General features: G+C 45.3%; 83 protein-coding genes. 37 read left to right on the top strand and 46 right to left on the bottom strand.

Annotated elements, in window-relative coordinates; translation table 11 throughout:
* Window positions 1-573 precede the first annotated feature (573 nt).
* Both dnaB and ACX0G9_RS11495 read left to right on the top strand, forming a co-directional pair.
* Window positions 574-2,148, top strand: coding sequence for a replicative DNA helicase (dnaB, locus tag ACX0G9_RS11500; protein WP_459065048.1), 1,575 nt, complete (start codon window positions 574-576; stop codon window positions 2,146-2,148).
* 1 nt (window position 2,149) lies between these two features.
* Entirely contained in the window at window positions 2,150-2,926 is a 777-nt protein-coding gene (locus ACX0G9_RS11495) for an RsmE family RNA methyltransferase (protein ID WP_459065047.1), read from the top strand.
* Window positions 2,927-2,979: 53 nt separating this feature from the next.
* Here ACX0G9_RS11495 and ACX0G9_RS11490 read toward each other — a convergent pair whose 3' ends face one another.
* Window positions 2,980-3,753, bottom strand: coding sequence for a TerC family protein (locus ACX0G9_RS11490; protein ID WP_459065046.1), 774 nt, complete (start codon window positions 3,751-3,753; stop codon window positions 2,980-2,982).
* Between the two features lie 337 nt (window positions 3,754-4,090).
* Between ACX0G9_RS11490 and ACX0G9_RS11485 the strand changes: the two genes are divergently transcribed.
* Entirely contained in the window at window positions 4,091-5,362 is a 1,272-nt protein-coding gene (locus ACX0G9_RS11485) for an OmpA family protein (RefSeq protein WP_459065045.1), read from the top strand.
* On the opposite strand, the gene lspA is transcribed toward ACX0G9_RS11485, so the two are convergent.
* Both lspA and ACX0G9_RS11475 read right to left on the bottom strand, forming a co-directional pair.
* Entirely contained in the window at window positions 5,349-5,849 is a 501-nt protein-coding gene (lspA, locus tag ACX0G9_RS11480; RefSeq protein ID WP_459065044.1) for a signal peptidase II, read from the bottom strand. The two genes, ACX0G9_RS11485 and lspA, sit on opposite strands and share 14 nt — an antisense overlap.
* 41 nt (window positions 5,850-5,890) lie before the next feature.
* Window positions 5,891-7,189: a serine hydrolase domain-containing protein gene (locus ACX0G9_RS11475; RefSeq protein ID WP_459065043.1), complete on the bottom strand. Its 1,299-nt coding sequence runs from the start codon at window positions 7,187-7,189 to the stop codon at window positions 5,891-5,893.
* A gap of 160 nt (window positions 7,190-7,349) precedes the next feature.
* Here ACX0G9_RS11475 and ACX0G9_RS11470 point away from each other — a divergent pair, with 160 nt between their 5' ends.
* Complete coding sequence (locus tag ACX0G9_RS11470; protein WP_459065042.1) at window positions 7,350-7,925, top strand: outer membrane beta-barrel protein; 576 nt, start codon at window positions 7,350-7,352, stop codon at window positions 7,923-7,925.
* Here ACX0G9_RS11470 and ACX0G9_RS11465 read toward each other — a convergent pair.
* Entirely contained in the window at window positions 7,899-9,023 is a 1,125-nt protein-coding gene (locus ACX0G9_RS11465) for a quinone-dependent dihydroorotate dehydrogenase (protein WP_459065041.1), read from the bottom strand. The genes ACX0G9_RS11470 and ACX0G9_RS11465 overlap by 27 nt on opposite strands.
* Window positions 9,024-9,453: 430 nt before the next feature.
* Between ACX0G9_RS11465 and ACX0G9_RS11460 the strand changes: the two genes are divergently transcribed.
* The 5 genes from ACX0G9_RS11460 to ACX0G9_RS11440 all read left to right on the top strand — a co-directional run bounded on the left by ACX0G9_RS11460 (window position 9,454) and on the right by ACX0G9_RS11440 (window position 14,275).
* Complete coding sequence (locus ACX0G9_RS11460; protein WP_459065040.1) at window positions 9,454-9,738, top strand: hypothetical protein; 285 nt, start codon at window positions 9,454-9,456, stop codon at window positions 9,736-9,738.
* A gap of 56 nt (window positions 9,739-9,794) precedes the next feature.
* Entirely contained in the window at window positions 9,795-10,253 is a 459-nt protein-coding gene (locus tag ACX0G9_RS11455; RefSeq protein ID WP_459065039.1) for a hypothetical protein, read from the top strand.
* A 162-nt stretch (window positions 10,254-10,415) separates the two neighbouring features.
* Window positions 10,416-11,594 carry a thiolase family protein gene (locus ACX0G9_RS11450; RefSeq protein ID WP_459065038.1) on the top strand — a complete coding sequence of 393 codons (1,179 nt, stop codon included), beginning with the start codon at window positions 10,416-10,418 and terminating at the stop codon, window positions 11,592-11,594.
* 124 nt (window positions 11,595-11,718) lie between these two features.
* Window positions 11,719-12,363: a response regulator transcription factor gene (locus ACX0G9_RS11445; protein WP_459065037.1), complete on the top strand. Its 645-nt coding sequence runs from the start codon at window positions 11,719-11,721 to the stop codon at window positions 12,361-12,363.
* Between the two features lie 58 nt (window positions 12,364-12,421).
* The gene (locus tag ACX0G9_RS11440) at window positions 12,422-14,275 is read left to right on the top strand and encodes a tetratricopeptide repeat-containing sensor histidine kinase (RefSeq protein WP_459065036.1); all 1,854 of its coding nucleotides are present in this window, start codon (window positions 12,422-12,424) and stop codon (window positions 14,273-14,275) included.
* 156 nt (window positions 14,276-14,431) lie between these two features.
* Here ACX0G9_RS11440 and ACX0G9_RS11435 read toward each other — a convergent pair whose 3' ends face one another.
* The 5 genes from ACX0G9_RS11435 to ACX0G9_RS11415 form a co-directional block, all read right to left on the bottom strand.
* The gene (locus ACX0G9_RS11435) at window positions 14,432-14,854 is read right to left on the bottom strand and encodes a DUF983 domain-containing protein (RefSeq protein ID WP_459065035.1); all 423 of its coding nucleotides are present in this window, start codon (window positions 14,852-14,854) and stop codon (window positions 14,432-14,434) included.
* A gap of 66 nt (window positions 14,855-14,920) precedes the next feature.
* Window positions 14,921-15,991: a GHMP family kinase ATP-binding protein gene (locus ACX0G9_RS11430; RefSeq protein WP_459065034.1), complete on the bottom strand. Its 1,071-nt coding sequence runs from the start codon at window positions 15,989-15,991 to the stop codon at window positions 14,921-14,923.
* 17 nt (window positions 15,992-16,008) lie between these two features.
* The gene (locus tag ACX0G9_RS11425; protein WP_459065033.1) at window positions 16,009-16,746 is read right to left on the bottom strand and encodes a nucleotidyltransferase family protein; all 738 of its coding nucleotides are present in this window, start codon (window positions 16,744-16,746) and stop codon (window positions 16,009-16,011) included.
* 14 nt (window positions 16,747-16,760) lie between these two features.
* Window positions 16,761-17,348: a D-sedoheptulose-7-phosphate isomerase gene (locus ACX0G9_RS11420; protein ID WP_459065032.1), complete on the bottom strand. Its 588-nt coding sequence runs from the start codon at window positions 17,346-17,348 to the stop codon at window positions 16,761-16,763.
* Window positions 17,349-17,384: 36 nt separating this feature from the next.
* Window positions 17,385-18,206, bottom strand: coding sequence for a glycosyltransferase family 2 protein (locus ACX0G9_RS11415; RefSeq protein ID WP_459065031.1), 822 nt, complete (start codon window positions 18,204-18,206; stop codon window positions 17,385-17,387).
* 255 nt (window positions 18,207-18,461) lie between these two features.
* Here ACX0G9_RS11415 and ACX0G9_RS11410 point away from each other — a divergent pair, with 255 nt between their 5' ends.
* Window positions 18,462-19,760, top strand: coding sequence for an O-antigen ligase family protein (locus ACX0G9_RS11410; protein ID WP_459065030.1), 1,299 nt, complete (start codon window positions 18,462-18,464; stop codon window positions 19,758-19,760).
* Window positions 19,761-19,788: 28 nt separating this feature from the next.
* Here the strand turns inward: ACX0G9_RS11410 and ACX0G9_RS11405 are convergent, their stop codons facing one another.
* Window positions 19,789-21,591, bottom strand: coding sequence for an ABC transporter ATP-binding protein (locus ACX0G9_RS11405; RefSeq protein ID WP_459065029.1), 1,803 nt, complete (start codon window positions 21,589-21,591; stop codon window positions 19,789-19,791).
* Window positions 21,592-21,829: 238 nt separating this feature from the next.
* On the opposite strand from ACX0G9_RS11405, the gene ACX0G9_RS11400 reads away from it, so the two are divergent.
* The gene (locus ACX0G9_RS11400) at window positions 21,830-23,107 is read left to right on the top strand and encodes an O-antigen ligase family protein (protein ID WP_459065028.1); all 1,278 of its coding nucleotides are present in this window, start codon (window positions 21,830-21,832) and stop codon (window positions 23,105-23,107) included.
* A gap of 64 nt (window positions 23,108-23,171) precedes the next feature.
* On the opposite strand, the gene ACX0G9_RS11395 is transcribed toward ACX0G9_RS11400, so the two are convergent.
* Both ACX0G9_RS11395 and ACX0G9_RS11390 read right to left on the bottom strand, forming a co-directional pair.
* Window positions 23,172-24,149, bottom strand: a complete 978-nt coding sequence (locus tag ACX0G9_RS11395) for a class I SAM-dependent methyltransferase (protein WP_459065027.1) — start codon at window positions 24,147-24,149, stop codon at window positions 23,172-23,174.
* 86 nt (window positions 24,150-24,235) lie between these two features.
* Window positions 24,236-25,081 (bottom strand): hypothetical protein, encoded by an 846-nt coding sequence (locus ACX0G9_RS11390; protein WP_459065026.1) that lies wholly within the window; start codon window positions 25,079-25,081, stop codon window positions 24,236-24,238.
* A gap of 120 nt (window positions 25,082-25,201) precedes the next feature.
* On the opposite strand from ACX0G9_RS11390, the gene ACX0G9_RS11385 reads away from it, so the two are divergent.
* The 6 genes from ACX0G9_RS11385 (at window position 25,202) to ACX0G9_RS11360 (ending at window position 31,473) form a co-directional block, all read left to right on the top strand.
* Complete coding sequence (locus ACX0G9_RS11385) at window positions 25,202-26,509, top strand: flippase (RefSeq protein WP_459065025.1); 1,308 nt, start codon at window positions 25,202-25,204, stop codon at window positions 26,507-26,509.
* Window positions 26,506-27,183 (top strand): class I SAM-dependent methyltransferase, encoded by a 678-nt coding sequence (locus ACX0G9_RS11380; RefSeq protein WP_459065024.1) that lies wholly within the window; start codon window positions 26,506-26,508, stop codon window positions 27,181-27,183. The genes ACX0G9_RS11385 and ACX0G9_RS11380 overlap by 4 nt, the downstream gene beginning before the upstream one ends.
* Window positions 27,167-28,123, top strand: a complete 957-nt coding sequence (locus ACX0G9_RS11375; RefSeq protein ID WP_459065023.1) for a glycosyltransferase family 2 protein — start codon at window positions 27,167-27,169, stop codon at window positions 28,121-28,123. Before ACX0G9_RS11380 ends, ACX0G9_RS11375 begins: the two co-directional genes overlap by 17 nt.
* Window positions 28,120-29,343, top strand: a complete 1,224-nt coding sequence (locus tag ACX0G9_RS11370) for a hypothetical protein (RefSeq protein WP_459065022.1) — start codon at window positions 28,120-28,122, stop codon at window positions 29,341-29,343. Before ACX0G9_RS11375 ends, ACX0G9_RS11370 begins: the two co-directional genes overlap by 4 nt.
* Window position 29,344: 1 nt before the next feature.
* Window positions 29,345-30,265 (top strand): hypothetical protein, encoded by a 921-nt coding sequence (locus tag ACX0G9_RS11365; RefSeq protein ID WP_459065021.1) that lies wholly within the window; start codon window positions 29,345-29,347, stop codon window positions 30,263-30,265.
* A gap of 77 nt (window positions 30,266-30,342) precedes the next feature.
* Window positions 30,343-31,473 carry a glycosyltransferase family 4 protein gene (locus ACX0G9_RS11360; RefSeq protein ID WP_459065020.1) on the top strand — a complete coding sequence of 377 codons (1,131 nt, stop codon included), beginning with the start codon at window positions 30,343-30,345 and terminating at the stop codon, window positions 31,471-31,473.
* Here ACX0G9_RS11360 and ACX0G9_RS11355 read toward each other — a convergent pair.
* Entirely contained in the window at window positions 31,467-33,872 is a 2,406-nt protein-coding gene (locus ACX0G9_RS11355) for a hypothetical protein (protein WP_459065019.1), read from the bottom strand. The genes ACX0G9_RS11360 and ACX0G9_RS11355 overlap by 7 nt on opposite strands.
* A 473-nt stretch (window positions 33,873-34,345) precedes the next feature.
* Here ACX0G9_RS11355 and ACX0G9_RS11350 point away from each other — a divergent pair, with 473 nt between their 5' ends.
* Genes ACX0G9_RS11350 through ACX0G9_RS11340 form a run of 3 tightly spaced genes read left to right on the top strand, consistent with a single transcriptional unit; the run spans window position 34,346 to window position 37,318 of the window.
* On the top strand, window positions 34,346-35,422 hold the full coding sequence (locus ACX0G9_RS11350; protein WP_459065018.1) for an NAD-dependent epimerase/dehydratase family protein: 1,077 nt from the start codon (window positions 34,346-34,348) through the stop codon (window positions 35,420-35,422).
* Between the two features lie 13 nt (window positions 35,423-35,435).
* Window positions 35,436-36,503, top strand: coding sequence for an NAD-dependent epimerase/dehydratase family protein (locus ACX0G9_RS11345; RefSeq protein WP_459065017.1), 1,068 nt, complete (start codon window positions 35,436-35,438; stop codon window positions 36,501-36,503).
* A 20-nt stretch (window positions 36,504-36,523) separates the two neighbouring features.
* Complete coding sequence (locus ACX0G9_RS11340) at window positions 36,524-37,318, top strand: glycosyltransferase family 2 protein (RefSeq protein WP_459065016.1); 795 nt, start codon at window positions 36,524-36,526, stop codon at window positions 37,316-37,318.
* Between the two features lie 23 nt (window positions 37,319-37,341).
* On the opposite strand, the gene ACX0G9_RS11335 is transcribed toward ACX0G9_RS11340, so the two are convergent.
* Genes ACX0G9_RS11335 through ACX0G9_RS11320 form a run of 4 tightly spaced genes read right to left on the bottom strand, consistent with a single transcriptional unit; the run spans window position 37,342 to window position 42,686 of the window.
* Entirely contained in the window at window positions 37,342-39,882 is a 2,541-nt protein-coding gene (locus ACX0G9_RS11335; RefSeq protein WP_459065015.1) for a DUF6311 domain-containing protein, read from the bottom strand.
* Between the two features lie 28 nt (window positions 39,883-39,910).
* Complete coding sequence (locus tag ACX0G9_RS11330) at window positions 39,911-40,618, bottom strand: class I SAM-dependent methyltransferase (RefSeq protein ID WP_459065014.1); 708 nt, start codon at window positions 40,616-40,618, stop codon at window positions 39,911-39,913.
* Between the two features lie 30 nt (window positions 40,619-40,648).
* Window positions 40,649-41,563, bottom strand: a complete 915-nt coding sequence (locus ACX0G9_RS11325) for a glycosyltransferase family 2 protein (RefSeq protein ID WP_459065013.1) — start codon at window positions 41,561-41,563, stop codon at window positions 40,649-40,651.
* 10 nt (window positions 41,564-41,573) lie between these two features.
* Window positions 41,574-42,686 carry a DUF1972 domain-containing protein gene (locus tag ACX0G9_RS11320; protein ID WP_459065012.1) on the bottom strand — a complete coding sequence of 371 codons (1,113 nt, stop codon included), beginning with the start codon at window positions 42,684-42,686 and terminating at the stop codon, window positions 41,574-41,576.
* A 699-nt stretch (window positions 42,687-43,385) separates the two neighbouring features.
* On the opposite strand from ACX0G9_RS11320, the gene ACX0G9_RS11315 reads away from it, so the two are divergent.
* From ACX0G9_RS11315 to ACX0G9_RS11265, 11 genes are all read left to right on the top strand, one after another.
* A complete protein-coding gene (locus tag ACX0G9_RS11315) occupies window positions 43,386-44,150 on the top strand; it encodes a sugar transferase (protein WP_459065011.1) in 765 nt (254 codons plus the stop codon).
* A gap of 333 nt (window positions 44,151-44,483) precedes the next feature.
* On the top strand, window positions 44,484-45,269 hold the full coding sequence (locus ACX0G9_RS11310) for a sugar transferase (protein ID WP_459065010.1): 786 nt from the start codon (window positions 44,484-44,486) through the stop codon (window positions 45,267-45,269).
* Window positions 45,270-45,475: 206 nt separating this feature from the next.
* Entirely contained in the window at window positions 45,476-46,054 is a 579-nt protein-coding gene (locus ACX0G9_RS11305; protein ID WP_459065009.1) for an RNA polymerase sigma factor, read from the top strand.
* A 143-nt stretch (window positions 46,055-46,197) separates the two neighbouring features.
* A complete protein-coding gene (locus ACX0G9_RS11300) occupies window positions 46,198-47,340 on the top strand; it encodes a FecR family protein (RefSeq protein WP_459065008.1) in 1,143 nt (380 codons plus the stop codon).
* Window positions 47,341-47,703: 363 nt separating this feature from the next.
* On the top strand, window positions 47,704-51,159 hold the full coding sequence (locus ACX0G9_RS11295) for a TonB-dependent receptor (RefSeq protein ID WP_459065007.1): 3,456 nt from the start codon (window positions 47,704-47,706) through the stop codon (window positions 51,157-51,159).
* Between the two features lie 52 nt (window positions 51,160-51,211).
* Entirely contained in the window at window positions 51,212-52,795 is a 1,584-nt protein-coding gene (locus ACX0G9_RS11290; protein ID WP_459065006.1) for a RagB/SusD family nutrient uptake outer membrane protein, read from the top strand.
* 223 nt (window positions 52,796-53,018) lie between these two features.
* On the top strand, window positions 53,019-56,456 hold the full coding sequence (locus ACX0G9_RS11285) for a VCBS repeat-containing protein (RefSeq protein ID WP_459065005.1): 3,438 nt from the start codon (window positions 53,019-53,021) through the stop codon (window positions 56,454-56,456).
* Between the two features lie 132 nt (window positions 56,457-56,588).
* Window positions 56,589-57,626 (top strand): polysaccharide deacetylase family protein, encoded by a 1,038-nt coding sequence (locus tag ACX0G9_RS11280; protein WP_459065004.1) that lies wholly within the window; start codon window positions 56,589-56,591, stop codon window positions 57,624-57,626.
* A 90-nt stretch (window positions 57,627-57,716) separates the two neighbouring features.
* A complete protein-coding gene (locus ACX0G9_RS11275) occupies window positions 57,717-58,037 on the top strand; it encodes an AraC family ligand binding domain-containing protein (RefSeq protein WP_459065003.1) in 321 nt (106 codons plus the stop codon).
* Window positions 58,038-58,097: 60 nt separating this feature from the next.
* Entirely contained in the window at window positions 58,098-58,676 is a 579-nt protein-coding gene (locus tag ACX0G9_RS11270; protein WP_459065002.1) for a helix-turn-helix domain-containing protein, read from the top strand.
* 23 nt (window positions 58,677-58,699) lie between these two features.
* Window positions 58,700-59,140, top strand: a complete 441-nt coding sequence (locus tag ACX0G9_RS11265) for a DUF983 domain-containing protein (RefSeq protein WP_459065001.1) — start codon at window positions 58,700-58,702, stop codon at window positions 59,138-59,140.
* A 55-nt stretch (window positions 59,141-59,195) separates the two neighbouring features.
* Here ACX0G9_RS11265 and ACX0G9_RS11260 read toward each other — a convergent pair whose 3' ends face one another.
* From ACX0G9_RS11260 to ACX0G9_RS11245, 4 genes are all read right to left on the bottom strand, one after another.
* A complete protein-coding gene (locus tag ACX0G9_RS11260; protein ID WP_459065000.1) occupies window positions 59,196-60,788 on the bottom strand; it encodes a YifB family Mg chelatase-like AAA ATPase in 1,593 nt (530 codons plus the stop codon).
* 99 nt (window positions 60,789-60,887) lie between these two features.
* A complete protein-coding gene (locus ACX0G9_RS11255; protein WP_459064999.1) occupies window positions 60,888-62,126 on the bottom strand; it encodes a DUF3179 domain-containing (seleno)protein in 1,239 nt (412 codons plus the stop codon).
* 40 nt (window positions 62,127-62,166) lie between these two features.
* Entirely contained in the window at window positions 62,167-63,624 is a 1,458-nt protein-coding gene (locus ACX0G9_RS11250) for a MutS-related protein (protein WP_459064998.1), read from the bottom strand.
* 33 nt (window positions 63,625-63,657) lie between these two features.
* On the bottom strand, window positions 63,658-65,007 hold the full coding sequence (locus tag ACX0G9_RS11245) for a dihydroorotase (protein WP_459064997.1): 1,350 nt from the start codon (window positions 65,005-65,007) through the stop codon (window positions 63,658-63,660).
* Window positions 65,008-65,116: 109 nt separating this feature from the next.
* On the opposite strand from ACX0G9_RS11245, the gene ACX0G9_RS11240 reads away from it, so the two are divergent.
* A complete protein-coding gene (locus ACX0G9_RS11240) occupies window positions 65,117-66,844 on the top strand; it encodes a hypothetical protein (protein WP_459064996.1) in 1,728 nt (575 codons plus the stop codon).
* Between the two features lie 155 nt (window positions 66,845-66,999).
* Here ACX0G9_RS11240 and porT read toward each other — a convergent pair whose 3' ends face one another.
* The 4 genes from porT to ACX0G9_RS11220 form a co-directional block, all read right to left on the bottom strand.
* Window positions 67,000-67,749: a type IX secretion/gliding motility protein PorT/SprT gene (porT, locus tag ACX0G9_RS11235; protein WP_459064995.1), complete on the bottom strand. Its 750-nt coding sequence runs from the start codon at window positions 67,747-67,749 to the stop codon at window positions 67,000-67,002.
* Between the two features lie 266 nt (window positions 67,750-68,015).
* A complete protein-coding gene (gene ubiE / locus ACX0G9_RS11230; protein ID WP_459064994.1) occupies window positions 68,016-68,768 on the bottom strand; it encodes a bifunctional demethylmenaquinone methyltransferase/2-methoxy-6-polyprenyl-1,4-benzoquinol methylase UbiE in 753 nt (250 codons plus the stop codon).
* A gap of 150 nt (window positions 68,769-68,918) precedes the next feature.
* Window positions 68,919-70,343 carry a SusD/RagB family nutrient-binding outer membrane lipoprotein gene (locus ACX0G9_RS11225; RefSeq protein WP_459064993.1) on the bottom strand — a complete coding sequence of 475 codons (1,425 nt, stop codon included), beginning with the start codon at window positions 70,341-70,343 and terminating at the stop codon, window positions 68,919-68,921.
* A 42-nt stretch (window positions 70,344-70,385) separates the two neighbouring features.
* Window positions 70,386-73,508 (bottom strand): SusC/RagA family TonB-linked outer membrane protein, encoded by a 3,123-nt coding sequence (locus ACX0G9_RS11220; RefSeq protein ID WP_459064992.1) that lies wholly within the window; start codon window positions 73,506-73,508, stop codon window positions 70,386-70,388.
* A 330-nt stretch (window positions 73,509-73,838) separates the two neighbouring features.
* Between ACX0G9_RS11220 and yihA the strand changes: the two genes are divergently transcribed.
* Window positions 73,839-74,447, top strand: a complete 609-nt coding sequence (gene yihA / locus ACX0G9_RS11215; RefSeq protein ID WP_459064991.1) for a ribosome biogenesis GTP-binding protein YihA/YsxC — start codon at window positions 73,839-73,841, stop codon at window positions 74,445-74,447.
* Window positions 74,448-74,453: 6 nt separating this feature from the next.
* Here yihA and ACX0G9_RS11210 read toward each other — a convergent pair whose 3' ends face one another.
* The 3 genes from ACX0G9_RS11210 to ACX0G9_RS11200 all read right to left on the bottom strand — a co-directional run bounded on the left by ACX0G9_RS11210 (window position 74,454) and on the right by ACX0G9_RS11200 (window position 76,839).
* Window positions 74,454-74,918, bottom strand: coding sequence for a DUF1203 domain-containing protein (locus ACX0G9_RS11210; protein WP_459064990.1), 465 nt, complete (start codon window positions 74,916-74,918; stop codon window positions 74,454-74,456).
* Window positions 74,919-74,996: 78 nt separating this feature from the next.
* Window positions 74,997-75,758, bottom strand: coding sequence for a LytR/AlgR family response regulator transcription factor (locus ACX0G9_RS11205; protein ID WP_459064989.1), 762 nt, complete (start codon window positions 75,756-75,758; stop codon window positions 74,997-74,999).
* The gene (locus ACX0G9_RS11200; RefSeq protein ID WP_459064988.1) at window positions 75,748-76,839 is read right to left on the bottom strand and encodes a sensor histidine kinase; all 1,092 of its coding nucleotides are present in this window, start codon (window positions 76,837-76,839) and stop codon (window positions 75,748-75,750) included. The genes ACX0G9_RS11205 and ACX0G9_RS11200 overlap by 11 nt, the downstream gene beginning before the upstream one ends.
* Before the next feature lie 221 nt (window positions 76,840-77,060).
* On the opposite strand from ACX0G9_RS11200, the gene ACX0G9_RS11195 reads away from it, so the two are divergent.
* The gene (locus ACX0G9_RS11195; RefSeq protein ID WP_459064987.1) at window positions 77,061-77,585 is read left to right on the top strand and encodes a DoxX family protein; all 525 of its coding nucleotides are present in this window, start codon (window positions 77,061-77,063) and stop codon (window positions 77,583-77,585) included.
* Here the strand turns inward: ACX0G9_RS11195 and ACX0G9_RS11190 are convergent.
* Window positions 77,569-79,851, bottom strand: a complete 2,283-nt coding sequence (locus ACX0G9_RS11190; RefSeq protein ID WP_459064986.1) for a DUF7133 domain-containing protein — start codon at window positions 79,849-79,851, stop codon at window positions 77,569-77,571. The genes ACX0G9_RS11195 and ACX0G9_RS11190 overlap by 17 nt on opposite strands.
* Before the next feature lie 153 nt (window positions 79,852-80,004).
* Between ACX0G9_RS11190 and ACX0G9_RS11185 the strand changes: the two genes are divergently transcribed.
* Window positions 80,005-81,342, top strand: a complete 1,338-nt coding sequence (locus ACX0G9_RS11185; RefSeq protein WP_459064985.1) for a DEAD/DEAH box helicase — start codon at window positions 80,005-80,007, stop codon at window positions 81,340-81,342.
* Window positions 81,343-81,383: 41 nt separating this feature from the next.
* Here the strand turns inward: ACX0G9_RS11185 and ACX0G9_RS11180 are convergent, their stop codons facing one another.
* The 14 genes from ACX0G9_RS11180 to ACX0G9_RS11115 all read right to left on the bottom strand — a co-directional run bounded on the left by ACX0G9_RS11180 (window position 81,384) and on the right by ACX0G9_RS11115 (window position 100,735).
* Window positions 81,384-81,620, bottom strand: coding sequence for a VF530 family protein (locus ACX0G9_RS11180; protein WP_459064984.1), 237 nt, complete (start codon window positions 81,618-81,620; stop codon window positions 81,384-81,386).
* A 143-nt stretch (window positions 81,621-81,763) separates the two neighbouring features.
* Window positions 81,764-82,237 (bottom strand): ribonuclease H-like YkuK family protein, encoded by a 474-nt coding sequence (locus tag ACX0G9_RS11175; RefSeq protein WP_459064983.1) that lies wholly within the window; start codon window positions 82,235-82,237, stop codon window positions 81,764-81,766.
* Window positions 82,238-82,313: 76 nt separating this feature from the next.
* On the bottom strand, window positions 82,314-82,685 hold the full coding sequence (locus ACX0G9_RS11170) for a CoA-binding protein (protein WP_459064982.1): 372 nt from the start codon (window positions 82,683-82,685) through the stop codon (window positions 82,314-82,316).
* Between the two features lie 85 nt (window positions 82,686-82,770).
* Window positions 82,771-84,234, bottom strand: coding sequence for a hypothetical protein (locus ACX0G9_RS11165; RefSeq protein WP_459064981.1), 1,464 nt, complete (start codon window positions 84,232-84,234; stop codon window positions 82,771-82,773).
* A 63-nt stretch (window positions 84,235-84,297) separates the two neighbouring features.
* Window positions 84,298-85,497 carry an NAD(P)/FAD-dependent oxidoreductase gene (locus tag ACX0G9_RS11160; RefSeq protein WP_459064980.1) on the bottom strand — a complete coding sequence of 400 codons (1,200 nt, stop codon included), beginning with the start codon at window positions 85,495-85,497 and terminating at the stop codon, window positions 84,298-84,300.
* Window positions 85,498-85,536: 39 nt separating this feature from the next.
* Window positions 85,537-86,292, bottom strand: coding sequence for a methyltransferase domain-containing protein (locus ACX0G9_RS11155; RefSeq protein WP_459064979.1), 756 nt, complete (start codon window positions 86,290-86,292; stop codon window positions 85,537-85,539).
* Window positions 86,293-86,350: 58 nt separating this feature from the next.
* On the bottom strand, window positions 86,351-87,490 hold the full coding sequence (locus ACX0G9_RS11150) for a type III polyketide synthase (RefSeq protein ID WP_459064978.1): 1,140 nt from the start codon (window positions 87,488-87,490) through the stop codon (window positions 86,351-86,353).
* A 156-nt stretch (window positions 87,491-87,646) separates the two neighbouring features.
* The gene (locus tag ACX0G9_RS11145; RefSeq protein ID WP_459064977.1) at window positions 87,647-88,504 is read right to left on the bottom strand and encodes a UbiA family prenyltransferase; all 858 of its coding nucleotides are present in this window, start codon (window positions 88,502-88,504) and stop codon (window positions 87,647-87,649) included.
* Window positions 88,505-88,516: 12 nt separating this feature from the next.
* Complete coding sequence (locus tag ACX0G9_RS11140) at window positions 88,517-89,740, bottom strand: glycosyltransferase family 87 protein (protein WP_459064976.1); 1,224 nt, start codon at window positions 89,738-89,740, stop codon at window positions 88,517-88,519.
* 74 nt (window positions 89,741-89,814) lie between these two features.
* Window positions 89,815-90,636: a chitinase gene (locus ACX0G9_RS11135; RefSeq protein ID WP_459064975.1), complete on the bottom strand. Its 822-nt coding sequence runs from the start codon at window positions 90,634-90,636 to the stop codon at window positions 89,815-89,817.
* 94 nt (window positions 90,637-90,730) lie between these two features.
* The gene (locus tag ACX0G9_RS11130) at window positions 90,731-92,458 is read right to left on the bottom strand and encodes a DEAD/DEAH box helicase (protein ID WP_459064974.1); all 1,728 of its coding nucleotides are present in this window, start codon (window positions 92,456-92,458) and stop codon (window positions 90,731-90,733) included.
* 960 nt (window positions 92,459-93,418) lie between these two features.
* Window positions 93,419-95,155 carry a pyruvate dehydrogenase complex dihydrolipoamide acetyltransferase gene (locus tag ACX0G9_RS11125; RefSeq protein WP_459064973.1) on the bottom strand — a complete coding sequence of 579 codons (1,737 nt, stop codon included), beginning with the start codon at window positions 95,153-95,155 and terminating at the stop codon, window positions 93,419-93,421.
* A 116-nt stretch (window positions 95,156-95,271) separates the two neighbouring features.
* Entirely contained in the window at window positions 95,272-98,742 is a 3,471-nt protein-coding gene (locus ACX0G9_RS11120; protein ID WP_459064972.1) for a glycosyltransferase, read from the bottom strand.
* 169 nt (window positions 98,743-98,911) lie between these two features.
* Window positions 98,912-100,735, bottom strand: coding sequence for a DNA polymerase III subunit gamma/tau (locus tag ACX0G9_RS11115; protein ID WP_459064971.1), 1,824 nt, complete (start codon window positions 100,733-100,735; stop codon window positions 98,912-98,914).
* Between the two features lie 328 nt (window positions 100,736-101,063).
* Here ACX0G9_RS11115 and ACX0G9_RS11110 point away from each other — a divergent pair, with 328 nt between their 5' ends.
* Window positions 101,064-102,797: a hypothetical protein gene (locus ACX0G9_RS11110; RefSeq protein WP_459064970.1), complete on the top strand. Its 1,734-nt coding sequence runs from the start codon at window positions 101,064-101,066 to the stop codon at window positions 102,795-102,797.
* Between the two features lie 2 nt (window positions 102,798-102,799).
* Complete coding sequence (locus tag ACX0G9_RS11105) at window positions 102,800-104,218, top strand: S8 family peptidase (protein WP_459064969.1); 1,419 nt, start codon at window positions 102,800-102,802, stop codon at window positions 104,216-104,218.
* On the opposite strand, the gene ACX0G9_RS11100 is transcribed toward ACX0G9_RS11105, so the two are convergent.
* The 3 genes from ACX0G9_RS11100 to ACX0G9_RS11090 are packed head-to-tail and all read right to left on the bottom strand — an operon-like array spanning window position 104,202 to window position 107,526.
* A complete protein-coding gene (locus ACX0G9_RS11100; RefSeq protein WP_459064968.1) occupies window positions 104,202-105,692 on the bottom strand; it encodes a hypothetical protein in 1,491 nt (496 codons plus the stop codon). The two genes, ACX0G9_RS11105 and ACX0G9_RS11100, sit on opposite strands and share 17 nt — an antisense overlap.
* A gap of 5 nt (window positions 105,693-105,697) precedes the next feature.
* Window positions 105,698-106,846 carry a glycosyltransferase family 2 protein gene (locus ACX0G9_RS11095; protein ID WP_459064967.1) on the bottom strand — a complete coding sequence of 383 codons (1,149 nt, stop codon included), beginning with the start codon at window positions 106,844-106,846 and terminating at the stop codon, window positions 105,698-105,700.
* 56 nt (window positions 106,847-106,902) lie between these two features.
* Window positions 106,903-107,526: a class I SAM-dependent methyltransferase gene (locus ACX0G9_RS11090; RefSeq protein WP_459064966.1), complete on the bottom strand. Its 624-nt coding sequence runs from the start codon at window positions 107,524-107,526 to the stop codon at window positions 106,903-106,905.
* Window positions 107,527-107,560: the final 34 nt, after the last annotated feature.

The raw sequence follows: 107,560 nt of genomic DNA, 5'->3' as shown, positions 1-107,560 counted from the left end.
AACCTCCTGTTACCCGGGAAAAGGATGGTGAAAAACGAGAAAACCCTCAAAGACAATAGGAGAACATTTAAGAGATCAGCTAATAGAAAATAAGGTTAAAAAAGGCGCCCCCGGTAAGGTAAAACTTGCCAGGGGCGCCTTTTTTGCGCGTTTAAAACTCCTGAAAACCTGCAAAAATGCATTCTGTATTCCGGACATCCTGGCAAAATATTTACCCTTATATCTTTCTGCACAGGAGGTGTGGATATAAATGGAAAAATGGCTGAAAACTTTTTTAAATTGTGGAAAGCAAGGGGGTTGCTGTTAATAAGCCGTAGATTTGTGTTAACAATCCTGTGGATTTCTATAGGAAAAATATAGAAAAAGAAAAATTTTTTTGAACGCGACAGAGAGATTTATATTCGCCCTCCTGACTCAAAGGGATAACATTCCGTTCACGTTGCCGTAACAATTTCATAATATATATGACGCGTTTGAATTTCAGTTAAGAGTAAGGCCATCTAACCAATAGGCCGGTTAAATGGAGCAGATTGCTTGACACCCTATTATTTAATTTTTTATTTCGGATAGTTCATGGACCTGACAAATCTCAATCTGAACAAGGATCGCAGCAAATTAAGGCGGAAACCTTCGATGGATCTCAGCACGATGGTTTACGGCAAAGTACCTCCTCAGGCTAAAGAACTGGAAGAAGCCGTCCTGGGGGCCATTATGCTGGAAAAAAGCGCCTTTGACGCAGTAGTGGAAATCCTTAAACCGGAATGTTTTTACCTGGAAGGCCATCAACGTATCTATAAAGCCATGCAGGGGCTGGCCCAAAAGAGCCAACCCATTGATATTCTGACCATCGTAGAAGAATTGAAGGTCAGGGAAGAGCTCGAGCTTGTCGGAGGCCCTTACTATGTGACCAAACTCACCAATGCGGTCGTTTCTTCTGCCAATATTGAAACGCATGCCCGTATCATCCTTCAGAAATTCATTCAGCGTGAACTCATACGCATCAGCGGAGAGATCATCGGGGATGCCTATGAGGACAGCACGGATGTGTTCGATCTGCTGGATGATGCCGAAAGCAAGTTGTTCGAGATCACGAATAACCACCTGCGCAAAAATTTTGACAGCATCGACTCCGTCCTGGTCAAAACGATCCAGCGTATCGAGGATATGCGTAATAACCAGGCTGATATTACCGGTGTACCCAGCGGATTCCCTTCCCTGGACAGGATCACCTATGGCTGGCAGCCAACGGATCTTATCGTGCTGGCAGCACGTCCCTCGGTAGGTAAAACGGCCTTTGCCCTGAACCTGGCCCGAAATGCCGCCCTTAATGCGACCAAACCGACAGCGGTTGCCTTTTTTAGTCTTGAAATGAGTTCCGCCCAGTTGGTACAACGTATCCTCAGCGCTGAAAGCGAGATCTTCATGGAGAAGATCTCCCGGGGCAGACTGGAAGAACACGAAATGAAACAATTGTACAAAAAAGGGATCGACAGACTGGCTAAAGCGCCCATTTTCATCGATGATACGCCGGCCCTGAACATTTTTGAATTGCGTGCCAAATGCCGCCGGTTAAAAAATAAACACAATGTAGGTATTATCCTCATCGACTATTTGCAGTTAATGAGCGGGGCGGGAGATTCCAAAGGCGGGAATCGTGAACAGGAGATCAGCCGGATATCCCGTGATCTGAAAGGGCTGGCTAAAGAATTACAGGTACCCATTATCGCCCTTTCCCAATTGAGTCGTGCCGTTGAATCCAGGAAGGATGGGGACAAGATCCCTCAATTAAGCGATCTGCGTGAATCGGGTGCGATCGAACAGGATGCCGATATGGTTATGTTCCTGTACCGGCCCGAATATTATGGGATCACTGCCAACGAAATGGGCGAAAGCAATAAAGGAGAGACCCATGTAAAAATTGCAAAACATCGAAATGGTTCCCTGGAAACGATCAAATTAAGGGCCCTTCTTCATATCCAAAAATTCACGGAATACGGAGCGGATGATTTCGGCGGCATCGGAATGCCCGCCACTGGAGGCTGGAAACCGGTGCAGGATAATGAAGGGGGCGGGGGCGCCAAACTCTATATCCAGGCGGGCAGCAAAATGAATGACCTGCCGATGGATGATGACGAAACTCCATTCTAATATGGCACTGCCCTGTTTTTACCTATCCCCGGATAACATCGTTGCACCCGGCTCCGGTTCGGTGAAGGAGGAGATGGTACTGAATGAAGAAACCTCCCGCCATATCCTACAGGTCCTGCGGATGAAACCCGGCGAACTCCTGCAATTGACCGATGGCAGGGGAAATTTGCTGACGGCTTCCATCGTGGATGATCATAAGAAGAAATGTTTAGTCAGGATACAATCTACAGTTTACCATCCCATGCGGGAAAGAAAAGTTTCCATTGGAATTTCTTTAGTGAAAAATGCCAGCCGTTTCGAATGGTTTCTGGAAAAGGCCACGGAGATCGGCGTTACCGAGATCATTCCCCTTCTTTGTGAGCGCACAGAAAAACAGCATTTTCGCCAGGATCGCATGGAGAATATTCTGGTAAGTGCCATGCTGCAATCCCAACAGACCTGGCTTCCTGTTTTGCAGCCGCAGATAACCTTTTCCCAGGTTATAGAAATTGCCGGCCACGGGCAGTTGTTCATAGCCCATTGTCTGGAAGAAGAAAAAATTTCGTTGACAGATGCAATGACTTCCGCCGCGTCCAATGCAGAAGGTGTGCAACCCGAAAATGATGACGATACCATTGTTTCATCGCAGCTTATCCTGATCGGTCCCGAGGGCGATTTTTCCGGTACTGAGATCGCATTGGCCCGCCAACATGGCTTCATCCCGGTGACGCTGGGGGGCTCACGTTTACGGACGGAGACCGCGGGTATGGTGGCAGCTGCGCTTTTATGTATAGGATAATATGAATTGGCAATATGTATTGGATAACCTGGATTGCCCGGTGATCCTTCAGTTTATAACCGGGTCTGACCTTTACCCGCCTTTAAGGCAGCTTTTTTCTCCGCTCTCTTTTTCATGGTAGAATTTAAGATCTCCACGCCGAAAGAAAAGGCCATGGAGAAATAAATATATCCTTTGTCAATATGGGTATGGTGAAGAGGTTCCAATCCTTCGAAAAACAGGCTGAACCCGACCATCAATAAAAAGGACAGTGCCAGCATTTTCAGGGTAGGGCGTTTGTGGATATAATCGGAGATCTTTTGTGAAAAAAAGAACATAATGATCATCGCGATGATAACGGCAGTGATCATAACCGGAACCTGTCTTGCCATACCCACAGCCGTTATAATGCTATCAAAAGAAAAGACGGTATCCACCAGGATGATCTGGCTCACGATCGCTCCGAAACCGGCTCCGGCTTTTTGACCAGCGGATTGTTCATCATGCCCCGATCTTTCCAGTTTTTCATGGATTTCTTTGACGGTTTTATAAAGGAGGAACAATCCCCCTGCCAGCATAATGATATTGCGCAGATTAAACCCATAACCAAATACAGAAAACAACTCCTGGTTCCCGTTGGTAACCAGCCAGCCTATCCCCAGCAATAATAAGGACCGGATAAGGATGCCGGCAATCATCCATGCCCGACGCGCTTCCAGTTGACGGCCCCTCTCCAGGCGTCCGATCAGGATGGAAACAAAAATGACATTGTCGATGCCCAGTACAATTTCCAGGGTCGTCAGGGTCAGCAGACTTATTAAGGATTCAAGACTAAATAAAGAGGCCATGTGGTTTCGTTAAGAGGCACAAAAATAGGTTACCTGCTTTTCCCGGTGATTGGGTAAATGCATTTTTTTCAGCATTAATGTGCAACATATTATAATTTTTTTTGTACATCTAGTGAATCTTGCTTAAATTACTACCTAGTAACATTTTATATATTTGTTTTTCTCTTTATCAACCCCTCCCCCCAATAGATTGCCCCTTCTCCTATCGCTTATTGTCCAATGTCTTACCTCTTTTTTGCAGCTTGGATTAAACCGGAATCGCCTGACGTGATTATAATTAACGGATAGTGAACTACGAAGTAGGTATTGCAATTTTTTCATCATTAAAACCCACGCTATGTCATTTAATTTAGTCGACACCGTGAAAGGTCTGTTCACCTCGGATCTTATCAGCAAAGCGGCTTCTTCTTTAGGAGAAAATGAAGGAGCCATCAGTAAGGCTCTTTCCGGTCTGGTACCCTCCCTGTTGGGGGGCCTGGTATCCAAAGCCACCTCTGGTATAGAAGGAGCGGCTAACATTTTGAATATGGCAAAGGAAGCCACTTCATCCGGCTCCATAGAAAATCCGGCAGGTTTGCTTGGGGGAGGGAGTGGTTCTGGCGTCTTGGGTGGATTATCAGGCGGATTGGATGCGATTAAAGGAATTTTTGGTAATAAACTGGGCGATATTACCCGGGTTATTTCAAATTTTTCGGGTATCAAGGAATCCTCTGCTTCAACGCTTATGAGCGCTGCTGCCCCGGCCACCTTGGGAGTTATCGGCAAATACGCCAGTGAAAACAACCTGAATGCAAGTGGCCTGGCCAGTATGTTATCCGCACAAAAGGACAATATCCTTAGCGCTTTGCCTTCGGGCCTTGGTTCTCTCTCCGGTTTGCTGGGGCTGGGCTCTATTGGCGCAGCCGTCTCTTCTCTGACAGGGACTGCCAGGCCATCGGCGACAACAGTTTCCCATGCCGCAAGAGAAGTAGAAGAAAAAGCGGGCGGCGGGTTAAAATGGTTAATGCCTCTTTTGCTGGCCGTGTTGGTGATCGCGCTGGTATGGTATTTTGCAAGGGGATGCGGGAACACCTCGAATACGGTTGCCGTCACTGATTCGGCGGCCACCATGAATACCGATACGACCATGAATTCAGGGCCGGTATCGATCAAGGTCAAACTGCCCGATGGAACGGAATTGGATGCTTATAAGGGAGGGATCGAGGATGAACTGGTGACCTATCTGAATTCTACCGACCCCGCAGACAGCATCAGCAAAGGAAGATGGTTCAACTTCGATAACCTGAATTTTAAGACGGGAAGTGATGAATTGACGGAAGAGAGCGGCAAACAGGTACAGAATATTGCGGCTATTTTAAAAGCCTATCCAAAGGTGAAAATAAAGATCGGCGGATATACCGACAGAACGGGTAATGAACCGGATAATATGAAATTATCGCAGAAAAGGGCCGATGCGGTTACCCGTGCTTTGAATAAATCAGGCGCAAATTCGGGACAGCTGGATGGAGCGGAAGGTTATGGCTCACAGTTTGCAAAAGCAGCTGCCGACGGCCCTGATGCAGAAAAGAAAATGGACCGGCGGATATCGGTCAATGTCAGGCAGAAATAGAACCGGAAGGTCTGCGATACAATAAAATAAAAGCCAGGATACCCACGGTGATGTATACGTCGGCAAAATTAAATATAGCCGTTCTGATATGCAGGATACCTATATTCATAAAGTCGGAAACATGACGATCGAAAAGGATCCGGTCAATAATGTTCCCGACGCCGCCGGCAAAGATCAGGGCCAGGCAGAACATTTTTGGGAAAGGGATCTCGTCTGATCTCCTGATCGCGTAAAAGAATAACACCAAAAGGCAGCATAAAGGAAGTACGCTCAGCAACCAGAAATTGGCGGTTTTAGATAAGTTCTCGCCAAATCCCAGCGCAGCCCCGGTATTTTCGATGTATTCCAACCGGAAGGTATCGTGGAAAAATGAACGAGCTTCTTTATTCATAAGCTGTTCTTTTGCCAGCGTCTTGGTGATGCGGTCACAACCAATGAAGACGAATGCCAGCGTACAGAAAAAGATGATCTTATACCATTTTTGCATAAAAAGCGCTTTGCCTGTCTAAATTAGCCAAATAGGGTCAGTCAAGGCGCTTTTTTTATGTTATAAGGGATATAATTATCCCAGAACCAGGGGGTATAGCTATCACCAATGGCAGTTTGCAATAATTCCTTAAAAATACTTTCACCCTGGTCGCTGTTGGTCATGATAATGACAGCTATCCCTTTATCGGGAAACCCAATCGAATAATGACCCCAGCCTTCACTATGGCCTTCCTTAAAGAAGGCCGTTCCATAGGGGGTTTTTATTAATCCAAAGCCTAGCCCATAGAAGAGGGATGTCGTTTTTTCATCCCGTTCGTCCACCCTGGCATTCGGACCGAATTGTTGTTTGGATAAAATGGGGATTTGAGGCCGGAATAATTCCCGGAAACTTTTAGCGCTAAGACCCCGCTGATTCAAAAGAGCCTCGTAAAAAAGAGAGAAATCCCCGATCGTTGTGTATAAAGAGCCCGCCGCATGGGATACTGTTCGGGCATCGAATACATAGGCATGTTGCAGGGAGTCGTGACCTACGCAATGATTTCCATCGAATGCGGGCTGCCAGATATAACTGCTATGGACCATGCCTAATGGCCGTAGTACTTCTTCCTGAATACTGTTCTCGAAATCTTTTCCCGTGATCTGTTCCAATACGAATTGCAATAAATAAATCCCCTCTCCCGAATAAGAATAACGGGTGCCCGGGTCGGCATGGATACGCAATTTCCCATCAGGCTCATAACCCCGGTAGTTTGGTAATCCGGTCGTATGATCGAGACACATTCTGGCCGTTATCTTTTCGAAACGTTTGTCTTCCTTTATATCTTTATAACCACGACTTTTTTTGGTGAATGTATATTCGTAAAGCGGTTTGTTTAAATAGTGTACGAGGGGCGTGTCCAGATTGAGCACCCCTTTATCGACGAGCTTCATGGCATAATAGGCGAATACTGCCTTGCTGAAGGAACAGGACCACCATATGGCCGCGCTGTCCAGTTTTTGACCGGTTGTAACATCGGCGTATCCGAATGTTCCGGTATAAACAGGTTTGTTTTTATTAAATACGGTGATGGAGAGCCCGGTGACCTTGGCCGTATCCATCAGGCGGTTGATCCTCTCTGTTAGCTGTACGTTGGAGATTTTTGATCCATCCAAACGCCTGAGGAATCTTTCCGATCCTGTTACGTTTTGTCCTTCCACGAATAAAACTGCAAACATCCCAAGGACAAGCAATCTCACGGCGAGCATTTTCCCCGCGAGCATCCTCAGGACGGGAACTCCAAAGGGAAAAAGGTAAGCTGGTAAAAACTTACGGTGATTAATTACTGACGATTTTCTCATGTACTGGTGAGTATTATATATGAAAGATTTGTATATTTGTGTCAGCTTTGACCGGTCTGATTATGCCCTTATTCCTTTCACCAACTGTCTGCAATCAGACGACTCCCCTATTCCCTTAAGATAAGACAAAACGCAATTTTTCAACCTTAAAAATCAAGTTATGAAAAGATTTCTTCTTTTAATGGGTATTGTCATGTTCTGTGGTATCTATGCAGCCCATGCTCAGATCTCAAAAGGGAATGTTATGGTAGGGGGAGATATCTCCAATTTTAGTTTCACGCTCAACGATCCCAAAACGTTTACGATGACCATCGATCCCAAGGCAGCCTGGTTTATCCAGGATCACGTTGCGATAGGGGGCTATCTGAATTTTCAATTGCAAACGGAAAAAGGTGCCGGTTCCAATATCAATTATGGTATTGGTGCTTTGGGAAGGTATTATATCGTTGATAATTCCATTACGGTACTACGGCACACCAATTTTTTTCTGGAGGGTACGGTTGGTATACAAGGGGTAAACCCTGCGCATGGAGATAACACGAATGGGCTCGGTCTGGGTTTCGGACCGGGAATCGCTTATTTTGTTACGCCGAACATTGGCCTGGAATGTCTCCTGAAATATAATGGTATCATTGGATTCGGCTCCAGTGTAACTTCCAGCAACCTCGTACTGGGTGTTGGATTTCAGATCTATTTGCCGGGTAAAAAGTTAAAGGCTACGATGAAGGGTCAATAATTTGGCGCAGATCCTGCGGGTGATAAACGGACCTTCATAGATAAAACCCGTCCAAACCTGTACCAGCGATGCGCCGGCCTCCAGTTTATCCATTGCATCTTCTCCGGTGAAAATCCCTCCGGAGGCGATAAGTGGGATCGTCCCATATGTTTTTTTATGGATCGTACGCACCATCTCCGTCGATTTTTCTTTTAGTGGAGCTCCGCTTAAGCCACCGGCCCCGATTGTTTCCAGATGTGCCGCGGTACTTAACAGTTTTTCGCGGCTAATAGTCGTATTGGCTGCTACCAGGCCATCCAACCGTATCTCCAGGGCAAGTTCAATCACCTCTTCCAATTGTGCCGGCGTGAGATCCGGTGCGATCTTTAGCAGGAGGGGTCTTTGTGGTATACCTTCTTGCCGGCTAAGTTCAAGGTTGATCCCTTGCAGATTGGTTAATATTTTCCGCAGAGATTCCTTTTCCTGGAGTTCGCGCAGACCTGGCGTATTGGGCGAACTTACATTCACCACAAAATAATCCACATAAGGGAATAATTCGCGGAAACAGATCTCGTAATCCTGCCAGGCATTTTCATTGGGAGTGACCTTGTTCTTTCCGATATTTCCGCCAATGATCAGCGGACAAGCCTGCGGTTTGGCCTGTTTGTTTGCGCCTTCCTGCCCGGAGCCTACCTGGTTGCTACGTTCCCGCCATTTCTTCAATCTTTCCGCGACCACCTTAACCCCGTCATTATTAAATCCCATCCGGTTGATCAGGGCCTGGTCTTCGGGTAAGCGGAAAAGTCTCTGCTTTTCATTCCCTGCCTGTGCCAGGGGAGTAACGGTTCCAATCTCTACAAATCCAAATCCCAGAACATCCAGTTCCCGCAGGTAGCGCGCATTTTTGTCAAATCCCGCCCCTAATCCAACCAGATTACGAAAGGAAAGACCAAAGACTTCCTGTTTCAGGGATTTTGTTTCTTCGTCGGGATGGCAGCACCAGCCAGCCAACTTCCTGGACCAGCTCCAGGTACAAGCCAGCCTGAGCGCGTTCATGGAAAAATAATGCACGCCCTCTGGCGGAAAAAAGAACAGTATGGTCCGGAGAATTTTATACATAACGGCGCGAAGATAAACTTTTTGAAGTTTTTGAGCGGGTGCGGTTTAAAAAGACCGATGCATTATATTTAACTGCGGTATTTTGGTCTATGGGTATTTCCAGAGTGTAGGTTATTTTTTGTTGAATATTTATATATGAAAGGATTTTTTTTGCAACTATTTTTATTAGCGGGTATTATTTTATAGCTAGCTGGAGTGCTAAAAATTTTGAGTATAATTCAATTGAAATAAATTCTGAATCCCAAAGCGATACCATAATTACATGGACGCAGAATTATAGACTGACATTTGAGGATTTTCAGAGTGTTCCACAAAAAAAAGACGAATCATCAATCGATACCTTGGCAATATGTTCTTATTCTATAAGATATAAAATATATTTGAAGAAGGGAAACCTAAAATTGATGTATTTGCTGTTTTTTCAAGGAAATTGTCATGGATAAAGATTAAGACAATTCCAGTTCTGCAGCATGAACAAGGACATTTTGATATGGGAGAGATTTTTGCATTAAGGTTAAAAAAGAGCATTAATGAATCCGGTATAGTAGATTTTCACGACTTTTTTACAGCCTTCAAGGAAAAGTATGAAAAAATGCTAGAGGAATGTAACGAAGAGGAAAGTAAATATGATGTCGCTACCCAAAATACATTAGGAGTCGAATATTACACTAAATGGATAAAGGATGAATTAGAGGCATTGAAACCTATTCTTTAGAATTTTAAAAAAATCTCAAGGAAATTCATAAACCTTTACCTAAAACTTGAATAACAATGATTCGTATCCATAACATCATTTTTCTAATCCTACTATTCTCAAGTTGTAAATCCCAAACCACCAACGAAAAAATATTAAATACTGCAACCAGAGCCGTAGCTGCCATTCAGGAGGGAAATTCAGAAAAATTTATTTCATTAATTCGTGATAATGGCTTGGATAGAGAGATGATTGAATTTGATGTTAAAAGATGCAAAGGCTATTTTGACAATTATCAAAAAGGGATTTCCCCGGTTATAGAAATTAAAGAGCTTTATAATAGCCTTGGTCAGAAACTGGTAAGAGTCCCTGTCTATTCAAGCGCCAATGATACCGCACGAATAAAAGAGATTCATTTAAATTTACTATTCGGCCCTTCGAATTTGTTTCCTTTAGACAAATTAACGGGGTATTCCGTGGTGAGAAATAACGAGGATTCTAGTAAGTTTCATCCCCTTTCTTACTGGCACCGATAATCATTTCCCAAGCATAAAAGTGATTAATGAAGATGTAGGCCATTTCCCCCGGAAATCTTAACTTTGATATATAAAGTTGCATAGACAACCTTTTTCGACGCTAACGACCCGTCGCCTGCCCAACCCGGGCAGATCTGGGTTATTAATTATAAAAAATCTCATATGCAAGACGCTTATATCGTAGCCGGTTTCCGTACCGCGGTAGGAAAGTCCAAAAGGGGAAAACTCCGTTTTTATCGCCCTGACGATCTGGCCGTAACGGTCATTAAAGGGCTGTTAGCTTCCGTTCCTGGCCTGGACCCCAAAAGGGTAGATGATGTTATCGTGGGTAATGCCGTTCCGGAAGCCGAACAAGGCCTCCAGGTAGGTCGGATCATTGCAGCCCGGGCCGTAGGAATCCATGCGCCGGGGGTAACGGTGAACCGGTATTGTGCCAGCGGATTGGAGACGATCGCCATCGCTACTGCCAAAATCCGTTCCGGCCAGGCGGATTGTATCATTGCCGGGGGCACTGAAAGCATGAGCATGGTACCCCAGGCGGGTTGGAAAACGGTCCCTGCCTACTCTATTGCCTCAGAAGAACCTGATTATTACCTGAATATGGGACTTACTGCCGAAGCGGTGGCCAAGGAATTTAAGGTTAACCGGGAAGACCAGGATCAATTTTCTTTTCAATCCCATCAGAAGGCGATCAATGCTATCAGGAATGGCTTTTTCAAACCTGGGATTCTGCCTGTCCAGGTGGAGGAAGTTTATGTGGATGAAAAAGGCAAACGTCAAAAAAGAAGTTATACGGTAGATACAGACGAAGGCCCCCGGGAAGATACCTCTATCCAGGCCCTGGCCAAACTGAAGCCGGTTTTTGCGGCAGGTGGCTGTATTACTGCCGGAAATTCTTCCCAGACCAGCGATGGGGCCGCCTTTGTGGTGGTCATGGGTGAAAATATGGTCAAAGAGCTGGGTTTGAAACCGATTGCCAGGCTGATAGCCTGCGCCAGCGCGGGGGTACATCCCCGGATCATGGGTATCGGACCGGTGGAAGCCGTTCCCAAGGCGCTGAAACAGGCCGGAATGAGCCTGGGTCAGATCGATCTGGTTGAGTTGAACGAGGCATTTGCCTCACAGGCCCTGGCTGTCATCAGAGAGCTGGGCATCGATCCGGCAATTGTGAATATAAACGGTGGCGCCATTGCCCTGGGCCATCCCCTGGGCTGTACCGGAACCAAGCTTACCATCCAGTTAACCCACGAAATGAAGCGGTTAAATAAGAAATTTGGGATCGTTACGGCCTGCGTTGGAGGAGGCCAGGGGATAGCCGGTATTATAGAAAATATGAATTAAGCAAGGAAAACCTTATCTTGCTGGGTTGTTAAAAGCCTGACTAGTCGCAAGCTGAAACTGTTTTCGGGAGGCGTTTGACAATTAATTGGCCAAAACAATTCCCTTAAACGAATCTAATAAGCAGATGATTCGAGTATTTATTACGGATGATCATGAAATGTATATGGAAGGCCTGGCATTATTGCTGGCCAAACAGGAGGGTATCCGGGTTGCGGGTACGGCCTCATCGGCAAAGGGTCTGTTAGCGGAACTTCCCAACCTGGAAACAGATATTCTGTTGCTGGATGTCTATCTGCCCGATATGGTAGAGGAAGAATTGTTAATGGCGATCCGGGCGCTCCGGCCCGATCTGAAGGTCATTTATCTTACCTTGCTCCGCGGAACCCGTTATGTCCATAAACTCACCCGTCACAAGATCCAGGGTTATGTTTTGAAGAATGCCGCTCTGGCCGAGCTGGTAACGGCCCTTCATACGGTTCATGGAGGGGGAAGTTATTTCAGTAAAGACATCAATATCGGAGACCGCGAGGAAGATTTCCGCAGTACGATCACTATCGAGGATAAACAGATCGACGAGATCCTTTCCCGCCGGGAACTGGAGGTATTGAAGCTGATCTGCCGGGAATACAGCAATGCCGAGATCGCAGAAAAATTGTTCCTGAGCGTAAGCACCGTGGAAACCCACCGGAAGAACCTGATCGCCAAATTGGGGGTCAACAATACCGTAGGATTGGTCAAGTTCGCCCTCAAACATAAATTGATCGATTAAAGACCCCGCGGGAACCGGAAAGATCATTATCTTGGGAGTAAATGAATAGTCATAGTCTGTGAAGCGTTTATTCTTCTTCTTTTTTTTACTTTACACCCCATCCCTTTTTGCCCAGGCAGATTCCGCTGCCCTGAAACGCTATTATGCAAAAGCCCTGAATTTTACCGAAGCGGATGTTGACTCCATTTTGTATTTTGCCTCCTTCATCAACCGGTCTTATGAGCAGGCGGCATTCCCCCAGGGAAAGATCCTGGCCCTCCGTTTGTACGGGTTTTATTATGAGAATAAGGGAGAATATGAAAATGCCATAGATTATTATCTGCAAACCCTCGATGCGGCCCGCAAGCTCAATTCTATCAATTACCAGATCAATGCCCTGACCGACCTGGCCGTGATATACCAGGATGATATGAAACAACCTCAGAAGGCCCTGGAAGTATACCTGGAATGCGTGAAACTGAACAAACAACGGGGAGATGCCAAGTCGCTCGTCGCCACGTATACTAACCTGGGCGCCATCTATAACCGGATAGGCCTCCACGATAGCGCCCTTTATTTTCTGCAGGAAGGATTACGCATTGGAAAGCCCCTGGATGATAAGGGCCTGGAAGATATTTCTTCCCTCTATAATAACATGGGTACTATCTATTATTCCAAAAAGAATTATGAGCAGGCCCTGTTCTATTTCCGTAACAATTACAACCGGCACCTGGCAGCAAAAGAATTGCCCGACAGGCTACCCAATCTTTGGCTGGATGCATTGAACCTGGCTGATGCTTATACGGAAAAAGGAACTTATGATTCAGCCTCCAAATTCGGCGATCTGTCCCTGTCCCTTGCCGGACAGCTTGATTCCAAAAGCAAACGATCGGATAGTTATCAGATCCTTTCCAAATTATACCAGCATAGGGGAGATTACAAAAAGGCCTACGAATTCCAAAGGGACTGGTATGAAATGGATACTTCGCTGGTGAATGGGGAAACCTATAAGTCTATTGCCGAACTGGAGGAGAAATATATGGCCAGGAAAAGGGAGAATGAAAAACTATTGCTGCAGGCTGAAATAACCCAGCAGCGATTCCATAACCGGATCATGATGATCATGGCCATCAGCCTTTTACTCGTTGCCGTTGCGGCTGCCATGGCCTTTATCACCAAACGGAATGTAAACCGGAAATTACAGGCAACCAATGACCTGGTCATGCGGCAGAATGAACGGTTGTCGGAATTGAATTATGAAAAAAATTCCCTGATCAGCATCGTATCCCATGACCTCAGTACTCCTTTTGCGAGTATCGGCATGTGGAATCAGTTGATGCAATCCGGACAGGATAACCTTACCCCGGAACAGAAAAAAGCTTTGAGCCGTATCGAACAGGCTACCAATTATGGGGAAAAACTGATACGCCATATTCTCGATGTTGAAAAGGCGCAGACCAATCAGCATAAGGTACAGCTGGAGAACCTGGATCTTAAGATCTTTGCGGAATCCATTATAGAGAATTTTGCACCAATCGCTTCTAAAAAGAGTATTCAGCTGAACCTGGATCTTCCGGAGAAGTCCCTTTATTTCCTCAGCGACCGGCAATTGCTGAGCCGTATGCTGGAGAATTTGTTATCCAATGCGATCAAGTATACGACTACCGGCAAGAATGTTTGGATGAGCGTCAGCGAAGAAAAAGATGCCGTGAGTATCAAGGTAAGGGATGAAGGCGTGGGCATCGAGAAAGAAGAGTTACCCCATCTTTTCTCCAAATACAGCAAGATCTCCTCCCAGCCGACAGCTGGCGAAGTCTCCACCGGTCTCGGCCTGGCCATCGTCAAAAGGATCGTCGAAGAGCTGAATGGTCAGATCTCCTGTGAAAGTTCCCTGGGAAATGGTTCCGTTTTCACCGTTATTCTTAAGAAGTAAAATACTAATATGAAATTTTTACCGTTAGTAATGGAGTTTTACTAACCCAATCGCATAGTTTGTAAAGGCCTTCCGGTATTTCCCGGAGGGCTTTTTTAATGAAGATCCTTTAGGGGATTATATTTTCAAAGAAACCCCGCAGCAGTCGGCCAAACCCTACTCTAAATTTTTAACAGGGGTGTTCTTGTAATCCGCATCGTAAGAAACGAAAAAATAAAGATAGATTACCCGGCTCAACCGCATGATCCAGGGCTGGAGCAGGATCAGGAAAAAGGCATTGATCCCCATCCACCAAAAGAAACGGTTATCCTCCGTGGACACGCCGATGAGGACCCACCAGGCAATAAAACTGGTTACCGATAGACCAAAAGATAAGGCATAGCTGACGTAGCCGGTTCCATACCAGAAACCCACTTCCAGTTCGAAATGCTGTCTGCATTCAGCGCATTTCTCCGGCATTTTCAACGTTTCTTTTAAATTCCAGGCATTGGGGTTGGAAAACATGGACCCTCTCCGGCAACGAGGGCATTTCATCGTAAACAGGCTCCAGAAATAATTCGGTTTGTCTTGTATCGGCATGCCGGTTGGATTGATTAGGCGCAAAGATACGCAGATACTCCTGATTCCCCGGGACTCTTCCAATTGTTAAGACGAGATGGGCATGGTCCAGGTCGTCAATCCATGATCGGTGAACTGGTAGGGTTTACAATAGCCGCCGAATTTATTTAAGGCTTCCATGACGGCATATTTTGAAATGCCGGGGCAATAAAAAGTCATGAATCCGCCCCCGCCGGCTCCGGAGATTTTTCCACCGGTGGCGCCTGCTTTTTTAGCTTGGACATAGATCTCATCGATCAGGCTGTTGGAAATACCTTCCGCCATTTTTTGTTTTTGCCGGAAACCAAAATCCAGGATCTCTCCAATCTCGTGAATGCGTCCTTTTAACAGGGCCTCTTTCATGAGTTGGGCCTGGTGTTTCAACTGGTGCATCGCCTCGATAGATCCTTCTTTTTTATCGATCACATTCTGACTTTGTTTCTCAATGATCCGGGCCGACTCCCGGCTTGTAGACGTATAATAAAGCAGTAAGTTATTCTCCAGTTCGAACAGGTATTGCTGTTTGACCCGCAAAGGGTTTACAATGACCTTGTCCCCGGTATAGAATTCCATATAATTCACACCACCGAAGGCGGCAGCATACTGATCCTGTTTGCCGCCTGCTATTTTAAGATCCTTGCGTTCGATGTCATAGGCCAGATGGGCGATATCATATTCCCCCAGGGGCAAACGCAGCCATTCCGCGAAGACGCCGATGATGGCAACCACCAGTGTAGAGGAAGTTCCGAGACCTGAACCCGCCGGCGCATCTACGAAAGTGGATAACCGGAATCCGGAATCGGGCAATTGATAGTCCTTTCGGATACGGTTAATTACTCCTTTTAGCAGATCCAGTTTGCCATCGATGGGTAATCCCTGTCCTTCCATTCCGCTCTCAAAGATCAGTTCCTCCCCGCGGTCGATTCCCTGCAAAATGATCGTACCTTTTTTCTTTTGATTCGCATTACCGGATACCTCAAAAGGCTCGATCGTTGCATGTGCATACAGGGAAACAGAGACATTGAGAATAGCCCCGCCATACAGATCGCTGTAAGGGCTTACATCCGTACCCCCTCCGGCCAGACCGATCCGCAAAGGAGCCTTACTTCGGTAAATCATAGTCGTGATTTTATCTTTTAATGCCGGATAGAAAATTCTTGCTGGGCCCGTTCGTAATCTTCCGGAGTACCAATATCGATAAAATATTCGTCCTGTACGAATCCAAAGAGTTTGGTTTCCGGGTAATCCTTTTCCGGGTTCTCCTCTTGGAGATTATGTTTTTCGAGATAATCCTTTTCGAAGGAAAATCTTTCTGGCCCTTTCCATTCCAGGAACCGGGGGACGTCCAATGCATAGACTCCTCCATTGATCAACCCGGAGGGGGTAAATTCTTTTTCCCGGAAGTGGCGGATACTTTGGTCCGGATTGAGGGTTAACGACCCATAACGGTCAAAATTTTCAAACGGTTTCAGGCAAAGGGTGCAATCCGCCTGTTTTTCTTCGTGAAAATGGGCCAACTCACTGGTCTTTATCCGGAAAAAGCTATCACCATTCAATACCAGAACCGTTTTATCAGATACCAGGGTACAGGCCAGTTGAATGGCTCCGCCGGTTCCCAGGGGCTCTTGTTCAAGCGAGATCCTGTAGCTGGCCGAAGGGAGATTGTCTTTTAAATAAGTTTCTATTACCTCACTTTTATAGCCTAATGCAAAAATAAACCGTTGAATGCCTTCCTCCCGGAAATAGTCGATCAGGTAAGAAAGAAAAGGTTTGCCGGCTACCGGTGCCATACACTTGGGAAGATCCGGTACAGCTCCCCGTAAGCGTGTCCCTGACCCTCCTGCAAGAATAATGGCCTCTTTAATACTCATCATATTATGAATCCCCTTCAGGGAGTTAGGGGTGTAAAATATTGTTCCTCCACCAACTGGCAGATGATATGCCCGATCAGCATATGGACTTCCTGGATCCTGGGCGTATTGCCGGACGGAACATTGATGAGGTGATCGCTAAGGGGTTTCAATTTTCCGCCGCTTTCACCGGTGAAACCTATGGTAATTACTCCTTTCTCCCGCGCGGTTTCAAAGGCTTTTACCATATTGACCGAATTGCCGGAAGTGGAAAGACCGAAAAGGACATCCCCCTGGTGGGCAATTCCCTTGATCAGCCGGGCATAGATCTCATCAAAGCTGTAATCATTACCCACAGCAGTAAGGTAGGAGGTATTACAGTGGAGAGCTTCAGCAGGCAATGCGTCGCGGTCCATATAGAAACGTCCGGAAAATTCAGCGGCAAGGTGTTGTGCGTCAGCGGCACTGCCCCCGTTCCCGCAGAAGTATATACGTTTGCCTTTTCGTAAGGCCTCTACTACCAATTGCACGATAATCCCGGTGGTTTTCAGCAGGTGCCCATCGCTGAGTGTCTTATTTTTGACGGCGATGGACTCACTTATGATCGATTGTATTTTTCCGTTCATAGGTGCAAATATCCGATTGATTTTGCTAATTCATCTTCACTTTCTTTGCTGAAGTTGGTATAATTTAATGTATTTCAGAAAGGTGAGGTGGGCAACATTTACGGCGATCACCCAACCGTAGAAGCCATCCAGAAAACCAGCCCGCAGAAAATAACCCGAAAAAAACGCCCAGAAAGGATTGATCACGATCTTAACAGCATTTGCCCTTTTCCCTTTTTGGTACATGGATTGAGCGGAAAGGGTGCTATAGCGGTTGTTTTTATCCATATGTTCGTCGATGGTCGAATAAGCATAGTGCAGCAGATCCCCATTCAACAGCCCGATCCGGGCACTATTATCCGGAATAAGGCTTTCATGGACGATGTCCAGGTTCCAGTTCCCTTTCTGCCGGCTAAGGATCCGGAGTTTCCTGTCGGGATACCAGCTGCCATAATGGATCCATTTCCCGCAATAATTATTTAGCCGGTTCATGAGGTAGCCATCCGCCGGAAATCCCCTTTCTTTTTCTACCAGGATGCTTTCGCTAAGCGTTTCACTAAGGAATTCATCGGCATCCAGGAAAAGGATATGATCATGGCTGGCAATTGCGGTTCCAGCATTCCGTTGTGCCCCATAACCATCGAAAGCCCGTTGATGGAGCTTTCCCCCCATCCGCAGGACGATCTCTGCCGTCCGGTCAGTTGAAAAGGAATCCATTACGATGATCTCATCTGCTACTGCCCTGACCGAATCCATACACCTGCTGATATTTTTTTCCTCGTTAAACGTAATAATCACGACCGTCAGGAATGCCGGCTGCTCCTGATCATGAAGACCATTCTCCCGGTGAAAACTTCCTGAGGTTTGAGCGGTTGACATTAATTGTCTTAGAATTTGATGGTGTCGTGTATGTACCGATACAAACCTGCCAATAGTTTCATGAGGAATGTACTGTATTGTTAATTAAATTAATGTATTTTGACCAAAGTTACAATGATACAATGAGGCTTTCAAACCTTAGCATTTAATTGTCCGTAAGGTCCAGACTTGTATTTTTGTGCAAAACCGCCAAATGATGAAATTAAACCATCGTGGCCGGAAAGTTGAAATCCGAATGGTAAAATTATGTAATTCATGAAATCGCTGCTTTTATTGGATCTTACGGGAAGGGTATTTGAAAAAAAAGAAAAGATATTATATTGGCTGATTTCTGTATTTTTTCTTAGCTTATTTCTGCCGGATATGCCTGTTATCAACAACATTCTGATAGGCGCTACTGTGATGCATAGCTGCTTCTACAATTCACTGGTTGAAAAAAGACAATTACTGCGGCAAAGGAAGGAGATTATGCTGATGATCGTATTTTATCTTCTCCATCTTCTCAGCGCCCTATTTTCCCAAAATCGACAGGAAGCTTTATCCATGCTGGCATTGAGGGCTCCCTTACTGATCTTCCCTTTGTGTATAGGCTTATTATATATCAGGAGCGAGCTGAAAGATCGCATATTATTGTCCTATTGTTTTTTTACAACCTTGGCGGCCACGGCATGTATGGGTTTTGCCATCGGGCAATACCTGAAATTTCAGGATAACGCCTCCCTCTATGGGGAGGGGCTTACCAGGCTTACCGGGCAGCAATCCGTCTATATTGCCATGGCGGTTAATCTGGCCCTTTTCACTTATGTATATCTGCTGTTTAAGAAGTCATTTGCCATACAATATAAGGGCCTGGTATTCCTTAGCATTGCCTTCCTGGTTGTCTTCCATTATATGCTGGCCAGCCGCATCGCCATTATCACGCTTTATTCCGGTTTCCTCATTTTAATAATATGGCATTATGCCCGGGTCAGGAAGTTTCTGGGAGGGGGCGTCCTGGTTATAGGGTTGTTGGCAGGCGTAGTACTGATGATGATATTTTTTCCTAAAACGGTTGACCGGTTTAAGGAATTAAAACATGCGAATTACAAAAGCCAGACAGCTGAAAATCCATTCCATTTGCCGTTAACGGCCGACCAATGGAATGAGACCGGAATCCGGATGGTGGTATGGAGTTCCGGATGGGAGTTGGCGAAACAGCATTGGATCTTCGGCGTACCTCTGGGAGACAAGCAGGAAAAACTGACAGAAGTTTATAGGGAAAGGAATTTCAATTATGGCGTTCAATCCAGAAGGAATATGCATAATACCTATCTGGATGTACTTTGTAATTTTGGGGTTATCGGATTAATGATATTTTTGTTGGGTTATCTGATCATTCCTCTGATGGCCTGTTACCGGATGAAGGATGGACTCGGGCTTTTCATAATCGTGGCATTTGCCGTGGCTATGATCACCGAGACCTGGCCGGACCGGAGTGTAGGTTGCGTCATGCTGGGCTTTTTTTTAAGCCTGGTCAGCGCATGGAAAATCCGGAGTGCGCCGGGTGAGCGGTGACACTCTGTCAAACCTCGTCCTAATTTCATCAGCTAAGGGCCGCATATTTCCTTTCCCCGATCTGTTGCCGCCACATAGCATAATACAAACCTTTTTCTTCCAGCAGGCTTCCGTGCGTACCCGTTTCTACCACTTCTCCTTTTTCCAGCACGTAGATCCGGTCGGCGTGGAGTATAGTAGATAAACGATGCGCAATCAAAATGGTTATCTGATTCCCTTCCAGGGAAATTTTCCGGATGGTGCTGGTAATATCTTCTTCCGTCAGGGAGTCCAGCGCGGAAGTCGCTTCGTCGAAGATCAGCAGTTTCGGTCTGCGTAAAAGGGCCCTGGCTATGGACAGACGCTGTTTTTCCCCCCCGGATAATTTTAGTCCCCCTTCTCCGATCATAGTATCCATTCCTTTTTCTGCTTTTTCCAACAGACCCATACACGAAGCTTTTTCCAGGGCTTCGAGCAAGTCAGCTTCACTTGCGGAAGGATTGACGAAAAGAAGGTTTTCCTTGATTGTACCCGCAAATAACTGGGTATCCTGGGTAACAAAGCCGATTTGTTTGCGAAGATCATCGAAATCAATGGCGTTCTCATCCAATCCATTGTAGAAGATTTTTCCCTCATTAGGCCGGTAAAGGCCTACAATGAGCTTCATCAGGGTAGATTTGCCGCTGCCGGAAGGTCCTACAAAGGCGATGGTCTCCCCGGTATTTACATCGAAATCGATATGGTCTACGGCATTATGATGAGCAGTCTGGTGCCGGAAGACGACATCCTGGAAAGAAAGAGTGCGGATCGGCCCGAGATGTTTGGCTTCTGCCGGTGGCAGCTCAGGGGATTTTTTCATCAGGTTGTCAAAATTCGTCAGCGAGGCTTCGGCCTCCCGGTAGAACATAATTATATTTCCTAATTCCTGCAGAGGACCGAAGATAAAGAAGGAGTAAAAAACCATGGTCATCACCTCACCCGGAGTGAGCCTTCCTTTGAATACCAGCCAAAGTAAAAGGAACATAATACATTGGCGCAGAAAGTTGACGAAAGTGCCCTGTATAAAGTTGAGTGAGCGGATACTTTTGACCTTTCGGAGCTCCAGGCCCAGTATTTTGAAGGTGTTTTGATTAAGCCTGCTGACTTCCTGTTCTGTCAATCCCAGACTTTTGACGAGTTCGATATTTCGCAGGGATTCGGTGGTACTGCCGGCAAGGGCATTCGTTTCGGAGACGATATTCTTTTGAATACGCTTGATCTTTTTGCTAAGCAGACTGGTAAGGACGGATAGCAGGATCATGCCCAGTACATAGATGGGCATAATGGACCAATGCAGCCAGAAGGAGTAGACAGAGATGAAGACTACGCCTACCAGGATACCGAAAAGGACATTGATAAAGGCTAAAATGAACTTCTCGGTATCCGCTCTGACTTTAGAGAGGATGGAAAGGGTTTCCCCGCTCCGCTGATCCTCGAACTCGCTGAATGGCAGGGCCATGGAATGCCTAAGGCCATCTGTAAAGATGGTAGCCCCGAATTTCTGGACGATCACATTGCCGAAATAGTCCTGGAAGGCCTTGGCAATACGGGACACCATGGCAACGCTGATCAGGATGCCCAAAAAGCCAAGAACGCCCCATATAAACTCCGATTGGGTCCTTGTTCCGGTTTTAATAAATACCTTATTGGGGCTGTAATGACCGATGTCATATGGATGGGAGGCGTATTTATCCAGCAATTTCCCAAAGAAATAGGGATCCAGCATGGAGAAGGACTGGTTGATGGCCGCCAGTAAAAGGGCAAGGACAACAATCCATTTATAGGGTTTGAGATAATTAAGCAGGATTTTCATGCGATTTGGTTAGACCGTATTAAGAATTTGTTTAATTTATTTAGGAACTAAAGATACAATTCCCCCAGATTAACACGCTACCGCCCAGAAGGTTTAACCTGATTATTCCATTCCCTTTTTTCGCTCAGTATTTTATTTTTCACCCCATACCTTAATTATCATGCTTTTGCCTGTACTTTGCGTGGCCCATGGCGCATATTAAAGGGATGTAATCTGCGTTAATAAAAAAAGTAGTGAAATGGATCTGACAGGAAGTAAAAAGGAAGGAAAGGTTGGCCTGGTTGAAATAAGTTTTCTATTGGTAGCAGTAACCATGTTATTTGATAATAACTGGAGCAGCTATTCCATAGTGGCATTAACTGTAGTTGTTTTATTCAGCAGCCCTTTAAGCCAAAAGCTGGGATATTGGAGGCAAAATCTTTGGTCCTGGCTGATTCCGGTAGCTTATTTTATCTGGGTCGTACTGAATTTCCTTTTCGAGAAAAGCCCTGACAAATCAGCGCATCTCCTGGAAAGGAATGTTGCGCTGCTGGCTTTTCCTGTTGTTTTAGGCTCGATGGGCAGGCTTGAAAACAGATCCGTAAAGAGGATACTGATCGCGTTCGTCTTGTCGAATATAGCAGGATCGTTTTACTGTCTGTACCATGCTTACCTGAATTATCTGGCAGCCGGTAAAAATACTGAGCTATTGTTTTATCATAACCTCGGCAAGCCGATAGGGCTGAATGCTATCTATTTCGCCATGTATTGTTTGTTCAGCATGCTAATACTGGCGAATTATTATTTTTTTAATAAGGCATCCTATAAGGCCAGGTTATTGGCTGTCCTCTCCATGCTATACCTTACTCTTTTTATCTTTTTACTGGCGTCTAAAATGTTCATTTTCCTTCTTTGTGCCGCTGGTATCGGAGTTATAGGATATGCCTGTGTTTTTTACCGTAAGCTGGGTTTAGGCATTCTTGCCTTGGTCGTTTTCCTCGGAGGCATGATCTTTCTGTTTAAAAAATTTTCCTATGCTAAAAAGCGGATCGAATATACTCATATCAGCAAATATTCCGGAATGAGGGATAATGACAATGGTATGGCTGTCCGGATCTTATTCTGGCAAACTGCCTGGGGCCTGATAAAAGAGGAGCGCGGTATAATGGGCATGGGGCAGTTCACCGCCCAGGATTCCCTCCAAAAGCTATATGTGAAGGCCGGATTTAGCGATGGGGGTGCAAATGATATATACAATAGCCACAACCAATATTTATATACCTGGCTATGTTATGGATATATCGGTCTGGTTATCCTGCTGGTTTTTCTTTTCCGGTTTTTGTGGTTGGTCTGGAGGAAAAAGCTTTTTCTCGGAATTGCCCTGGCGCTAATATTTATGATTGCCAATATCACCGAATGTATGATGGAAACGCATAAGGGAATTGTTTTTTTCCTCTTTTTTTCCAGCTTTTTCCTGTTCAATTACAGCACGACTTCTCCGGCAGAGGACCAACGACCTTTCCTGCCAGGTGAATGAAAGGCGGATCCGGTATTTTATTGCCAGGAGAAAGAAGAGTTGCCAGGTTATGGTACAACCAACTTTACTTTTTGATGATCCAAAAAGAGCCGGGTTCGTCGTCAAGTCGGCTGGCGGAATTAGGGCATTTATTTTCAAAAGCCGTTCTATGTTCTTTTTTCAGGAGGTTTACAGCCCCTAAAATGCGGAATTGATCATTGCAGGAAAGAAATGCTTCCAGCAAATATTGCTCATTCCACTGACAATGTTTATCTATTATCCAATCTTTCGGATAATCCCTTGGGGAAAACACGTCATGCACATGCACTAGCACACCGGATTTAAGCGAAGGGAGGATTTGAAGGAATTCAAACAGAACGTCTCCCTGGGGGCGGATCATATGGGAGGAATCTATGAACAAAATATCATTGGCTTCAAGCTGGGAGAAGGTGGTCAAAGGCAGGTCCTCTACTTTGCTCCTGATCACCCGCACGTCTAGTTGCTCCAGCCAGGGCATTTCATAAGGCTCGATGCATATATGGCTACAAGTATGGCTGTTATCCTTTTCCCGATTCTTTTTTTCTGCCTGTAAGGCCATCCGTGTGGAATAACCACAGCCGATCTCAATAAACTTTCTGGGTTTGAACAGACGGACCATATTGTATAAAAATTCTGCATCCGAAGGGCACAAAGATGGATTATTAAGGTAGAACTGCAAACCAACAGCGTCTTTTTGTGATAAGGGAATGGACTGAAGTTCTCCGGCAAAACTGAACTTCCCCAGTACGCTTAATTGTTCTTCCGTATTCCAAAAAATACCCGGTAATATCCTGGGTTCATGCAGGGGTCTGGACAGATGTTTGGATGGATTAATAAGGGGTTGGTAATAATGATCCCTGAAAGGCAGGACGCCAACGGCCATAAAAATTTTTTCACTGATGGGCATTTGTCTGGCGGTAGCGGTGCTTATGTATTTAAACCAGATGGCACTGAACAAGGTGATGGGGCTCAACAACAAATCGGTTAGGCGTTGGATCAGAACGCTTTTTAACAATCGTTTCATGAAAGGGAAGAGGTTTAATGATTAAAGGTTAGTTTTGGTGTTTTTATGGGATGTAAAAAAATCCCTTTTTCTGCCTTTTGCCTTCCCTATTCTTTGTAGAGCACGTACTTCCTGCGAAATATTTTGTAAAAAGCAAAAAGATAACCTATTCCAAGCCCCCCTATGAGGCCAAATAAGGCAAGATTTATTAATTTTGGCTGCTTTGGATGTCTGAATTTGACAAATTTTTGCAGGACCCGCACAGGATCGATAAATTTCAGGTTCTCCTGGTAGGTTAGTGATTTTTCCTGCAAAAGGATCATTTGGCTGCTGATTCCGGAAACATCGATCATTAAGCTGGAATTGTTTTTCTTTTTGTTCCGAAGGATATCTTCGACATTGGATTTGATGGAATCGAGTTTTATCCTCTCCTGATTGACGCTTATTATGAGTTGTTCCAGGTTTTTTCTTTTTATGCCTATCCTTTGACTGACATATTCGCTGTTCTCCAGGCCATAAACAAGTCCTTTCTGAAGCTCTTCCAATAGGGTCGTATCTCTTATGAACACCTCTATGATGAATCCGCTGGAATTATCATTGTTCGTGCCTTTTTGTATTTGTTCTGCGGTAATTTTATTTACTTTTTCTACGACATGCGGGTCGCAGTTGAAATTTTCAGCCAGAATACTATACCCATCTTTGTTTAAGAGATCGTTCCAACTGTTGACAAGCTGAATTTCTTCCAGGTTGGAGAGCAGGGTCGATTCCAATATCAGTTTGGAGGAATAAACTTTGGGCAATGCACTGTAAATGACGATTCCTGCCACTAAGCCACTCAGTCCTGCGATCAGTAGAATAATGCCATATCTTCTGAAAAAAGATACAGCATTTGAAATCAGCGCCCATAAATCGAGATCATCAGCATTCGTATTGGACCCAGTGGTTTTTATCATATGTAAAAATATTCTTAAATATCAATTCAGCCTTAAATCATCTCTCAAATTTTAGAGGGATTTAAAATTAAAGCAAGATAATTCATTCATTTTATTTAATTCATTAGGATTTTGAAGTTTATGCAGTCAATATTATTATTATTATCTTCGCGGATCTTCAATATGAATGAAAATTATAAGAAGAAGTTATTTTCCAATTTTGCGGCCATGAGTATCATTCAAGGTGCAAATTTTGTACTTCCTGTCGTGGTAATGCCCTTTGTAATTAGAAAAATTGGTGCGGACAGATTTGGAGTAGTCTCTGTTGCCCAAGTAGTTATGATTTTTCTTTCTACTTTTTCAGATTATGGGTTTAATCTTACTGCGACCAGGGATGTCGCTCTATATAAGCAGGATAAACAAAGGATTTCAAAAATATTTTCTACCGTCCTTGCCTCCAAAATGATCCTTTGCACCTTGACGCTTGCCCTATTGCTGATATTGTTAAAATTTATACCGGTTCTTAGAAACAATTTTCTGTTATACTTGCTTGGATTCGCTTATGTCATCGGGCAATCTTCACTGGTCAGCTGGTTTTTTCAGGGAATGGAAAAGATGCAATATATAACGATCAGCACGTTAATAGCCAGATTATTGTTTGCCGGATTGGTTTTTGTTTTTATCAGGGATAAGGGAGATGACATTTACTTTCTTTTCCTTTTGGGCACAGGAAATTTAATAGCAGGGCTTTTCAGCATATATCTTGCTTTCCGGATTTTTAAGCTGCAATTCTACAGGCCATTATGGATCGATATCATACATGAATTAAAAGACGGCTGGCAGATCACTCTATCCAATCTTTCCATTAATACCTATCAGTATATTAATATTCTCGTACTCAGAGTTTTTACGAACGACCTGATTGTCGGGTATTATAGCATTGCGGAAAAAATATTTTTTGCGGTAAGACAGATATTGGGTGTTTTTTCACAGGTAATTTATCCCCATATCTGTCAATTGACCCAAAAAGGAAAACAGGAGGTCTCCCTTTTTATAAGAGAATTTTATCTGCCTTTCCTGTTGATGATAGTTGCCGGGTGCGGTATTGTTTTTATTTTTTCAAAGGAAATAATATTTATTTTCCTGGGTCGTAACCCCGATCTGCCGGTCCTATTGCTTAGGATACTGAGTTTCGTTCCGGTAATCGTTTGTTTAAACATACCCGCCTACCAGGTATTGCTGGCCTTTGGCAGGAAAACAAGTTATCTGCGTATCCTGACCGGTGCCACCGCAGTGAATCTGGTCGCTAATTTGCTGCTTTGTCCGGCCTGGGGGCCGGTAGGGACTACTTTGAGCATCATTGTTACCGAATTATTCGTTACTATCGGACTTAACTGGGAACTTTACAGAAATAACCTGTTCGAATACATCAAGCCAGGAGTTATATGAATACAAATCATTATTCGGTAAAGAAGGTGGATTATTTTTCCAATGTGCGCAGAGATATCATAAGCCTTATCCCAGCCATTCCCGGCCAAAAGATCCTGGAAATAGGTGCCGGCTCCGGAAATACATTATTATACATTAAAGAAAGCCACCTGGCTGCAGAAGTAATGGGAGTGGAACTGATGAAAATCCCCGGTTCCAACCAGGAGCACCCCTCTATCGATAAATTCCAGATCGCCAATATTGAGCAGGAAGAAATAAATGCGGAAGAGAATTATTTCGATGTCATCCTTTGCCCCGATGTATTGGAGCACTTGGTCGATCCCTGGAGCGCCGTCGAAAAGATCTCCCGGCACCTGAAAAAGGGCGGACTCCTGATCGTCAGTGTCCCCAATTTGCGCGAATGGAAGACGCTGGCTAAAATTATATTCAGAGGCCAGTTCAATTATCAGCCCGATGGTGGGATCATGGACCGGACTCATTTACGCTTCTTTTGCAGGAAAAATGTTATACAATTGGTAACTACACCTAATCTGACGCCCATTTCCTGCAAACCGAATTTTATGCTGAAGGTCATGACGGAAGCACGGAAAAGAAGGATATTTAACAGGCTAACCTTCAGATTACTGGAGGATTTCCTCACCGTACAATTCCTTGTCATTGCCAGGAAGAACTGACGATAATACACGGCTGGTTTACATCATAATCCTTAATTACCGGAACTGGCAGGATACGATAGAATGCCTCACATCCGTATTCGGGCTGGATTATGACCATTTTCGGGTTATTGTGATCGATAATGCTTCCGGGAATGATTCCATCCAACACCTGGTGCGTTGGGCCGGCAATAATACGACCCTCCGGGAAAATTTTTCTTTCACGCAGCTGGATAGTCGTGATCTCGGTCATTTGACCGATCCGGCCTCTTTCCCCCTGCTGACATTTATACAGAATGGAAAAAATGAAGGATTTGCAGGCGGCAATAATGTAGCGCTGCGGTTGCTGAAAGACCCCAAATCCTTGTTCTGGATGCTCAACCCGGACATCACTGTTGAAAAAAATTCGCTGACGGAATTGGTGAACTTCGCCGCACTTCACCCTGAAAGATCGATAACGGGAGTTACGCTGAAATTCCAGGCGCAGAAGGATAAGATCCATTATTATGGGGGTGGCCGGGTTAACTTCAACTCGGCAACGGCTGTTCTGATAACGAAGCCGGAAGATATTCCCCAGCTGGAATATGTTTCGGGAGGCTCTCTTTTTACAAAAGTTCAGGCTTTACAAGACATCGGCCTGTTTCCGGAAGAATATTTTTTATTTTGGGAAGAGACAGACTGGTGTTACCGGGCCAGACGGCTGGGCTATCAGGTAAACGTCTGCACCACTGCGGTATGTTATGACAAGGTAGGCACTACCATTGGCAGGGGTTATCTGGCAGAATATTATTACACGCGCAATGGCTTGCTTTTCCTGTCCAGGTATAAAAGGAACAGGATCGGGCTGGCATTGGCGCTTTCCGTCATTCGCCTGCTGAAAAAACTGGCGTCTGGGCAATGGGGCCGTGCCAAAGGTGTATATAAGGGAATTCTTGCATTCATGAAACCGGGCTCTTTATGAAAGTGAACAAATATTTCCTGTTTGCTATTGTCTATTTCTTCATCAATTCGTTGGGGTTGCCCATCGGTCTCACATACACCGCTATTCTTAGCCCGCTGTTTTATTGGTGGATACTGGTCGCCGGTAGAAAAGAGGTTATCCTGCCATTCTTAATGGTACTCATGCCCTTTATAATTTTTCAGGTGTTGTCGGGTGTTGACACGGAAAGTTATCTCATTTCCTTGCTGTATTACCTTACGGTCTACATATTCTGCCACGCTTTTTACACTTTTTTAAAGAAATGCCATGATATAGAAGGTATCTTCAGGAAGATACTGATCATCAATTTTTTCTTTTGCCTGGTCGCAATCCCGCTGTATTTTACACCCTACTATGATATCCTGTGGATAGAACAGTATTTAACCGAGGGCGTAAATGACTTCAGGCGGCTTAAGTTGTTTACTTATGAAGCATCTTATTATTCCACCCTCTTCATTCCCCTCGTCTGTTTTTATTTCTTTAAGATAATCCTCGGGCTGAACAGACAGAGTTCCTGGCTTATCTTATTGATGATCATCCTTCCGCTGGCTCTTTCTTTTTCCATAGGAGTTATCAGTGCCGTACTCGTCGCCCTTATGATCACGGTCTTCCTCTATGCCAGGACCCTGATAAGAAAAAGAAGGACCCGGCATCTCGTATTCATATGCGTTTCTGCGTTCTTTGGCGGGCTGATCCTGCTGACTTTTTTATTTCCCGATAATGCCTTATTTGTACGGATTGGGAACATATTTGCCGGTGAGGATCTGTCCAGTAAAGGGAGAACATCCGATTCTTTTATCCTGGCAGATAAGATCCTGGAATTAAAAAGTCATTTGTGGGGAATTGGTCCGGGCCAGCTCAAAATTATAGGAAACCGGATCATCCATGATTATTATGCTTATCCCGATGATTACAATGTAATCGCCATCCCTAATGCAGCGGCGGAAACCTGGGCCGTATTCGGCTGGCTGGGCCTGCTGCTGCGGATTTCACTGGAGATGTTCTTCTTCTATCGAACAAAAGTCTGGACCAATTATTTCCGGTTGACTCTTTTTCTTTTCGTTTTTTTATATCAGTTTACCGGAAGCTTTATTACCAACCTCGCCGAATATGTTATCTGGATACTTGCATTTACAAACATCTTTCCCCAATTTGATGTAATTTTCCGCCCAAACTCCAAAAGTCAGCGAATAAAAGAATAAAATGAAAGGGTATTTAAAGTATTATTATCAAAAGATTTATCAGAAACTGCATTATGATACCTTTAAAGTCCTCGTGAACCAGGCAAAGATTTTAGGGGAGCAGAATAATGGTAAAAAAGACGTAAAAGACCTGGAAGAAGTTGAGTTTCAGGTATTCTCACAAAGAGGAGAAGATGGGATCCTTCAATATATTATCAGCCGTATCGATATTCCCAACCGGATATTCATAGAATTTGGAGTGGAGAATTACACAGAGGCCAATACCCGGTTGTTGCTGATCAATAATAATTGGTCCGGCCTCGTCATCGATGGGAATGAACTGAACATCCGGTTTATAAAAAATGATTTTATTTATTGGAAATATGATCTTACGGCTTTGCATAGCTTTATAACCCGGGAGAACATAGATGGATTGATCACTTCCTATACGGAATGCCGTGATATAGGCCTGCTGAGCGTCGATATCGATGGAAATGATTATTGGGTGTGGGAGGCCATCGAATCCATTTCTCCCCGGATAGTTGTTTGCGAATATAATTCAGCCTTCGGCCGATCCATGAAAGTTTCCGTTCCCTATGACCCTGGTTTCGTCAGGAGCCGCGCACACTATTCGGATCTCTATTTCGGCGCATCCCTGGGCGCTTTTTGCCATCTGGCGGAAAAGAAGGGGTATGATTTCATAGGAACGGCTGGCGCGGGGGTGAATGCCTTTTTTGTAAGGAAAGATCTCTCCGCACCCTTTAAAAAATATCAGCCCGAGGAAGGCTTCCGCCCCTCACATAACCGGGACTCCAGGAATAAAAAAGGAAAATTATCCTTTTTATCCCACCAGGAAAGACTGGCGGTTATGAAGGAAATGCCGGTCGTTGATGTGAAGTCAGGGGTATCCTGCGAGATCGGAAACTTGTATCAATTGAAATAACGAGATAGCCGCTTACTTATTCCGGTCCCTTTTGAATAGAAAAGCCGGAATCCGACAGCGGAAAAATTTTTCTAGTAGTGAAAAAGGATCAGGTGATAAAAATTTTTGCAGACGCGCATGTTTTTGATAGTGAATTCCAGGGCACCAGAACATTCATTAAAGAGATTTATGCCGAACTTGCCCGTAAGCCGGGTATCCGGCTTTATTTGGGTGCTTGCGATATGGATAACCTCAGGAAAGAGTTTCCTCTGACAGATAATCTGGTTTTTGTTAAATACAGATCCGGTTCGGCCATTTTCAGGTTGCTTTATGATATACCCTCAATTGTCAGAAAGTATAAGATTGATTTTGCCCATTTTCAATATATCTCCTCCCCGATAAAGAACTGCAAGCAGATAGTCACTATTCATGACGTGCTGTTCAATGATTTCCCTCAGGAATTTTCCCTTACTTATAGGCTGACCAAAGACCTGCTTTTCGGAATTTCTGCGGCAAGGGCCGATATTGTTTCTACTGTTTCCGGATATTCAAAAGAAGCCATTAATAAATGGCTTCGTGTAAAATCAGAAAATATTCATGTTATTCCCAATGGCGTCAGCCCGAAATTCTTTGAACCCTATGACCGGCAGCAGGCAAGGGATTTCATAAGCGGAAAGTATGGTATTGGAAAATTCATTCTTTATGTAAGCAGGATAGAACCACGGAAAAATCATGTTGCTTTATTAAAATCTTATCTCGAACTCAAATTGTACGAAAAAGGGTATTACCTGGTCTTATTGGGAAAAGTAAGTATTCCTGCGCCCGATTTTGATAATATGATGAATCGGTTACCCGAGAATATAAAGTCTTTTATATTCCAGAATAGCCAAACAGATGACAGGGATCTGCTTGAATTTTACAGGGCTGCCAAAGTTTTTGTTTACCCCTCCAAAGCCGAGGGCTTCGGTATTCCTCCTCTTGAAGCTGCAGCCTTACAGATACCCGTGATTTGTTCGAATACTTCGGCCATGACCGACTTTTCTTTTTTTGGAGAAAATCATATCAATCCATTGGATAATGAATTGTTAAAAACGAGATTAGCGGGTATCATCGAAAATCCACCCGGAGAGGCCAACTTAAAAAGTATCGCTGAAATAATCCGGCAAAAATACTCTTGGACTCTGTCAGCTGAAAAGTTATATCAGGCTGTATTGAAGGCTCCCTATTGAGGATCCACTTTTATTTTCCTGTCACTGAAGATCAGGCTCCTGTCGTTGCCTGAAGAATTTACTTTCTCGATTCCGATGATATAGGTTCCCTGTGGCAATCCTTTTTTTGGGATCAATACCGAAAACCCGTTATAAGCTGCAAAAGGCCCTTTTGATAAGGAAACTACATCTATTCTTTTTTTCGTATCCGTATTTATACGGTAAATGACACCTTTATCATGATCCTGCAGAACCAGGTTGGTGATCGTTCTTCCGGAATCTGAATTTTGTACGGAGGCCCAACCTTCAACGAAAATAAGATCCTCATCCTGGCCGATAGAGTCAATATTATACCGGATATTATTTTTATTAAGAGCCTCTGTGTTCAATGCGCTTATTTTTTCAATATTATACTTGCCCCGAAGCATTATATGGGGATCAAGATAATTTATCCAGCTTTTTCCATTAATTGAATCCCGTATAATTAATCCAAGCTGATAATCACCCGGTGGAAAGGCCGATTTAACTACCGTTGCGGAAAACCCTGCATTATCCAGGTCTTGTCGTTTAAAAACGACGGGTAAATCACCCCTGATCGTTTTCTCAGTAGGTAATTCATACAGACTATCCTGGGATCTTAGAATTACTTTCACTACGATATTTCGGTTATTGGCATTTGGCCGGAAGGCCCAGCCTTCAACCTTTATAATGGGGGAATGACTGGTGAGTTTATCGATTCCATATCTGAAGCTGTCCTGTTGGAACGGGATGGAATCGACCCGCCGCGGCTGATATCTATCGAATCCTTTAAAAAGTTCTGCAATAGCCAGGCTATCCTCATGTATTTCCGAAATGGACTTCGTGTCAAATTTGTAATAGCTGGTCACTATTTTTATTTCCCTGATAAATCCCGAATTGATGGGGTCGGACTCTATCTTTATTTTTTTAACATTTGTGTTCAATCGTCCGTCCGATTGCATCAGCATTTGAAAGTCCTGATCGGTATCGATAAATTTATTCAGAAGAACTCCCCCTTTCAGAATTGGCTTGACTGCCTTGAATGTGGAAATTTCTCCATTTTCCAGAGTGAAAGTAATCGTTAAACCGGGGGAACGGAATAATATACTCTGGAGCCACCCCCAAAAATTATATTTAACATAGACCCGGGAATACTGGAGATCATCGCTTTTTTTAATCGTGATCTCCTGCCCTAATTTTGCGCTAAATTCGGTATCATTACCCACGTTGACCATTTCGCGGGGAGCTGGCCTTTTTCTGAGCAAAAGGTAGCCGTTTGTATTTCCCGCTATCCTATAATGATTTAGAAGGGCTAGTTTGGTTTTGGATTCATCAAAGAAAGCAAAACGATTATCCATGCCGTACATGGTGAATAATATATAATCCGGCGCGTTCGGGGACATATATTTCTCATAGTTAAGACTATCGAGGTATTGGGTGTAAGCAGAATAGGATTGGATCACCGGTCTGGGGTTATAATGCAGACCATTAAAGTAGACTTTCGAAACCTCAATGGGAATGACATCCACCGAGTGACTGCCTATGATGGTTTTTAATTCATTATTATTGTATATCAGGCTGTCCGAAGCGACTAATGCATGGTGATAGTCCTTTATCCCATTGAAGTATTGCCTTGCTTCTTCTATTTTTTTAGGAACAAGCGTGAATTTGGTGATCCTGGACAACGGATTATAACTGCCTGGTATCGCTTCCATGGCCCAGGTGGCAATGATGAGTACGACCCAGCAGCCGATTACAAGGATATTGCCCTTTTTTTCAGGACTTTTCGGAGTAAAAATGTACAGCAATCCGCAATTAAGAGCGATGCACTTAAAGAACTGAAAGATGTGACCATCACCCCTTACAAAGGAACTTTTAAAAAGGATATAAACATTCAACAAAAGGATACCATAAATAAAGAAATAGTCTAAATTTTTTATAAACTCTTTTTTCCTGCAAGAGGCCAGGAACTGAACCATTATGCAGGAAACGATGATAACAATTATCAATAAAGCGGCATAACTAAAAATAACGGGTTCGGAATCAACGGGCATTGCATCATTATAACCGTCAATTAATTGGAGGCTTGCGGCTACATAACCTTTTAGGTTGACATTCAAAATCCGGGCGCCTGAAAAGAAGCCGATGAAATATAAAATTAATATGGATAAATAGGTCTTAATATTCAGTTTCTTCCGGATAACTAAATAGGTTAAGACCATCAGGAACATGAATATGACGGTAACGCCCAGATTGACCTTGACATAAAAAATCAGGACTGATAACAAGGCTGCCTGTATGATATATACAAATTTGCCCGGTTCTTTAATAAATGAGAAAATAGTATATAAAAAAAACATCGTATACCATTGGTACACCGATTCATACGACTCTATATTCATACTTAAAAGAAGGAAAACCAACAGACCGTAGCCAAAATGTTTTTTGATAATCTCCTTGAAAATAAAAAAAGCAGTGAGAAGAAGATAGAGGTCAAAAAGTAAATAAACATAGAAGTTAACAGAGATGGGAAGGCGGCTATAAAGAATCCCGAGGGGCCCATATGTAAAAATAATATCCTTGCCAAATACCAGATTGTATTTGTAGCCCAGGTGAAGGGCAATACACCAGGACGGGTCTAATCCTTCAGATGGTGGATTATAAAAATAGTGCGGCAAAATCAAAAATACCAGCAGGGCTAAAAAAAAGTATTGAAGGTAAATATTGAATTTGGGGCTTGGGGTGAACTTAGAGCCGGCGGTCATTGAGTTCGTTATTATTTAATGTAAAAGTGCCAAATATAAAAATTATTATGCAATTTTGTTGCAACTTTGCAGAGTAACCCTTAACCCCGGAAACCCCAATACCTTATAAAATGGAAAATAAAAATATACTGATAACCGGGGGTGCTGGATTTGTAGGGTCGTCAATTGCCATATATATTAAAAAAAAGTATCCTCATTATTCGATAACCTGTCTGGACAATCTTAAGCGAAGAGGCTCCGAGCTTAATATCCCACGGCTCAGCAATATGGATATACGGTTTGTTCATGGGGATATCCGGAATCGTGAGGATTTTTATCCTTGCGAAAACGGGCTTACCACAATTATCGAGGCATCCGCTGAGCCTTCCGTTCTTGCAGGCATAGATAATGCTCCTGATTATCTGATCAATACTAACCTGATGGGTACGGTGAATTGTTTGTACCTGGCTGCAAAAACAAAGGCTGATTTTATTTTTATTTCTACCAGCAGGGTTTATCCCATTGAACATATTGAAAAAATTTCATTTTCAGAGGAGGCAACTCGTTTCATAATGACTGAGGATCAGGTGATAAAAGGGGTTTCCCGGAAAGGGATCGCGGAGGATTTCCCAATAGAAGGGTTTAGATCTCTTTACGGGGCAACCAAATTATCTTCTGAATTTCTGATCAGGGAATTTAATCAGTTTTACAATATCCGTACGGTTATCAACCGTTGCGGGGTTCTTACGGGACCCTGGCAAATGGGGAAGGTGGATCAGGGGGTGGTCGTCCTTTGGGTGGCCAGACATTTTTGGGCTAAGGAGCTGGGGTATTTCGGATATGGGGGGAAGGGAAAACAAGTCAGAGACATATTACATGTTAATGACCTTTGTAAATTGATAGATTTTCAGGTCCATCATATGGATAAACTGAATGGTCGCCTTTTTAATGTCGGCGGAGGAGAAAAGATCAGCATTTCCTTAAGGGAACTCACAGGTATTTGCCAAAAAGTCACCGGAAACAAAGTAAAGATTAACGAAATTGAGGAAGACCGACAGGCGGATATAAGGATATATATTTCTGATAATTCATTGGTGAATGCAACGACTGACTGGAGTCCTGTTGTCAGTGTGGAAGATATCGTTGTAGATATATATCATTGGATAAAGGAGAACGAGGCAATATTAAAACCAATCCTGATCGGATAAATTTGAAAAATCAATGAAAGTAGCTGTTATTACCGGTTCTGCCGGACTGATAGGTAGTGAGGCGGTAAATTTTTTTTCCGATAAGTTCGATGTCATTGTCGGAATCGACAATAATTTAAGGCAATATTTTTTTGGTGAGGACGGCTCCAACGAACGGAATAAGCAGCGATTGCAGCAAGAATGTGCTAATTACAGGCATTATAATATCGACATCAGAGATGTTTCCGCCCTTGAAAAGTTATTTAAGGAATATAACACGGATATCCGGCTGATCCTTCATACCGCGGCTCAACCCAGTCATGATTGGGCAGCCAGAGAGCCTTTCACCGACTTTGCGGTAAATGCCAACGGAACGTTAAATTTGCTGGAGATGAACAGGCTTCACTGCCCCGATTCCGTGTTTATTTTTACATCCACCAATAAAGTTTACGGGGATACTCCTAATTACCTTCCTCTGAAGGAACTTGATCAGAGATGGGAGATCGATGAGGCTCATCTTTATTTCGAAAAGGGCATTGATGAATTAATGTCGATAGACCAGTCCAAACATTCGTTATTCGGCGCCTCTAAAGTAGCTGCGGATATTCTGGTCCAGGAATATGGAAAGTATTTTGGAATGAAAACGGGCGTCTTCAGAGGAGGCTGCCTGACGGGACCGAATCATTCGGGAGCAAAACTTCACGGGTTTTTATCCTACCTGATGAAATGCGCAGTTACGGGAGAGCCCTACACCATATTCGGTTATAAAGGGAAACAGGTTCGGGACAATATTCACAGTCATGACCTGGTAAATATGTTCTGGCATTTCTACAATTCCCCAATGCCGGGAGAAGTATATAACGCAGGCGGAGGGAGACATTCAAATTGTTCTATGCTTGAAGCCATAAAAATCTGCGAAGAAATTACCGGAAATAAAATGGAATATACTTATACTGAAAACAACAGGATAGGTGATCATATCTGGTGGATAAGTGATGTAACGAAATTTAAAGCTCATTATCCCCAATGGTATTGGCAATATGGCCTTACGGATATTTTGACTGAAATCCATGATTCCCTGATTTTGAGAATAGCCCGATAACTTTATCAAACAGAAAAGTAATGAAGCTAAGTGTAGTCATTCCCGCCCATAACGAAGAAGGTTCCATAGAAATAAGCATCAGAGCCATTCATGGTGAACTTTTAAAAAATAAGATCCCCCATGAAATTCTGGTTATCAATGATAATTCAAAGGACAGAACTGAGGAAATATTGAGGGATCTTCGTATCCAGGTACCTGAATTAAGATATTTGACCAATTATGGTGCTCATGGGTATGGATACGCCGTCAGGATGGGATTGGCAAATTTTTCCGGTGATTGTGTGGCAGTAATGATGGGTGACATGTCGGATTCCCCTGAGGATCTCGTTAAGTTTTATATTAAAATGCAGGAAGGATACGATTGTGTATTCGGCACCCGGTTTAGCAAAGGGGGCAAGATATATGATTACCCAATGGTAAAGCTCGTAATCAACAGACTTGCCAATAATATTGTCCGTATTACTTTCGGTTTGCGTTATAATGACATCACGAATGCCTTTAAACTTTTTAGGAAAGAGACTATCCAAGGTTTGCAGCCTCTTTTGTCTCCGCATTTTAATCTGACCCTGGAATTACCGTTAAAGGCAATCGTAAGGGGGTACTCCTATGCCGTCGTCCCCAATTCCTGGACTAACCGGAAATCAGGTACCTCCAAACTAAAGATAAGAGAGATGGGCAGCCGTTATTTTTTCATCCTGCTGTATTGCCTGATTGAAAAGTTTTTTTCGAGAGGTGATTTCAGGAAGGAAACGGTCGTTACCGAAGAGCCAACAATAAGTCCGGCCAACGCAAAAAAAACCCCCGCCCAGGCCTGATCATTTGTACGTAAATACCATTTTTATTTACGGAGGAACGTCTGTTGGATCTTTATTTGTTTATCTGAAAAAACAACTCCTTTTCTGCTTTTTGCTATATCATTAATTAAGATGCCTAATTGATAGGTTCCGTCGGGTAGGGAATCCTTTAACAGGCTAACGTTAAATCCGGTTTGGGTAAATTTATATTTTGGATTTGCCGCAGCTACGTCAGGTCGAAGCTGGAGATTCGTTTCAGCCTGATATATCTGATCTCCGTTCCTCAACAATATACTTATTTTGCAATTGACGGCATCCTGATCCTTAAACGCTGCCCAGCCTCCGGCATTAATAAAGGCGCTGTCGGATTCAAGACGATCAAAATTGTATATTATATTTCCTTGCGGCGGCAGGCTGGAGATTTTTTCGGGTGTCGAATGGTCGGCGATATGGATACCGATGATATTACTGGTTTCCTGAAAAACTATTTTACCTTGCCTGTTCCTTATGGCGATGCAAAGACGATAGTTTCCACTTTCGACCCTGTTTGTCGAAATTATCCCGTCAAATCCCGCATCATCCAGGTAGGGCGCTTTGAAATGGGAGGTAATATCAGGCCGCGCCTGAATGGTAACAGGGGCAATGTATGCCTTGTTATCGGATCGTAAAAGGATGAATATTGAATCTCCTTTGTTGTTTAGATTGTTCTCCTCAATAGCCCAACCTTGAGGATGAAGGTAGTTTTCTCCTGTTTTCAGTTTTTCCAGATTGTAGATCAATTTGGTTTCTATCAGGTTTGCGATTTGCGGTATCACTTTAAATTCATTCCGGATGCCCACCCTATTCATAAATGAATCCAGCGTTTGTGTGTTTCCCATATTCAGCTGCTCGCTTAATGCTAACAGGCCACTGTTCTTGCTGTCGTTTGTATATAGGTAATAATAACCGTCCAGGCTATTCAGTTTGAGTGCTCCCTTTTGCAGCGCGGGAAAAAATCTCGGCAGTCCGCTGGCCGTGGTAATGTATAATGCCTTCGGGGATACCCGGCCATCTTCAAGCTTGTCGATTAAGGAATCCGTATAAAAATTAACGGAATGGTTGTCTACCCTTGCTACATAACCGGTATTGATTGGTTTTTTATTTTGTGCGGCTAAATAACAGAAAAACTGGTAATCCAAATTTGTATTGTAAGTAGCCTGATAGGGAGGGTATAGGGTTATTTCATCCGAATTTTTGAAAAAGGCATTCCAGTTTTTATTTAGTGGTGTTGGGTATGGACCGGAAGATAAATGACGCAAAGTCAGGAGGGGACGTATATCATAGAATTGAAGTAAAAGTGCAAAGATTAAAATGGATGATTTTACAGACACATTGATCCTGCTTTTACTAACTGCTATAAGAGAAAAAAGAACGATCAGATAAAATGGGACCCAAAAGAAGCGGGAACTTGCCCGGAATATTTCACCTGCTTTAATAATCGCATCAGGGATAGGTATTTTAAGCAGTACTTTATCATTAATAGAAATAATGTGCGTTACGGAAAACAAGGTATAAAGAAGGACCAGGATAAGTAAAGGAACAAGTTGGGTATTGTTTAGAATGAGCCTATTACGGAAAGGATGCCTGTTATGGTTCTCTGAAATACCGTATTTTATTCCATAAACCAGCAATAAGAAAAGTAGCAGGAACATCCCCGCACCCAAGTACATGAAACCTTCATATTGATGCCAGCTCACCTGCTTCAGACCTGAGAAAATAGAGGACCATCCTGTCGAATTATAAAGCGAGTTCAGGTTCAGGCTATAAAGGCCGAATCCTCCCTGAACGCCAAGATCTTCTTTTTTTCCAAAGGTGATCATACCTATGATATACCAGGATACCAGAAGGCAAACCAAAGAGGCAGACAGGTATAAAAAAAAGATTTTCCTGCCGAGTTTTTTATCGAAAAAACAAAGCTTTAACGGAATAATAATGCTAAACCCCAATACCATAAAACACAGGTAAGGATTTATTAAGGCTGAAAGGAACAACAGAATGAACTGGGAACGAAGGATCCTGGATACTTTACCTGTTGAGGGATCCAGAAAGTAGAAATAAATGGACCCGATCAGCAGCCAGTGAGCGCAAAGGGCCGGATGTAATCCTCTATAGACGAGCACCGGATTGGCAACGACGAATAGAACGGCAATAAAGGTATACAAGTCTCCAACATGAAAAAGCCGGAATAGCCGGATGGTAAACCAGGCCGCCAGTGCATGACAGGAGAAAAGCCAAAGACCGAAATATTGGAAGTCTGCGGATAAAACAGGAGAGAATAGTTTAAAGAAAATGGCCAGCAAGGGAATGGAATCCGTAAAACCGACATTGGTTCCAATAGGATAATAGTAGCCTGTAATATGACCCAGCGGAAAATGCCAGGGTTCGTTACGGTAAAAAAACCATCCCAGATAGTGAGTCCCCCAATCATGCATAGCCTCCATCAGCCAGCTGACATTAGAAGGAACCAAAATATGGAGCCCATAGGTAATTTGGAATATTACCACCACGGCGATTAATGTGGCCGTATAAAGCCTGATATTTTTCATATTGGGAGCTTGATAAGTCTGCATTGGATTAAGGCTTTCTCCAGATTCCTACTACGGTCTTTCCGATGCGGAAGTTTGTCAGGGTATCTGTGACCCTCGATACCGGCACCATCCGCCTGTCCCATAGACGGATTTGTTTCAGGGTAGGATAGGATTGTTTTAAAAAATACTTATTCACTACCGAGGCAAAAAGGCCTACCGAATCCAGGTAAATCAATTTTGTAAGATTCAATCCGGAAGGAGCGGCAGCCCGCAGCATTTTTTTATTATACCGGCGGTAATGACCGATCGCTTTGTCAAAGGGACTGAATAAGGATTGATGGGCGGGAACCAATACGATCAGATGTCCCCCCTCGGCAAGGAGGCCTTTGGCGAAGGCCAGCTCATCTCCATCTTTTTCAATATGTTCGATCACATCTATATAAAGTATGGCGTTAAACTTCTCGCCCGGGGGAAGGTCACTGGTGATCCCTTTGATGGAAGAGCAACAGGAAGGAAGTTCCCGGCTTTCAATTTTTTTTCTCAAATCATCATAAAGATTAGGATCCGGTTCCAGGCATACCCATTTCTCTTGTTTACCATCGCACAGGAATGAGGTCGTACTTCCGATGCCAGCACCTACTTCTAATACTTTACCGGTCAGATACTGTTGAAAAAAACTGCCAAAATAGTTCTTCCAGTTCCTGGCATGCATAAATAATTCAAGCTCATTTCCTATATAAGAGATTTCAGACATCGAGGGGTATATTAATCGTGAAGAAGATGATTATTCAATAAAAGTATTTATTATAAAAATTGGACGGTTTTGGGTTTCTTTATAGATCCGGTATACATATTCACCTAATATGCCTATGGAAAGCAATTGCACCGAGCCGATAAAATATACGCTTAAAATAATAGAAGACCAGCCCAAAGGGGCCAGATGGGTTACTTTTCCGATAATGGTATAGATAACGGCGAAAAGGATCAGCATTATTCCGATCAGGCCTGAATACAGGCAAATCTTTACCGGGAGATTAGAAAAAGAAAAGATGGCATCAAAGGCAAGGCTCAACAGTTTTAAAGGACTCATTTTCGCTTCTCCCTGAGACCTGTCCGGTCTGGAATAATCAACCCATCCCTGTTTAAACCCTATGAAAGACCGGAGACCGGGCAGATACCGGTTTTTTTCATTTAAGGATAAAAGGGCTTTTAGGGCTTTCCGGGTCATGATCGAAAAATTGCCGACGTTCTTTATATTATTTAATTTGGAAAGTTTTTTGTACAAGAAATGGAATAATCCGATAAGCAGCCTCTTCGCAGGTTTTTCATTTCGCTCGGCTCTTTTACCGTAAACGATATCTTTATCTCCGACCCTGAGCAAATCATACATCTCTTTGATCAATTCAGGAGGATCCTGCAAGTCCCCGTCCATCATAGCAATATAATCCCCTTTCGTATAACTCAGACCAGCGGTATACGCGGCCTGATGACCGAAATTTCTCGATAAGGCCAGCGCTTTGAATCGCTTGTCTTTCTGGTTGCACTCTTTTAGTTTGGCAAGGGTAGTATCCGTGCTTCCGTCATCGACCAGGATCACTTCAAAATCTTCATCGATTGATTGCATTACCTTCCGTGTTCTGTCAAAAAGCTCTTCGATCAGGATTTCTTCATTATAGACGGGTATTACCAAACTGATCATAATAACTGGGTTAGATTTGATTTGCGACCGAATTTAATATAACCTTTTCATATTCATCGATTATGCGGCCCCAATTATACAGGGTACGGATTTTCATGATATTTTTTTCTTTCCGGGCCTCCATCATTATATTGCCATTATCCCCGGCCATATCCTCCTTGTCCATAACCTCCCGGACCTGTTCCGGTGATGAGAAATAAAAGGCATCCTCATTTAGGATCGCCTTGTTGAAAGGGTTGTCATGGGCTGCAATATTACATTCGCAGGCCATGGCTTCCAGCAGGGAGGGATTTGTTCCTCCTACGGAGTGTCCGTGAAAATACAAATCGCTATAATGCCGGAGGGCGTTTACAACAGGCTGATCGTAAATCGCTCCGATGAAACGTAATTTTTCGTACTGGTAGTTTTTGGTCAGGTATTGACCGAATTTGTTTCCGGAATTTCCGATAATTACCAGTGGCTTCGATTGTCGGGAGGAAATCCACCCTTTAATGATCATTTCTATATTATTTTCCGGCTCCATCCTGGCCATTATGAGATGGTAGTCACCCGGTTCCAGTCCCCATTCAGCAGGAAAGGAAGGGTTGTATGCCGCAGGAATTTCAGCTCCGTATGGGATATAAACGGAAGGTTGGTTGTATTTTTCCAGAAGGTAATCTCTGATCCCCGGGGAATCGGAAACTAACAGCGATGCGTACTTTACTGCAAGGCGTTCAGCCGTTTGAAGGAATTTTTGGACAGGTTTGTTATACTTACTTCTTTTCCATTCCAGCCCGTCCATATTGATGATATGAATGGGTTTTTTTGGCCAAATCCAGTGCCAAATTGAATTGCTTGTATAGCCTAGTTGTATAAGCACATCATAGTTTCGTTGCCTTGCGTCAATAAAACAATTATAGTCATAAATGAATTGGCCGGCAGTACCGATCCTGTGCTCCCAGTCCTTGCAGTGAATAATGGAGATCCCATTCCAATTCGGGGACTTATATGGATGGTCGCTGGAATTATAGACCGATATTTCGTACCCTTTTTTTTGCAAACCTATAGCCAGGTATTGAGCAAATTGTTCAAATCCCCCATATGCATTGGGAATACCGCGTGTTCCTAAAATTCCGATCTTCATCTTTGTTTTTTTGGGGCTTCATTTTCTCCGGGTATTGCGGATCACTGCCTGTTAGTGGGCAAAAATAATTTTAGTTTTTAAATACAGAGAATAAATCCTTGAGTTAGGGCCTATTATCCCGGATTTTCTGCATGTTATTTTTATAACCCCTGGTTGTATCTAATGCAGCTATTACCACTTAGTGGTATTGTTAAACTTAATTTAATGTAGTTTCTTCATACTTTTTTTCAAGTACCTGCTGTATGAGAAAAGTCCACACATTAAAATTGAATTAAAAATTGGGAGCTGCCACCAGGGGTTTTGCTGATTTAGGCATGGATCAATACTTAATTTTATCAGAAAAAAATGAACCAATCAATCAATTCATCAATCAATAAGTTAATAATTGTTAAATATGGGAACCGTTATGTCGTGTGTGACAATAAATCACATTCAATTGCAGTTAATAAACCTGCTGGAGCAGTATGATGAAATACTTAGCATTTAATTAAAAACTGATGCAACGTTCACCCTTAAAAATTGTCATATACCTGAAGTGACCTATTAAGAATGGAGAAGGATTGTTGAAGAGAAAGTAAATGCAACTAATTTATAATTAATTTGTTAAGCAATTTTTTGGTAATTTTGCGGATGACTAGGTGTAACCACTTAGTCATTGTAAAGCACCTGTAAAATCTGAAACATTAAACCTGGATCTGAATGATGGAAACGACAAGCATCACTGGCCTTTCTATAAAAAGGAGGGCTCTCGGTCAAAAGAATTCCTTAAATTTTAGAAATTATTTCGAAACCAGATACAGATTCTTACTCGTTAAACGTGTTTTTGACATCTTAGCTTCTTTACTAGTCATCCTTTTGGTTTTTAGCTGGCTTTTCCCAATCGTTTATTTGCTGATAAAAATGGACTCGAAAGGGCCTGTTTTTTTTGTACAGAAACGCGTCGGTTTCCTGGGCCGCTCCTTTCCGTGCTTAAAATTCCGCACGATGTATATCAACCCGGAGGCTAATTTAAAACAGGCTACAGAGAATGATCCCCGTATAACCAGAATGGGAAGGTTTCTACGTAAGTCCAGCCTGGATGAGGTTCCTCAATTCATCAATGTATTACTTGGCCATATGAGCATCATAGGCCCCCGGCCCCATATGTATAAGGACTGTCATACCTTCTCCCGGGTAGTTGAATCCTATAAATTCAGGAATTTAATGAAACCGGGGATTTCAGGATTAGCGCAGATTAAGGGATACCGTGGTCCGGCCCAGGATTTTGACAAGATCTTCAGAAGATATCAATGGGATGCTTTTTATGTGCGAAATGCCGGGTTATGGCTGGATTTGAGGATTATTCATAAAACGGCTTCTCAAATGATAGGATTTCTCCTTCGTAAATTCTTTATGCTTGATGCCGAACAGAATTTGCCCGTTGTTAATAGATGGAATAAACCTGTTAAAAATCTACTGAATTAATTTAACAATTCTCCGGATAATCTGTTATCGAAATGCCTTTTGATAAACTCTCAGGATCTTTTGATTTTGGGAGTTTGCTTTTTTGGCTGATAATCAATTGGTAGGGTAAGGTTTTCCGGGTCTTACCTCCTTGTTTAGCCATGCAACGTTTCCACGACGACTGCTGTCATAGAGGTACCAAGGCAGGTAGAAGCTAATAACTTCTCCTTATATGGCATCGTTATTGCAAAATTCAATAAATAATTTCGCCAGATTTTAGGGAATAGTAATGTTTGCTGCATCAAGGCATTAGTATTTGCTTAACAATATCAAAGAAAGCCAATCCATATCATTATGCAAAGTAGTAGTACGGTAGAACAGAGAGGCAATGAGATCGAAGTTAAGGTCTATTATCCAGCACAAGGGAATGAAAAAATTTCACCGGAAATCCAATCCGGGGCAGACGCTGAAAGAAATCCTTTTAGCTATAAAAGGGCTACAGATGTTATATTCTCTTTATTCGTCATTTTTTTGATTTTCCCAATACTCCTTCCTGTTCTTTTTTTGCTGATCCGGATGAGTTCCAAAGGACCTGTTATATTCAAGCAAAAGAGGGTGGGCTATTTAGGTAGACCCTTTTGGTGTTATAAGCTCCGCACTATGTATATCAATGACTCGTCTGATACCAGGCAGGCGTCCTCGAACGATCCGCGGGTTACGGGTATTGGTAAATTTCTGCGTAATTCGAGCCTGGATGAATTACCCCAATTTATCAATGTATTACTGGGTCATATGAGCATTGTAGGGCCAAGACCTCACATGTTTAAGGATTTCCGCGATTTCTCAGAAGTGGTTCCCAATTACAGATTCCGCAGTCAGGCCAAACCTGGCATTACCGGTTTATCCCAGATCAGGGGTTACCGTGGCCCGGCAACAACTTTTCACAGTATTTTCAGACGGTATCAATGGGATGCCTATTATGTACGGAACAGGAGCTTCCGGCTGGATATGAAAATCATGGGGGAAACCGCTCTGCTGATGTTGAGATCATTGATTAACCGGAACAAGCCTGTTCAGGTAGACCCACCCATTTATGAAAAATCTGATCTGCGTGAAAATAGGGTAAAAAGGATTGCATGATCCTTCTATAAATGTTTTTCTTCAGAGGGAGTCTTTAATAGTTATTTAATGCTTAGTCTACTGATATTTGTCCTTTTAGGTCATTTTCTTTCGCCTAATAATCATGATATTATTTTAGCATTTTTTTGCAATCGGTTGCACCGTTTTCGAAATATGCTTATATTAGTGGTATAGGAGAGTTTTTTGCCCACCGACCTTACTTGCTTATGAAGAAAAATGCTCTTGCAACGGAGAATCAATGGCTGCATCAATTACAGCAGAACGATACGCAGGCTCTTGCATCGTTAATGAACTACTATTACCAGGATTTATATGATTATGGATGTAAATTCACCCGTGACGAAGGGTTGATCAAGGATTGCATTCAGGAAGTTTTCATTAGTCTCTGGCAAAAAAGAGAAACGGCCACTGCCATCCTTTCTCCACGACACTATCTCCTGCGGGCCATAAAAAATAAGGTCCTGAAAACCCTTTATAAAAATGGACAGATGGGATATCCATTTGATGTTCCGGATGAGTATGCCTATTCCCAGGAGTTTTCCATTGAAAAGGTGATCATCGAAAAACAGCTTACAGAGGAAAAAGCCGGGAAACTCAAAAGAGTCCTTTCCCAGCTGTCAAAAAGACAAAATGAGGTGATTTTCCTAAAATTCTATCAGCGGCTCGATAACGGACAAATCGCCGAACAAATGGATATCAGCCGCCAATCGGTCTATAATTTACTTCATGATGCTATCGGAAAACTCCGGAGCGTTTGGTCTGAAGAGTTTGTAACACGTTGGTAATCATTCAATACTAGGTTATATTCAATCCCGCCCTTCTTCTTTCTCTGTAGGTAAGCGTCCGGGCCGAAAAATATTTATTTCCTGCAACCAGTAGATTTCGGGGGAAAGCGGAACTTATAAGTACATCATTCTTCCCTGAGGTTATGAAAGATTATCAGCTATTCACTACAGAAGAATTTATTGCCGACGGGGATTTTATCCGATGGGTATTCGATAAGGATCCAAAGGATGATATTTTCTGGCAGCAATGGCTCGGCCGCTATCCTGACAAACATGCTACGGTTACCGAGGCAAGGCGGGTCCTGGAATCCATTGCCATCGGGCAAAAGATCGTTAGTAAAGGAGAAATCAATCTGGAAATAGAGAAAGTATTACACGCTATCGGGAATACCGGGGAAGAAAATTCCCTCAGGGCCAAGGAGCAGCCGGTCCTTTTGTTGCCGGTCCATTTGGCGCCGGTCCGGAAAATGCTGCCTTTTCTCCGAAAAGGGTCTGTGGCTGCCATTTTTATAATATTTGCCGGCATAACATCCTACTTTCTTTATCGCCATAACAAAACATCCTCTCCAAAAGAATTTAATTATTCTTCTCTTACCACTTCCCTTCACCTGGCCGAAAAAGTGAACAGTTCAGATAAACCGGAAACTATTCAATTTGCCGATGGCAGTCTGATCAGGATTGCTCCTCATAGCCGGATCAGTTTCCAGGCAGGGTTTGACAGCGCCACCCAACGGGATATTTACCTGCTGGGCGAGGCGTTTTTCCAGGTAGCTAAAAACCCCCGGCACCCTTTCCGTGTGTTTGCAGGTGGGGTGGTAACCAAGGTATTGGGCACCAGCTTTTGCGTACGGTCCTTTGATAAGGATACGACCATTCAGGTAACCGTTAAGACGGGGAAGGTTTCCGTATACGACGATGCCAATCCAATGCTTTCGGGAAATTCCGGCGGGATCATTCTGACGCCCAATCAACGGCTGGTCTATGAAAAAACCGCACAGAAGTTTCATAAGGTATTATTGGAACATCCGGCCATCGTCGATTCGGTAATTACTGACCATAATATGGCCTATGTGGATACCCCTCTTGAACAGGTGTTTGACCAGCTCAGTAAAGTGTATGGCATCATCCTGGTCTATGATAATGAATTATTAAAAAAATGCACCGTGACGGCTGATCTCAAAGGAGAGACCTTTTATCACAAGCTGGATCTTATTTGCCGGGCCGTCGGAGCCCAGTATGAAGTAATAGACGGACAGGTGGTCATCCTGTCTAACGGATGTCAATAGTTGTAATTTGGCCTGACCATTATTTGTATATAACCATAGCTTATTCCTTAACCAAAAACTACTAACATGAAAAACGCGCGCTGCAGCTGAACCCAGCGCTTCTTCCAAAATCAACCCAAAAAAAATGGACCACAGGTCCATAGCCCGAAGGGCCATTATTAACCGTTTTTGGGAAACGGACTAAATTAAACGTAGTCTGTTTCCCAAAAAAAAGGGGCCGATATTGTTCTAAGCAATACCGGCCCTGGTAAATGCCCTGGTAATGAAATTACCGCGGGCTGTTTTGATCAAACTCGATTGCATTAACCAAAACATTACGAATTTATGAAAAAAGAACTCGTTAACCACTTAATTTATGGGTTTATGAGAATTGGATTGCTTCCATTAATACTGATAAACTGCTTAGCGGTAGTGATTTATGCCAGTCCTACCAATGGCCAGGAAATTCTGAATAAAAGAATTGACCTGGTTGTCCGTCAAAAGGAAATAAAGTCTGTTTTAAACGAGATCAGTAAGACAGCCGGGGTAAGATTTGTCTATAGTGCTCAAAAGATCCCCGCCAGCAAAAAGGTTTCCCTTTTAGCCTATAACCGGAAATTATCGGATATACTGGACATCCTGCTGGAACCCTTGAATATTTTCTATCATATATCCGGCAACCAGGTAGTACTCATGCGGAAAGGGGATGATGACAATACCCTCTTTCTGTTTAACGCTGAAGCCGACAAGAGTATCCTGGATGGGGCTTCGGTTGAAAAGATCGTTTCCGGCAAGGTTACCAATGGGGCCGGAGATCCTTTGACTGGCGTCTCCGTATTGGTTAAAGGCACATCCCGCGGCACCTCAACTAACAGCCAGGGATTGTTTTCCATAAGCGTCGACCCGGCTGAAACCCTGGAGTTTTCCATGGTTGGTTATAAAACCTTTTCGGTAAAAGTAGGGGACCAAAAAAATATAGTCGTTCAGCTTCAGGCAGGTAATTCAAGTCTGAATGAAATCGTCGTCGTGGGATATGGCACACAGAAACGAAGTACCCTGACCGGTGCCATTGCCTCCGTCAGCAGCAAGACCCTGAATGAATTGCCAGTGGCCAGCATCGACCAGGCCCTGCAGGGAAGGGTTGCCGGATTGTCCGTTACCAACAACGGTTCTCCCGGTTCTTCTCCTATTGTAGCCATCCGAGGGATCAGTTCCATTAACTACGCCACGGATCCTTTATATGTGATTGACGGATTTCCCACGGGCAACCTGGCTAATTTTGATGTAAAGGATGTGGAGGGAGTGGAAGTACTGAAAGATGCAAGCGCCGCAGCTATCTATGGTTCACGGGCGACTAATGGCGTGATCATCATTACCACAAAGAAGGGAAAAAGAGAGGGTCGCCTCCAGGTAAGTCTGGATTCTTACGTAGGCATTCAAAGCCCGGCAAAAAAACTGAGCCTTTTAAATACGAATCAATACCTGCAATACGAACGGGCCCTGAATGGAGCCGCGGGTATCGACGTCCCCCCTGCGCTCACTCCGGCCAACATGGCTCTTCCTATTTATGCAGGAGCAACCCAGACCTTTGCCCAGACGAATACGGATTGGCAGGACGCCTATTTCGTAAGGAACGCGCTTATTACCCAGCACAATTTAGCGGTGAGCGGTGGCAATGCCGGCTCCAGGTTCTATACTTCAGCGGGTTATTTTAAACAGGATGGCATCGCTCAGGCCCTGACCTATGAAAGAGGAAATTTCCGGATCAACTCCGAGCATACGATCAACAAGATCTTCGATTTTGGCGAGAATCTGTATCTCTCGGTAGGGAACCAGCATTTTGAAGGATCGGGCGGCAACAGGTCGCCTTTAACCAATGTGATCCGGATGCAACCCTATCTTCCGGTATATGATCCAACCAAATTGGGTGGTTTCAAAGGCCCTCAGAATAGTTATGATGGCGCTGATCCGACCAATCCTGTGGAGGCGGCGCTGATTCCGACCAACACCATCAAAACCTTAAAGGTATTGGGAACGGCCTATCTGGGAATCAATTTTACTTCCTGGCTGAAATTCCGCTCTACTTTCGGAGTTGATTATACGAATGCTTATCAACAAACATATGAGCCCATTTTTAATGACGGGGGAACCCTTAGCGCGAGTTCCGCAGTCGTTAATAATCAACGGCAGATCTTCAATACCCTGCTGTTCACCCAGCAGTTGACTTTCGATAAAACATACGGTAATCATCATATCAGCGCAACGGGTGTATTCGAACGTCAGGGGCAGCATTACACCAATGAAACGGCTTCGGGCAATCAAACCACCAACAATGTACGGACGCTTAACGGGGCGATCAATGTGGCAGTGAACTCCCGTTATGAAGAGAACCTGATCCTCTCCTATGTCGGGCGTCTTACTTATGATTATGCAGGTAAATACCTGTTGAGCGCCAGTCTGAGAAGGGACGGGCTTTCCGTCTGGGCTCCGGGGCATAAATGGGAGAACTTTCCTTCCGCCTCAGTGGGCTGGAGGATCGACCAGGAATCTTTTATGAAGGGAGTTACGAATATTTCCGAATTGAAGATCCGGGGTGGCTATGGTATTACCGGTCTGAATGTTGCCGTTGGCCCGGTAGGTGCAAACGGAGTTGCGGTAGGTAATTATCCCTGGGAAGTTGGAGTACAGGCTAACCAGGCTATCTATCCATTTGGCAATGGATTATCGAATGGCCCCTCCTCTTATTATAACAATTTAGGCAATCTGGATATTCAATGGGAAACGACGAAGCAATTAAACATTGGAATGGACCTGGGTTTATTTAATAACAGGATTACCCTTACGGCCGAATATTTCAAACGGAAAACCGATAACCTGATCCTGAATGTGCCTACGCCTCCCAGTTATGGATTCTTTGGCACCGGTGTGAACGCCAATGTGGCTTCCATGCAAAACAAAGGATTCGAATTACAGGCAGGTTACCACCAACGGGAAGGGGCCTTCAGATGGGATCTGATTGGCCTGGTTAGTGTAATCCGGAATAAGGTGCTTTCTCTGAACACACCTACGGGGTCCATTGTAGCAGGCGCAGATGCAGATTTCGGAGGCGGTTCTCCTATCACGAAAACCATTGCCGGACAGGCCGTTCAATCCTTTTACGGATGGCAGACGGATGGCATTTTTCAAAGCGCGGCAGATGTAGCCAAAGGACCTGTGCAACTGGCAGGAAACGATCCTGCGCATGCGACAGCGGCTGGCGATATACGGTTCAAAGATCTTAACAAGGATGGAAAGATCACCGACGCGGATCGGACCTTTCTGGGAACATATCTGCCGAAATTTACCTATTCCCTGAATTATTCTGCTTCATACAGGAACTTCGATGCCAGCATCTTTTTCCAAGGTGTACAGGGCAACAAGGTCTTCAACGCGGAAAGGATCATCGTAGAAGGGATGGTAAGGTTATTCAATTCAGGCACCTCCGTATTGAATGCCTGGTCCTCTGCCCACACCAATACGGATATGCCAAGGGCAATCAGCGGCGATCCCAACCAGAACGCCCGTCCGTCAAACCGTTGGATCGAAGATGGATCTTATTTACGGTTAAAGAACCTGATGATCGGGTATACCATACCGGTATCCGCCTTACAAGCATTGACAAAAGGAGCTGTCAACCGTTTTAGGGTATATGTTTCTTCTCAAAACCTTATGACCTTCACCAAATACAAGGGATGGGATCCTGAAGTAGGGACACGGAAGACTTCCCTGACCAATGGGATCGATTACGGACAATATCCATCTGCCCGCTCCTTCCAGGTTGGCGTCCAGGTAGGGTTCTAGAAGAACCCCTTTTTGGGTTTTAATGAATTGTTTGACCAATAAAAACTAATGTATGTTAATCAGTAAAAATAATATTGGATTTATAATAGGGGGGATCGCGGTAGTAACGGCAACCGTTCTATCCTGCAGTAAGGATCTTAAGAAATCCGATCCGAATGTAGAAAATGTGGATGGTTATTTTAAAACCAGTGCAGAAATATTGAATGCGACGAATTCGATATATTCTGCCATGCATAGCCAGCCCCTGGTCGCCAGGGAATGGTTTTTTATCCATGATCTTCGGGGTGATCAGGTATCTTCCGGCGGCGGGCAGCTCGAAGCGCCCAGAGCTCAGATCTTAAACGGGGGTTCCGTTCCGTCAAATGGCATTATCACCAATCAGTGGTCCGCCATATATACGATGATCCACCGGGCCAATACGGTGATCGGGAATGCGGCCAATGCCACGGATAACGTTTCCCTGACAGCCCGCAATGTAGGAGAAGCCAAATTCCTTCGCGCCTGGGCTTATAATGAACTGGTAACCATGTGGGGGGCCGTTCCTCTCTATACCAGGACAGTTAAGACCGCAAATGAATTTCAATCCCGGGCTAAAGAAGCGGATGTTTATGCGCTAATCGTACAAGATCTGAAGGATGCGGTGGCTGCCCTGCCGGAGAAATCCGCATATGGAGCAAGCGATCTGGGCCGTCCGACCAAATCCGCGGCCAATGCCCTGCTTGGCAGGGTCTATATGCAAACGGGCGATTATGCATCTGCAAAGACGGCCTTTTTATTAATTCCTACTTCCGGAGCGGATGGGTATTCGCTTACCAGCCGGTGGCTGGATAATTTTGAGGAGGAAACGGAATTTAACAATGAATCGATCTTCGAAGTCGTATTTTATGATAAAGGGGATAATAATTTTAACTGGGCCGGTGATAATATAGGGGATGGTCCCGCCGCAGATCAAAGTACGGTTCGTAACCAGGAATATTGCGGGGTTGCCTGGCGTAACCTGATTCCTTCGAATACCTTCCTGAACGAATTCGAGAACACCGCTACCGGCGCCGCAAAATCGGATCCCCGGTTCCATTTCAGCGTTTATCAGACGGGTGATCTGTTTAATAAGGGCGCCAGTACATTGACGGATGCAATGCAGAATGGAAATTCCTCCATACTCAACGGAGTGACCCAGAAAATTAGCTGGCGGAAATGGTTGTTGATGTATAAAGAAAAACAGAGCTTTCACCCGGGTGGGAACAACCAGCGTTTGATCCGTTATGCTGAGATCCTGCTGGACCTGGCCGAGTGCGAGAATGAACTGACCAACAGCGGCCCGGCCATCGGTTATCTGAACCAGGTAAGGGACAGGCCTGATGTGGCCATGCCTCATTATCCAACAACCCAGTTCCCTTGCGGTAGTAAAGATGAGATTACCAAAGCGATCATGCATGAACGAAATGTAGAGCTGGGTGACGAAGAGGTGCGTAATATCGATATTATCCGGTGGAGGAAGAAGGGCTATTTTACTACGGATCCCTTGTCTTATTTCAAACCAAACCGGGATGAATTGCTGCCCATTCCACAGGATGAAATAGATAATAATCCTAAGTTGGGTGCGGGCGGGATAAACGCGCAAAATCCAGGGTATTAATAATTTCGCGCTGCTCTCCAGTTGAATGTGTCGCAGCGCGAAATTATTATCTATGCGTTGCGGAACAGCCGGTTCAATACGTTTGTGCGAGCCTTTGAAAAGCCATTTGTAACTCAAACGATAGATGTCCATTAAACCCCTTATAATCCGGCATGCGCAGGCAATTGTCTGTGCATGCCTTTTATTTTGCGCTTGTAAAGAACAGAAGAGTAAGAAACCTCCGTTGTTCACTTCGTTAAGCGGAGAACAGACCGGTATACATTTCAGCAACACCATTACAGAAGATGATTCCACGAAGTCTTTTATCGATGAATTCGGTTATATGGGCGGTGGAGTAGGGATCGGCGACTTCAATAATGACGGGTTAAAAGATATTTTTTTTACAGGCAACCAGGTAAGCTGCCGGTTGTATATCAATAAGGGGAAAAATCATTTTGAGGATATTACCCTTCCCGCAGGGCTTACCACCGACGTATGGGCCACAGGGGTGAGTATCGTCGATATCAATAACGATGGATATGATGATATTTATGTTTGTGTTTTTGGAAAGAATTTGTTGCAGCCCGCAAAAAATCTGTTATTCATCAACCAGCACGATCTTACGTTCAGGGAAGAGGCAGCGGAATATGGACTGGCAGATACCGGATATTCTACGCAGGCCGTTTTTTTCGATTATGACGGGGACGGAGATCTGGATATGTATCTTACCAATTATCGCCTGAACGGACCGAATGCCAATACCCTTTATCCCAGGGATCTCAGCGGTCATTCCCCGGCAGGTGACAGGTTATACCGGAATGATGGGCCGCTATCTCCGGGGTTCTCATCACCGGGATCCTTATCTTCAGGAGCCTCATCCCCGGGAAAGATCAGTCACCCTGTTTTTACGGATGTAACCCTTCAGGCCGGAATAAAAGAGGATGGGTATGGTCTGGGCGTTGTCGCCGGAGATTTTAACGGAGACGGGTGGCCGGATATTTATGTGGCGAATGATTTTGTTTCCAATGATGAATTGTGGCTGAATAACCGGAACGGTACCTTTACCAATCTGATCTCCAGATCGATGGGACATCAAAGTTATTCCAGCATGGGGGTGGATGCGGCGGATATGAATAACGATGGGCTGCCTGACATTATCACACTGGATATGCTGCCAGAAAATAACGAACGCAGGAAACTGGCCTCTTCTTTTATTACCTATGACCGTTACCAGGAGGAACGATCCCTGGGTTATGAGCCCGAGTTTATGCGCAATATGCTGCAATTGAATAATGGGGTCTGGCCATCCGGGAATACCGATACTTCCCTAAAAACGCCGGTCCCTTTTTTCAGTGAGATCGGAAGATATGCAGGATTGTCCGCAACAGATTGGAGCTGGAGCGTGTTAATGGCGGATTTTGATAATGATGGCTGGAAAGATGTGCATATTACCAATGGGATTGGCAGGGATTTTATTAACGCGGATTTCCTTGAATTCAGCAGCACCATTTTCGCCAGCGCTAAAACCAAAAAAGAACAGCAGGCCCTGATCCGGGAAAAACTGGCCTCTCTTAAGCATATTAATCTCCCCAATTATTTATACCTGAATAACCGCGACTATACTTTCGCCGATGCGTCTGAGCTGTCAGGCATTAATGAACCCTCTATGTCCAACGGGGCGGCCTATGCCGACCTGGATAATGATGGTGACCTGGACCTCGTCGTCAATAATATCAACAGGGAGGCTTTTGTATTTATAAATAATACAATTACCTCTGCAGTCACCCTTAAAAAGACAGAAAGCGGAGATAGCCCGACATCGGCACATTCGCTGCGCATTGAATTGCAGGGAGACAGTCTGAACAAACATGGATTCGGCGCTAAACTATTATTATATAATCACGGGCATGTACAAATGCAGGAACAGAACCCAGTGCGCGGATATTTTTCCTCGGTAGACCAGCGCCTGGTCTTTGGTATAGGCTCCTCCCTGTCGGCAGATTCGATGGTCGTGATCTGGCCCGGGGGCAGCAGACAGGTTTTGAAGCAGATCCCGGCGGGTACGCTGTTAGTGATCAACAGGAAAGAGGCCCGCCCGGTTACGACCAGACCGACTGCGGCCACGGACCGGTTGGTTGCATCAGTAAGCCAGGGAGGACCGGACTTGCCCTTATTCACAGATGCAACATCAGCGGCACATGCCTTGTACCGGCATAAGGATGTTCCTTATAATGATTTTACCGTTCAACGGTTATTGCCGCAAAAATATTCGCAACTGGGTCCCTTCCTGGCAACAGGAGATATGAACGGAGATGGGCTGACAGATTTTTTTGTGGGCGGCGCCTTCAATTTTTCCGGGAAACTCTTTTTTCAGCAAGGTGACGGCACTTTTATCTCACGGCCGCTTAGTGACAGCATTAAAATGGAAGAGGATGCCGCTTGTATATTATTCGATGCGGATGGGGATGGCGACCTGGATCTTTTGATCACAGGTGGGGATACCCGCTATCCGGAAGGGTCTGAATATTACAGGCCCCGGCTTTACCTGAATGACGGAAAAGGCAATTTTTCTCTCCGGACCCAGGCTATTCCTCAGGGAGTAAGCACTATCGCTGGCTGCGTCAGTGCAGGGGATTATGACGGCGACGGAGATCTGGACCTTTTTATCGGGGGCCGGGTTTCAGGGAGTTATCCTTTATCTCCGGCCAGTTATGTTTTGCGTAATGATAAGGGCGTCTTTACGGATGTCACGGCAGAAGTCTGTCCATCTTTGAAGCAGGCCGGAATGGTGACGGCCGCTGTTTGGGCAGATCTGGACAAGGATGGTCAAACCGATCTGGTTATTGCCGGAGAATGGATGCCTGTCCGGATCTTTATGAACGAACATGGGCATCTTCTGGAGAAAACCGCAGCCATGGGTCTTACCCAAATGAACGGTATGTGGCGAAGCCTGGCTGTTGCAGATGTAGACGGTGACGGAGATCCTGACATCGTGGCGGGGAATCTGGGGCTGAATAACGACTACAGGGTTAGCGCTACGGAACCCATGCAATTATGGGCGAAAGACCTGGATGGCAATGGAACCATCGATCCCCTTCTTTTTTATTACCTGAAAGATAAAGAAGGGATCCGGCGTTCTTTCCCCGCCGTTAACCGGGGACAGCTGGCCCGGCAGGTACCGGCTATTAAAAAACAGTTCCTGTATAACCGGGATTATGCCGGTGCAGGTATGGACGATATTTTTAAGAACTGGTCTCCAACCGGTATGCTAAAGCTATCCTGTGATGAAACCAGAAGCTGTTACCTGGAGAATCGGGGTCACGGTGTATTCGTAAAGCATATATTACCGCCAGAAGCGCAATTTGCTCCTGTAAATGCAATTATTTGTGAAGACTTTGATCATGATGGAGTTGCCGATCTTTTACTGGCAGGAAATGAATATCAGACGGAGGTAATGACAGGAAGGTATGATGCTTCTTACGGATGTTTGTTGAAAGGTGCCAGGGATGGTCATTTCACTTTCATACCGGCTGTTCAATCGGGTTTTTGGGTAAGGGGGGATGTTAAAAATATGGCCATTATCCACTCACCCGGCCTTTCGGCAGGGAAAGCAAAACCAGGGCCACAATGGGTCCTTACGGCTGTAAATGATGATTCCCTTCGGGTTTTCCGGGTCAGATAAATGGTAAAATGGTGATGGGGCAGAAAATAGAGGGTCAGGTACAGAAGAAAAAAAATGAGCGCAACTGAGTATTTTTTCGGAAATCCTTCTCCTGTATGTACCCGGATAACCGGTAAATAAAACGCCTCCAGTATGTCTGCCAATCCCCTTAAGGAGCCAAAAGCCGCCTTTTTGTTTTTTATAATTTTATTTTTTCTGCGAACTTCTGGATTTGCGCAGGGAACTGAACCGACCTATGCCGAAAAGCTGGGGTATCCCAAAGATGCTAAGGTGATTGTCCTGCATGTCGATGATGTAGGCATGTCATTCGAATCCAACGAAGGGGCTATAGATGCCATGGAAAATGGAATGGCCTCCTCCCTGAGCGTTATGATGCCCTGCCCCTGGGTTCCTGGTTTTGTACATTATCTCAAACAACACCCTGGTATGGATGCAGGTCTTCACCTTACCCTCACCTCGGAATGGGATAATTATCGCTGGCCTCCGTTAAGCGGCAAACCTAAGGTTCCCGGACTCGTAGACCAGGAAGGCGCATTGTGGCCTGAAACAGAGGATGTGGTAAGCCATGCCAGCGCAGATGAGGTGGAAACAGAGATCCGGGCGCAGGTAGAAAGGGCAAGAAATATGGGATTTGAGCCTAGCCACCTGGATTCCCATATGTTCACTTTATTTGCCTCTCCTGTCTTTACGGAACGGTATATAAAAGTGGGTATTGAATATAAGATTCCGGTCCTGTTTCCTGGCGGTCATAATACCCTTTTCAACAAACTGATAAAAAGAACGCAAAAAGAAAAACAGGAGGCAGGGTTCATCGGCCGTAAGCTTTGGAAGGCCGGTTTGCCGGTGATCGACGATTTACATATGATCGATTATAGCATTCCCCTGCCCCAGGGAACTCCCTCTACGGAGGAGAACTGGGGCCGGTTCAAGGTGGCACAGTATATCACAGAATTAAAAACCCTGCAGCCCGGTATTACCATGATCCTCATGCATTGTACTGAACCTTCCGGGATATTCGGTCATATTTCTGCATCCGGACCTGGCCGTAAAGCCGACCTGTTAGCCATGAAAAGCCAGGAGCTAAAGCAATTCATGGAAAAAGAAGGAATTATCATTACGAATTGGAGGGCATTAAAACAAAGGAGAGATAAGGTCGTGGCAGATAAGTAAAAAACACCATTAAAGCCCCCATTAGCACCAATATCTGTTGTCCTTTTAGGTACCTTTGTGGTCCAGGCAGTCCTAAAGTCCTGCAGCAATATGTCAAAGGAGGGTATAAAACAGCCAAAATCAGAAGCGGTAAGCCCGAAACAGAAAAGGGCGAATGCATCCAAACGACAATTGCCTAATTATTCCATTGAAAGGATTCGGGGCGAAGCGCCTATCCCCGAAGAGATAATAGCCATGCGTTTCGGAGAATATCTTTCCACCCGCAACTATTTATTTCATGCACACCGACATACCTTTTATCACGTTGTCTATTTTTCAAAGGGAGCGGGGAGACATAGTATTGACTTTGCGGGTTTTCCTGTGGAGCCGGGGCAGATCTATTTTATGAATCCCGGCCAGGTGCATCATTAGGAATTTTCCGGAGAAGTCGATGGTTATATCCTTAATTTCTCAGGGCGTCTTTTTCCCTTATTGCTAACTAATCCCCAATACCTGGAAAAGTTTAGTTTTTTCAGCGATCATTCACCCGAACAGGTAGTTCAGCTCAACCCTGCCAACCAATTGCTGGTTACGGAGCTTTTCGAAAAGATCCTGAACGAAGCTGGTCAACCTAAAGACCATTCCGTCGATATGCTGCTCACCCTGTTTTTGCAGCTATTTATACTCGTTGGCAGGCAGGCATCCGCCGGCAGGTTCGACAATCAGCCCAAGCCTGGCGTGCTTGTTTTGCAAAATTTCAGGAAACTGGTTGAACAACAGTATATGAAAATGAAACTTCCCAAGGAGTATGCGGGCTTACTTAATGTAACACCCAATTATCTGAATGCGCTCTGCCAGGACGTATTGGGAATTTCCGCCGGCGAGGTAATACGCGAGCGGATCCTCCTGGAGGCCAAAAGACTATTGGTGAATGCCTCGCTGGGGATCGGAGAAATTGCCTACCAGCTCAACTTTCAGGACAATTCTTATTTTACGAAGTTCTTTAAAAAATACGCCGGCATGACACCGGAAGAATTTAGGAAACAAGTTCATGAACCATCAACGCTTTGAACGTTAATACAAAAAAGAAATCTATGTGTCCTGCAAAAGACAATACCCAAACAGGGTCGGGCAATTCAAATCCGGGATTATTAATTAGTGTATTGACCAATAAGTGCTCCCGTTGCCGCAAAGGGAACCTGTATATTTTCAGGAATCCTTATGATCTTAAACATATGACGGATATGCCTGAACATTGCCCTGTTTGCGGACAGTTGTTTGAAATAGAACCCGGATTTTATTACGGGACCGGGTTTGTGAGTTATGCCTTATCGGTGATGGTTTGTGTTGCCAGTTTCATAGCCTGGAAAGTGCTGGTCGGGATGTCCCTTCACGACAACCGGCTGTTCTGGTGGATGGGGCTGAACGCTATTTTGTTACTGGTGATACAACCCATTTTAATGCGTCTTTCCCGCTCGGTATGGCTTGCTTTTTTTGTCAGATATAAACCGGATTGGCGTGCCCTGGAGGTCTGACAGGCACTTAGGCGATGAGCCGGACCGGTCAACCGTTTACATGCGGGCATTCCTGTTAAACCCAGGCCTCCTGGTCCAGGCTTCGCAGTTGGATCGCTTCGGCCACATGTTGCAGTTGGATGGGGCCACCTCCGGCCAGATCGGCGATTGTCCGGCTTACTTTAAGTATCCGGTCATGCCCACGGGCAGAAAAATTCAGCCTTTCCATGGCTGCACTCAATAGTTTCCTTCCGTCGGTATCGAGCGCACAGACTTCTTTTAGTAGTTTGGTTCCAATCTGGGCATTGCAATAAATATTCTGATGCGTCTTATAACGAACGGCTTGTATTTCCCGCGCAGCAATGACCCGGCGTCTTATCATGGCAGAGGGTTCTGCTTCCCGGGAGGCAGACAATTGTGCATAGGGAACTGGAATGACTTCCACATGAAGATCGATCCTGTCCATCAAAGGCCCGGATATCTTCTGCAGATATTTCCGGACCGCCTGTGGTGGACAAATACATTCTTTGCCGGGATGATTGGCATATCCGCATGGACAGGGGTTCATGGATGCCAGCAGTAAAAAACCTGCGGGAAAATCAACGGAGATGCCTGCCCTGCTGATGGTGACCTTCCGGTCCTCCATGGGTTGCCGCATTACTTCCAACACCGATTTTTTGAATTCAGGGAGTTCGTCCAGAAATAATACGCCATTATGGGCAAGGGATATTTCTCCCGGCTGTGGGATCTTTCCTCCTCCTGCCAGCGCAGTGGGTGTGATCGTATGATGAGGATTTCGAAAAGGGCGTTGCAGGATCAAAGGAGAACTTCCGGCCAGTTTGCCTGCGACGCTATGCACCTTTGTTGTTTCCAACGCTTCAGACAGACTCAGCGGTGGGAGGATTCCCGGCAATCTTTTAGCCAGCATGGTCTTGCCGGCGCCGGGTGGACCGATGAGAAGGACATTATGACTCCCTGCTGCGGCAATTTCTAAAGCCCTTTTGATGCCTTCCTGTCCCTTCACTTCACTGAAGTCAGGTTCCTGCCCCCCTGCGGACGAGGTAAAAGTTGCCCAGGAAGGAAGATGCGGTTCCTGCACCGGATTTTTTTCCCGTTCTTTTTCCTTCCGGGAAGAAGGGTACTTTTGTTCCGGAGAAGGCATTGTCTGAAAATGGGCTATTGCTTCCCGGATATGACTAACGGCAATGACCCGAAGACCACTTACCAAAGAGGCTTCCCTTGCATTTTGATGGGAAACGATCAACCCTTTAAAATTTTCCTTCCTGGCCTGGATAGCTATAGGAAGTGTTCCTCTAATGGGCATAATATTTCCATCCAACCCCAATTCGCCCATGATCACATATTCTTTGAGCCGGTCCGGGTCTGGAATTTGTTCGGTGGCGCCTAAAACGCCTAAGGCAATCGGAAGATCAAAGGCAGATCCGGATTTCTTTATGTCGGCAGGAGCGAGATTGACGACCAGTTTGGTCCTTGGCATAAAATAACCATTGCTGCGTATGGCACTCTCCACCCTTTGTATACTTTCTTTTACGGCACTATCCGCCAGACCAACTACAAAAGTATGCAGCCCGCTGGTCACATTGATCTCGATGGTGATCGTGATCGCCTCCACACCATATACCGCACTGCCAAACGTTTTTACCAACATACCTATCCGGATTAATTATTCTCTCTATTCTCCCAAAAATGGGGGGCTAATGTAGAGAATAATTAAATACGGACCAGTTAAAGGGGATAAGTTTTCGGATTAACGCGTTCCCTCATGTCCCGCAGGTATCCCTTCCCCGCCGGTGTTGGGATGGAAGGTTTTCCAGGAATGCCAGAATTCCTGGTAAGCCTGGAGGCGGGGCAGGCTTTGGCCGGTCAGGGTGCCGGCTATACATTTTCCATCCGGCTGCCAGGTACTTTGGGTGTTTACATCTTTTAAAACGTGCGTGATACTGTCATATTGGAACCGGAGGGAATCTGGATGGGTCAGTACATAAAAAGTACGGTTATTAGGTTGGATAGTGAGTAATAAAGGGATGTTGCCGATCGAATCCCGGATAACTCTTTCTTTCACCAGACGGTTCCAGTCGTAGGCTTTGCTCTGCTGGACGCGGGCTCCTTTTTCTATTCCTGCCTGCTTTACATCCAGGCTAACACCGATCACCCAGGATTTGAATTTCCAGGAACCGCTGTCCCTTTTTTCCAGGCTTCCACTAATGGTGCCTTCATCATAGCCTTTCAGGCTATCGTATTTAGCCCTGAAATTGGGGTCGGGTTGCAGGGTGAGGCTGCCGGGATGGAGCGCGGTCCAATCTCCCAACTGCATTTGTGCGGAAGGGATCTCTTCCAGGCGGGTTCCTTTTAACGGCCCGGTAATGGCTATGCCTGTGGCCTGTTGCCACCAGCTCTTCGTGGCGGCATCTTCGAACATGGCATTAAAGTGATCCATGCCAACTAACCGGAATTGTTCATATTTGCCGTTGACAAAAGGGCTGAAAACCCTTCCTGTTCTGCAAACTGTACAATAGGTCACCAGGATTGGCTGGCCGCCGACAGTGTCTTTTACCTGGTGATGATAACCAATGACTTCTACCGGATAGGCTTTTGCTTCTCCGTGGATCGATACTCCCAAAATTAATTTTGTTGCAGCCGTCGTATCGGCAGCTCCGGTTGCAAACGATTTTTCCTTTGGCTGGTAAAACATTTTATCTGCCAGGAAACGGAAATTGAAAAAGTAAAAAACGATACCGTAGAATAAGATAATAACCGAAAGCCCGGCCTTCTGCCAGGATTTTCCTTTCCGGAAATAATAGAACAGGGGGGGAAGGACCAGGATCAGGCAAAAAAGTCTCATCCGCCAGATATTGTTGTTCAGAAAATAGGCGAAAGAGACGCTATCGCCATGCTGAGAGCCAGGGAAAGGCATGATATAATAAACACGAAGGATCTCAAGGGCAATCAGAAAGAGTAACCCGGTAATTAAAAGAAAGGACCTCATGGAAGAAGAATTGGTTTATTGGTGTTTATTCCTGTTCAATTTACAATTTTTCCAACATCTCCACCACTTTCTCCCTTTTCAAAATAAGATAACCCAGACGGTCATTGCTGATCCCGTCTTTCAGCTGGTAACTGAATTCCAACTGATCGTCTTTTACAGCCGTCTCGAAATATTTAAACGATATATTCGGGTATTGCCTGAGCTCTTCTCCGATTTCGTACAGATGGGTGGAAAGGATGAAGACCGAGTTACGGATCCGGATCAATCCTTTTATGACCGTGGTAGAGCATTTCATGGCATCCTGGACATTGGTGCCTTTAAATAATTCATCGATCAGGACGAGCCATTTTTGGTTGCCGGTTATTTTGGTCAGCGTATCCCGGATGCGTTGAACCTCGTTAAAGAAATAACTTTCTCCTTTGGAAATATTGTCCATTACGTTGATATTACTAAGGATACCATCGAAAAGACGGAGATGCATTTCTTTTGCAGGAACACCCATACCCAGATGTGCAAGAAATACCGCTACGCCGACCGACCGGATAAAGGTGCTTTTACCTGCCATATTCGCACCGGTGAGAAAAAGAAAATTGCCGGCTTTGTCCAGCACTACATCATAAGAGACAGGGTTCGGCAATAAAATATGATATAAGGCACGTACATCCAAATAAGGGCCGTTATGGTCTTGAGGGGCATTTCGGTCCTGGTGGTCCTGATGGGCATGAGGAGCTTGAGCCTCCTTTGGCTCATTTGGTGACCTTTCCATAAATTGGGGGAAACATAATTGGTAGTACCTGGTGGCCATAGCCATGGAATACCAGGCGTCCAACTGGTTGTAGAAACCGATCAGTTCAAGGGCCGAATTTTTAAACCGGTTGCGAATATAATGACCATAATGTACTACCTCCGAAGGACTCCATTTCTTTTTTCCTTCCTGTTCGATAAGGGACCGGACGATGGCATGATCTAAATGACGGGCGATCCTTTCGAGAAGGGTTTTCAGCATCCGGGGGCAGTCTGGCGTATTCAGCAGCGTTACCAGCCGGTTCATGCCTCCCAGGAAATCGGCAAAATGACCGACGGAGTAGCGTATCAGGGAATAATCAGGTCCATGAAATAATTTGAAAAAAGCAGGATAGGGAAAGCCCTGTTGATTGGGGATCTCATCGAGTGCCGTTTCATAAAATCTCTCTACGACCATCACTGTTCCGTTAGAGATGGAAAGGGGCCATTCCTCCGCCCGTTCCAAAATAATGGACAGGATTTTTTGCGTTTCCCTGATTGGCCGCAGGTCGCTGAAGGGTTGATGGAATAGTTGTATTAATTGGTCTTTTCCGCCCCGGGTGCGGGTAAAATCAAGTTTATGGAAAATCGAATATTCTTCCTCCTGGTTGAAAAGGGATAGGTCTGCGTACGTTGTTTGGTCGATCTCGAGTCCCCCCGACCCCCTGAAGGGGGAGTTAAGTAGCCTGTTGTTTTCTTCGTTGGGTTCACTCATTCTATTACATTATTTAAGGGTCTCTATTCCCCTTTAAAGGGTTAGGGGGTCAAAACTCAGCCTCTTGCCCCACTGAGATTCATCGAAGTCTCCATTTCCATAAACTAAATGGCCATTTACGAAAGTATGGGTGACAGATGCGGGGAATTGAAATCCTTCGAGGGGACTCCATCCGCATTTGTAAAGGATATTTTCTTTAGTTACCGTAGAGGAGCTGTTCATATCCACGATCACCAGGTCAGCGAAGTATCCTTCCCGGATAAAACCTCTTTCTTCGATCCGGAAACAGGTGGCAACGGCATGGCTCATTTTTTCAACTACACGTTCCAGCGTGATCCTGCCTTCTTTAACATAATACAGCATCAGGGGTAGAGCATGCTGGATTAGCGGCAGCCCTGCATGCGCTTTTTCGTATGGCCCTTCTTTTTCTGCTATGGTGTGCGGAGCGTGATCGGTTGCGATCAGATCCAGCCGGTCATCCAGCAAAGCCTTCCATAAAGCTTCCCGGTTATGCGGCGCCTTAATGGCGGGATTACATTTGATCCGGTTGCCCAGCCGGTCATAATCATCACTGGTGAAATGCAGGTGATGCACACAAACTTCGGCTGTAATTCTTTTTTCCTCCAGCGGCAGGAAATTACTGAATAACTGCATCTCCCGTTCCGTAGTCAGATGAAATATATGCAGCCGGCTGCCATATTTTTTGGCGAATTGTATAGCGGTCAGGGAAGATTCAAAACAGGCTTCTTCATCCCGGATCACCGGATGGTCGGCAGCGATAAGCTCCCTGTTTTCGGCCTTTAGCCGCTCCAGGTTGCGCCGGATGATCTTTTCATCCTCGCAATGGGTGGCGATCAGGACTTCGCTTTCCCGGAATAATTTATCGAGAGTAAGATGGTTATCCACCAGGAGGTTCCCTGTGGAAGCACCCATAAAGATCTTTAAGCCGCAGATATCCTTTTTCCGGTCATTGGTACGCAGTGCTTCGTCCGCGTTATCGTTCGAAGTTCCCATGTAGAAGGAATAATTAGCCAGGGAACTGCGGGCACCGATGGCATATTTCTCTTCCAGCAGGTCCTGGGTAAAAGCCGGGGGTAAGGTGTTCGGCATCTCCATAAACGAAGTGACGCCACCTGCTATTCCCGCCCGGGCTTCCGTGTAAATGGTAGCCTTATGTGTTAGGCCGGGCTCACGGAAATGGACCTGGTCGTCGATTACACCGGGCAATAAATATTTGCCCTCTCCGTTGATCTCCGTGACGGTATAACCAGGCTTAATTCCTGAGGCGATTTTTTCAATCCGGCCGTCTTTGATCAACAAATCTGTAGAAACGATCTTACCTTCGTTAACAATGGAAATATTTTTAATCAGATAGTTTTTCATAACTTCAAATTGGATCCACTATTTTATTAAGCACCAAGGATGTGTATTAACCACTAACATGACGCAATTTATAAAAACCGTTCTAAGGCAAAAAAATTGGGTGAGGCATTTGAAAAATTTATTGTTGCCCGCTTCCTTCGTCATTCCTCTTATTTTAATCATTTTTGTTTCCTTTCTGTTGCCCGGTGACGTTTCTGCCCAATCCACCTTTCTGCCCCAGGGATCGAAATTCGATCATTTTCTGGACAGAATGGAGATTTTGCAGCAAACTGACCCCGATCTCAATATTGCAACGGCCATGCCGCTTAGTCGCAGAACCGCTGTCCGGCTAGCCGAATTGGCTGATTCCCTTCATAAATTTTACCCTTACGATGAGCTTTATCACCTGACTAAGGTGGATCTGGCTAACCTGAACTCACTTTTAATGAACAACAGCGAGTGGGTCAGCGGGAGTAAGGACAGTTTTCAGAGCAAAAAACCCTGGTTCAATACTTTTTATAAAACTAAGGCCAATTTTTATGAAGTGAACGAAAAGGATTTTTTTCTGGCCATAAATCCGGCTATCCAGCAGGTCCAGTCTTATGAGACCGGCAACAAGGCCCGGGTTTTCCTGAATTCCAAAGGACTTACCCTGCGGGGATTGATTGCCGGTAAACTGGGTTTTTCCGCCTATCTTACCGATAACCAGGAAAGAGGGCCGGGATTCGTAATGGACCGAATTGCTCAATTCGATGCAGTTCCGGGAGCCGGATATTACAAGGATTTTAAAAAGACCGGTGTTGATTATTTCGATAACAGGGCTTCCATTTATTTTAATGCCTGGAAATATTTTGATTTTCAATTCGGGTATGATAAGAATTTCATCGGTAACGGGTATCGCAGTTTGTTCCTCAGCGATTTTAGCGCCCCCTATCTATTCCTGAAGTTCAATACGCGGATATGGAAACTGAATTACCAGAATATTTTTATGGAATTGGTCAGTCAGCATCATGTGGGCGACTACCAGTATCCAAAAAAATATGCCGTCGTTCACCATTTGAGTGTAAATGCTGCAAAATGGCTTAACGTGGGACTCTACGAAAATGTAGTTTTCAGCAGGGCCGATCATTTTGATTTTTCTTATCTCAACCCCGTTATATTCCTGATATCTGCCCAGCAACAGAACGGAAGCCCGGATAAGACCACGGTAGGCCTGGATTTTAAGGCCAATATCGGCCATGCGATACAACTTTACGGTCAATTGCTCATAAACGAATTTGTGCTGCATGAAGTCCTCCATTATTCGAACGGGTGGTGGGGCAATAAACAGGGATTGCAATTAGGGGCGAAATATATCAATGCTTTTAACGTCAAGAACCTCGATCTTCAGTTCGAAACGAACATCGTTCGTCCCTTCACCTATTCGCATAATGACACCGTTTCCAATTATTCCCATTATAACCAACCCCTGGCGCACCCGCTAGGCGCAAACTTCGGCGAATTCATCGCCATCGCCCATTATCAGCCTTCCTATAAATGGAACCTGGAAGGAAAGATCATTTATTACAGACAGGGCCTTGATTCGTCAGGAGTGAATTTCGGATCGAATATTTTTGAAAGTTATCTCACCAGGCCCCGGGACTATGGATTCAATCTGGCTTCAGGTACCGCTGCTAATTGTTTGAATGTGTCCGCTTATGTTTCCTATCAATGGAAGGAAAATTTATTCCTGGAATTATCGGCTATGTACCGGAGATATTCCGTCAACGATCCCACGAATACTTATACTTCTTCCAACTCCACCTTGCTTTCAGCAGGGGTTAGGATCAATATGTTCAGGAGACAATATGATTATTAACCCCCCGACCCCCTGAAGGGGGAGTTGGGTAGCACCCAAAGGTTATTGCCAAATGTATTTTATACGGGTATCTGAAAGGAATTTGAAATGAGAACTACTTGCATAATTAACTACAGGTTACCCAACTCCCCCTTCAGGGGGTTGGGGGGTGGGTGTTAGCCCTCGAATATCAGCGAGAATACAATCATCCTGGATTTAAGCTTGTCGATCACATTGGAATATTGCAGATTGGGGTCGCGGCTATGGATGTTCATGATCCCATTGCTGATCTTTAATTCGGGAGCCAGAATAAATACAGGAAAATAGAACTGGAATCCGACGCCCGCCTCGATGCTAAAATCGTAGGGGGTGAGTTTGACCAGGTTTTCGGCTTTGCGGGCCGTAGCATTGGAGGCCAGGTCATACCGGTAATTAGCTCCTCCCAACATGTAGACCCGGAAATTGTTGATCCGGTCGGAAAGGAATTTAACCTGCAAAGGGAAGCCCAATAGAAGGGATTCAACACGTTTGGTGGCCATTTGCTGTTCTCCGGGAGGAGGATAGTTAATATGGTAAGACAAAGTCTTATATGAATACATGAATTCCGGGAAAGCCAGTCTCAGTTCAAAATGTTCGCTGAGCCGAAAGGTGAACATTCCGGAAACCCCAAACCCACCCGTATTTAATGGATTGACATACAATACAGAATCGCTTTGAAGGAAATTCGGGTGCGCGCTGACCTGGAAATGGGAATTATTATAAAGAAAGCCTATGCCCAGATAGTACTTTTTGGTATCGTGGTCCGGAAGGTTGAGGTAGTCCCTCAATTGTGCCGATACTCCTTGGGCAGTTAACAGGGAACTGCAAAGAGCCAGTGCAAAAAAGACGGATTTTCTTTTCTTCGACAGAAATCGGTTGAAATTCATAAATGATTTAAAATCAATAATTTAATCCTTTTATTCGATCGGAATGCCAGCCGCAACGAATAAAATTTCTCTGGTCTTTGAGTCGAAAACTGTTTAGGTCTTCGCGTTTACAGGTGTTTAAACTACAGATAGAGGGTATAAATCGTCAATAGGCATGATTTGGGATGTCAAAATAACGGTAAAAAGGGTAATTAATTGCGGGGTATTATTCTTATAACAGATTTTTGTCTTTTCCAGGTGAAAATTAACAGCTAATTCGTTGATTTTTAATTTGCTGCCTTTTCTCCGGTGTAGACCGTGCATATACACATGCTAAGGCTTTTCAGGCTGGTTCGGATATATCCGTTTTTGTCAAGGATCTGTACGAAATCCTCTCCTTCCGGGAAGGCCCTGACCGAATCATTCAGGTATTGATAAGCTTCCCGGTTGCTGGATACCACAGCGCTGATCCCGGGAGCGATCACCCGGAGATAAAGATCATAGAACTTGCGGAAAATGCCCATTTTGGGTTGGGAAAACTCCAGAACCACCAACCGGCCCCCGGGTCGCAATACCCGTAAGATCTCCCGTAAACCTTTTTCCAGGTTTTCGAAATTGCGTACTCCAAAGGCAACAGTAACCGCATCGAAACTATGGTCCGGGAACTGGATGGCTTCGCTGTCCCCGGTCATTAATTCCACCTGGTCTTCCAACTTAAGTTTGGCGATCTTCTGGCGTCCCATTTCCAGCATCCCGGTAGATATATCGATGCCGGTGACCCTGACATCCGGCAGATGGCGGGTCATCATGATGGCCATGTCTGCAGTTCCTGTCGCGACATCCAGAACCTTCAAGGGATTTAGCAGCTTAAGTTCCCGGATAGCCCGTTTGCGCCAATAGATATCTATACCGCCGGAAAGAAAACGGTTCAGAAAATCGTACCGAAAGGCGATCCGATCGAACATCTGGGCAATCTGTTGTTTTTTGCCCAAACCGGAATCTTTAAAAGGGACGATCGAATCATGAGAATATTTTGCCATAACGCCGGCAAAGATACTACAACAAAAAGAAAAGCTCCCGTAAGGAGCCTTTCTTTCAAACGGATCTGTAAAAATTCAGCCGAATTAGGAAGAACTAATCTGGAAGAACCTATCCGAAAGAATTTATCCGGAGGTGTATAGCATTAAAGATTATTGATCCCACCAGAGATGATCTGTCAGGGTTACCGAAGGAATGTTCTTTGAATTACGGGTAACTGCGATATCGGGATAATTCATCCGGCGGATAAAGCTGCTTAGCTGAGCCCCGACCGGCAAACCGAAATTCGTGTATCCATAATCGAAACGACGTAAATCGTCCCAGGTCACCGGACTTAGGAAACAAGCGATGTATTTTTCTTTCATGATCAGGGAAAGGGTAATATTTACCGAACCTACTGCTACTGCCGGGTCACTGGTATAACGGATCCTTCCTGTATCGGATACGCCCATCTTTTGCATATGGGCGTTTATGCCTGCCAGGTAGGCCGAATAGGCATCCGGCTTATTGCCATTTCTGAAAAGCGCCTCTGCCTGCAGGAACAAAGCTTCCGCATAAGTTGCGATTTGCAGCGGTGAAGAAGGGGATGAATACCAGTTGTCCTGATTCAGATAACATTCGTCATTATTGGTTCCCGTCCCGATACGTCCTTTTCCGTTAATGGTGCCCCTGTAATCGCCATATCTTGTAGTATCCGTGATCAGGGGCAGCCTTGGATCAAAAACACCGAACGTAGCGCCATTGGAAGCATTGACGAAATGAGTGGAAAGCCATCCTCCCAGATTCAACCCGGCGTTTTCTATAGCAACGGAATCCCAGGGGTTAGGATTTATATTAATGACAAAGGCGGTTACCTGCGCATCATCACCATTTCCGGTATAGGCGGAAGCCAGTTCGGTCAATACTTTTCCGGCATCATAAGTCGCTGTTTTGGAAACCTGGTTGAGGAGACGGGCCTTTAGCAGATGAGCCGTTTTGATCCAGGCGCCGATTACTCCCGCATGAATAAAGTCACTGGTGGCGGCATTGGACAATTCATCTTTTGCATCGGGTTGCTGTAAGGCCGATATGCCCTGATCTAAAAGAACCAGACAGGTGTCATAAATGGCTTTTTGATCGTCATAAACCGGCGTGGGGTTTTTTACACCTAAAAATGCCTGCGAATACGGAATATTGCCCCAAAGATTGGAAGCCATATTCAGGTGAAGGGCCATCAGGATATCCGCTACTCCAATATAGGCATTCAGGCTTTTGGCGGCGCCAAATTGTTTCATGTCATAAATACTGGTCATCACATTGTAAACAGCCGCCCAGGCATCGCTCGAATTGACCTGGTCATAGGTATCTGTTGAACTGCCGGGATTGGGAGAAGCCAGGTATTGGGAATAATAGGAAGTATAATCGCTCACATAAAATACATTCCAGGCCGTATAATAAGTGGCATTGGCCAGCAAACCTGCCAGGGGAGGTGTTTCTGCGGCATTCGGATTATGATTGATATCCAGGTATTTTTTGCAGCCGCCGGAAAAAAGGACCGTTGCTGTCAAAAGGACGAGTGGAAAGATTATTTTTTTCATCAGTATTTTTTTAAGTTTTTTGCTTTTCTAAGATCAGTTTTTCTACAAACCTACATTCAGGGTGAACCAATAACTACGCATGGCCGGATAGCTGAAACCGGCAAAACCATTGGCATTGCTGCCGGACGGGGTAGAGCTGGATTCAGGATCGAATCCTTTGTATTTGGTAGAAAGCAATAGATTATTTCCTGTGAAAGCCAGGCTCAGTTGTTGAATAAATGAATGGCCTAAGAGATGTTGAGGCAAGTGGTAGGTCAGTGTCGTGGAACGCAATCGTATCCACGAAGCATCCTCGATGAAATTTTCCGATATACCCCTGTAAACGGCTCGGTAATAACCTGCCGAACCATAATTTACACCATCCGGTCCTATACCTTGCCCCAGCCAGACGGCTTTGGTATTGGGTGTGCCATCGGCCAATACGCCTTTAAAGACCATAGTTTGATCCCTGTTGAGGGTTATAGCTGACTCCCCGAATGCGGCCAGGAAATTACTGAACTGATCGAATTTTTTCAGGCCCTGTCTTGTATCGACAAGCAAGAACAGGTTCCAGTTTTTATAGGTGAAAGAATTCGAAACGCTGCCGATCCATTTAGGAAAGGCATTGCCCAGGATCTTTTGATTGGAGGAAGGAGTCAGGATAGGAAATCCTTTACTATTGATCAGCGCGGGTTTGCTCTTGTCCGTATACAAAGGGTCCTTATCATCTCCGTAACGGGTAATGGGAGTCCCGAAAAGATCGCCAACGGAATTGCCCGGTATATATTTCTGGGTGACAGAAGAGTTGGAATATCCGCTCTGCGTTCCGGCGATGATCTCCGTCAAACCAGGATAAATAGACAGGATCTTGTTGCGGTTGGCTGAAAAATTGAAAGCGATATCCCATGTAAAATCTTTGTTTTTTACGGGAGTTCCCTTCAGGCTCATTTCGATCCCATGATTTTGAATCTCGCCAGCATTCAAATAGATGGAGTTGAAACCGGAAGAGGGTTCTGTATAAATGGGAATGATCTGGTCCTTACTATTCGAAGTATACCAGGTGAAATTAAAACCGATCCTGTCCTTAAATATGTTGAGGTCCACACCCAATTCCAGGGTACGTGTTTTTTCAGGCTTCAATCCGGGAATACCTGCCGTTGGATTCCGCCCCCATCCGATCACGCCGCCAATGGGCTGCGGGAAGGTCGGGGAAAAAACGACATTGGTATTATAAGGAAGCGCGTCCTTACCGATACCGGCGAGCGAAGCACGGAACTTGCCATAACTCAGCCAATGAGGGAGCTGGAGATGCTGGGAAAAAATATAACTCAGACTTCCGGAAGGATAGAAGAAATGATTGTTGCCCGCTTCAAGAGTGGAAGTCCAGTCATTCCGTCCCGTCAGACTGAGGTAAAGATAATTTTTATAACCGAGGGACAGGTCTCCATATATACCCATGATCCGGTAATGCTCGCTATACTGATCCAGTTTTACCGATTTGGCATTTTTGAGATTGTATAAATTATAGACATCCAGATTGTCGCCTTCTGCGCTGATATTATTTTTTTCCCTGTCGAGGATATCGTTGCCCAGTCTTAAGGTAGTCTGGAAGTCATTGCCCCAGGTATGATCGAAGGTCAGCGCCAGATTGGAATTCAACTGACGGTAGTTAAGCTGGTATTCATGAACGAAACCAAAATTGTTATCCGAAGCCTGAATCTCGCCGGGGATACCTTCCAGGCCAGGTGCGGTGGCGGCCCGCGCATCTCCATAATGGTCCATGCCTAACATATACGTGGCCGTCATCCATTTTAAAGGCGTATAGGTGAAGTTAATGTTGCCTATGATATGATCCACTTTGGATTCGAATTTATTGGTAGCCGCATAATAAACCGGGTTGCCATTCCCGTATGTTTTCAGGGTGCCGTCGGGTTTCTTATAATCCATGACATCATAACGGGGAGCCCAATAAATCAGTTCCTCATTATAACGGTCGGCATCATAAAAATTGCCATCCGTATTGGAATAATACAACGTGCTTCCCATCTTAAACTGGTCGCTGAATTTTAACTGACCATTGATACGGGCAGTGATATCCTGATACCAGGTAAATGGGATCATCCCATTTTGTTTGGAGTAGGAAAGGGAGGAAGAGTAGGTCGCTTTATCCGTCCCTCCGGAAAAACTAAGGGCTTCCCTATACTGATGCCCGGTCTGAAAAGCTCTTTTCCAGTTATTGTATAATTGTGCAGGATGGTTCGGGTCGATTGTCCGGGCCTGTTCGACAGTTGGTCCCCAGGTCGGCCAGAAACTAGTCGTATCATAATCTGCCAGGGTGCCACCGAAACCCATCGTATATTTTGACTGGATATCCGGGATCTTATTGACCACATCCGTGCTAAAGCTGGATGTCAGATGGACCTGCAATTTTCCGGCACGCCCGGATTTTGTAGTGACAACGATAACGCCGTTGGCACCCCGGAGACCATATAATGCTGTGGCTGCACCGCCGCGAAGGATATTGACGGACTCGATATCTTCCGGATTGATATCACTCATCCGGTTGGGCATCTGGGACCCCCGGTTTCCGGTCGTTCCGGTAGTGGAGGTGGTGTTGTCTACCGGCATTCCGTCAATGACAAATAAAGGTTGATTGTCCTTGGTCGGATCCAGGGAATTGATCCCCCGGATCAGGATGCTGGCACCCTGCCCCGGACCTCCGCCTGTGCTGGAAATGGTCACGCCCGCCACTTTGCCCTGCAAGGCATTGAGGAGGTTGGGCTGCTGGGATTGGGCCAACTGGTCTGCGGAAACCTGTTGGGAGGCATAACCCAGGGTCTTCAGCTCTCTTTTGATCCCTAATGCCGTGACCACTACCTGGTTAAGGGATTGATCACCTGGTATCAGGGTAATGGTAAGGGATGTCTGTCCGGTAAGGGTAAACACCTGGGTGGTATAGCCGACATAGCTCACCTGGACAGACCTGATGGTTTTAGTCACCGAAAGGGAAAAATCTCCGTTGGCATTGCTGACCGTGGCCTTGCCTCTCCTTGCCGCAATGGTGGCGCCGGCAACGGGTTTGCCGTCTTCAGTCAATACATGTCCGGTAATGATGATTTGCTGAGCGAGGCAGGGGAATACCATCCACGCCTGGGCCAAAAGGAACAATAACATTGCTCTTCTCATAGCTGTAGTTTTGAAGTTAAAAATTCTCCTTTAAGGAGGTTTCCTTACAGAGCTAGGTTTTAGGAGGTTACTTACAGAGCCAGGGAGGTCAGTTGGAGCTTGGTTACATCTAATTTATTGAAAATCAGAATTAGTCAGGCTACCACTAATCACTATTTTATGCATTATGATTGAAGTATATGTGTCTCGGTGTAATTTTGAATCCCGGTATGATTTGGGATACCCTTGAAATTATGCGGTATCTTGTGCGTTTTGGCGGGTTGCCGGATATCCGGTTTAAGACGGGAAATGCAACCCTCTTTTTTATACTTGCAATAATTTAATAATATTATGCACATTAATAATTCTGCTTATATTATCAGCAGTCCGGATCTTGCCAGTTGTCCAAAGCCGGATAAACCGGAATATGCATTTATCGGCCGCAGTAATGTCGGGAAATCATCCCTGATCAATATGCTGGTAAATAATGAAAAGCTGGCCAAAACTTCCAATACTCCCGGCAAAACCAAACTCCTGAATCATTTTATAATTAACGGGGAGTGGTATATTGTGGATCTGCCGGGTTATGGGTTTGCCAAGGTTTCCATCACGGAAAGAAAAAGATGGGAGAAGATGATCGAAGATTATTTGCGGGAAAGGGAGAACCTGGTCACTGTTTTTGTTCTGATTGACAGCCGCCACACTCCGCAAAAACTCGATCTGGAATTTGTAGATAATCTCCGCGATTGGAAGGTTCCTTTTTGCCTGGTATTCACCAAATCAGATAAAGAAAATCAACGGACGGTCAGTGCGAATGTCAAGGCATTCCTGGATAAAATGCGCGAAACCTGGCAATTTCTGCCACAGCATTTCGTAACAAGCTCCGTAAAAAAACTGGGAAGGGATAAAATCCTCAAACTGATCCAGGAAATGAATACTGAATTTGAAAATGCGGAATAGAAGGTATCATGCCCTTTCAATTTTACACAGAAAACAGCAAGCCCTCGTACTGCGGGCATGCAGATAGGAAACAGCCTGATTTTCCCGGAAGATATTGGATATTACTTCGTTAATATCTTCTCCCTCATTCACCAGGCGGGTATAGATCATCCATTGATCCTTATTGTACCCGATCAGGGTAACGTATTTAATTTCCGGAGGAAATTGGTGGACATCCGCATATTCTTCCACATCTGTTGCGGAGAGGAATATAGGCCCTGGTTGATTGTAAACATTATCTATTTCAAAAGGGCTATGGCTGATCACGAGCCTTTTTTCTATGCCCGGTTTGATCTGTTTTAAAGAAATACGGCAAGGCCCGGAACCGCTTGCGGTTTCTTCGACTATGAGATGTCCAAAATCATCCTGGCCGGCCTGGCGGATCTTTTGGACATATTCTTTTGAAAGCGAAACGATCCTGAAGTTGTTCATGTTGTTTGTTTTTATGAAACAAAATTCCAGGATTTTTAACCGGTCTTCAACCCGTTACTTGCGGATCTTTCCAGTTAATTACCGTTTTAACATCCTGTCCTTCAGAATCTCTTTCATTACTTTTTCGTGATACTGCTGGCTAACGGGAATCTGCATTTTTTCAACGTGCAGGATATTGCCTTCAATACTTTTTACTTTGTCAAGATTTACGATAAAGGATTTATGAACTTTAAGGAATTGGGAAGATGGCAATTGTTCTGCCATACTCCTGATGGTCAGGTAGACGATCATCTTTCCTGATCCGGTATGCAGGATGATATAATTCAGTGCGGCTTCCACTACTTGTAAATCCGCATAATCTACTTTTTCTATCCTTCCATTGCATTTGACGAAAAAATAACCGGCTTTTTCTTTTTGCTCCTGCTTTTGTTCCTGTATGGGCTCCTGTATGTGCTCCTGTTGTCTTTTGGCCTGTTCTTTCAGCTCATGGTATTCTTTTGCTTTTTGGCAGGCCTGCAGGAATCGTTCAAAGGAAAAAGGCTTTACCAGGTAATCCATTACATCCAGCTCGAATCCCTCAAGGGCATATTCTGCATAAGCGGTTGTGAGAATTACCAGGGGTAAGTTTTCCGAAGATCTCAGGAAGTCCAGGCCGTTTAGTTTGGGCATATTGATATCCAGAAAAATAAGGTCAATCGGCTCTTTGTCCAATATAGCCCTGGCCTTTACGACATTTTCCGCTTTTCCCGTCAGGGATAGGAAGGCGGTGTCTTCCACATATTCCTGTAACAATTTTCTTGCTACGGGCTCGTCGTCAACAATCAGACATTTAAGATGCATGCAAGGTTAAATTTAAGATGACTTCATAGCCGGAAGGATTATTGCGCATATCCAATTGATACTTACCCGGACACAAAAGTTCCAGTCTTCGCAAGGTGTTTTTTATACCGATCCCATTCTCCATGTTCTTTCCTGCTATCTCCTTCCCGCTGCAGTCGGGCTTCGCTCCTGCCTCCCATCCTTCCTTCGGTGCAATTTCCTCAGCCTGGTCTTCCCTGGTATTAAAGGCTTTGAACAGCAGGCTATTCTCTGTTTTTTGCAAAGAGATCTCAATCCTGTTTTCTTTGATTTCAAAATTACTTACATGCTTAAAACAATTTTCTATAAAGGAAGTGAACAAAAGGGGGGTAATGCTGAATCCGCGGACTGTTTCCCCGATATCCAGCAGTATGACAAGATTTTCTTCTTTCCTGGTTTGTTGCAGGGTGATATAATTCCGGATATACTGGACCTCTTTTTCAATGGCGATTTGTTCGGTATTACATTCATATAGCTGGTAGCGGAGCATTTCGGAAAAGGTCAACAGCATGCTCCTTGCTGTAGCGTTATTTTTATCTATATGTCCGTAAATGGAATTGATGGAATTAAACAGAAAATGCGGATTAAATTGCGCTTTCAGAAAATCAAGTTCATTCCTTGCTTTTTGCTGCTCAAGGTCATCGATATATTGACGCTGACGAATCTTGTCCATTACAAGCACTCCTGCTATCAGGCAGATCACCCATATAAAAATGTTGAGCAGCGAGTTGAAAAATAAGGAAATGAAACCGGGCTGCTCCCGGCCTGCCAGGAAATAATGCTCATTCAGAAAAAGGGCCAGCGGCACCCGCAGGAAGGCCGCCACCACAATTCCGGATAAAAGTGCAAATCCGTAAGTAATATACTTTTTCCGGTATAATAACCGGGGAATCAATACCCAAGTATTGAGATAGAAATTGGCGGCAATAAATAGCAGATAACAAAACTCAACCGTCATAGTCCTGGTGAGGACAAACGCCTTATTGCGGAAAAGGAGTACCCAGAACAGGTAAACCCCTGCCCAAACGGCAATTTGAATCCACAATGATCTTTTTCTAACCATAATCCGGTTTCTTCAGTTCCCTATAAAAGTAGAACAGGTTTCAGCGTGATTCAAATATTTTACACCAGACAGGAGATTTCCTTGATTAGGGGGAAAATGGATTCCGGAAAAGATTCCGGAAAGGGAAGGGATCATCAAGAACTTGCCTTTGTTCATGTAAAAAATTTACGCCACTGCCTGCGGTTTGGTTTTTTTGCAGGATAAATTTAAAAAACAATTTTATGAATCGTATGATCGATTGGTTGCTGAATCCGCCCCCCTACGGGAGGGCTTCCATCTTTATCCTGCGGCTGATGGCCGGGGCCGTTTTTTTCTGGGAAGGGTTATTGAAGTTTGTTTATCCGAACCAGGGAGTAGGAAGATTTACCAAACTTGGATTTCCTTTTCCCGAAACGACCGCACACTTTGTAGCCACAGCCGAGATTATCGGAGGTTTGTTGATCATGGCCGGTTTATTTACCAGGCTCGTTGCCCTGTATTTTATTGCGCAAATGATCGTTGCCATTTTAACGACCAAGATAAGCTTGTACCTGGGGACTTCTCCTTTGCCCCTTCCTCCTGCTCCCCCGAAGGCGGGTTTATGGGCCGTACTTCACGAAATACGATCAGATTACGCACAGGTATTGGTATCGCTATTCCTCTTATTGGAAGGTGCGGGGAGGTTTTCGCTTGACACCTTGCGCCGTTCTGGTTTAAAGAATCGACTGAAGACACCGGACAGACAGGAAGTTATTTTACCGGTTTGACGGGCTTACCTGTTTTTTCCAGTTCTTCCAATGTCCAGGATGTTTCACGACCCGCCGTAGACTCTCTTACTTTTTTCACTTCGTCGGGTAAAATGACCTTTGCCTTGTTGCCCATGGTGCTTCGGATATAACTAAGGACGGAAGCGATATATTGATCATTATGCTCTTTTTGCGCAGGCATCACATCCGGGAATTTTTTATTATTCACCGGCCCCTTTAATCCATTTAATAAGATGCGGATCAATACATCCTTGTCTCCGTTAACCCGCGGAGATCCAGCCAGTGGAGGAGCGAGCATGGAAGACAATCCTTTTCCGTCGGGTCCATGACAGGTCGCACAAAGCTGTTTGAAATTGTTGGCTCCTGTAAAGACCAAATGGCGGTCTTCTCCGTCCATCCCGACAGTAGCCGCTCTCAAGGCGTTCAGCGATTCGTCTCCATCCTCCAGGCTGCGGGTGGCGGCCATGGTCAGCAATTCCTGTCCTTTACCTGCGGATAATAATTCTTTCAACAACAATTTGGCCTTTTCGTCTTTGCTATACCGTAGGGACAGAGCCAGCTGGATACGAACATCCGCACTGGTATCTTTTTTCAGTAATTCCAGTTGGGATAATAATTGATCGTTCTTTTGCCGGAGAAAGGTCTCGCTGATACGGATAGCTGCTTTCCGTACCTCCGGATCTTCGTCCTTAAAGGCGGCGGTAAGGGTTGTCTGATCGGCGGCACCGAGGCCATCCAATGTCCATAACGCATGTACGCGGGCGACGGGGGCCGGAGCCTTTTTCCAGAATGCCAGCTTTTCACCGAAAGATCTTTCCCCCAGGGCCAGGCTCTTCAGAGCAGGCACGACAGAGAGATCCTGATGAATGACCAACAGTTTCTGGGCATTGTCTCTCCACCAGCCATTCGGATGGGAAAGAGCGGTAACCAGCTCGCTGCCGGAGGCAGTCAATAATTGGGGACGGGGTCCAGGTGTATACCCATCATGTACCAGCCGGTAGATGCGGCCACGATTGATATGCTGGTCAAGTTGTTTGCGCTGGATCTGCGGACGGATATAACTTTCCTTCCCGGTCCAGGCACTTTCCTGGATGATCCCATGATACATGTCGACAATATAAAGACAGCCATCAGGTCCGGTAGCGGTATTTACCGGACGGAAGTTCATGTCGGAGGAAGTAAGGAATTCTGCTTTGTCATAGGCATTGCGGAGGATGGTCTCTCCCTGCTGCTGCCGGACCTTGGCTCGCCGTATCAGCCGGCCGACCGGTTCGCAGATAAAAAGATCGCCTTTCATAGTTGGAGGAAGCCTGTCACCTCTGAAAACGGTTTGTCCGCAGGATGCCGTAAAATGATTAAGCGTACTATCCGACCGTAATCTCTCCTGTCCTCCCTGTACGTCTGGCGTGGCGATAATGGGCCAGACCGCTTCAAAATTGTCTTCCAGTTGTTTGTCCAGGTTGTCCTGTCCGTATTCCGGGTTTAACTGGAAGTTCAGAGCCGGGGTTTCACTGCCGGCAGCCGAAAAGAAGAGTCGGCCATAATCATCCTGTCCCAGGCCCCATTGACCGCCCGGCGGATTCGTCAGCGAGTCGGCTTCCAGTTTGTCGTTTCGGAACCGGTACCTGACCGGGTTATAGGTTACATAGATCCGGTTATCGATATTCCATACCAATCCACTTTTCTGGTGTTCCAGGTTGGATTCATCCGGTACGTCATTATGGTAGACCTGTATCTTTTCGTCCGCCTTCCCGTCTCCATCCTTATCACGATAGCTGTAAAGGTTGTAGCTATAGGTTTCGTTGACGATGATCCGGTCATCGAGGGCGAGTATCATCCGCGGCAGAACCAGGCTATCGATAAATACGGTGTGTTTGTCCATTTTGCCATCCCCGTCGGTATCTTCCAGACGGGTTATCCGGCAAATAGGCAGGTGTTCACCCGTTCCGTTGATATCCTGCATATAACTGCGCATTTCGGCCACGTAAAGCCTGCCATTGGGGTCCCAGGCGATGGCTACAGGTTCCTGGATCTCGGGCTCACTGGCTACCAGCTCCAGGTGATAGCCTTCCGGAAGGTGTATGGTCCGCATGCTTTCCTGCGGGGACAGATAGACCGGATTGGGATTTGGATCGATAGATGCGGGTCCCTTGGGAGCCGGCGCCTCTTTTTCCGGGCTGTTGCAGGAAAAGAAATGCAGGCTTAACAATAGCAAACACCCATAGGTGACGGACTGTGATAGTAAAGGGGGTAAGGGGGATTTCATGGGGATAAATATACGTTTTCTATCAGATTTCAATCGGTTGCAATTCCATTAGTCCAACCTTGCGCAGGATTAATCTTACCTTTGGGGCTAAACCGGCCGGAGCCCGGTTCCTGAGTTCAGCGCGCATCCGCATTCAAATTATAACCGGTACATATGAATTTTAGTGATTTAAATTTAACAAAACCTTTACTCAACGCCCTGGACGATCTGGGTTTTGTAAATCCTACCTCTATCCAGCGGAAGGCCTTTTCAGTGATCATGTCAGGCAGGGATGTATGTGGGATCGCCCAAACGGGAACCGGAAAAACCATTGCTTATCTGTTGCCCTGTATCCGTCAGCTGAATTATTCAAAAAGCAGGTCCCCCCAGATGCTAATTGTGGTTCCTACCCGGGAACTGGTGGCCCAGGTTGTAAAGTCGGCCAAAGAATTGACGACTTACCTGACCCTTGAGGTGGTGGGTGTTTATGGAGGTGTCAATATCAACACGCAAAGAACGGAGATAGAGAAAGGGGCAGATATCCTGGTGGCCACCCCGGGGAGATTATATGATCTGGCCCTGAGCGGCTCCTTGCGATTGAAGGACGTAAAGAGACTGGTGATTGACGAAGTGGATGAAATGCTCAATCTTGGTTTTCGCACCCAATTGAAGAATATATTGGATCTGTTGCCACCGAAAAGACAGAACCTGTTATTTTCGGCCACGATCACCGAAGAAGTGGAAACACTCATCGATACCTACTTCAATAATCCGGAACGTATCGAAGCTGCACCTACCGGGACCCCGGTAGAGAATATCCTTCAGTCGGCCTATGAGGTTCCTAATTTTTATACCAAAGTGAATCTGCTGGAATGGTTGTTAACCAGGGACCAGGAAATGACCAAGGTATTGGTATTCGCAGCTACAAAAAAACTGGCTGATCAGTTGTACGAACCATTGGCTGAAAAATTCCCGGGTATTGTAGGTGTTATACATTCCAATAAAGATCAGAATCACCGGTTCAATACGGTAGATCAGTTCCAAAAAGGAAATTTCCGTTTTGTGATCGCTACGGATATCATTGCCCGCGGACTGGATATTTCGGAGGTATCGCATGTGATCAATTTCGATACGCCGGATATACCGGAAAATTATATTCACCGCATTGGAAGGACAGGCCGGTTCGATAAAAAAGGGATCTCCATCACCTTTATCAAGGAAAACGAAAAAGAGTTCCAGGCGGCTATCGAAGCGTTGATGAATTACAAAATACCTATCCTGCCTCTGCCCGCCGGTCTGGACATATCGGAGGAACTTACTGAAGATGAAAAGCCGGTTCCTTATAGCAAGGTCATACCCCTCAATATCCCCAAAAAGGAATTTGCCGGCGGCGCTTTTCATGAGAAGTCAGCCAAAAATAAAAAGGTGAATGTGATCGTCAAACATGCCGACCGGATGATGAAAAAATATGGGAGGCCGATCACCCGGGGGCAGAAGAAAAAGAAAAGATAGCCTCGGTTATTTAAAGGGATAGTGCTGTTATAGTATGGGGATCATTTCAACTTCTTCTTTCTTAGCGAATATTTATAGAAATCCTCCACTTTGGTTCTTGCCCAAGGAGTTTTGCGCAGGAATTTCAGACTGGACTGGATGGAAGGATTACTGGTAAAACAGTTGATCCTGATTTGCGTTCCCAGTTCTTCCCATCCATAACTTTCCACTAAGTGCGTCACGATTTTTTCAAGGGTGAGACCGTGTAACGGATCGTTGGATGGTGGCTGTGTTTGCATAATCGGAGGCAAAGGTAGAAAAAGAAAAGGGAATAAATTAGAGGGGAGAGAAGGAGACCGGGAAAATAAAGGGGAGACGATTCCTTGAGCGGTGATTTTTATCACAGCTGAATGGGACGGTTTGGAGGGACGGAAGGCCGGATCTAGTTGACCATCTTATTTGCGCAGCTGCTGCTTGCAAAGGCTTCCGGTTTGGCCTTGAAGGCAAAACCCATCCCAAGGATATAACCCATGGCTTCCTTCAGCGCATCATTGCTCTTGAAATGCGGATTGGTGTTGATATCGGCATGGACCTCCATATCCACATTGTACTTGCTGAAAAGATTGCACAGCTCGTAAGCGATCTCGATACTCTTAGCCACTTCCACCAGCATGCGTTCTTTGATGGAGTACTGATGTCTTGTTTTTTCATTGTGGATGAACATAAAACCTCCATGTCCTTCGCGCAGAAAAACGATTACGGTAGCAAATTCCGTTTCAAGACCTTTTACTTGTGAATCAGTTCCGATGCAGACTTTGAGATGATAACCTTTTTCGGTTTCACGTCTGATCGCGTTTTCAACAGCATCAATGATAGGGAGATCGATCGGGTCGCCATTAAATTTTCGCCATAGCATATAAAAAGGATTTTCCGAATTTAACGAAAAACACGCTATTCTCAAAATCGGCGGGGTGTTATTGTTTTATTAACGTTTAAAACTGCCCGGTGCTGAGTAACACCAAAGTACAGGCCTCGACTGGTTGAATGCCATTGGCCCTGGCTATTTTGGCCAGTTCTTCATTTTCCGCACCCGGATTGAAAATGACCCGTTTTGGATGGAGGGAAACAATATAATTGTAGTATTCCTGCTGATTGGCCGGAGAAAGATAAAGGGTTACGGTATCGATCCCCGGTATGTCTTTTTTCTCCGTGCACACCTCCACATCCGCCACTTTTACCTTCCTCCGTCCAATGGCTTCCACGGGGTGCCCCTTACTGCGTAAGCGATTCAAAGCCAGGTAGCTATAACGTTCGGGGTTATCGGAGGCTCCAAGGACCAATGTTTTTTTGAGTTGATCGGACATAGTTGGTCAGTTGTGTTTCTAATGGTAACAAATAATCCGGGACTCTGGTTTGGTAAAAAATAAATAGATCTTGCTGGTACAAAAATCATTTTACTCCTGGCGGACAATCATACCGCTTATCTTCTTTATCCTTAAAGCCATTTTTCGGGCGCAGGACAAAGGCGAGGTAAAAACCACCGTTCTGCATTTTGTTTTTAGCAAAGATATTCATCCAGTTATGAACTCCCATCAACAGGGGACCGGCCTTAAAGGCTCCCCCCACCCAGAGTTTTCCCTGCGTGGTGACCTGAATAGGGAGATAGGCGCCCAGGCGCCTGGTTTCCCAGCGGGGAGTAACACTTAATAAGGTTAGCTCCTTGGTATAATACTGTTTGTAATTTTTAGCCGGGGAAGAAGGGGTAAGGTTGATGGTAAGGTTTACGTTGACGGAGAATTGGTCCTGTAAGGGTTTGTCGATATTGATCACCAGCCTCGTAGGGTTCCAGACTTTAAAAAGGCCGTTCAGGTTACCAATATTTTTCATGATGGTAGCCATGCTGTCATTAAATTCGGCAAGACTTCCAACCTGGTTGAATTTAATATTCAATAATGAATCGGAAATGTCGGTTCTGGGGTTGCTGACAGTCCTGCTCTGCGTCCCGTATTTATAACTATTCTGTCCGATATCCAGGATAGCGACCCCTATTTTCCATTCATAATCATAATAGGTATCACCGAAGTAATAATTGCTGACGGCCTGTGATTTTACCCTATATTCCACACCTAAGTCAATTGCCGCTCCGTTCCTTGAATTGCCGACCAGATCCTGCAGATTATCCATGGTACCTCGTCCTTTTTTCCACCGGTCATAATTGGATGAATAGCCGTAACGTCCGCTGCCTGCTTTCACGAAATATTCCGTAAGGTCTCCGGATACGCTGCTTGTAACCGTCGCGCCCTTTAATTGTGCAAAGGCCCCGGATATACCGCGCATAGCTCTCAGGGTCACCCCGGCGTTCAAACGCCCTCTGCCATCCTCCCAGATCGTACGTGCATACGTGGCGAAGAACTCTCCCCAACTGCTGGTCGTCATATTGGCAGTATAGCTGTTATCCCCGTTGATGCGGAAAAAATCATTCATATCATGCAGGGTGTCGTTATAGTTGAAGACACCGGATTTCGCAGTCTCGTATCCACGCAAATTAGCCCCAAAGGCAATAGCCTGATTTTTGCCGATGGCTATACGGGCATTGAACAGGTGGATATTGAAATCAAAAGCGACATAACGACGGAAATTGCCTCCATCCCAGCTATATCTTGTCGTACCTCCCGGTGAAAGCAGGGAGTAATTATGAAGGGTAAGGGCATTGGTGGTATTTTTAACCTGCAGCGAAAAGATCGTCAGGTCCCAGGGGTCCGGAGTATTGACAATGGAAGCCGGATTACCCGCAACCCCCATGCTTCCTGCATAGGGAGATCCTTCTATGGCCGTATAGTTCTGTGCAAGTGCCGCCGGAGAAAATGCCAACGCTTCAAAAAGTATTGCCACAACTAAAACCTTACATTTCATCCACTAAATTTTTTTACGGGTTCACTGTTTACTGTGTCTGCCTCAGGTTGTACGGATAGGTCCTTAAAAGGGTTGCCCGTGGGTCTGCCGGATTAAAAATGAGATTAATTTTGGAAAAGGTTTAAGCGAATGTAGTAAAAGATTGGTTCGGAACCCGCTACCGAACAAACGTTGGAGCACACGACCCATCCATAACCTTTTGCCGAACTCTTTGTTCCATTGATCCATATATTCCTGCTCCATTTCGTGACGTACGATCTGATCCCGGAGAAAAGCGTCAATGCACCGGAAAGCGATCTTACTTCCATGCAGGGCCATGCTCATGCCATTCCCGGACAAAGGCGGGACCATGCCGGCGGCATCACCGATCATCAACACATGGTTTTCCACTGTAGATTTTTTCTCAAAACTGATCTGTGAGATGGTAAGCGGTTGGGAGAAGGTTATGGATGAGCCTTCAAAAATTTCTTTTAACAAGGGGTTTTGACAAAGTACATTTTTTTCCATTTCCGGTATAGAGTTGCCGTTGTTCCGCAGATTGTCGGCCGTGGTCATATAACAAAGACAATAAAGGTCTTCTTCAATTTTCGAAAGCCCGCAATACCCGTTCTGAAAATTATGAAGGGCAATGAGGTCGGAAGGGAAAGGGATCCTTACGTGATATTTTACGCCGACAAAATTGTTCAGGCGGGCAGACCTTTTGCGGATAAAAGGCCTTTTCCATTTAATATCAAGATTGCTGCGTTTGCCAAAGGTTCCGCAGGCTACTTTTCCTTTGAAATGGCCTTCGGAAGTCCTTATGTGGAACCGTGATCTTTCAAAACGGATGTCGTTCACTTTGGTGGATTCAAAAAGATCGACACCGCTTTCCCTGGCGATCGATGCGAGGGCCGCATCTATTTTATAACGGCTGATGCCAAAACCTCCCAGCGGGAGCGTATGTTCGATATATTTACCATTTGGTGCGGAGATCTGTACCCGCTTGATCAGCGGCAGGTTCCAGTCACTGAGAGGAAGACCCATTTCCTCCAGAAAATTCCAACTTTCCAGACTGATATATTCACCACAGACCTTATGAAACGGATAGGCTTCTTTTTCGAAAAGGGCTACCCGGTAACCGGCCCTGGACAATTGTATAGAAAGTGCAAGCCCGGCAAGACCACCTCCGGCTATCAGGACATCATAATTACGATTGCCGGGATCTTCCGGTCCGGCAACCTGCTCCTTGGGAAGCCTATGTTTGACTGTTAGTAATTCCTCCATGACGGTAACTAAAAATAGGGATAATCTATGGTTCACCCGCTAAGAATGGCAAACAATTAACCAACGGAAAGCCCATTTCCACCGGATGGTATAGTTGCTTATTCCTGCCCTTTTTAATAAGACACTCCATTCATGACGGGTGAATCCCCTCAAAACTGACAGGGGAGCATCATTTTTTACGAGGTATGACCGCGAAAACCAGGCAGTTAGCTTCCGGATGGCGTAATACGCAAGAGGATGCCGTTGAAGATCATTTATAAACCAACCCACTCCAGCGTGTATCTTCATCCAGTTCAATAGGACTACCATTTCTTCATCCGTAAAATGATGACAGAACAGGGACGAAAAAAGAATATCCGGCTTTTCCCGTTCAAAAATAACACTGCGGTAGTCCGAATGGATCCATTCGGTAAATGGAAGGTCTTCCATAGCTTTTTGCCTGGTAATTTCGTTATTCCGCTCCTTTTCTCTTTCCCGGGCATAAGCAATACAATGAGGATTGATATCAATGCCCATCCATTTGACAGCAATGGATCGCCTGGTGCAATACCGGCGGAGGACATTAAGGTTATCTCCTCCTCCGCAACCAATTTCGCAGATAATTAATGGTCGCCCCTCCTTCCCTGTTTTTTTTGCTGCTTTCAGTATTTGTTTCAGCCCGTTCGTGCTGATGGCATGGCCACCCAGTAAAGTGTTGATCGTGTCCAATTCCTGCATGTTCCTTTGTATATCCCCGAAAGGAACAGCAGGATTGTCGAGTAACTCTTTTTGAAAGCTACGGTTTGAAAAATCCATTTGACAGGGATTGTTTAATCATGCATTATTTGATTATGCATTATTTAATCAACAATGTTTAATCATGCAGGGCGGGTTCTCCCTGGGTAGTCGCTATAAAAGTCTCAATGGTAAGCCCGGGTCCGAAAGCTGCCCCGAATATTTTGTTCGCCTTTCCAAAGTTAAGTTTGTCCATGATCCTTTTTAAGACGAAAAGGATAGTCGGAGAGGACATATTACCGTATTCATTCAATATTTCATATCCGGTATCCAGGTGTCCATTGGTAAACTGCATGCTCTTATGAACGGCTTCCAGGATCTTCCTGCCCCCGGGATGTATACACCAATGACTGACCGGTTCATTTTCCGGAATCTTATTCTCTTTTAAGGATGTCAAAGAATGATTTTTTAAAGAACGATCCACCAGCCCTGCAAAATCGGCCTCTATCAGGTCCGGAACATAACTGCTAAGGGTCATCTGAAATCCGGTGGACGATAATTCCCAGGCCATATCTTTTTTACCCCTTTGCAGTATCTCGGAATAGAAACTGCTTAGATGGAGGCCTTCTCCGGGGGAGGCATCTGCGGTTACTAACGCGGCTGCGGCTCCATCCGCAAACAGGAGACTGGAGGTAATATTGTCTGTGGTTGGCTCCCTTTGAAAATGCAAGGTGCATAGTTCCGTACAAACGATCAGTACCTTTGCCCCAGGAATGGAATTGCAAAGTGCATCCGCCAGTTTAAGCGCATGGATTGCCGCGTAACAGCCCATAAAGTTGATGGAGGTACGGAAGATGGTCTTTGGCAAATCCATTAGCTCTACTAATTGAAGATCCAGGCCCGGTGCGCTCATACCCGTGCAGCTTACAGTGATCAGATGCGTGATTTCCCGGGTGTCGGCTTTTCCATGCAGACAGGAACGAATGGCATCCACCGACAAGGGGGCTGCATATTTGTTATACCATTGCATGCGTTGTTCCAGGGATGGGAATGGCTCCAGGTTTTCCGTAGGGGGATAAAATTTCCATTCCCTGACGGGTCTGCTGTAATCGGCAATTACGGAATATCTTGTACGAATACCCGTATGATTGGTCAGAAATCTCAACTTTCGTTTGCCATTTTCGTTCAGGGCATATATATGATTCATGAACGGCAGGATATCATCCTGCTGATGGGCGAAGGCGGGAACTGCCGTACCGATGGAAACGATTTTACTCAAGCGTTAAGATGGCTGTTTTAATGCGGTTTACTGCGATTGCTTATATAATATACGGATTAATGGTATGCAAAGATCGGGCCCGTACAAAGAGCCGGACATTTACCTCAATAAGAGATCCTGCTAACACTTGATCCGGATTCAGCTTCCTGGCAAAATTCAACCCATGATCAGGACGGCTATAAAACCTGCGTTCGCACATAACGAAGCAATCAGGTTCATCCGCATGGTATGGGCGTAATCTGCCTGTGCAGGATCTTTCCAGACCTTGCGGGCCCATATAAAGAAATAAACGCTAACAGGTAACAGACAAGTTGCCAGGACAAAAAATTCTTTTATTTCCAGGCCGGAAAAAAAGGTATAGGCAAGGGCCCCGAATGCGAGACCATAAATCAGTCCTGAAAAAAGAAAACTGCCGCGGATCCCCAGGAGCATGCTGATGGTCTTCACACCGTCCTTACGGTCAGCCTCATGTTGGTATAGTTGGGTAAGCGGATAAAAACCTCCGATCAATAAAGCGCTGGATATCATTCCTTCCAGCGGCACCTGCAGACTTTTATGAAGATGGCTGCCATGGTAAACCAGAAAAAAGACCAGGGCCCCCTGGCAGGTGATCACGGTGAGATATCCCAGGACAGGGTACTGCTTGAGCCGGATGCCCCGGTAGCTATATGCTCTGGAAGCCAGGATGTAGAGGGCAAGACCGGCTAAAAAATACAGGCCGATCACCGAACCCAGCAACAGGGCCGCGAAGTCCATGGCCATGGTGAGGAGGAAAAGCTCCCGGGTGGGTTGCAAAGGATGTTCAACTCCTCCTATCGGGCTGTTATCGCGATCCATATAACTATTATATCCATTACTGGCCGGATAGACGAGCACATGCAAAATAAAAAAGATCAGTAAGGCATGTCCCCAATCTTTGTAAACCACCTGGCTCAGGGCAAACCAGTAAGCAGGCATTAAGAATAAAGAGAAAGGCAATCGCAATAACTGTATGGTCGATCTTTGAAGGATCATGAACCTGAATTTTTATGGTAAACGTGCGCCCTGAACAATCGGGACAGCCTGGTAGCGACCGGTGAGCTGTTCATAAAGGATAGTAAACCAGATGATCACCGGCAAAACAGCCTTGATCGCGTAAGGTTTTACCCAATTTTCCCTTACAAAAGAAGGTACCAGGTCTGAAACTGACAGGGAAACAAAGAAAAAGGCCAGGATCAGCAGGATTTTGTTCAATGATCCGCTATTCGGGCTGCTTTGTGCAAAATACCAGACACCTATTCCGCTCATCGCAATAATGAAGGTAGGGGATTCCGCTTTATGATTAAAGATCACGATCCAGATCAGTACGGAGGCCAGGTACAGGATACGGTAAGAATAATCCCTTTGTTTTCTCCAATGGATCAAGGGTAAGGCAAATAAGAAAAGGCCTGCAAGGGCAACCAAATTCTTGGGCAAACTCAGGCCCGCCCAGGTTTCCAACAATCCCATTACAGATAGCCCGATGGAAGCGGAATGATCGTTCAGCAGCAGATTCAACCAGCTTTTATATAAAAAGGCCAGTTGATGACCATCTACCACGACCAGAGGCAATAAGGCCAGGATTACCATCCAGAAAAATGACCACCCGATCAGTTTGAAACGTCCCGGGTAGAAAAGATAACAAACGAAGGCGATCACACCAAAAAGCTTGATATAAATGGAGAAGACGAGACATAAGGCAGAAAGAAAATATTTCGATCGCTCGGCCAGCGCAAAAGCCAGGATGATCAATCCCGCCATCAGTCCATTGCTTTGCGTGTTCTGTATGGACAACAACAATTCCGGAAGACAGAACAGGAGTATCCAGCTTTTCTTTTTATCGCTCAGCCCCGGCAGAAGGAGGATACCGGCAAAAAGACAGAGAGAATTAGCCAGATTCCATAAGGGTAGACCGATGGCATCGGGAAGCCCGGAAAAAAGCCCGAAGACCAGTGCAAAGGCAGGGCTGTATTTATAAAGATCCCAGTGATCGTCGGGGAAATACTGGTAAATATCTTTTCCCTGTTCCAGGTGGAAAAAAGAATACTTGAAGATGACATAGTTGTTATAATCCGTATGCGGTTTTGTTCCGGGCAGGAAGATCTTTGGGCTGTGCAGAAGGCCCTGCGTTGCAGCGATGAGAGAAAGCAGACAATACGCGAAAAAAAGGATGGTTAGGTTCTTACCCCCTAGCCCCCTGAAGGGGGAATATTTTTCAAAAGCTTTATTCATATATTTTTTAGCCTTGTTTTTATTATTGGTATTTATTTGAAAGGATAAATGTTTTTTGGAATAATGCTCCCCCTTTAGGGGGTTGGGGGGATACCATAAATACCCATACCTGCGCAATCGCATTCTTTTTCGACAGGGACTTTTAATACAGCGGCAAACCATTTATAAAAACCGATCCTTTCCGTCCGGAGGTCCCTGGCCGGCGTTTTATCGTTCCTGCATTCCACACCCCCATTGATGATATTAATGGTCATACCGAAGCCCGGTTTGCGTCGGAGATGAAGATCCTCAGATGTCGGCTGCCATTTTCCCACCATTATATCATGACAGGAAGGTTTGGGTTTTTGTTCCCGCATCCAGAACCATATAGCGGTCCGGAAGGCCACTATACCATCATGGCTTACGCTTTCAGGGTTTGTCAATAACGGTAATCCGAGTTCGGCGCCGGCCAGGCCATAATTATAGGCATAGGTAAGTTGCAGGGGGCCTCTTCCAAAATAGGATTTTCCCGCCACTGGTTGGTAGGGACTGGTCCCTCCGGTATTATATTGTTTGCAATGTCCATCCCGGCAGGCTTGTTCTTCCGTGTAGACCAGGCCCCAGACATAGGGGCCGCCTTTTGCTCCTGCCCAACCATCAGTGGTCTCATGCGCACAATGCGCTAAAAAGGCCGCTATTTCTCTTTTGCGCACAGTTATATCTCCTTCTCCTGCGAATAAAGGAAAGCTGGCGGCCGCTGTCAATAAATTCTCATACGTATAGATAGGGTTATGGTGGGGGAAAATTTTTTCATATTGCTGTTTTGTGAGCAACTGACCAGGCCCTGTCAAGGGATGGCCGAAACCATGCGGCTTGGGAAAGAACAGACCTGCCAGGATAAAAAAATAAAGTCTCATAGTTTGGGCCTAAGTTAGCCAAAAAAAATTAGCCCTGCTCGCTGGAGCAGGGCTAAGGGTATTTTTTTAGCGCTGACGTTAAAGTGACTGTTATTTAGAGCCTTTCATCTCCTTCGCTCTGACGCGGAGTCCAGGGTAGACCTGAATTCACTTCGCCTGTGTTCTGCTGCGGCGCCGGCCGTTGTGGCTGGGGGCGCTGAGGCAGGGGACGCTGGCGTTCCTCGCTTGTAACGGCTTGAACGGCGGTGGATTGGAGGCCCGGTGACTGGTATCCTGCAGATTCGAAACCGGTAGCCTGAAGATCAGGTTTGCGGATCGGGCGGGATGGTCTGCCTTCGCTGGGATTATTAGTGGAATTGAAATTGCGCTGGTTGCCCGGAGCTGCATTCCGTTGGTTGCCGAAGGAACCGCTGTTACGGCGATCACCTGAAGAACCATTTCGTTGATTGCCTGATCCGCTATTACGCTGATTTCCGGAGTTTCCCCTGTTTCCGTTAAAGGAATTCCTTGCTGAGCCATTGGAAGGATAACGCGAAAATTGCGATACCTGCATGGCAAAAGGATGGTCTTCTGAAACAGGAATGGGACGGCTGATCAATTTTTGAATATCGTCGAGGAATTCTTTTTCCTCTGCATCACAGAATGATAAGGCAATGCCGCTTGCGCCTGCACGTCCTGTCCTTCCGATACGATGTACATATGTTTCCGGTACGTTCGGTAATTCGAAATTGATCACATGGGTAAGCTCGTCGATATCGATACCCCTGGCAGCAATATCCGTAGCTACCAATACCCTGGTCTGACGGCTTTTGAAATTCAACAGCGCACGTTGACGGGCGTTCTGTGATTTATTGCCGTGAATGGCTTCAGACCGGATACCGGCCCTGTTCAGTCCTTCGGCTACTTTATCCGCGCCATGTTTGGTACGGGTGAATACGAGGGCAGTGGGAATAGCCTGCTCCTTTAGTACGTGCAAAAGAAGAGATCTTTTATCTTTCTTTTCGACAAAATAAAGCGTTTGCTGAATGGTTTCCGCTGTCGATGAGACAGGAGTCACTTCCACCTTTTCCGGATTGGTCAGAATCGTACTGGCCAGTTTCTGAATTTCCGGCGGCATTGTTGCCGAGAAGAAAAGGGTCTGTCTTTTTTGAGGAAGACGGGCAATGATTTTCCGTACATCATGAACAAAACCCATATCCAGCATACGGTCCGCTTCATCCAATACAAAGAACTGTATGTCGGAAAGACTGATATACCGTTGATCAATAAGGTCTAATAATCTACCCGGCGTGGCTACGAGGATATCGATACCTCTTTGCAGAGCCTGAACCTGGGGATGTTGCGGCACACCTCCAAAAATGACCAGATGTTTAAGTCCGGTATATTTCCCGTAATTGGCAAAGCTTTCATCGATCTGGATAGCCAGTTCGCGGGTGGGCGTAAGGATCAATGCTTTTATAGGGAGAGGAACTCTCCGGTTGGCAGATCCTTTTAATTCAAGGGGCAGACGGGATCCGGTGCTTTTCAAACCGTTCGCGCTTCTATGAGCTGCGGCATCCTTTAATTCGTCTTCGCTGGGCTGAGCGGCGGCATGTTGAACGGCGGCATTCTTAACGGCCATGTTCTGCTCATACATAAGTTGTAAAAGAGGAATAGCGAAGGCAGCTGTTTTGCCGGTGCCGGTTTGGGCACAACCCAGGAGGTCTCTTCGGCTAAGGATAATAGGTATTGATTGTTCCTGGATGGGCGTGGGGGTAGTATACCCCTCATCACTCAGAGCCTTTAATATAGGCTCAATAAGTTTGAGATTGAAAAATGACAATTGTTTACTGTTTAGATGAAAAAAGCCTGTCTACTCATCAATATCCTTCAGGAGTTATTACACGAAGGTTGTCACGAAAGCTGATAGAAAGGAATATAACTGGGCGCAAAGGTAGGGATTATTTTCCAACCGAACTAATATAAATGGATATTATCGGGGCAAACCGGCTGGCAGGAATGGAATTAATCCAATGCCAGTAAGACTTTCAGGCATTAGGTGGTTGGGGAGAGGTCTGATTTCAAAAAAAAGTAAAAATAATTGCGGTCTAATTAGGCCATATTAAAATAATTGTTCTATATTTGTTCTCGTTACAGGCTTAGGGCAGGACAAAAGAAAAACCAGCGGGAAAAGGACAAAGTGAAGAAAGCGTAAAAAAAGTTGAGGCTGATTAGGGTTTTTTAAATGTCCGAATAAGCAGGTATCCAAGAAGGGCAGGTGATCAGTAGTATGCCAGCCGCAAAACACGCCTTTGATCAGACAAGCACCGACCCTGCTTTCTGGTATTGGTCCAACGACCCTGGACCGGCGTAATTCAAAAACTTCCTGATTCGATTAAAATCATTCTTTTTTCACGGTGAGTTGACACTTCTCTCCACATCTCCAGGTGGGTGCGGTGTCCCCGGAGGTCTGCCTTTTCAGGCAGATCCCGGAGGACTCAAACACAGCGACTGCCGGGTCATTTCTATGTCCCGGCTTATTTTGAAATGATGTCGAATACGTTATGAGCGTATTCAATTAGTATAAAGAAATTAAACTTCGTTGAACAGCAAGAAGGATGTGTTTATTTTTTACGTAAGCGCAAGGATTAGGTTTAGATTGTACAAGGCTCATTTCTATGGGCCTTGTCGTTTTTTGTGCCAAGGGCACAAAGGCCGAAGGCCCTGCTCCGGATTTACGATCCGGGGCAGGGCCTTCCTGGTGTTATCAGTTATTTTTTTAAGATCGACTTTAGGATCGACATTAGATGAGCATCCGCAAAGGTTCTTCCAGCAAACTCTTTAAGGTTTGCAGGAAAGCGGCGCCTTTTGCTCCGTCTACGACCCGATGGTCGCAGCTTAGTGTCAATTTCATTACATTTCCCGGAACAACGGCTCCGTTCTTTACCACAGGGACTTGCTGGATGGCACTTATTGCCAGGATACAGGCATCCGGGGGATTAATGATAGCGGTGAATTCATCCACCCCGAACATACCAAGATTGGAGATGGTGAAGGTGCTTCCTTCCCAATCAGATGGTTGTAATTTTTTGTTTTTTGCTTTTTGTGCAAAATCCTTGACCTCGACGGCGATTTGGGACAGGGATTTGGTATCGGCAAACCGGACGACCGGAACCAGCAATCCTTCTTCCACAGCAACCGCTACACCAATATTCACATGATGATTGATCCGTATTTTATCGCCCAGCCAGCTGCTGTTAATGGCCGGATGCTGTTTCAAGGCTACCGCTGCTGCTTTTAATACGAAATCGTTGAAGGATATTTTTACCGGCGAAACATCATTCAGTTTTGCCCTGCTTTCCACCGCCTTGTCCATGTCGATGGAAACGGTAATATAAAAATGCGGTGCAGAAAATTTGCTCTCCGCGAGTCGTTTGGCGATTATTTTTCGCATCTGCGATACCGGTACTTCTTCAAAGCTGACCTGTCCACCCCCGGCCCCTGAAGGGGGGGAGATAACGGAAGAACTGCTTCCTGAAACCGGGCTGCCTTTACCTGCTGAACTTAATTCCCCTTTAGGGGCAAGGGGCGTAAAACTATCTACATCTTTTTTTACGATACGGCCGCCGTCTCCTGTACCTGCCACTTGTGAAATATCGATTCCTTTATCTGCTGCTAATTTTTTAGCAAGTGGGGAAGCCTTTAACCTTCCGTCTCCATTAGCAGGAGCTTCCTGACTTGCAGGAGCTGAAGAAACTGCCTGAGTGGTAGCCGTCGCTGTTGTTGCTGCCGCAGGTGAAGCTGTGGAGGTTGAAGCAGGAGCAGAACCTGACCCGCCCGCAGCTACAGGAGCCGGAACGCCTTTATTCTTAACGCTGGCGATGATCCCGGGCAAGTCCACGTTGGCCGCATTTCCGATAACGGCCAGTAAGTCATTCACGGCGATCTTTTCACCTTTCTGCGCTCCGATATGTAATAAAGTACCTTCTTTGTAGCTTTCTAATTCCATAGTTGCCTTGTCCGTCTCGATGTCGGCCAGGATATCTCCTTTTTTAACGCTGTCTCCTACTTTTTTGTGCCAGTCCGCAATCACTCCTTCGGTCATCGTATCGCTAAGCCTGGGCATCAGGATCACTTCTTCCACTTTGGACAGATCGACACCGGCCGGGGCTGAAGTGACGGGAGCGGCTGCCGTTTGCGGTGCAGCCTGAGCGGCCGGAGCAGGAGCTGAACTGTTTGCAGGAGCAGGGCTGTTTGCCGGTGCAGCACCCCCGCCTTTTACCAGGGCAGAGATATCTTCTCCGGGAGCACCGATAATGGCAAGCAGGTCATTGACCAATATTTTTCCCCCTTTATCTGTACCGGTATATAATAAAGTCCCATCCTTATAACTTTCCAGATCCATAGTTGCCTTATCCGTTTCTACTTCGGCCAGCAAATCACCTTTTTTGACGGATTCGCCCACTTTTTTATGCCATGCAGCAATAACCCCTTCGGTCATAGTATCACTCAAACGGGGCATTAAAATAACTTCAGCCATAACGCAATTTTGTTTTCTTTTTCAATCAATTCTGCTCTTTTCGATCAATCCAACGATCAGCCCTTTTCACTACGGATCAGGTGATTTTAAATGGAGCCGTGAAATTACGGAATTTTTTACACCGCCTGAACGTTCCCGGTCCTTTTTAATACACCCCAATGCTGCAATTCGCCTTTTATCGCGCGACGTACCGCTCTGAACAATACATACCACATCAGCCAGCGCCAGATAAGGCGTTGAGGGACCAATCCTATCAGTTTTGAGATTTTTTCCTTTTCAAAGATATAAGCGAGCAAGGCCACGGCCATATCCACCAGCATGAACACCAGGTAATATCCCCCGATCTTGGAGGCATTGCCGGTCAGCAAGCCGACGATCATAAAAAAGTCGGCCAGTGGAATGACCATCGGGATAATATATTGAAAGATCAATATGTTTGGTAAGGCGATCCATCCCAGCCATTTGTATTTCCAGTTGAACAAGGCATCCCGGTTCTTCCAAAAAGTCTGCATGACACCATAGCTCCACCGGAACCTTTGTTTGAAGAACATCTTCAGCGTTTCCGGAACTTCTGTCATGGCAATAGCCCGGTTTTCATTTTCGATGATATAACCGCAGCGCAGGATCCGGATGGTAAGATCACAATCCTCAGCCAGGGTGTCGGTGGTAAACCCGCCGGCCTCTTCAATGGCCGATTTCCGGAAAGCTCCGATCGCACCCGGGACAACGGTAATGGCATTAAGATAGGCAAAGGCCTTGCGATCGAAGTTCTGGCTGCTGATATATTCTATGGATTGCCATTTGGTCAGGAAGTTTACCGGATTACCGACCTTCACATTTCCTGCCACTGCGCCAACCTTATCTCCTGCGCCCGGACGAAAATGCTCCATCAAACGGGAAACAGCGTCCGGTTTCAGTTTGGTGTCTGCATCAATACATACCACAAAGGGAGCTTCCGTTTGGGCGATCCCGTAATTAAGGGCCGAAGCTTTACCCCCGTTCGGTTTTGTAAATACTTTTACCTTCGGATGACCTGCGAAGGCCTGGCTTACTTTTTCATAGGTACGGTCTGTACTTCCATCGTCTACGAAAATGATGCTGAAATTGGAATAATCTCTGTTCAACAGGCTTTCCACCGAACTGACTGCATTTACTTCCTCATTATAGGCCGGTACGATGATACTGACCATGGGAGCACCGGTACCGTCGGGTAGCCAGAAAGGCAACAGGGGATTTTTCCTTTCCCGGAAATGTTCTTTGGTGGCAATAACTGCCATGAACAGGACCCTCCCTACGGAAAGAACCATGAACACGATGAACAGGGAAAAAAGTATATGACCTCCCCAATAACCCAGTTCTGCCAGGTAATAATTGAGTTGAAGCAGGTAATAACCGCTGCCTTTCGGTACAGGCGGCATCATTTCATCCTTGGTTTTGCCTAACATATCGGCGACAGTCGTAAAATGAAAGCCACGGGCCTGAAAATGTTCGATAATGCGGGGGAGAGCTTCTACGGTGGCTGTCCGGTCCTCTCCGCCGGCATCATGCAGCAGGATGATATTGCCGCTCAGCCCGGCCTGGGTCATCTCATTTTTACGTCTGACCACCCGGTCAAAAATGCTGTCGGGCGGCGTATCGGGTTCCCAGTCCAGGGGATCGATGGACTCCCCTATATCCAGGTAGTTCTTTTTGCGGGCAATGGCGACAGGGATCAATTCTTCCCATTTCTCCGGCTCGAAATCCGCATTATAGGGCGCCCGGAACATGATGGTGGAATGGCCCGTTATGCATTCGATCAGCAATCGGGTGGACTCCATTTCCAGGATGGCCCTCCGTTGGCTCACTTTGGCAATATTCGGATGAGTGAAGGTATGGTTCCCGATCTCATGACCTTCCTTAAATTCCCGTTTTACGATAGGAATAGCATTCTCCGCATTAATGCCGACAATGAAAAAGGTAGCCGGGACATGGTATTTACTCAGAATATCCAGGATCTTGGGCGTATAACGGGGGTCAGGGCCATCATCAAAGGTGAGAACCAGTTTCATCGAATCCGATGTGCCGTATTTGCGGGCCACGAATTTAGACGGCAAACTATCATAGGTCTCCTCACTGATAAGGATTTCTGACGTATCCACTTCAGGAGTAATGCGGCCATTGGTAGGCGTGGCAATGATATCCAGTATTTCTCCGGTTCCTTCATAATCCACGAAATCCGTTTCGTTCATGGCATTGACCTGGCTGAATGCCGTAAAATCGAAATCTTTTATGGCAGTTCTTCGCATATCCCGGTCGTAAAAGGACCAAAGCCGGGGATCCTCGGATCCCAACCGCCAGATGGCCGTTCCTCCCAGACCATATTCAGTGGCAAACCGCAGCGTATTAAAGGTCGTAGCGGCATCCGTGAATTGTATCTGATGCTGGGTATTGTCCTCATCCTGGTAATTGAAATGAAGATTATAGGAATCATTATCAAAATCAACGGTGGCGTCCTGGTCTTTGGCTTTGACTAGGGCCTCCTGGTAACTGATCGTTTTGGCCGAAACCGCATTGCCCAGTTTCCAGTCATATCCATAAGCCGCCATGCAAAGGATCAGTTTCTGCACGGGAATCTTTTTGACCGCTTCGTCCACGGCTCCTTCGATCCATTTCTGATGGGAAATGGGACCCGGCTGACTGTTGTCGGAATGCTGGTCATAGGCCATTAAAAAAATGTAGTCGTTGTATTTGGCCAGTTCCTTAAAATTATAATCTTCATTGAATGGCATTACGTCCTGGGTAACCAGGTAATCCATGGAATGCAGATGTTCATAAAGTTCCTTTTGGAATTGCACCAGTTTCTCATTCGTTTTTTCCTGGAGCTCTTCAAAGTCGACGTTCACACCGGCAAAATTGTGCTTCATCAGGATCCGGGTGACATCACTGATCAGCCTTTGTTTTTTTTTCGGGTCATTAATGATCCGGTGTACGGCATCTCCCCGGAAGACTTCCTTAAAATTGTTCGAGAGAATAGGCATGATCTTTACCCCTGATTTTTTCATGACGGCAAATGCCCGTTCATCGATGCTGGTAAAGACCGTATCGGCATTGGGGTCGATAAAGATCCATTCCGGAATCACCAGGTTCATTTTGGAGATGTATTGCTGCAGGGATAAAAAAGATTGGGCATCCCAGTCTACATAGAAGGCAGCGCGTATGCCCGTCGGGAATTTGGTAAAAGACCTGAAGTTGGTATCGGCTTTGAACGGCACCAGGCCATATTTGATCGAGTCTTTTCTGGACTGTACAGGAAAGGCACCGGCTTTATAGGGGACCTTTTCATTGATGTATTTTCGAAAGCCCCCGTACTGGTCCAGCAGTGTGTTTTTGAACAGAAAGGTCCGGTTGGTGTCCAGTACTTTTTTATATAATTGGCTTTGCTCTTTTATCCTGGGCAGGGAAGGCATATACCCACGGGAAAGCGCAATGGAAATGATGAGAACGCCCAGGATGATAAAAAGAAGTACAAAGCGGCCTCCCCATTTAAAACGTTGCCAGCGGCCCGGAGAATTTGTCTGAAAGATCTGTTTTTTTGAATTGCCTGTCATATGGTGATGATAAAGCTTCTGGTTATGGCCCTTCGGCTGGTGTTTTTAGGGACCACCCTGCAAAGTTCCCGCCAATCCGGCAGATGTCAAAAATCCCTTATTGATTTAACGGGGATTTAAGAAGATAATATTCCAATCCCCATTCACCTTTCCCCGGCGCAAAGAAAGGTCAATAGTCTAATTCTAACTTGAGACGGTCTTTTAATTCTTTTACCAACGGGTACTGTTCCACGATCTGGATGAATTGTTCTCTTCTGTTCAGGGTCTTTTCCACAGGTTCTTCATCCGGATCCGTATTTTCTTCGATGATTACCGAAAAGGAAAGTGTTTTGTTGGAGAAAGCTTTTTGCAGGAATTCAGATAACACCCTTTTTTCCTGTTCAATGAATTTCTGCTCCAGATTATTATTAGATACTACTTCGAATGTATTCGGATCCAGGATCCGTAAAATGGCCCGTTCAAAACTTTGAACGGCCGGATTTTTGTTTTCCCGCAACAGCTGCCCATAATCCTTCCAGGTCTGTTGAAGGGCTTCAGGGTCCAGTGGTTTTCGGGTTCCTTCACTACTCTGGGTCCGGGAGGCGATCTGCTGGCGGATACCTGACAATGAACCCAGCGAGGGACTCTTCCTGATTGGCGCAGTCTGGTTTCCGGCATTCCCGGCAGATGGCTGAGGCTGGACAATTTGACCAGCCGGAGAAGTGGTCTGTGGAAGGGGTTGCTGTGGTTGCTGCGGAACTGGCGGCGCAGACTGCCGGGAAGGGGATTGAACGGAAGTCTCGATCATCAATTTTGGACCTGCCAGTTCCATAGCCGGAATGTTACGGAAGGAAACAGGTCTTATTGACTCAAGCTGTTTTTTTTTTCCGGTCCCTTCACCGTTACCCGTTAATTGTAAGGCCTGACCAAGATAACAAAGTTTGATCAGGGATAATTCCACGTGAAGCCGTTTGTTTCGGGCAGACCGGTAATTGATCTCGGCCTCATTGAGCACGTTCAGGGTACTGATCAGCAAAGAGGTATCCGCTTCCTTACCGGCAGCAATATACCGGTCCTTAAAGCTCTCCACCACTTCCAGTAAAGAAGCGCATTTCTCATCTTTACAAACCAGGACATTACGGATAAATTCCGCCATACCGTTCAGTACAAGGTCCCCTTCAAAACCTTTGCGGTTTATATCGTCATAGATTAACAAGGCGTCAGACAAACGCTGCTCCTGCATGGCGTCCAGGATCCTGAAATAATAATCGGCATCCAGGATGTTCAGATGTTCCAGGGTATTGCGGTAACTCAGTTCTCCATTGGTGAAACTGACGATCTTGTCCAGGATGCTCAATGCATCCCGCATACAGCCCTCGCTTTTTTGAGCGATCACCTGCAGGGCTACTTTCTCTGCGCTAATGGTTTCCTTATTACAGATCTCCTGTAAATGCTGGACGGTATCGGCTGTAGTGATCCGTTTAAAATCGAAGATCTGGCAACGGGAAAGGATCGTTGGAAGGATCTTATGTTTCTCAGTGGTAGCCAGGATAAAAATGGCATAAGGAGGTGGCTCTTCCAGGGTTTTCAAAAAGGCATTGAAAGCCGAAGAACTGAGCATATGAACCTCATCTATAATATAGACCTTGTATTTTCCGGCCTGGGGAGCGAACCGCACCTGCTCTACCAGTGTCCGTATATCATCTACGGAGTTATTGCTGGCGGCATCCAGTTCATGGATGTTCAGCGAGATACCGTCATTGAAGGAAACACAGGAATGACACTCATTACAGGCTTCCCCTTCCGGCGTTACGTTCTCGCAATTTATGGTCTTGGCCAGGATACGGGCACAAGTCGTCTTACCGACCCCCCTGGGTCCGCAGAACAGGAAGGCATGGGCCAGCTGATTATTCTTTATCGCATTTTTCAGGGTAGTGGTGATATGGGACTGCCCCACTACGGTTGAAAAACCCTGAGGTCTGTACTTTCGCGCCGAAACAATAAATTTCTCCATTAGATTAACTCCTGTGGCAAACCTACAGTAAATCCTAAAACGGGCAATGACCGGGTCGGGAAATTATTAAAACTTAGCTGGGTATCTTATTTATAATATTGATTATCAATGTAATAATTTTACAATCCCTAAAGGGCCAGACCCTTAACACTCCTGGTGGTTACACCTGACTGTCTGATGTCTGCATCCTGGATGCCTGATTTTTACCCTAACCCGAGCCCGGCGTATAAATACGGTATTTTGAAAAATCGATCCATTGCCTGGCAGCTTTAGCAACATAGTTTTGTTTTATTTTATATATTGTAGGTGCATAGTATATTTCTGCAATATGTTTAATACTCCCATCCTCGATATTGTCATAGGGCTGGTATTTATATTCCTGTTATATAGTTTACTCGCCACCTCCATTAAGGAAGGCATTGCCACCGCCCTGGGTCTCCGGAGCCGGATGCTGAAAAAAGGTATCGTTACCGGCATGCTTTCCTGTACACCCGATACTTCCCGTTGGGATTCCCGCTGGAGAAGTCTGCTGCTGGGAGCGGGCAGTTTTCTAAAGGAAGCCTTATATTCCATCCTGCTGATTAAACCCGGACCTGGAAACGTAAAAAAGAAACTGGGCGATTATTTTTATGATCATCCCCTGTTAAAAAATTATGGAAGCAGTGGAATTTATCCCAATCCATCCTACCTCCCCACCAAAAATTTTTCCCTTATCCTGATCGAGACTTTAAAAAAGGATTTTGTCGGGAAAGCTGAATCGATTGCCAGAACCTTGTTGGCACATGCTGATGGAAAGCAGAGTCTGGAACAACTTACCAACGGGTTGCTGAATAGTTCCGATGCGGATAAAATAAAAGAGTTGCTGAGACAGTACGGGCTTTATTATGCTGCACAGGGAACAGATCCTGCCAGTGAACCCGTTCTCTATGCAGACCTGTTGTCCCGAACCGGAATCACGAAGGAGTCCTGCATTATCGATAAGGATACCTGGGAGATCCTTCAGTTACATTTAAGAGCAGGAATGTATACTATCGAGGATTTTGCCAGGAAGCTGGAAGATTGGTTCGATGATTCCATGAACCGGGTTTCGGGTTGGTATAAACGTCAGGTACAGGTTATTCTCCTGCTGATTGGATTTATTATGGCCCTTATTTTTAATGTGGATACCCTGGAGATTGCGGGAAAATTGTCAAAAGACGATAAACTGAGGGATCAGGTGGTAAAATCCGCCATTGCTTATAGTCAGGCTGCACAGAATCAGCCGGCACCCGCTCCAAAGGTAGTAACGGGAAAACCCGCAATAGCCGGAGATAGTATAAAAAAAGCAGATAGCGTGATTACGATCCCTGAAGTGAAAGAAAAGTTTAAGCAGGTGGATAGTATGGTGGATCACGATATTCGTGATATCAACTCGATCCTTGCGTTGGGGTATGGGGATTTTGGAAGGAAGGATACCTTGTTCCATCATACATTGAAGAATAAGACCTGGATAGGTATCTTTTATATCACCTCTACTTCCGGTTCGGCTATCGATATCGGGAATTGTATGGATAGTTTGATTTCCTTTGGGGCGGGAGTTACCCGAAATAAAGAAGCTGTTGACAGTATGCCTTCAGGGGTTCGCAATTTTGCCGGGTTGGAAAAGGAAAACAAAATACTGGCAGACGATCTGAAAAAATACAGGATGGATACTTCATTGGTGCAGTATATCAGCCGGCGAAGGCTGACAAAGGATTCTGTGGCGGTACGGGATTCGCTTGCTGATGCCCGGTTCTATATTTACCAGGTCCAGGAATATCCGGTACATGTAAAAACGGCTTATGTCTGGTATGTTCTGCGTACAAATAAACGAAAATGGCTGAGTTTTCTGATCCTGGGACTGGCCGTCTGTCTGGGTGCGCCCTTCTGGTTCGATATACTCAGTAAGATCATTAATCTGCGCGGCTCGGGTAAAAAAGAAGACGGGAATGATCCGCCAAAAAAGAAGGACGGTTCCGCTCCGCGGGATCCCATAACCATTAACGTGAATACAGCTTCAGGCGGTCAGGAGGCCGTGGGATAGCCATGGCACAGCAGCTCATTGTAGTCGTAAACAAGCTGAATAAACGCAGCACCATCCCTTCCGATCTATCAGACAAACGATCGGTGGTCGGGGTAGTGGGCAAAGGTTTTCAGTTCGAGGGTATGGAAGTGACAGGAGTTCCCCATGCCGTTCCGGGAAAATGGTTTCAGGACCGGAATGGCTTTTATTATTGGGGTGGTGGCCTTACCGCCATCCTACCCGGATTTGACCGCATCCCGGAAATTAAGATCACCTCCTTATTACAGGTGTCCCCGGTATCACTAGTTTCGCAGGTATCACAGGTCACTCAGGTCACTCAGATCACTCAGATCCCTCAGGTCGCTCAGGTCGCTCCTGTTGCTCCGGTCCCGTCATTACCTCCTTTACCGGACTATGATCCAGCCGATTATTTTAATTTGCCTTTTATTCCCGGGAAAATGAGCTGGGCACATGATTTCCTGAAAATCCCGCAGCTCTGGAAAGAGAACCGGAATGCAGGTAAAGATGTCGTTATTGCCCTTATTGATACCGGAATGGATGTTCTTCATCAGGATCTGAAAGAAGCATTTCTTCCGCAATCAATATGCATCGATGCAGCTGGAATTGTCGATGATCACACCGGTCTGGAACAAAGATTGGAAGACCTTTCCGGTCATGGCACCGCAATGGCCGGTATCCTTGCCGCAAGCGGTAAAAGCCAGGTCTACGGGATTGCTCCCCAATGCAGGTTGCTGTTGGTAAAGGTCCGGGATTCTCTGCCGGGTGAGCCGCCAGATCGACTTTCAGGTATCTCCCCGCAGGTCATAAGCAATGCTTTTCAATGGCTGAGCCAACAGAGGCAGGTCAGCGTTGATCTGATCTCCGTCGGGTTTGCCCTGGACCGGGAACATGACGAACTAAAGAAAAATGTCCAGACCTGTCTGGATAAAGGCATAGCTGTTTTTGCGCCCATCGGGGATGATCACCTGGTTGCCCGAAATGATACTGATGTATATCCGGCCTGTTACCAGGATTGCACCGCCATCGGTGCCTTCAATTCTTCCGGAGAACTTTGTTCCTTTTCCAACTGGAATCCCCGACTTTCCCTGATCGCTCCAGGAGATAGGGATCTGTTAACGGCAGGCAGGGGAAATTCCCGGACCAGGGGAGGCCAAACGGCTATTGCTGCAGCTATCGCAGCAGGGTCCTTTGCACTTTTACTCTCTTGTCGTAAACAATTAGAAGGATCCGCTTATAGCGGCCGGTCGGTCGATTATTTACAGGATCTCTACCTGGCTGCGGATCCGCTGCAAAAATTTATCCCGGGGGAAGAGGCCGCCAGTCCGGCTTTTAGCAGAGATCCTATGTACGGATACGGCAGACTGAACCTTCAAAACGCCATCGGATCGGTTAAAAAGAAGTTATTTACCAGAGCGGAATGACCTTTTTCAGTTGGAAATTATCCTGTTCGATCCATCTGCTTTCTGTTACTCCCCATTTCCGGATATAGGCTCTGGCGGAATCGGGATTGGCCATTCTTGTAATAGTTCGTTTGGCATAAAAATCGATAGCGGCCGTCCAGCTCTTATCCATGAACAGGTGTTGATTCATGGGAATATGCTGAAGTTGCCGGCCAAATTTTTCATAGGTATCATAGGGCGTTCCATCCATTGAAATTTTTCCCGGCCTGTTTATAAAATAGTATTGAGAACAGGCTATTATAAAATAGGCCGCTATTATGGCATAAAAACCACGGTGGCCAACCATTATCATGGTTAGCCTCGCTCCCCAAAAGACTAAAAGAAGGCTTAGGGGTATTAATGCAAATTCATGTTCTGACGTCCATTCTAAAAAAACGAGATTATATACCAGAATGGAACTGATATAAAGACCTGCAAAAAGAATTTCCCGGGCTGAAAAATCAGGGCTGATCTTTTTTAAACGAAGCCTGGTAAAGGACATTAGGACCAAAACCAAAACGGGAAAATAGGCTGTGACCAAATTTCGTACAGAGGAACCCGCCATGCTGCCAAATGAGCCTCCTTTGTTTGTAATGCTTCTGTTCTGGAAACGTTGCTCCCAGTAGAGGATAACCTGCTCCGGGCTTAAATATGAAGTAAATTGAAGATAAAGCAGGCTTATTCCGGCTGCAGATGCGAGGATCAGGATCAACAGGAGAACGCCCATCTTCTTCTGTTTCCGGATCCTTGTTAAAAGATATAAAGAGGACATTGCCGATAGGAACAGGACGAACCAATCCAGGTAGACTAAAATGATGACGAGCAAAGCTAATAACAGCAAACGGGAAATACGGATGTTTTCCGGTGATTGAAGCATGGGTATGAGCAATAAGAGATACCCCATTACAAAGGGCATCATTATTCCGGTGGTCACATAGCCATTTCCCAGATACCATAAGATACCGGGAGAGAACATGAATAAAAAACAGGCCATAAAGACGACGGCATATTTTTTAGGATAGCCTGCGGGGATCAATTTTTCGCAGAGAAAAAATAAAAGGATCATCGCAGCCAATTCGGAGAAAAGATTGATCACCTGCAGATAAACCGCTTTAACAGGCAAATGAAACACCTGGTAAAAAAAATAGGGAATGATGTACCAGCCAGGGCCAAAAGAAAGATAGATCGTATTCCCGGAAGAGTCTATCAGCGGGCTTTGTTCCATTCGTTTATCCCCGGGGTTCTGATAATTCATAAGGGGAATAAAATGAAACCGGGAACCCCCTCCCCCCTGCCGCCAGCTTTCCAGGTTAATCAGGATGACTGCCGTATTGTATTCATGATGTTTGGAGAGGGGGCGATTGAGATTGGGCAAACGTATCAGGATACTAAGGACAAAAAAAAGGAGCATAAGGAAAAATGCCTGTTTCCTGGTCATTCCGGTAAGTTTCTCCACAGTTGTCAATTATTACTTTTTATCATGGTGATAAAAAAAGAAAAGACCACAAATTGTAAACCTGCGATCATGCAAAACCCTCCCGGGATGATGATCCTGAAAATGTCTTCCGGATTTAATTCCCTGAAAGACACTTCATACCATTTATATACCGCTGTGGCGCTGATAAAAATGCCAGCCAGGAAAAGGAACATTCCTATGGAAAGCCCCTTTGCAAAATTCAGATTCCTGGAAACCCATAAGGTAATTCCCTTTTGGGTGTATAACCCAAGGGTCATTCCATAATAATTGACCATATAAAAGAATTCCATAAAGGTCAGGGACAGGACCAGGAATACCGAACAGAAATATAAGGTGTGGATTTCGAGATGTATGCTGAATATCTGTACCTGCCCGAAAAGGATGCCGGCTCCTAATAACAAACCTATTCCCATAAAAAAAAGGGCGGGGTAAAGCAATAACCATTTGGGACTTAACAGTAAGATGAGATTCAGGTGTTTCCATCCGTCTGACCAGGTTCGTAAATGGGGTTTTGCGGTCCTTCCGTCTTTATAAAGTTTAACCGGAACCTCGGTGATGGAACATTCCTTATAAGCTGCCTTTGCAATAAGTTCCGTTGCGTATTCCATGCCCGTTGACCGCATCTCCAGTTTCCCGTAGACAGATTTTTCAATGCCCCGCATGCCGCAATTAAAATCCCCTAGCGGAACATGAAAAGACCTTCGCCCCAGATAGGAAATGACAGGAGTTCCAAGGTATCTGTGTAAAAAAGGCATGGCCTTTTTCATAATTCCACCTTTATACCGGTTGCCCACAACTATTTCAAATCCTTGTGCGAACGCTTCCATAAATACCCCCGCCTCCCGAAAATCATAACTGTCGTCCGCGTCTGCGAAAATGATATGACTGCCGGTTGCGGCTAAAATTCCTTCATGCAGGGCAGATCCGTATCCTTTTTTACTGACCTGTACACAGCGCACACCTGCATCCCGGCAAACGGCCAGGGACTTGTCTGTACTTCCATTGTCGGCTATAATAATTTCACCAGGGACCGCTAATTGGTTAATAAAAGTTTGGGCTTTGGAAATACAGATCGGGAGCGTTCGTTCTTCATTCAGGCAGGGCATTAAAATACTAAGACTGGTGACAGGCATGAATGGTTCGAATTTTAAGGAATTGCCAATATAGGAAATAAGTTTGGCTTGGTACCTTATTTCACTCGGGGAAGTTCCGGGACTGATGGGATAGTTTCGTCTCGCTTTCGGGATTTATTTTTTGTAAACACGAAAAGATTATTAAACCCCAACTGGAATTTTTTATAGACATGAAGGCTGAAACCGGCCTGAATGAAAACAGCGGGAAGATTTGCCGGATCGAATCCATAATGTTCTTCCAGGGACATGCCATTTATCAAACCCAGTTTTTTCAGGATATCCAACAAAACATCCGTTTTGGGAGAAGGAACCGTAATAACGATCCTTCCATCTTTATGCAGCAAGTGGTAGCATTTCAGGGCAATATCGTGCTGTTTAGAAGAAGGAATATGTTCTAACACAGCCAGCATGCAGATAGCATCGACAGTTATAGGGAGGGTCCAATCCTCAGGAAAATGACCTTTGAACAGGGCATAGTTGTCGGAAGGCATTGCGCCGGAAGTTGAAGTAACAGTTGATAATAAGGGGTCAATCCCCCAACCGTAAAGCAGCCGTTTGCCCAACCGGTGGAATAACTCCCCTTTGTGGCACCCGATGTCCAATACGTTTCCTTTCTCCGGCAAATAACGGATGGCCATTTCGATACGTCGTCGTTGTATGAATTTGTCTAATAATTTCATGACGTATCTGCAATATACCTTAATTTTCTTCGCT

The sequence above is a fragment of the Flavitalea flava genome, assembly GCF_054461575.1.
Note: the sequence above shows the minus strand (reverse complement) of the source record. Positions and strands in the feature narration are given on the sequence as shown.

Bases quoted from the DNA above. Each gene is read 5' to 3' on its own strand.
- dnaB (WP_459065048.1), top strand. From the start codon at position 574: ATGGACCTGACAAATCTCAATCTGAACAAGGATCGCAGCAAATTAAGG.
- ACX0G9_RS11495 (WP_459065047.1), top strand. From the start codon at position 2,150: ATGGCACTGCCCTGTTTTTACCTATCCCCGGATAACATCGTTGCACCC.
- ACX0G9_RS11490 (WP_459065046.1), bottom strand. From the start codon at position 3,753: ATGGCCTCTTTATTTAGTCTTGAATCCTTAATAAGTCTGCTGACCCTG.
- ACX0G9_RS11485 (WP_459065045.1), top strand. From the start codon at position 4,091: ATGTCATTTAATTTAGTCGACACCGTGAAAGGTCTGTTCACCTCGGAT.
- lspA (WP_459065044.1), bottom strand. From the start codon at position 5,849: ATGCAAAAATGGTATAAGATCATCTTTTTCTGTACGCTGGCATTCGTC.
- ACX0G9_RS11475 (WP_459065043.1), bottom strand. From the start codon at position 7,189: ATGAGAAAATCGTCAGTAATTAATCACCGTAAGTTTTTACCAGCTTAC.
- ACX0G9_RS11470 (WP_459065042.1), top strand. From the start codon at position 7,350: ATGAAAAGATTTCTTCTTTTAATGGGTATTGTCATGTTCTGTGGTATC.
- ACX0G9_RS11465 (WP_459065041.1), bottom strand. From the start codon at position 9,023: ATGTATAAAATTCTCCGGACCATACTGTTCTTTTTTCCGCCAGAGGGC.
- ACX0G9_RS11455 (WP_459065039.1), top strand. From the start codon at position 9,795: ATGATTCGTATCCATAACATCATTTTTCTAATCCTACTATTCTCAAGT.
- ACX0G9_RS11450 (WP_459065038.1), top strand. From the start codon at position 10,416: ATGCAAGACGCTTATATCGTAGCCGGTTTCCGTACCGCGGTAGGAAAG.
- ACX0G9_RS11445 (WP_459065037.1), top strand. From the start codon at position 11,719: ATGATTCGAGTATTTATTACGGATGATCATGAAATGTATATGGAAGGC.
- ACX0G9_RS11435 (WP_459065035.1), bottom strand. From the start codon at position 14,854: ATGCCGATACAAGACAAACCGAATTATTTCTGGAGCCTGTTTACGATG.
- ACX0G9_RS11430 (WP_459065034.1), bottom strand. From the start codon at position 15,991: ATGATTTACCGAAGTAAGGCTCCTTTGCGGATCGGTCTGGCCGGAGGG.
- ACX0G9_RS11425 (WP_459065033.1), bottom strand. From the start codon at position 16,746: ATGATGAGTATTAAAGAGGCCATTATTCTTGCAGGAGGGTCAGGGACA.
- ACX0G9_RS11420 (WP_459065032.1), bottom strand. From the start codon at position 17,348: ATGAACGGAAAAATACAATCGATCATAAGTGAGTCCATCGCCGTCAAA.
- ACX0G9_RS11415 (WP_459065031.1), bottom strand. From the start codon at position 18,206: ATGTCAACCGCTCAAACCTCAGGAAGTTTTCACCGGGAGAATGGTCTT.
- ACX0G9_RS11410 (WP_459065030.1), top strand. From the start codon at position 18,462: ATGAAATCGCTGCTTTTATTGGATCTTACGGGAAGGGTATTTGAAAAA.
- ACX0G9_RS11405 (WP_459065029.1), bottom strand. From the start codon at position 21,591: ATGAAAATCCTGCTTAATTATCTCAAACCCTATAAATGGATTGTTGTC.
- ACX0G9_RS11400 (WP_459065028.1), top strand. From the start codon at position 21,830: ATGGATCTGACAGGAAGTAAAAAGGAAGGAAAGGTTGGCCTGGTTGAA.
- ACX0G9_RS11395 (WP_459065027.1), bottom strand. From the start codon at position 24,149: ATGAAACGATTGTTAAAAAGCGTTCTGATCCAACGCCTAACCGATTTG.
- ACX0G9_RS11390 (WP_459065026.1), bottom strand. From the start codon at position 25,081: ATGATAAAAACCACTGGGTCCAATACGAATGCTGATGATCTCGATTTA.
- ACX0G9_RS11385 (WP_459065025.1), top strand. From the start codon at position 25,202: ATGCAGTCAATATTATTATTATTATCTTCGCGGATCTTCAATATGAAT.
- ACX0G9_RS11380 (WP_459065024.1), top strand. From the start codon at position 26,506: ATGAATACAAATCATTATTCGGTAAAGAAGGTGGATTATTTTTCCAAT.
- ACX0G9_RS11370 (WP_459065022.1), top strand. From the start codon at position 28,120: ATGAAAGTGAACAAATATTTCCTGTTTGCTATTGTCTATTTCTTCATC.
- ACX0G9_RS11365 (WP_459065021.1), top strand. From the start codon at position 29,345: ATGAAAGGGTATTTAAAGTATTATTATCAAAAGATTTATCAGAAACTG.
- ACX0G9_RS11355 (WP_459065019.1), bottom strand. From the start codon at position 33,872: ATGAATATAGAGTCGTATGAATCGGTGTACCAATGGTATACGATGTTT.
- ACX0G9_RS11350 (WP_459065018.1), top strand. From the start codon at position 34,346: ATGGAAAATAAAAATATACTGATAACCGGGGGTGCTGGATTTGTAGGG.
- ACX0G9_RS11345 (WP_459065017.1), top strand. From the start codon at position 35,436: ATGAAAGTAGCTGTTATTACCGGTTCTGCCGGACTGATAGGTAGTGAG.
- ACX0G9_RS11340 (WP_459065016.1), top strand. From the start codon at position 36,524: ATGAAGCTAAGTGTAGTCATTCCCGCCCATAACGAAGAAGGTTCCATA.
- ACX0G9_RS11335 (WP_459065015.1), bottom strand. From the start codon at position 39,882: ATGAAAAATATCAGGCTTTATACGGCCACATTAATCGCCGTGGTGGTA.
- ACX0G9_RS11330 (WP_459065014.1), bottom strand. From the start codon at position 40,618: ATGTCTGAAATCTCTTATATAGGAAATGAGCTTGAATTATTTATGCAT.
- ACX0G9_RS11325 (WP_459065013.1), bottom strand. From the start codon at position 41,563: ATGATCAGTTTGGTAATACCCGTCTATAATGAAGAAATCCTGATCGAA.
- ACX0G9_RS11320 (WP_459065012.1), bottom strand. From the start codon at position 42,686: ATGAAGATCGGAATTTTAGGAACACGCGGTATTCCCAATGCATATGGG.
- ACX0G9_RS11315 (WP_459065011.1), top strand. From the start codon at position 43,386: ATGATGGAAACGACAAGCATCACTGGCCTTTCTATAAAAAGGAGGGCT.
- ACX0G9_RS11310 (WP_459065010.1), top strand. From the start codon at position 44,484: ATGCAAAGTAGTAGTACGGTAGAACAGAGAGGCAATGAGATCGAAGTT.
- ACX0G9_RS11305 (WP_459065009.1), top strand. From the start codon at position 45,476: ATGAAGAAAAATGCTCTTGCAACGGAGAATCAATGGCTGCATCAATTA.
- ACX0G9_RS11300 (WP_459065008.1), top strand. From the start codon at position 46,198: ATGAAAGATTATCAGCTATTCACTACAGAAGAATTTATTGCCGACGGG.
- ACX0G9_RS11295 (WP_459065007.1), top strand. From the start codon at position 47,704: ATGAGAATTGGATTGCTTCCATTAATACTGATAAACTGCTTAGCGGTA.
- ACX0G9_RS11290 (WP_459065006.1), top strand. From the start codon at position 51,212: ATGTTAATCAGTAAAAATAATATTGGATTTATAATAGGGGGGATCGCG.
- ACX0G9_RS11280 (WP_459065004.1), top strand. From the start codon at position 56,589: ATGTCTGCCAATCCCCTTAAGGAGCCAAAAGCCGCCTTTTTGTTTTTT.
- ACX0G9_RS11275 (WP_459065003.1), top strand. From the start codon at position 57,717: ATGTCAAAGGAGGGTATAAAACAGCCAAAATCAGAAGCGGTAAGCCCG.
- ACX0G9_RS11265 (WP_459065001.1), top strand. From the start codon at position 58,700: ATGTGTCCTGCAAAAGACAATACCCAAACAGGGTCGGGCAATTCAAAT.
- ACX0G9_RS11260 (WP_459065000.1), bottom strand. From the start codon at position 60,788: ATGTTGGTAAAAACGTTTGGCAGTGCGGTATATGGTGTGGAGGCGATC.
- ACX0G9_RS11255 (WP_459064999.1), bottom strand. From the start codon at position 62,126: ATGAGGTCCTTTCTTTTAATTACCGGGTTACTCTTTCTGATTGCCCTT.
- ACX0G9_RS11250 (WP_459064998.1), bottom strand. From the start codon at position 63,624: ATGAGTGAACCCAACGAAGAAAACAACAGGCTACTTAACTCCCCCTTC.
- ACX0G9_RS11245 (WP_459064997.1), bottom strand. From the start codon at position 65,007: ATGAAAAACTATCTGATTAAAAATATTTCCATTGTTAACGAAGGTAAG.
- porT (WP_459064995.1), bottom strand. From the start codon at position 67,749: ATGAATTTCAACCGATTTCTGTCGAAGAAAAGAAAATCCGTCTTTTTT.
- ubiE (WP_459064994.1), bottom strand. From the start codon at position 68,768: ATGGCAAAATATTCTCATGATTCGATCGTCCCTTTTAAAGATTCCGGT.
- ACX0G9_RS11225 (WP_459064993.1), bottom strand. From the start codon at position 70,343: ATGAAAAAAATAATCTTTCCACTCGTCCTTTTGACAGCAACGGTCCTT.
- ACX0G9_RS11220 (WP_459064992.1), bottom strand. From the start codon at position 73,508: ATGAGAAGAGCAATGTTATTGTTCCTTTTGGCCCAGGCGTGGATGGTA.
- yihA (WP_459064991.1), top strand. From the start codon at position 73,839: ATGCACATTAATAATTCTGCTTATATTATCAGCAGTCCGGATCTTGCC.
- ACX0G9_RS11210 (WP_459064990.1), bottom strand. From the start codon at position 74,918: ATGAACAACTTCAGGATCGTTTCGCTTTCAAAAGAATATGTCCAAAAG.
- ACX0G9_RS11205 (WP_459064989.1), bottom strand. From the start codon at position 75,758: ATGCATCTTAAATGTCTGATTGTTGACGACGAGCCCGTAGCAAGAAAA.
- ACX0G9_RS11200 (WP_459064988.1), bottom strand. From the start codon at position 76,839: ATGGTTAGAAAAAGATCATTGTGGATTCAAATTGCCGTTTGGGCAGGG.
- ACX0G9_RS11195 (WP_459064987.1), top strand. From the start codon at position 77,061: ATGAATCGTATGATCGATTGGTTGCTGAATCCGCCCCCCTACGGGAGG.
- ACX0G9_RS11190 (WP_459064986.1), bottom strand. From the start codon at position 79,851: ATGAAATCCCCCTTACCCCCTTTACTATCACAGTCCGTCACCTATGGG.
- ACX0G9_RS11185 (WP_459064985.1), top strand. From the start codon at position 80,005: ATGAATTTTAGTGATTTAAATTTAACAAAACCTTTACTCAACGCCCTG.
- ACX0G9_RS11180 (WP_459064984.1), bottom strand. From the start codon at position 81,620: ATGCAAACACAGCCACCATCCAACGATCCGTTACACGGTCTCACCCTT.
- ACX0G9_RS11175 (WP_459064983.1), bottom strand. From the start codon at position 82,237: ATGCTATGGCGAAAATTTAATGGCGACCCGATCGATCTCCCTATCATT.
- ACX0G9_RS11170 (WP_459064982.1), bottom strand. From the start codon at position 82,685: ATGTCCGATCAACTCAAAAAAACATTGGTCCTTGGAGCCTCCGATAAC.
- ACX0G9_RS11165 (WP_459064981.1), bottom strand. From the start codon at position 84,234: ATGAAATGTAAGGTTTTAGTTGTGGCAATACTTTTTGAAGCGTTGGCA.
- ACX0G9_RS11160 (WP_459064980.1), bottom strand. From the start codon at position 85,497: ATGGAGGAATTACTAACAGTCAAACATAGGCTTCCCAAGGAGCAGGTT.
- ACX0G9_RS11155 (WP_459064979.1), bottom strand. From the start codon at position 86,292: ATGGATTTTTCAAACCGTAGCTTTCAAAAAGAGTTACTCGACAATCCT.
- ACX0G9_RS11145 (WP_459064977.1), bottom strand. From the start codon at position 88,504: ATGATCCTTCAAAGATCGACCATACAGTTATTGCGATTGCCTTTCTCT.
- ACX0G9_RS11140 (WP_459064976.1), bottom strand. From the start codon at position 89,740: ATGAATAAAGCTTTTGAAAAATATTCCCCCTTCAGGGGGCTAGGGGGT.
- ACX0G9_RS11135 (WP_459064975.1), bottom strand. From the start codon at position 90,636: ATGAGACTTTATTTTTTTATCCTGGCAGGTCTGTTCTTTCCCAAGCCG.
- ACX0G9_RS11125 (WP_459064973.1), bottom strand. From the start codon at position 95,155: ATGGCTGAAGTTATTTTAATGCCCCGTTTGAGTGATACTATGACCGAA.
- ACX0G9_RS11120 (WP_459064972.1), bottom strand. From the start codon at position 98,742: ATGACAGGCAATTCAAAAAAACAGATCTTTCAGACAAATTCTCCGGGC.
- ACX0G9_RS11115 (WP_459064971.1), bottom strand. From the start codon at position 100,735: ATGGAGAAATTTATTGTTTCGGCGCGAAAGTACAGACCTCAGGGTTTT.
- ACX0G9_RS11110 (WP_459064970.1), top strand. From the start codon at position 101,064: ATGTTTAATACTCCCATCCTCGATATTGTCATAGGGCTGGTATTTATA.
- ACX0G9_RS11105 (WP_459064969.1), top strand. From the start codon at position 102,800: ATGGCACAGCAGCTCATTGTAGTCGTAAACAAGCTGAATAAACGCAGC.
- ACX0G9_RS11095 (WP_459064967.1), bottom strand. From the start codon at position 106,846: ATGCCTGTCACCAGTCTTAGTATTTTAATGCCCTGCCTGAATGAAGAA.
- ACX0G9_RS11090 (WP_459064966.1), bottom strand. From the start codon at position 107,526: ATGAAATTATTAGACAAATTCATACAACGACGACGTATCGAAATGGCC.